Below are 115,343 nucleotides of genomic sequence, written 5' to 3'. Positions count from 1 at the left end.
ATCCTGATCAAAGGTACCCAGATTGGATCGGTCACCGATCAGAAAGGCAATTACTCCATCTCCGTAAACAACAGCAATGCGGTCCTGGTATTCTCCTTCATCGGGCACAAAACCCAGGAAGTTACGGTCGGGAATCAGTCCGTTATCAATGTCGAGTTAGTCGAAAACAACGAGGTGCTGGGCGAAGTGGTTGTTACGGCCCTGGGTATCAAGCGGGAAGCGCGTTCGCTGGGCTATTCAGTGGGCGAAGTGCAGGGAAAAGACCTGAGCCGGGTGGCGCAGGAGAACGTACTGAACTCACTGGCAGGCCGCGTACCGGGTGTTCAGATCAGTTCGACGGGGCCATCGGGTTCGTCGGTTAGTATGATCATTCGGGGAGCAAAATCACTCAATACCGATAATCAGCCCTTATTCGTCGTCGATGGCGTTCCCATAGCTAATACGCTGAATAACGTCAGTCAGATAGGTAGCGATAACCGCGTCGATTACGGCAACGCCATTTCCGACATCAACCCCGAAGATGTCGAGAACATATCCATTCTAAAAGGACCAAGCGCAGCTGCTCTATACGGGTCACGGGCGGGGAATGGCGTCGTGCTGATTACCACAAAAAGCGGTTCGAAGTCACAGAAAATGACGGTTTCGGTAACGTCGAACACAGTGTTTGATCAGCCCTATAAATATTTAAAAATGTCGACCGGATTTGCCACGGGAATTCTTCCGTTCACGCCCACAGCAAACCCCTATCCGGGTGGGATTCTGCAAATTGACGAAAGTTCGGCGGGAGGTGTGGGGCCGGAATTAGACAAAGGATACAACGCGATTCAGTGGAATAGCCCCGTTGGTGCCGATGGGAAGCAGATTCCAACCCCGCTCGTTTCGCACCCCAACAACATTAAGGACTTTGTCAGAACAGGGATTACCAGCACCAACGGCGTATCGATCTCAAACAATTCGGACAAAATAACGTATCGGCTTTCGTACTCCAATATGAGCAGCCGGGGTATTGTTCCCAATTCGGATCTGTTCAAAAACACGCTGGCCATCAGCACGAATGTGCGGGTCAATAACAAGCTGACGTTGAGTACGAATCTGGATTTCAGCCGGAATAATTCCAACAACCGACCCGCTGGCGAACGAGGCACCAACCCGCTGCAATGGGCCTATGCCGTTGGCTCGCACATCAACATCAATGACCTGCGCGATTACTGGGTGCCGGGTAAAGAAGGAATACAACAGAAATCACAAAGCATTGGTAACTACAACAACCCGTACTTTCTGGCCTACGAGGTGAACAACAGCTTTGTGCGGGATCGACTGTTCGGCAACATGAGAGCCGAATGGCAGATTACGCCCGACATTAAACTGATGGGTCGCTACGCCCTGGATACGTATACGGAGCAGCGGGAGACAAAAATTGCCAAGAGTTACACCGGCGAGCCGAACGGTGCTTACGGGCTGATCAACCTGAAACGCTACGAACGTAACGCCGATTTCCTCGCTACGTATACCAAGCGGTTCAACGCCTTGAGCGTGGTGGTTTCGGCCGGAGGAAATAACCGGTATTCTCAATCAACAGATATTAATACCAGTAGCAAAGACAAGGCGGGCCTGATTATTCCTGGACTGTTTACCATTCAAAATATTGCGACTACAAACATTAATTACAGCAATTATCTGTACAAGAAGGCCATATACAGCGCGTATGCCACCGCCAATTTTGGCTTCAAAGACATGATTTACCTGGACCTGACGGCTCGAAACGACTGGTCGAGTACGTTACCGGCCAACAATCGGTCTTACTTCTATCCATCGGCGTCGTTGAGTGTGCTGCTCAACGAAATCATGCACATGCCTGGCAGCGTCGATCTGTTTAAAGTGCGGGCCGGGGCTGCGCAGGTGGGTAACGATGCCAGTCCGTATAGCCTGTTTCCTACCCTGGCCGATGCCGGTGCCTGGAATGGCGTGACGCGCCTGAGCAAATCGGGAAGCATTTTGTTGCCTGATCTGAAACCCGAAATTGCTACGTCCTACGAAGTGGGTATCGACTACAACATGTTCCGGAATCGACTCCGGTTTTCGGGAACGTACTACATGTCAGACAACCGAAACCAGATTCTGCCTTCACAGATTGCCCCGTCGTCTGGCTTTACCACCAAAAATATCAACGCGGGTCTGCTCGAAAGTCGCGGGGTTGAACTCTCGCTTGGGGGTACAATTATTGACAAAGGCGGTCTGCGCTGGGATTTGACCACGAATTTCACCAAGAATACGACCCGGATTAAGGAACTGGCCGAAGGGATACCGTTTTACACTCTATGGACGGATGCGAAAGGGGGGGCCTGGACCTATGTAGGCGATAAAGTGGGCGACATTTACGATTCAGAGATTATCACCGTAACCGACCAGAAATCACCTTACTACGGGTACCCAATTCTGGACAATGATGGTTCGTGGCAGAGTAAGAGTGCTACGACGAGTAAGAATAAAATCGGGAATTTCAACCCGAACTTTATCCTGGGTGCCCAAAGCTCGCTTTCGTATAAAGGTTTCACCCTTAACTTCTCCCTCGACTGGCGGTCGGGTGGTGATTTCGTCTCACAGACGTACCGCTACATGGAGTCGGATCTACGTTCGCAGCGGTTTCTGGACAACCTGATCAATCCGGATGGCCGAACAGGCGATGCACTACGTAACTGGCTGGTCGAGAATCAGGATCAGTACATCAAAATTCACGGCAACTTCTTTCCGATTGTGGGTGGTCCAACGGCCGCTTATGGTGGGTATCCGTTTGAATTTGGGGGAAAGACTTATCCATATGGCGTATTCAACCCAGGCGTTATCGGCCAATATGACGCACAGGGCAACCTGACCGGGTATACCGAAAATCTGGGTGGAACAGGCACCAAAATCATTCCCTACGGCGACAATTACCCCTGGGACTTCACGCGAGCCGCTACGTTTGATGCCTCGTTCGTTAAACTCCGGGAGATTTCGCTGGGCTATGACATACCCGCCAAATTCGTGAAGTCCATTGGCTTGCAGAACGCTACGTTCTCGGTCTACAGTCGCAACATCATTCTGTGGACGGCGGCCAAAATCAACGTCGATCCTGAAATGGCTTTCCAGCCGCAGGCAGGTGCGCAGGCGGGTACGCAGTTCAAACAGGGAATCGAGCGCTATAACGTAACACCCTGGACTATCCCGGTTGGTTTCAGACTTGGCCTTACGTTTTAAGAAAAAAAATTTGAAAACCGACCCGTCGGACCGCCCCCTAAATCTCCTGAAGGGGACTTGGTGTGTGAGTGAATTAAGTCCGGCAGCGGCCGACCGTCCTTCAGGGGATCTAGGGGCGGTCCGACGGGTCGGTTTTCAAATTTGTAAAAATATAATTTTCAGATAGTCTCTAAAAACTTCGAAAATTTTTCAGTCATGAACATGTTATCTCTTCGAAATACGGCCTTACTCGTTCTGTTTCTGGCTTTCTGTTTTTCCTGTAAAGACCTGAGTCAGTTAAACATAAACCCCAACGGCGTTCAGCCCGAGACGGTAAATCCGAATCTGGTCATGCCAACTGTACTGTCGGAAACAGCCAAGCTCTACACAAACCTCGGCTTTCAGGATATTGCCGGTGTGGTACAGCACACCCAGAAAGACGCCTGGTTTAGTGGGCACAACGACTACGACTGGGGTGGCGACCAAAGCTGGACCGACTATTATAACCAGTTGCGAAACAACGATCTGGTCTATCAGCGGGCGGTAGCGCTGAACATGGAATTTCAACAGGGCGTGGCGCTGGTCATGAAATCCATGCTGTTTGGCCTGATTACCGATTTATGGGGGGATGCCCCGTATACCAACGCGCTGAAGGGCGAACAGGGAGGAACGGACTTTATCTCACCGAAATATGACAGTCAGGAAACTATTTATGCGGGCATTCTGGCCGATCTGGAGAAAGCCAATACGTTGCTATCGAAGCCCAAAACGTCCTACTCAAGTATTCTGGAAAGCGCCGACCTATACTACGCCGGCGACCCGACGAAATGGCAAAAACTCGCGAACTCGTTGAAGCTGCGGTATCTGATGCGGATCTCGGCCAAACAGCCCGACGTAGCCAAAGCGGGGATCGAGAAAATTGTGGCCACCCCTGCTCAATACCCCATTATCGACGATGCGTCTGTCGATGCGACGATGGCCTATGTGGGTAATAATACCAACGACGCCTGGCCGTCTAACACCGTGTTTGATGTGAGTGGCAGCAATTATCGGCGGGTAAAAATGTGTAGCACGCTGCTCAAGCCCATGCAAGCAACGAGCGATCCACGGCTGGCCATTTGGGCCAAGAAGGTAGAGATTCCCTTGAAAGTTGACGCTACCTTACCCGCTGGCACGGATAAAATCACCAACGGCGTCCGGTACCTCTCCCCCGACAAAGTAGGAACGACACCTATCGACACCGACCCGAATTACGTGGGGTTGCCCCCGAGTGGGTCGCAGTTACCGTCGGGCTATAATTTCAATCCAACGCCGGGCCAAACGTCTTATAATCCGCACGTTTCGTATCTGAATGAAATGTATATGCAGGCCAAAGGACCGCTGTTAAAAGCCCGGCTGATGTCGGCGGCCGAAGTTCAGTTTATTCTGGCCGAAGCAGCACAGAAAGGATGGGTGGCCGGTGATGCAAAAACGCGCTATGAAGCAGGGGTTAAGGCCTCCCTCACTGCCTGGGGCCTGGCCAGCAGTTATGCTACGTTCATTGCCCAGAAAGGGGTTGCTTATGACGGAACGCTGGCGCAACTTATCGGGCAAAAATGGATTGCCAGCTGGACCAGCGCCACCGAAGCCTGGTTCGATTATCGCCGGACGGGTTTGCCTGCGCTAACGGCGGGTCCGGTGGCCAAGCGAAAAGCGCTACCGCTTCGATTTTATTACATGCGGGATGAGTTAAACCTGAACAAAACTAATGCCGGAGTAGCTATTGAAAAACTCGAAACGACCGCCAACTCACAGTCCGACGGCAAAAACAGCGCCTGGTCAAAACAGTGGCTGGTTCAGGGAACAGGCAAGCCCTGGTGATAGGTATTCGGTTTAGGGTATTGAGTTTACGGAGGCTGACGCTAGAGTTGCTTTCGCGCCAGCCTCCGTAAACTCAATACCCTAAACCAGACAATCATACATATGAAAACCCTCCTTTCTCTATTCGCCTTCTTGTGGTTATTCGTCCCGGCAAATGCGCAGGATTTTAAAGCGGGAGCCGCCGTCCGGCTTATCACGCCGAATCCGTTGTTGCCTGTTTCGGGAGGAATTGGGACACCTAAAAAAGCGGTCGAGAAAAAAGGAGATCTGTTTGTCAGAGCCTGTGTGTTCGAAAAAGGAGGCACTCGTGTGGCCATCGTCAGCGTCGATAATCTGGGCTGGCCATCGGTGCTGGGCAATAAATCGAGAGCACTTATCAAGGGAATTCCGCCCCAGAATATCCTGATTGGCTGCACACATACGCACAGCGGCCCCGATGCGTACGGGTTCCCGAATGAGAAAGGCGAATCCTTTGCGGACCTCTCCTACCTGGACAAATGTGTGCAGGCCATCGCCGATGCGGTTAATGAAGCGGTGTCAAAATTAAGTCCGGCTTCGCTGAAAATTGCGGTTGGTGAGGCAAAAGGCCAGATTGCCTACAATTACTACGCGCCTGACTTATACGACCCGCGCTGCGGGGTCATTCAGGCTATCGCCACAACCGGGACGAATGCCGGAAAACCCATTGCTACGTTAGTTAACTACGCAATTCATCCAGAGGTAATTGGCTCGGGCCGAGGCATCCTTAGCCCCGATTTATGCGGTCCACTCTATGACCGAATCGAGTCGAAAGTGGGGGGTGTGGCCATGTTCGTCAACGGTGCGCAGGGCGGTATGGTAACAGCCGACAACCGGCGGGAGAACGCGAAGGAAGTCAATACGTGGGACGAATGCATCCGAATCGGGGAGTTACTGGCCGATGAAGCACTCCGTATTGTGAGCCCGGCCGAAGCGCAATCCAGTCCGACGCTTTTCTGCACGGCCCGAACCGTTACGTTCCCGATTGAATCGGAGGTGATGAAGTACATCGTCAAGAACTCACCGCTCAAATATGACGTAGCGCCCGGCGACAAGGTGGTGGCCCAGGTCAATCTGCTCAACGTGGGCACCGCGCAGCTACTGACCATTCCGGGCGAAGCGTTACCGAATATTGGCTTCTACCTCAAGCGACACATGCACGCCAGCGTCCCCTTGTTATTCGGTCTGACCAACGACGCGTTTGGCTACATGCTAACCAAAGAAGACTTCAACAGTTTCAAGCGCTATGACTATGTCAGCCGGACCAGCCTGGGCGAAAACACCGCCGAAATTTACATGAACGAAGCCCTGAAATTAATTAACGAATCACCCAAAGCGGATGGCTATAAAAAGCCTTAACGTAACATGGACCAAACCTCCAACAATCAATGAAAAAGTACCTACTGAAAACCCTTGCCCTTGTTGCGCTTATCAGTGTCAGTGCGCTATTCTCGTTCGATGTACCCAAACCCGTCGATGGAATCACACCGTCGACGGCGCTGGACAGCTACCTTCACAACGGCGATCAGACCTTCAAATGGGAAGTGAAAGACACGTATAGCTACGGAGACATCACGGCCTACGAAGTCTTGCTGACCTCCCAGAAATGGCGGGAATATACCTGGAAGCACCAACTGACGGTGCTGGTTCCGAAAGACGTGAAATACGAGGGTGCCCTGCTGTTCATTACCGGCGGGTCAGTTAAAGATGGCGAACCAAACTGGAACAAACGGGAAGATGGATTCAACCGGGCGATCAGCACCGTAGCCACAAAAAACAATGCCATCGTGGCTGTTCTCCGTCAGACGCCCAATCAACCTTTATACGATAATCTGACCGAAGATGCGCTGATTTCCTATACGCTGCATCAGTTCAAAAAAGATGGCGATTATTCATGGCCGCTGCTTTTCCCGATGGTAAAAAGTGCCGTTCGGGCAATGGACGCGGTGCAGGCACTAGCCAAAGAGAAACTCAATAAAGAAGTTAAAAACTTTGTGGTTTCGGGTGCTTCCAAGCGCGGCTGGACCACCTGGCTGACGGGCGCCAGCGACAAACGGGCCGTGGCCATTGCTCCGATGGTTATTGACATTCTGAACATGCCGGTCAACCTGGATTATCAGATGAAGATCTGGCATAAATACAGCGAACAGATTGACGACTACGTAAAGCTGGGCATCCCCCAGACCGCCCATACGAAGGAAGGCACGGCCATCAATGAAATGATCGATCCGTATTCGTACCGAAAAAAGTTAACTATGCCGAAAATGCTGTTCATGGGCACCAACGATGAATACTGGACAGTCGATGCCGTGAAGCATTACATTGGCCAGATTCCGGGCGAAAACTTCATTCACTACGTGCCTAATGTGGGACATGACCTGGGCGACAAACGGCAGGCGCTGGAGGCTCTGAGCGCTTTTTTTGGAAACACGTTAACCAAGCAGCCCTATCCAGCCTGTCAATGGAGCGTATCGACCACGAAGAAAGGCGTTGACATTACCATAAAAACGACTTCCGATAAGCTGGAGGACGTAACGGTCTGGTCGGCCAATTCGACAGACATGATTTTTCAGGACGAAAAGTGGGAAGCTAAACCCCTGGGTATAAAGAACAAAGCCACCATTTCGGTCAGTGAAGCCTACCCCGCATCGGGCTTCCGGGCGTTTTATGTCGACCTGAAATATAAGGTGCCAACCGGTGGTACGTATACTGAAAGCACCCGGATGTTTTTAACCGATAACGACGAGGTTTTCCTGAAGTAAGGCGAGTTTTCCTGCCTGCTTAATTAGGTTTAACTGCCCTGCCCTTAGCGGCCCAATTGATGATTCGATTGGGCCGCTAAGAGCAGGGCAGTTTTAGGTACGTAAGGGCATAGCCAACGTCAGCCTAAACTATAGAATTAGTATGATCTGACTAACTTTAGCTTTTAAATGTATCTTTGATTGTTATACTGCCCGATCAAATGGATTATTCTGACGCTAGCTTATCCAAGGATATTGAGCGCATCAAGCAGATACCAATCGTACCCACCATACTAGACGTAGTGTGCCAGACGACCGGAATGGGTTTTGCCGCTATTGCCCGTGTGACTCAGGACAGATGGATTGCCTGTAGTGTTCGCGATGATATTCGATTCGGGCTGGTCTCTGGTGGCGAATTAAAACTGGAAACAACTATTTGTCATGAGATTCGGGGCTCTCACCAACCCGTCATCATTGATCACGTAGCGGAAAGCGAAGCCTATTGCAACCACCATACACCTAACCTATACGGCTTTCAAAGTTATATTTCCTTTCCCATTTTCCTGAAAAACGGTGATTTTTTTGGTACCCTTTGTGCCATCGACCCCCAACCCGCCCAGCTGAACAATTCCAGGACTATTGGTATGTTCAATGCCTTCACGGATCTAATTGCCTTTCATTACCAGCAGATAGAATTAATTGAGCGGAGCCAGGCGGCCGTACAAACGTTGAATCAGCAGCTAACAGATTCGATGGACGAAACTCGACAGTATCGCCACATTTCCAATCATAATCTCCAGGAACCGCTCCGGAAGATCAGGCTCTTCAGTGGCCTGCTGATTGAGGCTACGGAAGTGAATGATGTTGATAAAGCGAAGACGATTGCCGCAAAAATCAATTCCAGTGCGCAGCGACTGTCCATGATGGTCAAAGATTTATCCGGCTTTTCGGAGCTGGAAAATGAGGAGGCTGATTTTGAACGGGTTGATTTGACGAAAGTAATAACGGACGTAGTGACCCAGTTAAGCCCGAAATTAAGAGCCAGGAAAGGAACAGTCAAAGCAGGAAAATTGCCGTCGATCCAGGGAATACCGCTGCAATTGGAACAGCTTTTTTATCATCTCATCAGCAACGCGATCAAGTTCTCTAAAAAAGGTGTACCACCCGTCATATCTATCTCAGCCAACGAGTTGAGTCAACCGCCGGCAGATCATCCATTCCAGGCCGAAAACAACGCTGGCTTTGTTGAAATTCAACTGGAAGACAATGGCATTGGTATTGAGAAGTCTCAACTTGAAAAAATCTTCGATATTTTTTCTCAGGTACCGCACACAAAAGAGAATTCTCTTCTGGCAGGCGAGGGCATTGGTCTGGCCTACTGCCGCAGAATTATTCGCAATCACTCCGGGAGCATAAAGGCGCAGTCTGAATTCGGGAAGGGAACAACCTTTTCCATTCTTTTACCTGTGTCAAGAACCACAAGCGAAGCCGTTGTCGACAATCATTCCAGCGTATAGGCACCTGTATCACCACTGAATCAGACCCCGGCTTTACACTCACTCGGGCAGATACACGCAGAAAGTGGCTCCCTGGCCTGGTCGGCCAATGGCGGTAATAGCTCCTCCATGATTGGTGACCACTTTCTGGCAGATGGCCAGGCCTACCCCCGTTCCGGCAAACTCATTTCTACCATGCAGGCGTTGAAACACCTGAAAAATGCGATCTGTGTACTTTTCTTCAAATCCGATTCCATTATCAGTCACCTTGATCAGGTAATACGCGTCAGCCTGACGAACTGGTTTTACCGACGCAGGCAAATCAGTAGCCACGACCTCATGGGCACTAATCTGTATCTGCGGACTTATCCAGGCACCCGACGGCTCGATTCGGCGAAACTTAATCGCATTGGAAAGCAGGTTCTGAAACAGTTGGCTCAACTGCGACGCATCGCCGGGTACAGTGGGCAACGTAGTAACCTGAATATGAGCGTTCGTCTCGTCGATCGCTACCGATAAATTTTCCTGGGCTACCTGAATAACGTCGGCAAGCGATACGGGCGCCTGCGCAACCTGACCGGTCGAAATGCGTGAAAAAGCCAGCAGGTCTTTAATCAGCAGAGACATTCGGCTGGCGGCCACCTGCATCCGTTCCAGATAAACCAGTTCGTCACCCTCGGACGTAGCATAGCGCGTCTTTAACAGATCGCTGAACTGCTGGATTTTCCGCAGGGGTTCCTGTAAATCATGACTGGCAATATAGGCGAACTGTTCCAGGTTCTGGTTGGAACGGCTAAGGTGCAGATTCGTTTCCTGGAGTCCCCGATTCACGTTGGCGATTTTCTCATTCGCTACGGTAAGCTCTTCATTAATTGTAGCCAGTTCTTCATTGATAGATTCCAGTTCTTCCGTACGTTTCTGCACTTGCTGTTCCAGTGCCAGTTGAATCTGTCTTTGTGCTGTAACATCCTGCACGGTACCCCCAATTTTATAGGCCTGTCCCAGTTCATTGAAATAGGCTTTACCCTGGGCATGTAATATTCGTTCCTGACCGGCCGGACTGGACACCACGGTATATTCGATGTCGTAAAGCCCGGTAGAACCCGGCGTACCAGCTTGGGCAAGCGCTCCTCTTACCCGTGGCCAGTCAGTTTTGTTAACTAGCCGGTAGGCTCGTTCGGGAGTAATAACTTCCTCAGGTTCTAAACCGTGCCACTCCCTTAAGCGCGGTGAATACTCAATCAGGCCAGTGGTATAATCAAACTGCCAGGTACCCAATTCGGCCAGTTCGATGGCACTCCGCAGGGTTGCTTCGGCGTCTTCGATCTTCTGGCGGGCTATCACCTGCTGCGTTACCTCCGTAACGACCACAAGTACGCCCGAAATGCTTGTATCGGCCTCGCGTTGCGGCTGGTAAGTAAAATCAACGTAGATGGTGTTTAATTCATGATTACGTACCAGATTTACCGCTACTTCTTTAGCAACGTAGGGTTCACCCGTGTCAATAACACTTCTCAGCAACTGATCAAATCCCTGCCCGTTCAGTTCAGGCAGGGCTTTCAATAGGGGTTTATCAACCAGTTGATCCGGCCTGCGGCCTACTAACTCGCCATAGAAGGGATTCACCATGCGGAAAGTCAAATCAGAACCGCTAAGGATGGCAATGCCCACCGGCGACTGTTCGAAATAGGTCAGCACTTGCCGTTGACCTTCTTCCAGCCGTTGCCGGGTCAACACTTGCTGCGTGGTTTCCTGGCAAGTCACAAATACACCCGCAATTCGGCCCGATTCGTCAGTAACCGGACTATAGCTAAAGGTCCAGTAAACATCTTCCAACCGACCGTTCCGGTAAATAGGCAGCAACTGGTCTTCGTTCCAGGTTGCGCCACGGCCCAACAACACCTGATCAATGAGCGGCTTGATGAAGTCCCATGTCTCCGGCCAAACGTCGGCACCGGGCTTACCGAGTGCATAGGGATGTTTACCTTCGTTGCCCAGACTCGGGCGATAGGCATCGTTATAGAAACAAAGGTGCTGCTCACCCCAAAACAAAAACATGGGAAACTTTGAATTCAGAACAATACTGAGCGTAGTACGAAGGCTTTGCGGCCAGCTGGCAGGCTCGCCAAGCGTAGTGCCCGACCAATCGAAGGCCCGCATCAAAGCCCCCATTTCACCTCCATTGGTCAGAAAAGGATAAATAGTAACAGGGCTTTGGGGAGTATTCTGGTCGCCTGACGTATACTTACCAGTCATAAAATAGGGTTACTTGATCGTAAAGAGTAAAGGAGTGCAACAAATTAAAAACAACTCAGCAGGTCAGCTAAGATACACTAGATTATTTTTTATCCAGTTGACGCAACCGACCGATGCTAAACAAAAAGGGGTTTCAACATAGTTTAGGCTATGTATACTTAAAGTGAATCCGGGCTTGCTTTCTAGTCCTTACAGGGCTCAACAGCGTAACGTCGGCAGGCCCGCCGAAGGGGTACTAAATGGAGATATACCATCCGCCATGAACATGTATCTGTTACTTACCTAACGGCACGTTGAGGACAACTATCCTGTTTTTTCGACGGTCTACCGACGTTACGCTGTTAAGGCCCTGACGGGCCGTTTCTGAGACCGAATTCGCGGTATACGTAAGTATTTACAGGCTAATCGATTAAGGCAAAAAAGACCTTATTGAAAAAGGGTTAATCAGTCTGAGTGTATAAACTCGTTCTGATTAACCCTTTTTTATCGTTTCTACGAACTGCTTTGTTGCGTCAGTACTTAATATCGCTCGTTGCCTTCGTCTTCTTCCTCGGCCAGTTCAGTGATCTCTTCGTCTATATCATCGTCCGACAGGTCAGTATCGGCTAACTCATCAGCCGTAAATTCATCGAACTCTTCGTCGTTCGAGAGTTCATCTGTAGCATGGCGGGCGGTTGCCGTATCGGTATACAGCAACGTATCAGAGGCTTCGTCATCACCGGGATTCATAATGTCGGGCTGGTTATTGACACCTAATCCTGCATAAACGACCGAATCCTCCTCATTATCATTCAAAGGCATATTCGTGTTCTGGGGCGACATCCCTTCCAGTGGTCCACCCGAATTCTGATCTACGCGTTGTTGATCGGAGTTGTTGGTATTTTCCATAATGGTTTAGTGCTGATGGTGACTGGCGGGCGAATCTGCATACCCGTTTTCAATCACCGGTTGTTAGTTACTAACCACTAATGTCGTAAAGAGTTTGCGACTATTTCGCGACAATAATTTTCTGAACCCGCGCCGGTCGATTGTCGGCGGACAGCCGTAGCAGATACGTTCCTTTAGGCAAATCCCCCAAATCGACCACCGTTTCAATCGATGCCCGAACTGGCTGGGCGGGCAGCATAATCTGCCCCGACAGTGACACCAGGTCAACGCGCCCTTCGTAGGGCGATTTCAGGGTAACGTAGCGTTCGGTGGGGTTGGGGAAAGCCCACGGACTCATTGGCTCTTCGTCAATGCCCGTGACAACTATTTTTTCAGACGTATTTTTCAGATACCGTAAACCACCGGCCAAACTTCCCAGCATTAAGTCAGGCAGTTGGTCGCCGTCGAGATCGGCAACGGCGGCCAGCAACCCCCTTCCAGGCATGCCTATCGACGACAATGAATCGATGAGTACCATCGATTGATCGAGCGGGTCCGGAAACTGATACACCTTAACCGTACCATTATCGGCAGCGGCAATGAGCTCTCTCTTTTGATCCCCGTTTAAATCAGCAACGACCAGCGAACGAGCCCGCGCGTATACGTAGTCGTCAGTTTTGATGCCTCCAAAGAATTGATTTTGCAATTGAAAGACCGGCGCAGTTGCCGTGCCCGCATTGCGGTAATATAGAATCGTGCCGGAATATCGGCCGACTAACAAATCCGGTTTACCATCCCGATCGACATCGGTTACTGTCAGAATATCAAGCGGATATATCAGATCGGGCGTTGGCCAGCGTGTCGCACCGGCCAGATCATACCGGACGGCAGCGCCTTTGGCAGCGGCATTTATCAACACCCGAATGTCGACTGTGCTCGTGCCCGTTCCCGTCAGCACGAGGTCCATACTACCATTCGCGTCGACGTCCGCAAAAGCAGGTACTACGTCGGTCAGTGCCAGCGATTTAGAAAGGCCAAGGTAATCGGTGGTGACGAGCGAAAAGGTGGGTTTCTGTGTCGTGCCTGTGTTTTCAAACTGCCATAGCCCGGCGCGGGAGCTTGTGCCTATGCCCAGGCCGCGATACCCAACCAGCATATCCATGTCGCCATCACCATCCAGATCGGCCAGCGCCGGAGCCGCCCGCTCGCCCAGATCGAGCATGTCGCTCTGCAAGAAATCTTTCTGAACCAGCGTAAAATCCGGCTGCTGATTGGTGCCGGTATTTTTATAAAACCAGCCCGATGCCCGAAAGTCAAACGCCTGATTATCATTCGCACTTACGCTGGGGGAGGCCAGTAAATCTTTCACGCCATCCCCGTCTACATCTTCCCAGAAGGTAGCGGGAAAAGACGGAAATAAAATGGGCGCTTTGGCTGGAAACAAACTGTCGTAGCTCGTAAAATTCGCACTGACATCATTGGTACCCGTGTTTCGCAGGCGGGAAATGTTTTCGCAGGTTACAAAACCAAACAGCATGTCTTTCTTGCCATCCCCATCCGTATCGATCATCGTTATGGTATTCCCCGCGTGTAAGGGTCTGGCTCCACTTGGTTTGTCGACGCCTACCCGACCCGACCCATCACCGCACTGAATGCCAAACACAAAATCATTGCAGTATTCTTTCTGGAAATGGCCCCAGCACAGATTCTGGTAGCGTTTAAAGTCCAGCCCTGTTTTCAGACCAGTACGTTCAACGCTCATATTTTGCTGGTAGGAAATTAAATTACCCCCCGAATCGAAGGTGATAATATCAATATCGCCGTCATCGTCATAATCCAGAATCGCGGGCATATCCACACTGGCCACAAAGAGCGGAAGGCGGCTGGTAAAACCTTCGCTCATGAGCGGATCGGCCGCTACGGTGAAGACCGTCTGTCCATTTTTCAATTCGTTGTGAAATACCCGAACACTGCCCGATCCGGCCGTAAAGAGATCTTTTCGACCATCCGCATCATAATCGACCAGCAGCATCCAGCCCCCTAAATTGGCAGGAAAAGCGATTTCATATTCGGGGGCGTATTGCCACGTAACACCCGTGCCGCTGGCATTAGCAACGGCTACAAACGTACTGACTTTGCTGGTCGTCCGGTCGAACACAGCCAGGTCATCGCGGGCGTCGTCGTTCAGGCGGATGGTGGAATACTGCGTGGCATTCAACCCGCCCGCCCAGGGATTGGGTATGGCGCGTCCATTTGCCATAACTGTTGGCGTCTGATCGTATCGAAACGATATTTTCCCACCAGACTGCGCCTGGGTGAGCAGCGGAATTACCAAAAAACAAAGTACGAATAGCTTTTTCATTCTAATTTTGGGGCCTCCTTAAAAGCAGAAAACGGAGCAAGCGCGGAGCATACAAAAAATTCTTCGCGGTGGCGCTCGCGGTTACCTCTGTGTTTCAATAGCAACGATAGAACTGTCCTGAATGTGATGCTTACTACCGATCAACTCTATCATAAATTTCAGGAATGCAGCGGTGTGTCAACCGACACCCGCCGAATTACGCCCGACTGCCTGTTTGTGGCGCTCAAAGGCGATACGTTCGATGGGAATCAGTTTGCCGAACAGGCCCTTGCATCAGGTGCCCGCTACGTATTGGTAGATGACGCTGCGGTGGCGGCCAACGACCCGTCCCGCTACCTGCTCGTAGCCGATACGTTGCTGGCTCTTCAGGATCTGGCGCGTCATCATCGGCAAACGTTTACCTTCCCGGTGATTGGCCTGACGGGCTCCAACGGCAAAACCACGACCAAAGAATTGATTGCGGCTGTGCTGTCCAAAAACTACCGGACCTACGCTACCGTCGGCAACCTCAACAACCACATTGGCGTACCGATGACATTATTGGCCATCACGGAACAATACGAAATGGCCGTGGTGGAAATGGGCGCCAATCATCAGCACGAAATCGAACTTCTCTGCTCCATCGCCCAACCGACCCACGGGCTGATTACGAATGTGGGCAAAGCGCATCTTGAAGGCTTCGGCGGGATCGAAGGCGTCCGGAAAGGCAAGGGCGAACTGTATGATTATCTGGCGAAAAACGGCCTGACGGTTTTCATCAACTCCCGTGATAAAACCCTGATGGCCATGTATCGGGAACGACTGAAAACACTACGTTCCGAAACCACTTTTGCCGAAGTGGTCTTCTATCCCGCCGTCGACTCGGCCAGCGCACCGATTGAGCTGCTTCAGGAATCGCCGGTGGTTGTTTACCGGGATACAACCGGCCAGGAAATAACGACGCACCTGCCGGGTCGGTACAATTTCGAGAACATGACGGCGGCTCTCGCCATTGGCGATTATTTCGGTGTTTCGCCCGAAGAAGCCAACCGTGCCGTGGCCGATTATAACCCCACCAATAACCGCTCTCAGGTTATTGTTAAAGGAACGAACACCGTCTTGCTGGACGCCTATAACGCTAACCCCAGTTCGATGGCGGCCGCCATTCGGCAGTTTGCCACGACACCGGCGAAGCGAAAAGCCGTTATTCTGGGCGATATGTATGAACTGGGTGCCGAGAGCGAAGCCGAACATGCGGCCCTGGGTAAGTTGATTGCCGACAGTAAATTCGATCTGGTTATTCTGGCGGGTAAAGACATGCGATTTGCACTGGGCTATTTACCCAAAGCGTATTATTTCCCAGATAAATTTTCGCTGCATAACTGGGTGATGGACAACCCCATGACTGACACCCATATACTCATCAAAGGATCGCGGGGCATGAGTTTAGAGACGGTCGTGCCTTTTATCTAAAATTCGTTGCCTGATGGCTTCTTTTTTATGATGTATCGCCTGAAATTCCGTGGATGTATTGGTTTATTACTCGTTAGCTTGTGTGCGGTTGGGCTAATTCAGCCAGAACCTCACCCGTTCGAGAACGAAATCCGCGCCTTCGAAAAAATGGACAGTGCGTCGCCCCCGTCCAAAAACGCAATCGTGTTTACGGGGAGTTCGTCCATCCGGTTGTGGGAAAATGTAACCGATTATTTTCCTGGCAAACCAGTGCTTCCACGGGGTTTTGGCGGCTCTCAGCTTAGCGACGTCCTCTACTATGCCGACCGGGCGATTGTGGCCTATCATCCCAAACAGGTTGTGCTCTACGCGGGCGAAAACGACGTAGCGGCTGGCAAAACCGGCCAGGAAACGTATGAGCGTTTTGTAGCTTTGTTCGAGCATGTTCGGCAAAAATTGCCTACGGTTTCCTTTGCCTTTATTTCGCTGAAACCTAGTCCCTCGCGTCGGAAATTCTTCCCCGAAATGGACGTAGCGAATCGCCTGATCAAAGACTATCTGGCCAAACAGAAAAATACTGACTTCATCGATATTCGCCCGGTGATGCTTGGCAAAAATGGGCAACCCGTTGGTATCCTGTTTAAGTCCGACAGTTTGCATATGCTTCCCGAAGGCTACAAACGCTGGGCGAGCGTGGTACGTCCCTATTTGAAATAAATTCGCAGAATCTCCTTTTACCCCACTATCATGAAAAAGCTGATTCTGCTCTTTTCCCTAGTCTGTCTGCTTAGTTCTTATAAGCCCAAAGAGCTTAGCTGGGTCGCTATTGGCGATTCGATCACGTACTTAAACGAGCACCTGGACGAAACGGGAAATCGAATCACCAAAGGGTACATGACCCGGGTTGTCGAGAAACTTCCCAATATCCACTACACGAATCAGGGTCACAACGGATGGACGTCCGGCGGCATCGCTCAAAAGATCGAGACATTAGGGTTGGTCAAAGCTGATATTTACTCGGTCTTTCTGGGAACCAATGACTGGTGGCAGGGCCGACCCTTAGGCCGTCTTACTGATTATCAAAACAATACGGGCAACAACACCGTGTATGGTTCATTCCGGATTATTATCAATAAGCTCCGTAGCCTCAATCCCGAAGCTCATATTCTGTTGATCACGCCCATGCAGCGGGTGGACTTTGTGTATCTGGCGAACTTCAAAAACAATGCTTATGGCTCGTATAAACCAAAAAACGGCCAGTCACTCGAATCATTTGCCATGGCGATTGATTCCATTGGTCGCCTTGAACAATTTCCGGTCGTTGATCTTTACCACACGAGTGGTTTAGGGCTGAAAAAGCTGGTGAAATACAAACGCCTGAAAAATCCGCAAACGGGTGTCTATACCAACTACAAATATCCGGCTTTTATAGACATCCCGTTCAACCCCGAAACCGATGAGTACCCCTACCCGCTTGAGGCTGTCGACAGGACTTATGACGGTTTGCATCCATCGGATAAAGGCTACGAACGTATTACGCGTGGGTTGGTAAAAGTCATGAAAAAGTATTGATAGCGCTTACAAGGGGTAGTATCTTAACCAAACTTCGACATAGTATGAACCGATTATTCATCGCCTTCGCCCTGCTGATCAGTCCACTTTCACTGACGTTCGCGCAGCAGCCAGCCCCGGCAACAACGCCAACCGCACCGCCCATGCGGTTAACCAGCTCAGCCTTCCCGGATGGTGGGATGATTCCCATAAAGTTTACTCAGGCGGCACCCGGAGCGGCACCGGGCGGAGGTACGTCGCCGGAGTTAAGCTGGACGAACGTACCGCCGGGCACCCAGAGCTTTGTCCTGCATATGCATGACGTCGATGTGTCGCGCAACAACAGCACGGATGATCAGCTCCACTGGCTGGTCTGGAATATACCTCCTACCCTCAAGGGTTTGCCCGAAGGTGTTCCGGGCGGGGCGCAATTGGCCGATGGCAGCTACCAGATGAATGTTTTCACACCCTCCTACCGTGGTCCGGGTGCTGCGGCCTCAGGCCCTCTGCATCACTACGTCTTTGAAATTTACGCGCTGGACACCAAACTTGATGTGAAGCCCGGCGCGGAAGGATCGGAAACACGGAAGACCGTATTAAAAGCCGTAGACGGCCATGTATTGGGAAAGGCCGGATATGTAGGCTTATTTAAACGTCCGCAGTAAGTTATTTACGTTTACAACTTCATTTCCATTCGAATATTGGCCCGGCTGTAGGGCGTTGGTACGCTGGGGACTTCGCGAAAACCTACGCTGGCATACATCGTTAGGGCGGGTGTCAGGATACGGTTTGATTCCAGCCAGACGGTTTTGACACCCAACTGGCGGGCATAGTCAATGGCAGCCAGACACAATAGTTTGCCTATGCCTTTTCCCTGGGCCGCGGGAGAAACAGCCATTTTAGCTAGCTCAAAGCTGGTTTCTCCCCGGTCTGGCGTCCCGGTGTTAATCATCGCCACACAGCCTACTACGTCGTTGTCAATTTTTGCAAAGAAGATCTGGCCATCATTGGGCAGGACATATACTTCGGGCTGATCTAACTGCTCAAGGTCATGTTGTTCAACGGTGAAATAGTGGGAAATCCATTCAATGTTCAGCCGCTTGAAATCGGGCTGATAGTTGGGCGAATACGGAATAATAGAAGTAGCAGAGGTAGACGTCATGGTTTCCATTATTGTGAATTGGTACGGTTTAATTGTTCCTGAATACGGTCGAAGAACGCCTTTTCGGCTAGTTGTGCTTCCATCTCCTGAAGCGAGGTTAGTAGATTATGTCGCTGCCTGGCCAGCATATCCTGGTTAACGGCGATGAATGCATCCCAGAGCGGCTGAAGTTGCGGCAACATAGCCTGCCCGGTTTCACTGAGCGTCAATAAGCGCTTCCGGCCATCCTGCTCTGATTTAGCTGACACCACAAGGCCGTGTTTTTCCAGCTCATTGATCACCTGAATTACCGCTGGATGTGTAATGCCCAGTCGTTCAGCGATTTCCATAACGGCAACGGGTCCCTGCCGGGCAATCAGCACAAAGATGGTGGCCCAGCGAACGTCAAAATCCAGTCCCGATTGCCGGTAGATTGCCGTTACCCCCTGCCAATACGTATCACTTAAGCGCCGAAGTCGACTCGCCAGAGCCAACTCAGCCATATCAGCCATAAAATCCATACTAGGTAAGTGGTTACGTAAGTAGTTACATAGATAGGCGAAATTTCAATAACTGTCAAGCCAAGCCGACAGTTTTTTATCTATTTACCCTTGGCTAAGGAATTTGTATAGGTCTAGGGATTCTGAGGAATGATCCTTAGTTTTGCACTTTCCTAAGAAATACGCCAAAAACACCTCCTCTTAGTTGATTTATAAAAGGTATTCAAATTTTACAAAACAAGATGCAAACATCAACCTACGTCCCCTACAAAGTTAAGGACATCGCGCTGGCCGAATGGGGCCGCAAGGAAATCAAACTAGCTGAAGCTGAAATGCCGGGTCTAATGGCCCTCCGTGCTGAATATGGCCCTTCGCAGCCGCTTAAAGGTGCCCGCGTTGCCGGATGCCTGCACATGACCATTCAAACGGCCGTGCTGATCGAGACGCTGGTTGAACTGGGCGCTCAGGTAACCTGGTCGTCGTGCAACATATTTTCGACACAGGACCATGCCGCTGCTGCCATTGCGGCTGCCGGAATTCCGGTGTATGCCTGGAAAGGCATGAACGAAGAAGAATTCAACTGGTGCATCGAGCAAACGTTGTTCTTCGGCGAAGATCGTCAGCCCCTCAACATGATTCTCGACGATGGTGGCGACCTGACCAACATGGTTTTCGATGTATATCCTGAGTTGATTCAGGGCATCAAAGGGCTTTCGGAAGAAACAACAACAGGGGTTCACCGCCTGTATGAGCGTATGAAAAACGGTACGTTGCACCTGCCTGCCATCAACGTAAATGACTCAGTAACGAAGTCGAAGTTTGACAATAAATACGGCTGCCGCGAGTCGCTGGTCGACGCTATCCGTCGTGCCACCGACCTGATGCTGGCTGGTAAAGTAGCCGTTGTTGCGGGTTATGGCGACGTAGGTAAAGGCTCGGCCGAATCGCTTCGGGGTGCTGGTTGCCGCGTATTGGTAACCGAAATCGACCCGATTTGTGCGCTGCAGGCTGCTATGGATGGGTATGAAGTTATTCCAATGGACGAAGCAGTTCCCCGCGCTCAGATTTTTGTAACCGCAACGGGTAATGTAGGGATTATCAAAGGTCGTCATTTCGAAGCCATGCGCGACAAAGCCGTTGTCTGCAACATTGGTCACTTCGATAACGAAATTGACATGGCCTGGTTGAACGAAAACTATGGTCATAGCAAGAGCCAGATCAAACCGCAGGTTGACATGTATGAAATAAAAGGCAAGGAAATCATCGTACTGGCCGAAGGCCGTCTGGTGAATCTTGGCTGCGCTATGGGTCACCCATCGTTTGTAATGTCCTGCTCGTTTGCGAACCAGACACTGGCGCAACTCGAATTATGGGCTAACTCAGACAAATACGAGAATAAAGTATACGTACTGCCTAAGATTCTTGATGAGAAAGTAGCCGCTATGCACCTTGCGCACGTTGGGGCTAAACTCGAACCACTGGAACAGGAACAGGCAGATTATATTGGTGTTCCCGTTGCAGGTCCATTCAAATCGGAAATGTATCGGTACTAAAAGATATAGGATGTATGATGTAGGACGTATCAAAACTATACATCCTGTATGACTAAGCGCGGTTTCGGCAACGGGACCGCGCTTTTTTGCGTAAAAATTGTTAGTATTGACACAAGGAAACGACGCTCAACTATGATGTTCCCGCTAAACCCCACTACGCGCCGGGATGACCGCTTGACTGACGATGAGTTTTACGCATTCTGTCAGGCAAATCCCTCGCTTCGTATTGAACGCGAAGCAGATGGCCAGATTATTTTTGAGATGCCCACCAATACAAAAACTGGATTAAGGAATGCTGATCTCATCACCGAGGTTGTCCTATGGAATCGTAAAACTAAATTGGGTTTAGTAGCGGATTCCAGTGCGGGTTTCACGCTCCCCGATACGTCGGTTCGTGCACCGGACGTATCCTGGATTAGTCATGACCGCTGGGATGCTCTTTCTGAAAAGGATCAGGATAAGTTTGCGAAGATTTGTCCTGATTTCGTGATCGAATTGATGAGCGACTCGGACGAGAAATACACGTTGCCTACCAAAATGGAGAAGTATCTCCAGAATGGCGTCCGACTGGGCTGGGTGATTGATCCCTTCACCCAACAAACGACGATTTATCGGCCGGATCAGGAACCAGAAACAAAGGCGTTTGCTGATGAATTAAGTGGGGATGACGTACTTTCGGGTTTCATAGTTCGATTAAGCGACTTATTGTAAACCATTTGCTCGCCTGTTTATGCTCTATTTGTACGCTCAATGAACCGTATACTCCTTTTGCTGCTGCTGTCTCCCCTGCTCTGCCCGGCGCAGACACAAATTGACACGCTGCACTGGAGCGCTACCCGACGGCTTAAACTTTCCGATTTTCATGCACCCACACAACCCGGTTTAGGGGGATCTGAGTTTTATTATCAGATTGGTTACGATGTCCGTCCGGCAATTTTTAGTAGCAAACCCGCCATCGACGCCTTCTGTCTGATGTTTCGGAATTCATCCTGGGTTTCGGAAACCGCCGGGAATGAGCGCACGCTGGCGTATAACCAGGTCCTGTTCGATTTGGTGGAGATACATACGCGGCAGATGAAAGCCAAACTGATTGACCTCGGTGTTAATCGGCGATTTAAACAAGAGGCCAAGCAAATTGAATACCTTACCAATGCCGAATTAAGCGCCGAAGTAAACCGATTCCGGTCTGAAACGGGCGGAGGAGATGACATTGATGCGCTACAAAAATGGCAACAACAGGTTGCAAAGCGGCTTTATGATACACCTGAGTTAGTAACGACCTATCATTCGTCGAAGATTGGGTTCGGCCTATTTCTGGGCGGGGGCGTTGCTGTGCCAACAGGCCCACTTACACAGGTACTTAATCCACCGGTAGGTTTTTCAATCGGGGTCGATCTTGCCTATCAGAAAACCTTGTTGTTGATTAATTCAACCCTATTCGGTGGTCGAATCCGGTCGCAATTTTCGCATCAGAATCAGATGTGGGAAACCGGAATGCCCATCATGCCCGCCATGGGCGAAGTAGCCCTGGGCCATATTGTTCGCAACGCTCCCGGCAGCCGGTTGATTCCCTACGTCGGATACCGCATGTTTACACTGACGCCCCGCGACCCGGCTGACGAACGTTACAAAGGCTTTTCCCTTACCAGCAATGCCCCCATGCTCGGCGTAATTTATGATCTTAAGTTTAGCGACAATGTCCATAAGCCCGACCGCGCCGAAGACAATTCCTGGTTCGTTCGAACAAAAGTGTCGTACAGCCCCGTGATGGCTACTGACCTTTTTAAAGGCGGACTGATTAGTTTACACATTGGTATCTATGGATTCGGTCGAATCCGCAAGGTGAGTTACCAGCCCCGTCGAACCGTAATTACCCTTCCCGGCAAGAGTCTATAAGCGATCCGCCAGGCTTCAGGCATACCCTCTTTTGTCAGTCTACTTCACCTAACAGGCATATTTAATTTCACTCAAAACCGCTTACTTAATAAGCCGTTTACAATATAATATTGTACATATTTTACATTTATAGATATTATATATCTCATTAAAGGAATATTAAAAAATATATCAGAAATTGCGCAGACATACGTTTTGGCTACTTTAAACGAGGCAGAATACATTTCTGCTGTCCTCAACTCATTGCAGGATGGCCTGTAGCCAAATCTAATTCTTGAATCTATACACTGTCAACTTCGCGATCAACCCTACCGTTGGTGCGCTGGCCCGGCTATGTCCAATTCATTTCCAAAATTCTTTTTTCTGCTCTCCCTCAACGTGTCTCTTAACCATACGTCACCAAATTGTTCAAATTAACCGTCCAGATTATGGTACACATTGTACAAGTATGCCGGCCATTCCGTACACTTGCCAGACGTTTCAGCGTTCAATTGCTGTTGATCATCCTCTGTCTTCCGGCTCTGTCAGTCCAGGCCCGAAGCCGCCCAGACAAGATCACTCATCCGATTGTATTATTAACCGACGACGGTCCTTCTGCTGATATTACTGTTACGGGTACGGTTAACGATGTCAAAACCAATACACCCATTCCAGGCGTAAACGTCACGATTAAAGGAACAACTCGTGGCGCTACCACCGATGCGCTGGGTAAGTACCGAATCGTGGTGGCCAACTCAACGGACGTCCTTGTCTTTTCATTTATTGGCTACGTTACCAAGGAAGAGCCCGTTGGCAATCGAACCGAAATTAACGTAGTCATTGCCGATGATCAGAAGCAACTGGACGAAGTGGTTGTAACGGCACTGGGCGTAAAGCGCGAAGAACGTTCCCTGGGGTATGCCGTTCAGAAAGTATCGGGCAATACGTTACAAACCGTAAAAGGCCTCAATGCCGCTACGTCGCTGACAGGTCGGGTGGCTGGTCTCTGGATCAAGAATAGCACGGAATTTAACGAGGCACCTATCCTATCACTACGTGGCGAAACGCCTTTATTGGTCATTGATGGGGTGCCCTATGGCAACATGAACATCGGTAACATTCCGCAGGATGATATTGAGAGTATCGATGTATTGAAAGGGCCAACGGCGGCCGCTCTTTACGGGTCGCGCGGGGGAAGTGGTGCCGTTATCGTAACCACGAAACGGGGTGCCGGTTCCAAAGGGCTGACCGTAACGGTGAATTCCAACAACATGGTGAATGCGGGTTTTCTGATGCTGCCCGAAGCGCAACATTCCTACAGCGCGGGCCTGGGTGGCGTCTATGATCCTACCGACTACGTATGGGGCCAAAAACTCGATATTGGGAAGCGGGCGATGCAGTGGAATCCAATCTCCAAGCAAATGGAGGATCAGGAGCTAACCTCACGCGGGCGAAACAATTTCAATGATTTCCTCGTGCCAGGCGTGGTTTCCAACAACAACGTCAGCATTTCGCAAAGTGGAGAGAACGGTAGCTTTCGGGTTTCGCTGACGCACATTTATAACAAAGGGCAATTCCCTAATCTGAAGTCCAACGCCATGAATTTCTCCGTATCGGGCGAAATGAAAATCGGCAACAAATTTACCCTGCAAAGTCAGGCGGGCTATAACCGCAAAACGGCACCCCAGATTTCGGGAGCGGGTTATAGCGCCCAAGGCTATATCTACAACATTCTGGTCTGGATGGGTTCAGAATATGACCTGAGCCAGTACAAGGATAACTATTGGCTGGTACCGAATGAGCAGCAAAACTGGCACTACAAAGCGTGGTATGACAACCCATATTTGATGGCCTACGAAAAACTGAACGGTATCGAGCAAAATAAGGTAAACACGAACCTGACCGCTACGTATGAAGTATTTCCTGGCGCTAAAATCATTGTTCGGCCCGGTTTTGATGCGTTCTTCAATAATGAAACCCGGCGCAATCCACCCAATATTCTGTCGACCCGGGGCTGGACAGCCAATGGGTTGTACTCGATCAATCAGCGGAATGGCTACAGTTTCAATGGCGACGCTTTGCTGACCTATAACAAAGCCATTGGTAAACTCGATATTGATGCGCTGGCCGGAGGAACCATCTACACCTACGGCAACAAAGAGCTGTATAGCTCCACGCGTGGCGGCATTGTCGTGCCGGGCTATTATTCACTGAATAATTCCATTGAACGGCCCGACGTGATTGTGAATCCCGTTTACAACGATGACCCGCTGACTCCCTATGGCAAAAAGCAGGTCAACAGTTTATATGGTAAGGTGACGCTTTCATACATGAATAGCCTCTTTCTGGACGTAACAGGACGTAATGACTGGAGTTCAACGATGCCGCAGAACTCACGGTCGTATTTCTATCCGTCGGTGGCGGGAAGTGTTGTATTGAGCGAATTGGTGAAAATGCCGACGGGGCTGGACTTCCTGAAACTACGGGGTTCCTGGACGCTTTCCAAAACGGATTTACGGGTCTTTGCCAACAACCAGACGTATTCGACAACCACCGCCGACTGGGACAACCTGAACTCGGCGGCTTACCCACTAGCCATACGGAATAGCGTCGTGAATCCCGAAACCAACCGTACCTGGGAAATCGGTACGTCGGCTTATTTTCTGGGCAAGCGGTTCAAGTTGGATGTCGCCTACTTCAACAAATACAACTACAACATCCAGCGCTTTGCCTCCATTTCACCCGGCTCCGGCTTCACATCGACGCTGATCAACACGGGCGAAACGTACGTGCGTCGCGGGGTGGAAGTGACGGTGGACGCTACGCTTATCAAAAAAAGTCGTTTCCAGTGGGATGCAACGGCCAACTACTCCTATAACCACCGGTATTTCAAAAACCTAGATCCGGTTTACTCAGCGAACAATTTATGGACAAAAGTTGGCGGACGGACAGATACCTATACAGGAAGAACCTGGATTACCGACCCCGCTGGCAATGTGGTTCACCAGGCCAGTGGATTGCCGCTGGCCAGTAACTACAATTATTTATACGGCTATACGGACCCGGTCGCCCTCGTGGGTTTCGCGAACAGCATCCGTTGGAAAAACGTCCAGATTGGCCTGCGATTTGATGGCCGGATTGGTGGTTTCCTGAATAACTACAGCTCCTACAAAATGTGGGATACGGGTTCGCACCCGGATAGCGACAACCAGTATCGATACGATGAGGTCGTCAATGGCAACAAATCTTACGTGGGACAAGGCGTGAAAGTGATCGGCGGTACCATTACTTACGACAACATGGGGCAGATTACCAGCGACACCCGTGAGTTTGCGCCAAACGATACCAAAGTGTCCTACCAAAGTTACGCCCGTAGCTACGGCGATGGCACCCGCGGTGTAACCAACGCTACGTTCATAAAACTGCGGGAAGTATCCATCGGCTATACCCTGCCCAGCGCCTTTGCCAGCCGCATTGGCGCGCGTTCGGCCAGCATATCGCTGACGGGCCAGAACGTTTGGATGTGGACCAAAGCTTTCCGTTTTGCCGATCCGGATAAAGCAAGCGATACCGAACTGACATCGCCGTCTGTTCGCTACGTAGGCGCCAATATTCAACTAACGTTTTAAGCCCCATCAACGTCTTTCCGATGAAAACGACCTACAAACACTTTTTACTGGCCGGTCTGGTGGTGATGACCTCAGCGGGTTGCTCCCATTTTGAGCAGATGAATGCCAACCCCGATGCGGCTGTCAATGCGACCGCGCCCATGCTGGCGACCAACCTGATTCTGGACATCACCGACGTGACCATCAGCTCCCAGAAGACATTTATGCAGCCCTTCATGCTGGGCAAGACGATCATTTACACGGAATTTGCTGAACCACAGCAGTATAACGATCTTGGACGTACCACTTTCGCAGGGCTTCCAGTGCTGGCTAACGTCGATAAAATGCTGGCATATGCCGCCACGAGTTCGGCCAAGAATTCATATACCGCACTCGGGAAATTCGTTCGCGCCTGGAAATTCTTTCAACTGACCATGCGGGTAGGCGATATCCCCTACAGCAACGCCCTGAAAGGCGAAACGGGCGGAATCGCTCCAACCTATGATTCACAAAAACAGGTATTTGCGGGCATTTTGACTGAACTCGACGAAGCCGACAAACTTTTCGCCCAGGGCACCAAATTCGATGGCGATCCCATTTACGGGGGCGACGTAACCAAGTGGCGCAAACTGGTCAATACGTTTGAGTTACAGGTACTGCTTAACCTGTACAAAAAAACGGGCGATGCCGATCTGAAAGTGACGGATCGCTTTAAAGAGATCGTTGCCAGCCGGCCAATCTTCCTGAGCAATGCCGATAATTTTCAACTGGTCTATTCCGATAAAGCCGGACAGCGGTATCCGTTCTACAAACTAGGCAACCCGTCGATTATCTACACCATGGTATCCAGCCTGTTGACGGATAAGCTCAAAGCCCTGGACGACCGCCGGTTGTTTTACTACGCCAACCCGTCACCAGTGCAGATCACCAAAGGCAAAGCGGTGAACGATCCAACGGCGTACATCGGTACCGATCCGGCCATGGTTTACTCGGACATCAGCAAGATTTATGCGGGTAAAGATTACTCGAACGTAAACAGTCGCTACATGGAATTACCCGCTGGTGAGCCCGTTTATTTGCTGAGCTATTCACAACTGAAATTCATGCTGGCCGAAGCAACCGTTCGGGGCTGGATAACGGGCACAACGGCGGCTACCTACTATTCGGATGGCATTACGGCCGCCATGAAATTTACGGCCGATAATACGCCGAATGATGTAGCTTATCACCACAACATGCCCATGACCGCTGATTATATTGCCAGCTACGTTGCGTCGGATAAAGTAAAATTGACGGGCACGTCGGAAAAGCAGATCGAGCAGATTCTGACGCAGAAATTTATCAGTACGTTCCTACAGGCCCCCTACGATGCCTTTTTCGAAAATAGGCGAACCGGCTATCCGGCGTTTCCCGTCAACCCGGCCTCAAACGTGAACGTACCGGGCGACAAACTGCCCGTCCGCTGGTTGTATCCGCAAAGTGAGCTGGATTACAATGGCGCCAACGTGAAGCAGGCGCTGAGTACGCAGTACAACGGGAACGACAACACCAACGAACTGATGTGGTTGTTGAAATAACAGTCATTTAACGTAGTGAAAGCGGCTAGGCTCTGCCGCTTTCACTATTTTTGGCTATATTCCAAACGCTATGGATTCCAGAAGAGAGTTTCTCAAAAAAGCGGCTTTGCTGTCAACAGGTTTGTCGGGTATGTTGCCCGACTCGATTCAGAAAGCATTTGCCATTGATCCGCAACCCGGCACTACGTATCTGGACGCCGAGCATGTTGTGATCCTGATGCAGGAAAACCGCTCGTTCGATCATACCTTCGGAAGTCTTCAGGGCGTTCGGGGGTTCAACGACCCCAGAGCCATTGACCTGCCAAACAAAAACAAGGTTTGGTTACAGACGAACGCGGCCAGGGAAACGTATGCTCCGTTTCGGCTGAACATCCGGGATACGAAAGCAACCTGGATGAGTTCGTTGCCGCACTCCTGGGAGAATCAGGTGGATGCGCTCAACGGCGGTAAAAACGATAAATGGCTGGATGCCAAGCGATCAGGCAACAAAGACTACGCGAATATGCCCCTGACGATGGGCTACTACAACCGCGAAGACATCCCGTTCTATTATGCGCTGGCCGACGCCTTCACGGTCTGCGATCAGAATTTCTGTTCGTCGCTGACGGGAACGACCCCCAATCGGTTGTATTTCTGGACGGGTGCTCTACGCGATACGCGCGACCCAAAAGCGATGGCCAATGTTCGCAATGAAAATGTAGATTACGGGGTAGAAGCGAGCTGGACTACGTTCCCCGAGCGGCTGGAAGAACATGGTATTTCCTGGAAAATTTATCAGAACGAAATTAGTTTACCTACGGGTTTGGAAGGTGAAGCCGATGGCTGGCTTGGCAACTTTACCGACAACCCCATTGAGTGGTTCGAGCAGTACCGGGTGCGTTTCCATCCAGCCTATTATCCCTATATTCAGAAACAGGTCAACTTGCTTCCAGACAGCATACTGGCGCTGGAAACCAAGTTAAAAACCCTGTCCGAGAGTGATAAGGATTACGCCAAAACCAAACGGGACTTAGCCCGGCAGCAGCAGTGGCTGGAAATAATCAAGAAAGATCTGGTTACGTACACGCCCGAAGCGTATGCAAAACTGTCTCAACAGGAAAAAAATCTTCATAAAAAAGCCTTTACCACGAACGTTAACGACCCGAATTATCGAACGCTGTCTACCCTAACGTATCAGGATGGCGATACCAAACGGCAGGTTGAGGTGCCCAAAGGTGACGTACTGCATCAGTTCCGAACGGATGTAAAAACCAAGCAGTTGCCCACGGTTTCCTGGCTGATTGCACCCGAAAACTTCTCTGACCATCCGGGCGCGCCCTGGTATGGGGCCTGGTATATTTCGGAGGTTATGGATATTCTGACGCAGAATCCCGACGTTTGGAAAAAGACAATTTTCATTCTGGCCTACGATGAAAACGACGGCTATTTCGATCACGTACCACCGTTCGTGCCCGCCCACCCCGATCAGCCTGAAACGGGTTTGACGAGCAAAGGCATTGATACCCGGCTGGAATTCGTCACGAAAGAGCAGGAAGAGAAACGCAAAAATGGCGGACGTACCGGCCCGATTGGTTTGGGCTTCCGCGTACCGCTGGTAATTGCATCGCCCTGGAGCCGGGGTGGTTTCGTTTGCTCGGAAGTGTTCGATCATACCTCGACGCTTCAGTTTCTGGAAAATTTCCTGAGTCATAAAAAAGGTCAGAAACTGACGGAGTCAAACATCAGCCCGTGGCGACGTACCGTGTGTGGCGATCTGTCGTCTGCCTTCCGGCCGTACCAGGGTGAGAAAATCAAACTACCCGAATTTGTCGCAAAGAACGCTTTCTTCGAGAGCATTCACAAAGCGAAGTTCAAACCCGTACCAAGTGGCTATAAAGCGCTGGGCCCTGATGAAATTCGGCAGATTAACCAGGACCCGCTGGGGTCGTCCCATATTCCGGATCAGGAAAAAGGCATTCGTCCCGCCAATGCTCTCCCCTACGAGTTGTATGTGGATGGACGTAATGACAACCAGCACTTTACGATAACGCTGGCCGCTAAAACCGACGCTTTCGGTAAGCAGGCGGCTGGGGCTCCTTTTCAGGTTCACCAGATTCTGCCCGATGATATAAAAATCCGCTCGTACACCGTGGCCGCTGGTGATCAACTCAGCGACTCCTGGCCCTTGAATGCCCCCTGCCACCTGCGGGTTTATGGACCAAATGGGTTTCTGCGCGAATTCAGACGGGAATCTGGCAATCCACCCATCGAAATTTCCTGCGAGTATGAACGCGATACTAGAAAGAAATTTACCGGTAACGTAGTGGTGAAGCTAAAAAATATGGACCCACAACGCGCCTATTCCGTTCAGCTTACCGACAATGCCTATGGCACAAAAGGCGAGCAGAAATCACTCGACAAAGCGGGGATGAAAGGTGCCCAGCAGGCCATCGTCATGAACCTTACAACTAGTCACAACTGGTACGACTTCAGCGTAAAAATTGCCGGCGTTGACAGTTTCGAACATCGATATGCCGGTCGGGTGGAAACGGGCAAAGCCGGGTACAGCGACCCGCTGATGGGGAAAGTGATCAGTTAAAAAAATAAACGCAACGGCTATACTATCAACAATGGCAGAACAGCCCCAAGCATTAAAAAAAGCGTTAAAACCCATTCACTTGTGGGCGATTGGTGTAGGGCTAGTCATATCCGGTGAATATTTCGGCTGGAATTACGGCTGGGGCGTAGCGGGAACGGTGGGCCTGCTGATTGCGACACTCATCATTACGTTACTCTATTTCACGTTCATTTTTAGCTTTACTGAGCTGACCACCGCCATACCGAATGCGGGCGGCCCCTTCGCCTATGCCCTGCAGGCCTTTGGTCCGTTGGGGGCGCTGGTAGCGGGTTACGCCACCCTGATTGAATTCCTGTTTGCGACACCCGCTATTGGTCTGGCGCTGGGCAGCTACGTCCATTTTTTGTATCCTGGCGTTCCGGTTGTCTGGTGTTCAGTTGGCTCGTTCGTTGTCTTTACGATAATTAACCTGCTGGGTATCAAGGAAGCGGCCTGGTTTTCGCTGATCATGACCATCATTGCCATAGGTGAGCTATTGCTCTTCATTGGCGTCGTGTATCCATATACCAGATTTGATACGTTCATGCACAACCCCATGCCGTTTGGCTGGCCGGGTGTCTTTGCCGCATTACCCTTTGCCATCTGGCTTTTCGTCTGTCTGGAAGGCATTGCGATGGTCGCCGAAGAAGTGAAAGAAGGAAAAAATTCCATCGCCAAGGGGTACATCTCAGCGGTGTTGACGCTGGCTTTTCTGGCGTTGACCGTGATGATCAGCGTGGGCGGCATTACAGAATGGGAAAAGCTGGATCATCTCGACTATCCGATGCCCGAAGCGATTGCTATCGTGCTGGGTCGGCAAAATCCGCTCACCAAATTCTTCGCCAGCGTCGGCCTGTTTGGCTTGATTGCGTCCTTCCACGGCATCATCATCAGTTATTCCCGGCAGATTTTCGCGCTGGCCCGTAGTGGCTACCTACCTCATGGCCTTTCGCAGGTCAGCAAAACCCGCCAGGTACCGTACTGGGCTTTAGTAGTCGGATCTATGTTTGGTATTCTGGCCTTAACTTTACTGGATACGAGCAAGTTAGTCGTTCTGTCAACCATTGGCGCGGTGGTTGTTTATATCGTAAGTATGCTCTCTTTATTCCAGCTTCGGCAAACTCAGCCTGCGTTGCCACGCCCATTTAAAGCGCCTTTTTATCCCATCGTTCCGGCCATTGCGCTTGCATTGGCCCTGGTAGCCTTAGGCGCAATGCTTTATTTTTATAGCTGGCTGAGTTTGCTATTTTTCGGCGGTTTGATCATAATCATAATCGCCTTTTACGTATCAGGCCGGTATCGAAAAATCCAGCAGGAGTGGAAAACTGAAATGAAAATACCCCACCCCCGGCCCCTCCCCTGAAAACCAGGGGAGGGGTGCATCCTAGCCTTTCTTTAGCCCCTCCCCTAGTTTTTAGGGGAGGGGGTTTGGGGTGGGGTAAATCTAACATATACCAATCATGGCGTATCAATGTACCATCGGCAGCTTTACGTATCGCTTCGAGGACTTGAAGGAACTCTTGGCGAAAGCGAGTCCGTTACGTTCCGGCGATGGGCTGGCGGGACTGGCGGCCGAGAGCTACGAGGAGCGCGTAGCAGCTCAGATCGCCCTGGCGGATGTGCCGCTGGCTACGTTCCTCAATGAGGCCGTTATTCCCTATGAACTCGATGATGTTACCCGCTTAATAATTGATACTCACCACAAAGCGGCTTTTGCTCCTATCAGTCATTTTACGGTTGGTGAATTGCGGGACTGGTTGCTCGGAGACGAAGCCACTACCTTTACGTTACAACAACTAGCCCCCGGACTTACGCCCGAAATGGTGGCCGCCGTATCAAAATTGATGCGGAATCAGGACTTGATTCTGGTAGCCAAAAAATGCGAAGTAGTCACCCAATTCCGGAACACAATGGGCCTGCGGGGGCATCTTTCCGTTCGGCTTCAGCCCAATCATCCCACCGACGATGCCAAGGGCATAGCAGCCAGCATCATCGATGGTTTGCTCTACGGCAGCGGAGACGCGATGATCGGAATTAATCCGGCCACGGATAGCCCGGCGGCTACGTCCCGGCTGCTGTACATGCTGGATGGATTGCGCGAGCGGTTTGCCATGCCGATCCAGAGTTGTGTGCTGAGCCACATCACCACTACGTTGCAATTGGTTGAGCAACGCGTGCCAGTTGACCTTATTTTTCAGTCCATTGCCGGAACACAACAGGCGAACGCCAGTTTTGGGGTAAATCTGGCACTTTTGCAGGAAGCCTACGAGGCAGGTCTATCCCTGAAGCGGGGGACAATTGGCAATAACGTAATGTATTTCGAGACGGGTCAGGGCAGTGCTCTGTCGTCGGGCGCGCATCACCATGTCGATCAGCAAACCTGCGAAGCACGGGCCTATGCCGTTGCCCGTCAATACAAGCCTTTTCTGGTCAATTCAGTTGTCGGCTTCATTGGGCCGGAGTATTTATTCGACGGAAAACAGATCATTCGGGCCGGGCTCGAAGATCACTTTTGCGGTAAACTACTGGGCTTGCCCATGGGTATGGACATTTGCTACACGAACCACGCGCAGGCCGATCAGGACGATATGGATACCTTGCTGACCCTGCTGGGCGTATCAGGCATTAACTTTATCATGGGCGTTCCCGGTGCCGATGACATCATGCTGAACTACCAGTCGACCTCCTTCCACGATGCGTTATACCTGCGTCGGGTTCTTGGCCTGCGACCCGCGCCTGAGTTTGAAGAATGGCTGCTTCGTCAGGGCATCATGGATGCTCAAGGGAATCGACTATCTGATGGAGCCTGGAGCCGGGGACTGGGGGCATGGGGCCTTGAGCAAGGGGCTTTGGGCGGAGTCAAACACATAACAACAAATCCTATACCTACAGCGCTACTTCCGACGCCCTATGCTCCAAGCCCCCTGCCCCAGGCGTCATACCCCCTACGTCCCTCACCCGATGAATGGGAACCACTAAAAGCGTTTACAAACGCCCGGATCGCGCTCGGGCGAACCGGCGTTTCTGTGCCGCTGAAAGAGTCGCTTCAGTTTAAGCTGGCGCACGCCCATGCCAAAGATGCCGTTTATTCACACTTGGAGGTTAACGAGTTACTGGCTTCTTTATCAAGTACGGGCTTGCCGGTTCACTACGCTAAAAGTCAGGCAAATAACCGGGACGTATACTTGCAGCGCCCTGATTTAGGCCGTTTACTGGATGAATCATCAATCAATAAAATTCAACAACTCAAAAGCCCACCCGCTGATATCAGTATCATCGTTGCGGATGGACTTTCGGCCACAGCCATTAACAAAAATGCGGCAGAGGTGGTCGATTTGCTGGTTAAAAAAGCGCAACAGGCAGGTTACTCACTATCGCCAATCATGCTGGTGGAACAGGGGCGGGTCGCGATGACCGATGCCATTGGCGGACTGCTACGTCCTAGATTGGCCGTCATGCTGATTGGCGAGCGGCCCGGCCTCAGCTCCTTTGACAGCATTGGCGCGTATATCACCTATGCACCCGAGCCTGGCTTAACGGACGAACGACGAAACTGCATCTCGAACATTCGGGAGCAGGGACTGCCGCCGGCGCTGGCTGTAGACAAACTCATGTACCTGATTAATTCGGCGTTTCAGTTGCAGTTAACCGGTGTAGCGTTGAAGGATAATGATAGCAGTGGCGATAGCCGTATAAACACTAATTCAGGCGCCGACAAAATAGACTATTTCAAAAAGTAGTCTTAAATACTCGCGGGTTGTTCCTGTCCACGCAGGAAGCCGGTTGGGTCGTGCCCGAAATGGCAAAGTTTGGCGATGTCATTCTGTAGCCATTGCAGTAAGGGAGAGGCAAATAATAGTAGTGCCGCAACGGTGCCCGTTATAGGTGCCAGCCAGTAGAGCCAGTGGTCGGTCCAGATGCCGGTTAATAACGCGGGGCCAAAACTACGCGCCGGGTTAGCACTACACCCCGACAGCGGTGCTTCCAAACCTACCAATATGGCAAACAGGGGCGGTATCATATAAGGCGTATAAGCTTTTAGCCGATCGTGGCCCGTGAACAGCAAAATCAAACTGATCAGGCAAAAGGTGCAGACCGTTTCCCCGGCAAAGGCAATACCCATACTACGTCCTGGTACCGTTATGCCTTCGTGCAGGCTCTCACCCATTGGCCCCCATATGTACAGGGCACCTGCACCAAGGGAAGCACCAATTAACTGAGCCGTAATATAGCCCAGCAAACCGCGCCAGGGCATCAGGCCGCGTCCGAAGAAGGCGAGGGTGACGGCCGGATTCAGATGCGCGCCACTCAATCGTCCCAGGGGCGACAAGGTGACCAGACAACCTACGGTGCCAAATAAAAAGCCGGTAAGTATCCGGCGCACCAGTGCATCGGGAAGCCAGTCGGCGACTCGGCTCCCCGCGCCGAAGTTAAAAATCACCGCTGAAATCCCGCCAAAAATCAGTAAGGCTGTCCCCACGCACTCAGCCGCCAGTGCCTTCCATTGTTGCTGCTTCATCCGTGGTTAATTTAGGCAAAATACCCGCGTAACCCACTGATATAAGTCACAATAGCCGTTTTGTGAAAGACAACCCTCAAATTCTACCATATTCAAAGCCTGCTTGCGGGATGAAGGCGACAATCATACGTTAGCAGGCAGGCAACCGGGGGTTTCTAATGATTTGTTAACACATGATTGCCCAGAGTTTCCGAACTTGCAGCTACTTATGAAAAGATACCTACTGCTCCTGATGCTTGCCGGATTTGCGGCCTGTCATCCGGGTGGCTATCACCTTACGAACCGAACGGCCAACCGCATCGGTGTGGATTCTCTGACCGCGTCAGCCGACAGCAGCGTGGCGAATTTTCTGCAACCCTATCGGCAGGGCCTCAACAAAGCGATGAACGAGGTACTTGCCCGAGCAAGCGCCCCTATCAATAAAGGTCAGCCGGAAGGACCGCTCAACGACCTGCTTACCGACGCACTCCTGCAACAGGCCACCCAGCGCTACGGAAAACCCATCGACTGTTCGCACCTGAACTACGGAGGCATTCGAAATAACCTGCCGGAAGGCAACATCACGACCGGTTCCATTTTTGAGGTTATGCCTTTCGATAATCAGTTGATTGTGCTGACGGTTACCGGCGATATGCTCCAGCAATTGTTCAATCACTTTGCCAAAGGCGACAAACTGGTGGTGGGCGGATTACGCGCCAAGATCCATAACGAACAGGTGACATCCGTTACATTCACCAATGGCCGGACGCTCCAACCCAACGAAACCTACACCGTTGTGATGAGCGACTACGTTGCCGACGGTGGCGACAACGCCAATTTTCTTAAAAATGCCATCAAGCGCGAAAACATCAACTACCTCATGCGGGATGCCCTGATCGATTACTTCCGAAATCAGGGTAAAACCGGTCAACCCATTAACCCTGTTTCCGATGGACGCATCAGCATCGAATAGACGTCAGTTCTTAAAATTACTGGGTACGGCTGCTGTCGTTGGCGCCGTCGCCCCCGACGTATTGGCTAGTGCCGGGCGACGTGGTTCGTCATCGCTAACCATTTTGCATACCAACGACGTACATAGCCGACTGGATCCATTCCCGATGGACGGGAGCCGCAATGCGGGTAAGGGTGGGGTTACCCGCCGGGCCACACTCATCCAGAAAATTCGGCAGGAGCAAAAGAACGTACTGGTGTTCGACGCAGGTGATATTTTCCAGGGAACGCCCTATTTCAACCTCTACAAGGGCGAGCCCGAAATCCTGGCGATGGACCGGCTTGGTTACGATGCCGGTACCATCGGCAATCACGATTTCGATGGTGGCATCGAGAATATGGTAACCCAATTCGGCAAGGCAACGTTTCCGCTGCTGATCGCTAATTACGATTTCAAAAACACGGTGATGGATGGTAAGACGATGCCGTACAAAGTGTTTGAAAAAGACGGTATTCGCGTAGGTGTTTTCGGTTTGGGCATTCAGCCAGCCGGTTTGATTCCGCAAAACGCCTACAAGGAGACCAAATACCTCGATCCAATCGACATCGGTAACGACACTGCAGCCACGCTACGAAACGACAAGAAATGTGATTACGTCATTTGCCTGTCGCACCTTGGTTTCAAGTATAATGAGCCAACCGTTTCGGACAACGTACTGGCCGCGAAAACCCGGAATATTGACCTGATTATTGGTGGCCATACGCACACCTTTTTGGACGCCCCCGTAGCGGTCAACAATCCCGACGGCCAGCCGGTTTGGATTAATCAGGTTGGGTTTGCCGGTATCAATTTAGGCCGTATTGACCTGACGTTCGAGCAAGGCAAAGCGGTGAGCAGTACCGGCAAATCGGTCGAAGTAAAGTAATTTTTTTGCAGGAAGTCACCAGCAGCTTTTCAGAGAAGCTACCTGGTTTACTACGTATACTCATCACCAAAGCCCGTTGCGAAATCATCTGATTTCGCAACGGGCTTTTTCATGCGGTCAGGGGCGGCCCTTCGCCGGTCAATACGTAGCGCATGTTCATGCTCGGATACAGCCGGGCAATGGCCGCCAGGGACTCGCTGCTCAGGTAAGTTTTATTGCCAATATGCCGATAAAATTTCTCGCGGCTAATCCCCAATTCTTTCGCTAATCGGTAGACCGAAACGCCCTGTTTGGCCAGCGCTTCCTTGAGCCATTTCCCCTGAATATCGTTCTTTTTCTCGCGTCGTCCAGCCATTTTCAAAGCTATAAAAAAGGCTTAAAAACGCGAAAAAATATAGGTATTATTTGTTGGATATAAGTATTGTTTGTATTATATTTAATACATGAAAGAGACGCAAAAAACCACCAAAAAACACCTTGATTTGGGTCAGATTCTCGATAGCGCAACGCTATTTCAGCCCCAGCCATGCATTTATTATTTGATCAATGCCAACGATGAAGTGGTGTACGTTGGTCAGACGATGAGTCTGTATCCCCGGCTTTTAAATCACAAATTTTCAGGTAAGGAATTCGTCCGATTTAGCTTCATCCCCTGCGACGAAAATGACCTGGATCGACTGGAGCAGGAAGCCATTGCCAGGTTCCAGCCTGAACTCAACAAGGCCCCCGCAACGACCCCAACATCAAGCCATTTGAGCAAGCAATTAATCTGCCTGAAGCACAACATAACGCCCATTGCCTTCGAGCGGCTGAGAGAAGCCTTTGGCCTTCAGCCGGTCAGTTCATTCGGCAATGTGAAGTATTACAAACCCGAAGATGTTGATGCCTGGCTAAAGCGATTTAAGGGATTGGTCATGACAGGCGGCCGACACGTATTGCAAGCACGGCCTCAATACCTGGCAGTGGGTATAAGTTCCAGGACCAAACAAATACAGTTATATACGAAACGGTAATAGGTTCCAACTGACAAGTACTATTCCTGAGAGGTGGGAGAACAGATGAATTTGATAGAAAGAAACTTTGACACGCCGTTAGGATTAGTTAGCTGCGGTTTCAAATGTATTAAGGTTCAACTCTTCGAGACAAAAAAGTATATAAATGGTGAATCTGAAATTTTCAGTTCGTTAGCCCATAGAGTTGAGGTAGTCACTTTCAAAATTCGGCAGCCACTCTACAATGGTGAAACTGTCGCTGGCAGTAACGGTTGGCTAATACGTATTGAAAGAATAGCGGATGTGGATGAGGAAATAGAATCATTTTGTGTACTCAAAGCAAAAAATAGTGATGTGAATTTTGACGTTGCTACGGGTGAATCCTTAGATGCAATCGAAGCCTTCAATAATGACTGGACGCTGCATATAGGAACAGAAGATGGTGAAATGCTGCGCTCAAGAGCCGAACTTGATGACTGGTTTCCGCCACGATTAAAGGACCGAGTGGATTTCTCTATATCGATAACTCAAATGAGAAAGAACGGCTTCACAACACACTTACCCCATCTGAAAGTGGGCGAAAAAATCAGTGTTCACTATTTAACCGCTTATGATACAAGAAGCGAACGTAAAGTAAGTACTTGGCTTGCCGTAGAAGAATCTAAACGAGCGTTAGAAAACTGGATTGGGCTGTGGTAAATTGTTGCCCACAGCAGGGCAGCTTTGACAGGAAGCGCGTTCCGTCCGAGGGTTTTCAGCCCAACCAAACGGGTGTGTAAGGGTGCAGGTACGTGTATTCAGTGGAGCTATGCGCCCACCATAAGCCCTCATGGTCGTTTGGTGAACACAACAAGCTGAAAAACAGCGTAGTGGTCGGCTTCGGTTGACAGACAGCACGGCTCAATAATTAACTTAAAAAGCCAATTTGGAAAAACGTATCAATTCTCGTGAGATTCTTTTTGTAGAGTACAATACCGCTCAAAATTGGTACGCTCAAATCCCGAATCAGAATTGGTTATGCGTCCTAATCAGTGATGACCGAGATAGAAGGTACCTCAACGAGGTTATCACTAAAATTATCGCCAAAGATGTTTGCTGGATTTGCACCCTTGGAAAGCAATGCGAACTAGTACATGATTTGATAGATGAAGAAATTGTATTTAGAGAAGTTGACATAGAGGATTTATATCTTCCGAAGCATGAGATTATGACGACATGGCATCATGATTTTGAAGAAGGAATCTGGTTTTCAATAATTGCGGCTAACCACGACGAAATTGCCATTGAGAAAGTCATATTACTCGACATGACCAATGGGCAAAGGATAAACGACATCCAAATGGGTCTGGATAAAGCGGAACACTTTGGTTAAAAAGAAGGGTAGCTTCCCGTCGACAGGAAGCACGTCTTGGAGGAACGTTTGCAGCCCAACTAAACAGGGGTGTAAAGGTACAAGTACGTATATTCAGTTAAGTTATGCCATCACCATCAACACCCACAGGTGTTGGGTGGCGGGTCCATGCAGTGAGTTAAAGGCAAGTTACCTGCGACAGTGGAGCAACGAGTTAGTTAAGCTAATGCTCATTGGCGAAATACGTGTGACACCAGAATCGCCCCTGAAAAGAAATCATTAAAGGAAAGTTGCGGCCGACAAATCAAATGCTTCATAACGGAACTTCTATTACAACTATTCATGACTGAACGAGCCTTTAAGACCCTTATCGAGTACCTTGGAAAAGTACCAGCAATTCAAAAACCAATCGGTTTTGGCGCTGACGAAAGTGGATTATGGTGGGTTAAGTTCAAGATTGATATAACGAACCCTTTGGCTTGGCACGTCGTGCAAGAAGTAGGACATGTCTGTAATTATTTGTCTGCCGGTGAGCGCCTGCCGACCCTGTTTTACCCTGTTTCGCCACCCGCCTACCTACCTGAAGATTTTCTTTCTTGGGTGATTGAAACTAAAGACCGTAACTTTAAGCCGGGCACGTTATTACATTGGTTGGAAGGACGATTACCCAGGCCAGTTGAGGATTTGAGCCAGTGGCAATTTGACGAAGACGAAGAATGGTTTAAGTATTCCGCTTTGCGTGGGGTAGCTTCCCGGCGACAGGGTTCCCGTCCCGGTGGAGGCTTGGCAGCCCAACCAAACAGGGGTGTAAAGGTCAGAAGTAAGTATATTGAGTCAAGTTATGCCTGCCCCATCAGCCCCCTGAGTCGTTGGGTGAACACGACAAGCTGATAACGTAATAGTGGAGTCTCGCGTGACAGGGGGCACGTCCCGTGACAAGACTCTTTCGGCTCCTTAATCAACTTCGGTTGACACGAGAACCGCCCCGGTTAGGTAGGTCTTAGGTTTCCATTTCCAGCTCTCGGCTGACAAAACAAACTTTTGAGTACTTGTAAACTCTAATCCGTAATGTCCACATCTATCATTTTTAGTCTACTAGGGTGGGTAGTTTTAGCCCTCAACTTGTATGCGATCTATAAAGTCTGGAAAGCCAATGTCTTCTCCAAATGGTGGAAGATATTGCTTCCTATTCTCGTTAATTTACCTACGCTTACTTATTCGGCGGCCCAAGGCGTAGGTTTTCAGTTATTGAACTTCTTGCTATTCGGCAAAGGCGTTGCTCAAAATTACCAGTCCAACCCTTTTGAACCGGTTATAGCAGGTGAAACTATCTCGTTTGCTCTGCCGTTGGGGGCGCTTTATGTGTTCTACAAGCTGGATAACTGGGTTCGGACGAAAGAATATGCCGAGGAAGGTGTTTAATGGCTGGGCATGGGCAGCCTTCCGGTGACAGGAAGCACGTCCCGAAGGCGGCTTTGCAGCCCAACTAAACAGGGGGTGTAAAGGTACAAGTACGTATATTCAGTTAAGTTTTGCCTTCACCATCAACACCCTCATGGTCGTTGGGTGGACAACAGGTTGCCTGCCGCAGAGGTCAAGCTTTTTGCTCGTTTGGCGGGTTCCGGTTGACACAGGAAGCGCCTGAGTTAGCCAGCTAAAAAGTATGTATGCTACGTTCTGTGCGACAGGCTAACCGTTTCTACTTCGGTAAAGTATGTTAGTGTAAATGGATAAAAAACGGATTTTACAGACGCTATTTATTGGTTTTATTTGCCTCTTCATTGTGACGAAGGTTGTCAGATTAGTAATTGATTATTATATTCCTTCTTTTCTCTTTGAGTTGATTGACCAAGCAAAAGCTGATAAAGCCTTGATGGAACGTATAGGAGGTTACGAAGAGTATAGGTTTTCGTATTCATCGCCAGACCGAGCCAAATTACATTTTGAACTGTCAATTATTGGCGACGACAGCACAATCACTTATGAAGGTCAGGCCACTAAACTTTCGGAAAGGCAGTGGAGGATTGAACAAGTTAAATCAACTGTTTGGACACCTTAATCTCTGACTTGAAAGGGTAGCTTTCCTATGACAGGATGCTCGCCCCTGAAGGAGAGTTTGCAGCCCAACAAGCAGGGGGTGTAAAGGCTTGGCTACTGTTGTTCAGCAAGTTAAGCTCCTCATCCATCAGCCCTCTAGGGCGTTGGGCGCATAGCAAAAAATGGGTGTACTAGGCGGGTTATCTGCGACAAGCTGCACGCCCCGGTTTGGCAAGTTGGGCTCCCATTTCCAAGTTCCGGTTGACAAGAGGAACGCCCCAATAGGACAGGTTATGGTATACGCCCGTAATGACAATACACAATAACTTAAATACGATGCAAAATTGGATCAAAAAATTACTGGGTTGGGGGTTAGTCATTTTGGGTGCGTTTATTCTAATCATACAATTAGGGCGTTTCCCCCTTCTACTAAACATACTGGTGGCAGTTGTGTCGGAAGGCCCGAGCACTTTTAGCATGGGTAGAGTTTTGGGGGAGTTCACAGCTTTCATCTTGTTTTTGGCGCTTGCTTCCTTTCTTATCAAAAAGGGTATGGCAATCTCCAGTAACGCAAAAACTGTCTCCGGTAATTGAATAGTAGTAAATGTGGCGAGATTGAAGCTTTGTTTCGCTCCGCGTGGGCAGGCTACCGCTGACAAGACGCTCGTCCCGTCGGACGCTTTCCAGCCCAACCAAATGAGGGTGAAAAGGTTGGTAGTTGTTCGAGTTCAGTAACGTAGCGTCATCATCCATTAGCCCTTGGGGACGTTGGGTAGACGAAACACTTGTTTTGTAATGATACTACAAGAATAGCTGTCCTCCGATTGAACAACAGATCACTTTGCTGTCACCTGCACAACGTAGGTACATACAACTTCGCCGTTGCCGGTTCCATCTATTGGCTTCCTCGTGAAAACAACATTTGCCGTGCCGGACGTAACACCTTTTATCTGAAAAATCATGGGTCCGGTAGTATCACGTTTTAACGTATCGACGGCCGGAGTCAGATTACGCCTGGATACTTCAACAACCTCCTGATTGTCGGACGCGCCAATTAATTCCCACGAGCCGTTCCCCCCTTTGGACAACGTAATATCTTTGATTTCTCCGACAGAGACACGTAGCGTTTTCTGGGAACCGGTGCTGGGTTGGCTAGTCTGGGCACAGGCCATCAAGCCAATCATAAGCGCAACAGGCCAAGTCCGTTTAGCCATTGGCCAGATCTTATTGCCCGATACAGATCGGTTAGAAAAAGTAGTTTTAGTAGTCATAGGGTTGTAACTATCCGGTTGCCCTAACGGTTTGAAATCACCGCAATTACAATAGCTTATCGGGCGTAATGGGTAATTCCCGAATGCGTTTGCCAGTGGCATGATATACCGCATTGGCCAGAGCAGCCGCAAAGCCAATCAACCCAATTTCACCCATGCCTTTGGCGCCAATGGGATCGAGAAAAGCGTCGGGCTGATTAATAAGAATGACATCAATGACTGGAACATCGGCGCAAACGGGTACGTGATAGTCAGCCAGATCTTTGGTGACGTACCGACCGTAACGGTGATCAATGACGCCATCTTCCATCAGCGCCATACCAATTCCCCAAACCACCGATCCCAGCACCTGACTGCGGGCGGTGTGTTGATTGATCACCTTCCCTACATCCAGCGCCGACACCACCCGACTTACCCGAACTTCGCCCGTTGCCGCATGCACGCGCACTTCAACGAAATTGGCACAGAAGGATTGTCCCGACCGTTTCTCTTTACCCGGCTCCTCCTTCGACTCTTTCGTTACGTCCACTTGGGTTAGATTGTGCTGCTTCAGCAGATCGGCGTAAGCTTGTCCATCACGGCTTTTCTGGTCGGCTGCCAGCGTCTGCAATTTCTCTTTCAACGCGACACAAACGTCATGAACCGCCGAGCCAACCGACGCTGTCGTATGCGAACCAAACTGCCCCGGTGCCGGGGGTAACGACGAATCGCCCAGTTCAAAACGAATCCTGGCGGGGGCCATACCCATCACGTCGGCGGCAATCTGCGTCATGATCGTGTACGTGCCGGGACCAACATCGGCGGTGGCACTTTGCACGATCAACGTACCATCCGCCTGCAACACAGCTCGCGCCGTTGCGGGCGATCGGTTGGCGTGGTAGATGCCTGCTGCCATCCCCGTTCCAATCAGCCAGGATCCATCGCGTGTTGAGCGGGGCGTGGGATTTCGCTTCGACCAGCCGAAGCGTTGAGCACCCTGTTCATAGCACATTTTGAGGTAATTACTCGACCAGGGCGCCCCGTTTTCCGGATCAACTTCAGCATAATTAGCCAGCCGCAAAGCCAACGGGTCCATCTTTAACGCATATGCTAACTCGTCCATCGCCGATTCAAGCGCAAACGAGCCGCTGGTTTCGCCGGGGCCACGTGTCCAGCAGGGTGTACTGAGATCAAGTGGAATGAGTCGATACGTAGCGTTGAGATTCGGGCAGTTATAAAGCGACTTTGTCGGGTGAATGGTCCGTTCCGTAAACTGCTCATAGGCCGACGTGGAGCCATAAGCCTCATGAGTGATGCCCACTAATTTACCGTCAGCCGTAGCGCCCAGGCCCACTTTCTGAACGGATCGAGGCCGATAACCAACCATGTTAAACACCTGATCACGTCGCAGGGCCACTTTCACGGGCCGCCCTACTTTCTTAGCTCCCAGAATCGCAGCCATTTCCTGTGGCCAGACCCGCGACGAACTACCAAAAGCCCCGCCCACAAACGGCGAATGCACATGAACGTTTGCTTCGGGCAAGTCAAATGCCTTCATAATATCGCTCTGAGCCAGTTTGGACGCCTGCGTCTTGTTGTAAACCGTTACCTTGTCACCCTCCCACACGGCCGTCGTCGCGTGTGGCTCCATGGGATTATGCACATGAATCGGCGTTTGGTATTCCTGCTCGATGTGGATGGGCGCGCTTTTATAGGCATCCGCGATACCACGGGCCGAGTCATCCGGGCGTTTTGGTTTATAAGCTTTGGAAAGCCCCTTACGAATGTTGGTCTGGTGCGGCTCCTGAACGTATTCAACTTTAACCAGGGAGGCCGCATGCGTCGCCCGTTCGAACGTATCGGCTACCGCCAGCGCAACCGGCTGATTGTTATATAGAATTTTGTCATCGTAGAAAAGGCGAAATTCCTGGCCCACCACCCGTGTCTTTTCGGGATCGGGCTTTAGGTCATAACCCGGCACCCTGGGTGAATTTATATGCGTAATAATTGCCAGTACTCCGGGGGCTTCTTCGGCAGCAGTTGTTTCGAGGGTTTTAATACGTCCTTTAGCAATTGTGCTGGTCACCAGTACTCCATAAGCCATGTCGGGCAACTCGTATTCGACGGCGTATTTTGCGCCCCCGGTCACTTTCAGATGACCATCCACACGGGTCAGTGGATCGCCAATACGAATCTGATTCAACGATGTTCCTTCCATACTCTCTTTCGGGGTAAGCAGTCAAGTTTTCACTCTACTACTTTTTCTTTGCCAAAAGGTTCTGGATAGTGATCTTACCGATGTTTTTCTGACAGGGAAGCTATTTGAACTTTTTATTATGACCGGCAAATCGCGTACTTTTTGTCCTGCTGACGCAGCCGGGCCAACGGTTGGATTTGCAGAATTTCTTTTTGCTTTTAATCCTGCCTGAAAACCTATCTGGCTAATCGCTTATAAAACACAAACCCATTTTCGGCACCTGTTTTCCGAACGTCGGGCAGGGAATCGAGGAGAGTAGGTTGCTCACTGGCTTTGCGAATGAACCAAACGTCTTTGTCGATCCGCCCCCGTAGCAGCCATTCGTCATTGTAATAATTAAGATTCGTTGGGGGTTGTTTTAGCGTGTAAAAATAGGGGCCGTAACTGTGGTAACCGTAAGCTTTCACGTAGACATTCTGTCCCTGCGCCTTCTCAAAGAAACGCATAGCGGCATCCTGCGAAATGCCTTCGATCCGGCCAATAAAAAACCAGAGCGTCAACGTAATGAATACCGCCATACCACCAAAGAGGGCAACAATGGCCTTATCTGGCTCGCGCTGACTAAACCAGACAAGCGTTAGAATCAGAATAATAAGCAACCATACGCCTGGCAACACTTCCCAACCCGTCCAATTGATTTTCGCATCCAGATTTCCCTGCGTGAATGGGTCCTGATCGGCAACGGATTTCACTAGATCCATGCGGTGCGCCAGAATGGGCAAACCGATAATGGCCGCTACGTAGATGCCGCCAACAAGCAGTAAACCCGCTCGCATCCAATTGTTGAACTGAATTTTCCGCTCTTCCAATTGCATGAGCGTCAGCGCTGCCAGGTAGGTTAGCGGGAAGTAACAGAGCGACGAGTAATGTACAATTTTAGACTGCACAATGCTGAACAGCACCAGCACAACCCAGAATAAAATTAGCATCCACCGCCGAAATTCGCGCTGGTAGTTTCGCTCGATGAACAGCGTTCCCAGCGCACGAATACCAAAAATAGACGCCGGAAAACAGCCAACCAGCAGAATGATAATATGATAGCCCGGAAAGCCGGCGTGACCGGCATCGGGCGTACTGAACAGGCGAATGTTATAAGCCAGAAATTCACGCATCAGGGCCGGGCCGTGGAGAAAAATATCGAGGCCATACCAGGCAAGGGAAACAACTGAAGCGGCAATGGAAAACGCAATGAATTGCAGGGGCGTAATGAACCACCGAAAGCGACTAAGCAATCCATAGACACCCAGCACCAGGCATATAATCAGGTAAGCGACAGGGCCTTTTGTCATAATGGCCAGTCCAAGCACAAAGCCGCCTGTTACTACGTATGTCCATTCGCTTTTTGGTACGGTCAGCGCTCCCCCCAGGCGTTCCCGTTTCCAGGACGCAAAAATGAGGTTAACTAAACCAATGAATATAAACAGGTTGAAAAATGGGTCAATAATGCCGGATCGAAAATATAGGTGAGGTGTTACCGATCCCAGATACGCCAGCGACCAGAGCAGCCCGAACCGATGACCGTGCAGTTTCTGGCCCAGATTATAGAGGTAAACCAACGTTATGATGCCGCAGATAGCATTAGGCAGCCGGGCCGAAAACTCGTTGATGCCAAAGAGGTGCATCATCATTGACTGAAACCAGAAAAATAGCGGTGGTTTTTCGTAAAACGGCTTAAAATCAATGTGAACGTGCAGATAATCACCCAGCACCACCATCTCACGGGCGCATTCAGCGAAGTTAATCTCGTCCCAGTCGAACAGACGAACGCCCCCCAGAAACGGGATAAAAAACAGGATTCCTAAACCAGCAAGTACTAACGAATAAAAAAGTTTTTGATTCATTAATCAACGTATTAATGACAAAATAACCCTGCTTCCAGATGGAAAGGGCGCGTAAAAATAGAGGAAAAAAGATTGCCGGGATTGACGATATTCGCGCCGACATGTCCGTTTACGGTTTTCGGTTCATTGTTTCAGACGCGTCAGCCAACCGAAATCGATAACCGAAAACGGTAAACTCAACAACTGCAAACCAGAAATCACTTATGCTTGCTAATCATCGTTTCACGGACCTCCCCGCTTACAGCCAGCTACAAGCTCACTATAATAGCCTGAAAGACCGGCACCTCCGCGATCTGTTCGTCGAAGATCCAGCCCGGTTTACTACGTTTACGCGCCAGTTTGAGGATATTCTGCTCGACTTCTCAAAAAACCGAATTACCGCCGAAACGGTCAGTTTACTCGCACAACTGGCCACGCAGGCCGGGCTGACGGATGCCATCGGTAAGATGTTCTCCGGCGATAAAATAAACCGGACAGAAGATCGGGCCGTCCTGCACGTGGCGCTCCGTAATCGCGCCAACAGCCCGATTCTGGTGGACGGCAAAGACGTAATGCCTGATGTGAATGAAGTGCTGGCGCACATGAAGTCCTTCTCGGAGCGCATTCGGTCGGGGGAATGGAAAGGCTACACCGGCGAAGCCATTACCGACGTAGTAAATATCGGCATTGGTGGTTCGGACCTTGGCCCGGTTATGGTAACGGAAGCGCTGAAACCTTATGCCGATGACAAAAAGTTGCGCGTGCATTTTGTCTCGAACGTAGACGGTGTTCATATCTACGAAACTCTGCAGACTGTTCGGCCGGAAACGACGTTGTTCCTGATTGCGTCGAAGACCTTCACCACGCAGGAAACCATGACCAATGCCCAGACGGCCCGGCAATGGTTTCTGGATGTGGCTAAAGATGAAGCCGCTATTGCCAAGCACTTTGCTGCGCTGTCGACCAACCAGAAGGACGTCGAGAAATTCGGCATCGACCCCGACAATATGTTTGGGTTCTGGGATTGGGTTGGCGGTCGGTACTCGCTCTGGTCGGCAATTGGGCTGTCGATTGCCCTATACATTGGCTTCGATAAGTTTGAAGAGCTGCTGGACGGAGCCCATGCGATGGATAACCACTTTCGCGATACACCAATCGAGCAAAATCTGCCGGTAATTCTGGGGCTGGTAGGCATCTGGTACAATAACTTTTTCGGGGCGCAAACCGAGGCTATCCTTCCTTATGATCAGTATATGCACCGGTTTGCGGCTTATTTTCAGCAAGGCGACATGGAAAGCAACGGTAAATCGGTGGATCGGGACGGCAAGCCCGTCGATTACCAGACGGGCCCGATCATCTGGGGTGAACCGGGCACCAACGGCCAGCACGCGTTTTACCAGCTTATTCACCAGGGCACGAAACTTATTCCCTGCGATTTCCTGGCTCCGGCTGTCAGCCAGCGGCCCATTGGTGAGCATCATAAAATTTTAATGGCAAATTATTTTGCTCAAACGGAAGCCCTGATGAACGGCAAAACCGAGGAAGAAGCCGCCGAAGAATTACGCAAATCGGGCAAAACCGAAGAGGAAGTAAAAGCACTGGCTCCTTTCAAAATGTTCTCGGGAAATCGGCCAACCAATTCGATCCTTTTCCGGAAGTTGACCCCCCGAACTCTCGGTAGCCTCATTGCCCTCTATGAGCATAAAATCTTCACTCAGGGCGTTATCTGGGACATTTTCAGCTTCGATCAGTGGGGCGTAGAACTCGGCAAACAACTGGCCAGCCGAATCCTGCCCGAGCTGCAGGACGACTCACCCGTGACCACGCACGACAGCTCAACAAACGGCTTGATGAACGCTTTCAAAGCGATGCGTAACGAATAGCGCGGGTTAGAGTCAAGCTTTTTTTCTACTCTATGCAATGAATTAAATTTGACCTAAAATTGAAATAGTTCAAAACATTGCTACAGATAGACCTGTTAATGGGGTGTAATTTCGGTTACACCTTTTTTTATTTTTATACAACTCAACGATCATCCAACAAGGATATGAAACGTCAATTCTCACTTTTGGCACTATGCCTGTGTAGCATCGGCATCGCAAATGCCCAGACTACTACTACTTATTCGTCCCCAACTACTACTTCATACAGTACGTCGGTAACAACGGATAGTACAAATTCAGCTAATGGCACGACTCCGTCGAATACTATGTCTACCAACAGCCCGACAAACTCGGACGGGACGACGAACACAACGAATTCAGTAACGCCAACTACTACGTACTCAACGAACAGCATGCCTGCGTCGACCGATGGCACAACGGCTTCGACAACAACTGATACGTATAACACGACGCGCGTTAAAGGGGCAAAAGCGAACGACTACAAGAATTTTGTATTCGGTATTTATGCGGGCCTGAACACGACCAAGTTCAAAGGCGAAGTAACTAATCCTAATGGAGGCAGCGATAAGCTGACGGGACGTCTGGGCTACCAGGCTGGTTTCTTCGTACGGGGTGGTGGTCGCCTTTTCGGTCAGATTGGTGCTGAGTATTTTGCTTCGAGTTCAAACTACTTTGTACAAGGCTCTGGCCAGTCGGCTTCAAGTATTAAGGATCAAATTGACATCAAATACATTCAGGTTCCGGTTTACATCGGTTACAAGCTTGTTGAATCGGATCGGGGAATCTCGGCCGTACGGGTGCAGTTAGGTCTGGAGTATGCCAATCAGATCGGTTCAAGCAGCAACTCGTTTGGCAATCTGAATAATCTGGAATTCAAAAAGGGTACGTTTAACGGCTTAGGTCAGTTAGGCTTCGATGCGGGTCCGTTCTTCCTGGACCTAACGTACCATTATGGTTTCAGCGATGTTATCGCTAAGAACACTGGCTTTGCCACTTCGCAGCGCCGGATATTGAGCGCCAGTGTAGGCTTCAAGTTCTAGTCGCAGAAAAATACAAAAGCCGCTTTCCAACGAAGGCGGCTTTTTTTTGCGAATTACTCTTAAAAAAACGATTAACCAGCGTCTACCCAAACATTCCTAATTGATGCACGGTTTTAGGAATAAATGATGGTATTGGTTTACTCAACGCAAGAATTATGAAAACTTTCACTAAAACAGCCCTGCTTCTGGCAGGTGTTTGCAGTACAGGAATCGTGCTTGGTCAGCAGAATTCCTACAATGACCGATATGACGACCGTTATAACGATAACCGGTCATCGCGCCGTGACGAACGTCGTTACGAACGTCAATTTGATGATCGGCTGGATGAGCGACGACAATTTAATGAGCGACGGCAGGAAGAGCCTCGGTACAATAATCGGTACGAGGAACGAATGGGTGACGGCCGTCGGTCGGAACGCATGTATGATGAAAGCGATCTGAGCAGAGCCTATGACCAGGGTTTTGAGGATGGTCAGCAAAACGTAGAAGCGACCGAACGTCGGGAGCATCGCCAGAATTACAAGCACTTCACGTTTGGCGTGTATGCGGGGGCTAACTCAACCAGTTTTGAGGGCGAAACAATCGACAGCAAAAATTTAACCGGTCGTTTAGGCTATCAATTGGGCTTCTTTGTTCGAGGTGGTGGCCGGATTTATGGTCAGATTGGTGCCGAATACCTAACCTCCAGTTCGCAGTTCTATAAGGCTGGTGATGGCGGTAACGTCAGCGACATTATTGGCAATATCGATCAGCGGTATCTGCATATTCCTGCCATGATTGGCTTCAAAGTAGCTCAGTCAGACCGGGGTGTATCGGGCATTCGGCTACAGGTGGGTGCTGAATATGCAACGCCCCTCAGCACGGACAAAAACGATTTTAATCTAGGAAACGCTGATTTCCAGGCCGCTACGATCAACGGACTAGCTGGCCTTGGTTTCGATGCGGGCCCAATTATGCTGGATTTCGTTTACCATTATGGATTTGCCGATGTACTGAGCAGTGGCAATAGCAAACGCCGGATTCTGGGTGTGAACCTTGGGTTTAAATTTTAAAAAGAGTCGTAAGTCATCAGTCGATAGTCGTAAGTTTGTCACTGGGAGTAAGCTGGTTTTTAATCACTTACTACTGCTGACTTACGACTATCGACTTTTTTTATGAATACCCTCTTCCCCATTTTCGTTAAGGCCGAGAATCTGCACACGCTTATTGTGGGCGGAGGTTACGTTGGCCTTGAAAAACTTACGGCCCTGCTTGGCAATTCGCCGGAGGCACGTATCACACTCGTGGCGCCTGAAATTCGGGACGAGATTCGGGAGTTAGCCCAGCAACATCCCAAACTGCAACTGATTCAGGAGCCGTATCATCCAATTTACCTGTCCGACAAAGACCTGGTGATCGTTGGAACGAATAACCGGACGGTTAATCACCAGATTCAGGCTGACTGCAAAAGCCAGCGCCTACTGGTTAACGTAGCGGATACCCCCGATCTGTGCGATTTCTACCTGAGTTCGGTGGTGAAAAAAGGCGACCTGAAAATTGCCATCTCTACCAATGGTAAATCGCCGACCTTCGCGAAACGATTTCGGGAGGTACTTGAAGAAATCCTGCCCGACAGTTTGCAGGAAACGCTCGACAACCTGACGGCTATCCGTACCAAACTCAAAGGCGATTTTGTGCAAAAAATGGAGAAACTAAACGAGATTACGAAAGTGTTGCGGTAAAAGAACAACTCAACATCTCATGCATATCGTTGCCATATCGGGTAGCCTGCGGGCCGCTTCCACCAATACGTCCCTGCTGCGGGCGGCCGCAGAATTAGCACCCGACAACGTGACCGTTACACTCTACGACGGCCTGGACGATCTACCCCACTTCAGTCCCGAGCGTGACAAGGAAAACACATCCGAACCTGTCAATAGGCTACGTACCCTGCTCCGGGAAGCCGACGCTATTCTGTTTTGCACGCCAGAATATATTCATGGAATGCCGGGTGTCCTGAAAAATATGCTTGACTGGATAGCGTCATCGGGCGAGTTTGTGGACAAACCCGTCGGCGTTATCAGCGCCAGTCCTTCCGACATGGGCGGTTCGCGCGCTCATGCAGCGCTGGTCTACACGCTGGGTGTTTTAACGGCGAAGTTACCCGAAGACGCATTATTGATTATTCCCTTTGTTCGCCAAAGAGTGGATGCTGAGGGGCGGATAACAGACCCAATTCTGATTCAGGAAGTACGGGGAGTACTGACATCGTTAGTTAAAGCCGTTGCCAGTCAGCAGCCAGTCAACTAAATCGGTACAGCTATTCGAACTGAAAGGCAAAGTAGGTACAGCTTTTTTGGGTGGTGTTTTGAATGGCGTGCGGTACGTTGGATTCCAGAAAAATCACATCGCCAACGCCCGCTGGCTGCAATACTCCGTCGATACTTTCCTGAGCTGTGCCATCGATCAGAAGCAGTATTTCGGCAGCCCGGTGCGTGTGGGGTGGATGGCTCCATAAACCGGCATTGAGCGTTGTGACGTGCATCTCAAATCGCTTGGTCATCACCGTTCCGCAGTCGAACATCCGCCGGATGCCTCCTTTCTCGTGTGCTTTATAAGGAACCTCTTTCCAGTCGACCCAGAAGGAGCCACCTGCCAGCCGGGTTAAATCTATGTCAGGCATCTCGTTCGAGGTGTATTGCATAACAAAATAAGTGAGCGGTACGTCGGTTTTATTTTCAAACCGGTGTACATCGCCCGGCATGATCAGCGCAACGCTACCTGGCCCCAGCGTTTTCTTCTTTTCATTTAGTGTCAGGGTTAATTCGCCCTTTTTTACAATAATCAGTTGCTCCTCATCCAGCGTTTGACTATGCTGCGAGGGCCGATTGGCAAAAAGCGTTACTGCACGAATAGTTAAGTCACTAAAGTCCCGCGTAGGCCCTCTCATGATTGTTCGGCTCTCATAACCAGTATGTTTGACAACCGGTGCCTGATCCCACGAATAGACTTTTGAGGGAATGGATTGTGAAAAAGCCGGATGAATCGCTAAAGCAGTCAACAATAGAAGCAGGAAAGATTGCATAGAAAAGGAATCGATAAGCGATTGAGCCGACAATTTTGGGTAGTTCAAAACTAGTCAAAAATCTGAACCTCAGGTTCCATCTCTTTCAGGAAAATAGCCTCAATCTGATTAATCTCTTTGGAATAGATGGTTCGATTGCAGGTGCCGGAATACAGGGTATTTTCAATCGGGGCAAAGCCTTCCCAAACCAGTTTAATAGGACCCGCATCCAGTTCTTTTGTTGATAGGAAATCGGGGACTACCCTATGGCACGGGTGGCACGTTGCCTCGTTCGGCTTCCACCGTATGAATACTTCTACGGGTATGCAGCCACCGGAAAGCATCCACTTTCATTATGCAGAGAAAAATGCGAATGTCGTTGGTGATATAGCAACGTATCAAGCTCATCTGACAAAGCTGTTCATTGACTGACGAAAGCATTGAACAAGAGCAACTTGGCCGCGTCAATTAATTAACAACGTAGTGATCGGTCGCAGCCTGGGGAAAAAATACCATGTTCCATCCAGGCTACGACCGATCACTACGTTCTACATTGCCAACTCAACTGACGGATCCCAGAGTAGCGTTTTGAAGTCAACGACCCGGTCATTGTCAACCCGAACGCCTTCGTCTTCGAGCAATCGTTGCATCGCATTTGGCTCACCGAAAAAATGCTTGCCCGTTAACAGACCAACGCTGTTAACAACCCGATGGGCAGGTATATCGGGGCGATTGTGGCAACCGTTCATGGCCCACCCCACCATTCGGGCACCCGCCCGCAGACTCAGGTAGCGGGCAATGGCGCCATAATTCGTAACACGCCCTTTTGGAATCAGGCGTACAACTTCGTAAACCTCCTCAAAATAATCGCGTTGTTCGGGCATTAGTCAGCACTGGCAGGGTTTTCAATCGCCGTTGTCAGTCGGCCATACCACTCTTCGCCGTAGGCACGGATGAGGGCTTCGCGGACAAACTTATAGATGGGCACGTTCAACTGTTCGCCGAAGCTACAGGCGGGGCTGCAAATAGGCCACCGATCGTAGTTCAGCGCATGAAACGATTCGTATTTGGTTACCCGAATGGGATAGAGGTGGCAGGAAATGGGTTTTTTCCAGCCAACTTTACCATCGTTGTAAGCTTCCTCAATACCACACTTCAAAATACCCCGATCGTCCCAGGTAGCGTAAACACACTCTCGTCCGGCGACGGTATTGGTCACGAAGCCTCCCTCACCATCCGATTCGTAGCCGCCTTTCTTTTCGATTACCCGAATGCCTTCGGGCGAGAGGTAGGGTTTTACATCTTCATAAATCCGGTCGAGAATGGCTGGTTCATCCCCTTCCAGAGGGGCGCCCATATCGCCTTCCACACAACAGGCTCCTTTGCATTTATCTAAGTTGCAGACGAAGAATTTCTCGGCGACATCGTCGCTGATACAGGTATTATCAAGCAGAATCATAGTTGTAACACAGCAGTAAATCCGTAATGGATTACTCAGTAAAGATACAACTTACGGAATAAAGCATTACCATGATTGAAGAATAGTAAACTCGGATACGTTTACCAGAACGACGTATAGAGGAAAAATACGACCTCTGTTACGTCCATCTTATAGCGTGGCAAACAAAAAAAGCTCTGCACTGGCAGAGCTTTTTTTTACCTTATACACAGCATAAAAGTCTAGGCTTACGGCTCTACAACCCGTATCTTCTGACCTTCCCGTACATAGGCGGTACCTAATTTATTCCACTCCTGAAGTTGCTCGACGCTTACGCCATACATTTTGGAAATACGAAACAGGTTTTCACCTTTAGCAACGGTATGAGACGTAACGCCCGATTGCCCCGTTGGAGTCGATGCTGTTTTTGCGGGAGTTGGCTCCTCCGTTTTAGACGATACTTTTTCCGTCTTCGTTGCGGTTTGTTCCGTTTTAGCAGCACTGCTACCACCAGCTTTAACCTTCAGCTTCTGACCAGCTTCGAGTTTATTATCTAACGTGCGATTGTTCATTTCCAGCAATTCGCTAAGCGTCAGTTCATACTGCCGGGCAATGCCATAATACGTTTCGCCTTTCCCAACTACGTGAGTCGTTACTGAGCGCTCAGCCGTGGTGGTTGTCGGAGATGCTACAGGAACGTCGACCTTCTTTTCTGGCTTCTTCTCTACCATTGGCGTAACTGTTGCCACGTATTTCTTTTCGGGAACCGTTACTTCGGGGGTTTTTGTATGCGTCTCAGCCTTAACAACATCGGCTTTAGGCACAGCGGGTGCCGCCGGCCGAACGATTGCCTTCGTATCCACGGCCGTTAGTGAACCATCGGCCTGTTGCTCAAGTGGGCCCGTGTAATTACCCGTTTGAGCGGTTGATGGTTTTTTGGCTGTCGGAGTCCGGTTGTACGCGTTGATTTCCTCCCTCGTTGCCGAAGAACCCGCAGGCCGCCATCCATCTTCAGAAGTGGTAGCTGGCGCAGCGGCTTTGTTGCGTTCGGGAGTTGTTGCCACAGGAACCGTTTTCGTTGTTCCGTCGGCATCGGCAGACCGCACAATCACAACTCGCTGAGAACCTTCACTATTCCCCGGCGTACTCGGCGTGGCTGGAGCCGGACGGCTGGTGGATACGGAGGTCGGCTGTGGTACGGACGGTTGCGCAGGCGCGGGTGCCGATGTACCATCATTGGTTGCAATGCCACCATCCACCAGTTTAGGCTGATAGCGTTTCCGCTCCGACGCATTACGTGGAATGGCATCACTGCCGCTTACAGGCTTGGGAGTATTCCCGACAGTACGTTCTGTGGGTGTATTTGCCGCCACTTCCGCCCGGGTTGGTGGCAGTGGCGTTTGATCATACACGGGTGGCGTTGGCGAGTTAATAATCTCAACGGGCTTATCGCTTGGCCGACGCTCGCGGAGCCACATCACGCGACCCGTTTCCAGTTGCTGGCCCCGTTCTATGCGGTTATAACGTAGCAATTTCTTGAGCCGCAGGGCGTAGCGTTGCGAAATACTCCGGGACGTTTCCGATTCGCGAACGGTGTGAAATGGAACAAGTGCCTTTTTCCGTTTCTTGGACAGGTAATAAATATCATTAACAATGATCGGATCGGATTCGTCCAGGTCGTTATACCGTAAAAAGCTCGACAAACTGATTTTTGCTTTGCGGGCCAGGGTGCCCGCATTGTCGCCAATCTGCGCCTGAATGCCGGGCAACCCATTTATTTCATACAGAATCGGCTCATTCTTACTTCCCGAACCTGTTGTTACCCGACGTAACACCGGAAAACCTACATCGCTCTGGGCTACATCAGCCGCGCTTTTGCCAGTGGTTTCGCCTATTTTCTGCCGAACATCATTGATCTGATTGCTCACGACTGGCACAGCCATTACGTAGGTCTTATCGGTCGGAACGGCATCTCCCAGTACCCATCGATTGTATTTACGGAGTTCAAATTCATCGACGCCTAACTCGTCAGCAATGGTCCGCATGCTTTTGCCACTTCCTTTCTGGTATTCGATCAGCGCAAACCGGTTGCTCGTCTGGTGAAATTTCAGCGCATTCTCAATGGCAATTTTATGCGCAAAAAAGCGCAGAATATACCGGTCAGTACGTCCATCAAGAGCAATCTCACGAGCATACGACCAATCGGGCGGAATTAATTTAGAAATGCCTCCCGCTCCGAGGTAATACGAATACAGCGACGCCACCCAGTTATTGAACTGAACATTATTCTTTTTCAGGTACTTAGCTGCACCGTGCGTCGACGCGGTGATGCTTTTTCGCTCATCAATTTCGTCATCCACACGCAAGCCATAATCAGTAGCGGTCTCCCGTTTAAACTGCCAGTAACCCACTGCCGTAGAGGTCGATACCGCATCGGGCGTCAATGAGCTTTCCTGAACGGCGAGGTATTTGAAATCCGTTGGTACGTTTTCGCTGATCAGAATCGACTCAATCATCGGGAAATACAGCACCACCCGATCGAGTTTAGCCATCCAATACTGCTTATTAGAAAACAGAGCGTTTACATCCTGCTGCACCAGACGTCGGGCATCGGGGTCTAGCTGTACCGAAATGTCGGCAAAGGTCACTCGCTCCGGCACAACTGGCGTATTTTGCGCCGAGGCTACGAACCCCGCGAGAAGAAATAGGAGAAAGAATGAATAGGTTTGTTTTTTCATAGATTAGCCCGCTCAGGCGGCTGATTTCATCACTCGTACTTATAATTTCCGTATCACCATTATCCCGTCACGCACGGGCAGCAGCACATTTTCCACACGCACATCATCCTGAATTTTCTGGTTAAACGCCAGCACAGCCGCCGTATCCTGATCGGATGGATTCAGCGGTTCAACAACTTTTCCACTCCATAAAACATTATCGGCCAGGATGAAACCACCTGGCCGCAACTTGTCAAAAGTCAGATCAAAATACAGGGAATTATTGCGTTTATCGGCGTCGATAAACACCAGATCAAACGTTTCATCCAGGGTAGGCAGTATATCGGCAGCTAAGCCGATCTGAAAATTAATCTTGTTTTCAAAGGGGGATTGCCGCCAGTAAGATCGGGCAAAATCTTCGAGTTCTTCATTGTGGTCGATGGTAATAAGCTGGCCATCGTCCGTCAACCCTTCTGCCAGGCATAGGGCTGAATAGCCCGTATAAGTGCCAATTTCTAAAATTCGCCGGGGCCGGATCATACAGGAGATCATCGACAGCAATCGGCCCTGTATATGCCCTGACAGCATCCGGGGTGCCATGATCCTGGCACGGGTATTTCGGTTGAGCTGATGCAACAGCGTACTCTCGGGCGAGGTATAGGCTTCAGCGTAAGCGGTTATGTTTTGGGGCAGAAAATCCATTCGGCTAGTAACCTGTGCGCTATTCTATTACTGCTGATTTCAGTAAAAGTAACGGATAGCAACAATAAATCAGTAATCTATTGTACTAAATCCGGTTTTTTGAGTCAATTAATATGGTTACCGGGCCGTCATTCAGTAACATAACCTTCATATCGGCCCCAAATTCTCCGGTCTGAATGGGTTTTCCCAACTCCGTTGCTAGTTGGGCAATCATGGCTTCGTAAAGTGGAATTGCTACGTCGGGCCGGGCGGCTTCGATAAAACTGGGCCGGTTCCCTTTTTTGGTATTGGCGTGCAGTGTGAACTGGCTAATGAGCAGGATGCTGCCACCAACGGCCGCTAAATCGAGGTTCATTTTCCCATCGGCATCACTGAAAATCCGCATGCCGACAATTTTCTTGCTGAGCCAGTCAACATCCTCCTGGGTGTCGGTGTGTGTAATACCAAGCAGAATCAAAAAACCCGTGTCAATCTGACCCTTCACCTGATTATCAATGGTAACGGAAGCGTGGGAAACGCGCTGAATAACGGCAATCATACTCGAAATAAAATAGCCCTGCGCCGAAAGCGGCAGCAAGGTCGGCAAGATAACAAAAACCCAAGTATCCGTTCCTATTTTTTGGTAACAACCTTCCCCGTGGCTGGACGCAAATAAAGCAGTGCTATATCCTGAGCGATTGTTGCTGGTTGTGCACTTTCTGCGTTTGTCAGGACAATGACGGAAAGACCCGATTCAGAAAAACGGGCATATTCGGAGCGGAAGCCGGGCAGTGAGCCCCCGTGATGTACTCGTCGATAACTCTGTAACGTATCAACCGTCCAGCCTAAGCCATAGGGATACTTCGTGCCGTCCTTCAGGTCAATGGGCGTCCACATCTCGGTGCGACTTGCCTGCGTAAGAATTTTATCGGTGTATAAAGAAGCGTCCCATTTCGCTAAATCCAGCACGGTTGACAGAAAAGCACCACTTGGACGTAGTGCCAGGTACCCCTGCGCCCGATGGTAGTGGGTTTCTTCCCATTCGTACCCATCCACCCGATTCGGGATAACTTCAGTCAGCGTGGTGGTTCGGGTAGTGGTCATATTCAGCGGAGTAAAAACCCGTTGTTTCAGAAAAGCAGACCAGGGCTGACCCGACACTTTGCGGATAATGTCGGCCAGCGCAAAATACCCGACGTTGCAATATTGCCACTTGGTACCAATCGGAAATTGCAAGGGTAAAGGAAACGCCGATTGAACGACGATCGAGTCTGGCTGAATTTTGGCAGGGTCAAACGCGGGTGCTTCCCGAATAATGCCGGACGTATGCGATAATAAATGCCGTAACGTAATCCCCTGCCAGGTTTGGGGAGCCTGCGGATAATAGACATGTATATCATCACTGAGTTTCAGTTTTCCCTCCTGCGCCAGTATCAGAATACCCGTCGCAATAAGTTGCTTGCTTACGGATCCAATTGCATAAACGCTCTTGTCGGTAGCGGGGGCACTCACTTCTAAATTTGCCATTCCGTAGCCTTTGGCCAACAAGACTTTCCCTTGATGCATCACCGCAACGGAGGCCCCAGGAATATGCTTGCCGCTCATGTGCCTACCGAGAATGGCATCAATACTGTCGACAGAAACCTGATTGATGGATTGCGCCCATGCCCCGCTAGAAAGAAATAAAAAGCCAATGAGCAGCAAAGAAATGGCCCGGACGTAGCGTTTTTGCAGAAAGGAGACAGTCATATAGTTCGAAGAGGAAGTAGTTGATTCAGAAGATGGTAAGCTTACATAAGTCGAGTTATTGGAATGGGCTTGGCTGGATTCGACTCGTGAGGTTGCAGGGCTAGCTGAAACCACTCAACACTGTGCCACGCCCCCATTTTGTAGCCAACGTTGGTATAAAAACCGATGGATTCAAAGCCCATTGACCGATGGAAAGCCTCACTTTGGGGATTCGGTTTCGTAATACCCGCACAAGCCGTATAGTAGCCCTGCCGACGTAGCAGCTCAAATAATTTTGTATAAAGCGCTCTACCCAGGCCTTTTCGTTGCCCATCTGGATGAATATACACCGACGTTTCAACAGCCCACTGATAGGCAATGCGGTCCCGGTGTCGCGACGCGTAAGCGTAACCTAGTAGCTGCCCATCTTCCTCAGCGACCAAAAAAGGAAACTGCTGCTGAATAATCTGGATACGTTCCGAAAATTCACTTACTGTCGGCACGGTATACTCGAACGTAATGGATGAGTTCGTGACGTAGGGAGCATAAATAGCCAGGATGGCCCGGGCGTCGGCGAGTTTAGCGAAGCGAATGGTCATGAAGGCAAGATAATCAAACCTCTGCCAATAACCACTGAGCGATTAGGAAATAGACACCAATACCAATCAGGTCGTTGGCTGTTGTGATAAACGGCCCCGAAGCCACAGCCGGGTTGATGCCAATTCGATTCAGAAGCAAGGGGGTTACGGTACCCATAAACGACGCCAGCAACACCACTGCCAGCAAGGATGTGGCTACAACGAAAAACAGCCTTGGTTCGCCAATCAGGAACGTGTATGTTCCGGCAATTAAACCTACCACCAATCCATTTAAGAGAGCGACCATCAACGTACGGACCAGCCGTCGGCCCAACGTAGTACTCAGGCCCGACGTATCGGCCAGACTTTGCAGAATCAGTGATGACGTTTGGATACCGACGTTGCCGCCTGTTGACCCAATAATGGGGATGAAAGCGGCCAGTGCAGCAATTTTGCCCAGCTCACTCTGAAATCCGTTGATGACCGTGGCCGCCAGTAAACTCCCAACCGCTCCGGCTACCAGCCAGGGCAATTGCACTTTCGAGCGTTGCCAGACGCTATCATCTTCTTCTACCTCGCCCGATAAACCCGAAATAACCTGAATGTCTTCTTCGGCCTGTTCGGTAATCACGTCCACTACGTCATCAATTGTGATTCGCCCCAGTAATCGCTGTTGAACGTTCACGACCGGAATAGCATCCAGGTCATATTTCTGCATTACCTCGGCCACCTCGGCCACAGGCCGATACGTTTCCACAAACACTACGTCATCATCGTAGATATCAGCGATCTTGGCATTCTTGCGGGCCAGCACAATTTTCTTCAGAGATACCAGCCCAAGCAATTTGCCCAGATCGTCTACAACGTAAACGGCATATACATTTTCGACATCTTCGGCTTGCTGACGGATTTCTTCAATGCAGGCATTGACGGTCAGATTGACGTTGATCCGAATCAACTCTTTCTGCATCAGACTACCCGCCACGCCGTCCTCGTAATGTAGTAAATCCAGAATGAAGCGAGCCTGTTCGCGATCTTCGAGCAGCCCAATCACTTCTTCGCGCACCTGAATGGGTTGCTGATTCAGTACGTCCACCGCGTCATCAGAATCCATCTGGTTGATGAACGGAGCAATCTCGGCCGACGAAAACAGCTTCAATAGATTCGTTCGTTCAACTGGGTCGAGGTTCGCCAGGATTTCGGCACCCACCGATTTGTCCAGCAAACTCAGCAGGTAATGTGCTGCTTCTGGCTCCAGCTCATCCAGAATCCCGGAAATATCAGCCGGAAATAACTCATCCATCTCAGCACGTAGCAACGTATCGTCACCCGCGTCGATGGTCGCCTGAATATGGTCAAGATAGTCTTTAGTGAGTTCGAACGTCATAAGGTAAGTGAAGAGTGAAGAATGAAAAGTGAAGAGTAATGTCTATTCTTCACTTTTCATTCTTCACTCTTCATTAATATCGTTAGCGCAACGAACTCTGCCACACTTAACTGCTCGGCACGTTTATCCATGAAGGGACTAGCGAGCGCTTCGTCGGATGGATTGAGTGGCTTAAGCGCATTACGTAGGGTTTTTCGGCGTTGGCTGAAACCATGTTTAACCACTTGTGTAAATTTTCTAAAATCGCAACCGAGGTCGGTTACGTTGTTGCGTCGAAGGGAAATCACGCCCGAAAAAACCTTTGGTGGGGGGTTAAAAACCTCAGGATCAACGGTGAACTCATATTTTATATCGTACCAGGCCTGCAACAGCACACTCAGAATACCATAGTCTTTATTTCCCGGTCCAGAGGCTACCCGCTGGGCCACTTCGCGCTGAAACATCCCCACAATTTCGGGTACCCGGTCGCGCATGTCCAGTACCTTGAAGAGTATCTGAGTCGAAATGTTGTAGGGAAAATTACCGATCACGGCAAATGGCTCGGTGCTGTCAGCTTTTTTGGTTGGCAAATAATCCGGGCGGATATTCAGAAAATCGGCGGAGAGAATACGTCCCTCCAGCGCCGGAAAATGCTGCTTCAGATACTCCACCGACTCGCGGTCAATCTCAATCACATACGTATCGAACCGGCTATCCTGAAGTAAGTATTGAGTCAGAACACCCGTTCCTGGCCCGATTTCGAGTACTTCTTTATACGATCCATGTCCGGTCAGGAGTTCGGCAATTCGTTGAGCAATACTAAGGTCTTTCAGAAAATGTTGACCGAGTTCTTTTTTAGGCTTTACGTACATGATACCGGTGGTTTTGGTCGCTTCGGCGATCCGCCACAAAGGTACGGGCATTGGGCAAATTATCAGTGACAATCCACCGCTCTGGTTGGCTACTGTTTAGATTGGAGAAAATAATCGGTTGGTTTCGCACTACGTATTGCCGGGATCAAATCAATATTAGTAGCAGCGGGATACGTTTCCAGGTAGCTAATCACGTTATGAATTAGCTGGCTCAACCTCATATTTTCAATCAGCTATTAAATCATTCTTTAAAAAAGAACAAGCTAAAAATACCAATCCCTTAATAGTCAGGCAGTTATTTGTTGATAGCTGACTATTTTGTAAATAAGCCCTAGTAAACTATACATTTGCTTCGTGTGATACGTTGCGTCGACGATCCAAATTGATAGGAAAACCTAAGCCCAACCAGATTTCCTATCGACTGAAGTAACGTCCCAAGCGTCATCCATGACCGAAATAATATAGATAGAGATATGAAAATTTGTGTTTACTGCGCATCGAGCGCCAAGGTGGATAAAACCTATTTTGATGCGACAGAAAGATTAGCTGTTGAGTTTGTAAAGGCTGGCATTGAAGTAGTTTATGGAGGTGGAGCCATTGGCCTGATGGGCAAACTTGCAGACACGATCATTGAAAAAGGCGGGAAGATAAAAGGGATCATGCCCAAGTTTATGAATGAAGTGGAATGGGCGCACAAAAAAGTCATAGACTTCGAGTTTACCGATACAATGCACGAAAGAAAAGCAAAATTTTTAGAGGATATTGACGGGCTGGTGACGTTGCCAGGAGGAAGCGGGACACTTGAGGAGCTATTGGAAGCCATAACTCTCAAACGGCTCGGTCAATTCACAAAACCAATTGTCATTTTAAATACCAACGGATTTTATGACCCACTGCGGGCTATGCTTGAAAAGTGCGTCAGTGAAAATTTCATGCATGAGAATCATTTAGCGATGTGGTCGTTTGTCAACCATCCTGAAGACGTTATCGAAAGCCTTGCCAACGCAGCCGTTTGGGACAAAAGTGCGATAAATTTTGCCACGAATAAGTAGTCATTCCATACGCCCACATAAGCTTCAACGTCCAGGTTGTGACCGGTATAGAATATTCCTTAACAGATAATTTTTTACTTGGTAGTGACGCACAGGCAATAGCATCGACGCTACGGTAGTGAGGCAACGCAGATGCGCTGCCCGTATCAGAAATCAATATCGGTCAGCTCAAAATTCTGCTTCACCCGAATAATACCGCCCTCCTCCATGCCGGGGCTATAAATCATCCGTTCGGGCTGGATGCCTTTCTGCACGTTGCCAATGTCGCGCTTTCGGTTGGCGTTGGCGTCAATAATGAGTCGGACGCGGTACTGCCCCGGCTTGAGTCGCCCGAAGCTGTAGTTTAACGTACCATACGACGATCGAATAACTTTATATTTTTCATCCAGCAGTTCTACGATAAAGTTTTTCCCCGCCGAGCCAACGGTGGTCGGATTGATATGGCCCGCAATCAGGCCGTAACTATCTTCTTCGGCAATGAGGTATCGGGTAGAATAGCGCGCCACCGTATCGCCCTGAACACTGATGAAAGCTCCCTTTTGCAGCCGAAAGAGCAGCGTATCCTTCAGATTTGTTTTCTGCTTTATCACCAGACGGCTAAAATTATTACTCCAAATCAGGCTCTCCGGCGTGAGCTTGAACGGCTTCGTGCTGTCGGGTCCAATAACGATGAGGTCTGTGCTCCACTGGAAGACAGGCTTATTGAAGACCAGCGTAAATTCAAGGTTATTATCAATCGGTTCGTTTGATGGGGGGGTGAGTTGAAACGTTAGCGATGTGCGGTTTTTAGCTCTCGTTTTCAGGGGCGAAAAATAAATACGCTCCCTCAGTTCCGTACTATTACCCACCGAATCGATGGCCGTTATGACCGTATAAAGTGTATCGCCCGCAGCCCGGTTGGCCGGTCGGTACAGCCGTATCATTTTGGGATTTTCCAGAAAAGAAATCAACGTATCATTCGCGGAGGCAGACGACGTGGCCGATGTGGTAGGCGTTGTAGCTGGTGCCGTTGTTGTGGAGACGGCCGACGTGGATGCGGCTGTTGTAGACACAGCCGACGTAGATGCAGTTGACGTAGACGTTGCTATCGTGGAGGTGGCTGTGGTGGAGGCCGTTGCTGTATACGCAGCTTTACCATACTTAACCGTGTAGCTGGCGATGCCGCTGCTGAGTTCCAGCCCAAGTGTTTCGTCGGTACGTTCGCGTCGGCTGATCCGTGGTTTTCCATATCCCCGAAAAGCGACCAGATTTACGTCCGTATAATTGCGGTTCAGGTTGAGTACGCTGTCCCGAAAGGCCACTCGTTCGCCGGGGGTGTTGTTCACCAGGTTCAAATCTTTATCATCGAAGCCATAAACTTTATACGGCCCAGCCTTCACGTTTTCGATACGAAAATTGCCGCTGCTATCCGTGCGGGCGAAATACTGAGGGCGTTTTCGATTGATCGGCAACGTATCGGTCGAGGCAAACAGGCCAACCACAAACCCTAAAATCGGCAGTCGACTTTCATCATCAACTATGTTTCCCGTCAGATAAAGCGAGTCAATAGTTGGCCCGGTACTAAAAACAACTTTGGTATTTTTGGCAATATTTCGTTCGGTGATGTCTTTGATTCCATCGGCAAAATCAATGGTATAGGTTGTGTTTGGCTGGAACGGTTTGTTGAAATTCAGCCGGACGCCCAACGGCAGCGATTTCACTACGTAGGTGTTACTGTCCTGGGGCGTAATGGTTATTTTCTGCTGGAGGTTTTCGCTGTTGACATATTCATCAAATTCCAGTTCAACCGACTTGCCAGTATAATTTCGCTCACGGGCGGCAGGCATACTGCTTACCAATTTCGGAGCCAGTGTATCTTTTTTACCACCCGGTGGTTGAGCCACCTGAGCGCAGTTCTGAAGAAGAATGGGAAGAACCAGTAAGAAGCCTACTACGAGGTGGCGAAGCGTCATGTTTGAAGTAATCACACTACAAAGGTAAACGTCCGTTCATCGTTAAACCGTACCGATTGACATAAAATGGCTGGCTGCTTCGTTACGTTCTATAGTAATTTAAGAAATTTTAAAGGTTTAGCAATTTGGCCACCCTCCTGTTGCTCCCAAAATCGCCAAAAACACATTCATGATCCACCCCCGTTTTTGTTCGTTGTTGCTCCTTGCTGCGTTGGCTGGCTGCTCTAGCTCAGTCGATAAACTAGACGATCAAATCAGCGACGCGTTAAGCAACGATAATGCTATTGATGTCACGGAAGCCGATGCTCTTCGGGTATTTGTTGGTCAGGACAGCAAAGAACTCGGTAAGGACAAAAAAACAGCCGCCATTTTAACGCCCGATGGCAAAATTGATGAGTCAGCCCTGCTTGCCTACATTAAGCGCAACCGAACGTATCGAAAACTGGCGAAGGAAGGCAAAACGCCCACGGTTTCTTTATCGGGCACGGTGGCTTCGGCGAAACCCTTGCGGCTGAAACTTTACCTGGAAGCCAGTGCCAGTATGTTTCCTTACGACGCGCCCAGCGGCAACGGCGCCTTCAAACGGACGCTCAACGACGTACTGACGGAATTCGACGGCATCAATCCCGGTCAGGGTAAATTATTTGTGGTGAATACCGAAGTCAACGATCTGGGTCTGTCGCTCTCACAATTTTTTAAGGAGAAAGACATTTTCACCGTCGCCAAAACCAAAGGAAAGACGACCAGTACCAACTTCGAAGGAATTTTCAGCGAGATACTACGTAACACATCCGGTGACGACATCAGTGTGCTGGTATCCGATCTGATCTACTCCGACCCCAGCCTGGCTGGCATGAGTGCCCAGAAAACGCTCGACGCGGCCAGTTCGCTGCTCACGACGGTTTTTAACCCCTATGCCAGTACACACTCGATGCTGGTTATAAAGCTAAAATCTGACTTCGACGGCACGTATTACAGTTGGAACAACGCCAAGAGAAAATACGCGGGCGAGCGTCCGTATTATCTCTGCCTGATCGGACGGAACGAAACGATGCAAAAACTCTATCAGGATCAAACCTACCAGACAATTCGTCGTTTTGATCAATTGCCGGGCTATGCTGATTCGTGGTTCTTTGGTCGCGACGCCAAAACGACAACGCCTTTTTATTCGATCCTGGTGAATGACCCGGCTAAAAAAGGGCGTTTCAAACGCTCCGACGAAGAAGTGCGCAGTCATGCCAAGGCTATTCACACGCTCGATAACGTAGAAGCCGATGTTACGGACAAAACCCTAACCATTCCCGTGGCGGTCGATTTGTCGGCCCTTCGGTTGCCAGCAAGTTTGCTAACCGATGCGAGTCAATACGTAGTGGAAGGGAAAGATAATTTTAAGGTTTCGTCGGTACAAACCTATTCCGGAGCAAACGGCACCACGCACAAACTCCTGCTGAGTACGTCCAAGCCAGCCCGTGGCGAACGGACGGCCACCATTCGGTTGCGTCGGCAATTTCCGCCCCGCTGGATTGCCAACACCAACACGACCAACGATGCCTCGCCCGACGCCAATTCGACGTTTGGGTTACAAAATCTATTGCAGGGCGTCGAACGAGCGTACAATCCCAATAACCAAACCGAGTATTTCACGTTGACTATTACATTGAACTAATGGTTTAATGTATTCGGTTTACGGCGTTCCTTCACAAGGAAGCTTGCGTACCAGGCAACCGTAAACCAGAAACCGTAAACTATAAACCACCAAAACTCCAAACATGGAAGAGTCACTTTATAATTTTTACAACCTGTTTGTCAACGGCAGCCTGCTCGAAGATTTGTATCAGGAAGAACTGCTGTCACCCATGACCTGGACGGCCATCGGCATTGCCTTCGTGGTAGCCATTGCTTTCTACATCTGGCCGTTTAACAAAGTAAGTTTCAGCGGTATGAGTCATTGGCTCCTGATGACGGCCGTCAGTTCGCTACTATTATTCATCATTACGTTGGTAACCTGCTACCAGAAAGCTAATCAGGATATTCCCCGCGACGAAGCAGATACCAACCAGGGTACCCTCTTCGATCAGGGTATCAGCGTATTTTTAAGTTACGCGTTCGAGATGGCACTGCTAACAGCCCTCATTTTCTTTATCATCTCGATGATTATGAAGAATTTCAGTAAAAACGCAAAACACCGGCCTATGCTCTGGCCATCAAAGTAGTCTACGGTTTTCAGTTGCGGTTCCCCGCCGGGACTGGCGCAACACCTATTTATGCGCCAGTCCCGGCGGGGAACCGCAACTGAAAACCGTAAACAGCAAACTATATATTTATGGCTAAATTATTTGTCTTCGCCATTGGCGGAACCGGCTCACGGGTGCTGAAAGCCCTGACTTTTTTGCTGGCGTCGGGCGTTAAAATGAACAATACGGATGAGGTGATTCCCATTATCCTGGACCCTCACGCTACCAACGACGACCTCCTCCGAACCAAAGATCTGCTACGTGAGTATGGCAACATCCGGGCGGGGCTGCAAACCAAACCAACATCGGGTTTTTTCGGAACTGAGATCAAAACCCTTAACCGGTCCATTGGTGGCAATGCTACTATCGCCGATACGTATGTTTTTGAGCTACAGGGCGTTCAACAGGAAAAATTTCGGGATTACATTAATTATGAAGGGCTGGATGGCCCCAGCAAAGCCTTTGCCAGTCTGCTGTTTTCGGAAGAAAATCTGGAGACCAAAATGGACATTGGCTTTGTCGGGAATCCGAACATTGGCAGTACGGTGCTCAACCAGTTTCGCTATTCGGATGTGTTCCAGGCCTTTGCCGAAAACTTCGGAGCTAACGACCGGATTTTTATCGTCAGTTCTATTTTTGGCGGCACAGGTGCGGCTGGTTTTCCCATTCTGCTTAAGAACATCCGGGGAGCGCAGGCCATCGGTCAGATTCCAAATCCGGCGTTTCTGACCAACGCCAAAATCGGCGCGGTTACAGTTATGCCCTATTTCAGCCTGACCACCAGCGATAACAAACTGATTGACCCGGCCTCGTTTATCGCCAAAACGAAAGCCGCCCTCAACTATTACCAGAAAGGGGTTAATCCAGCAGTCAACGCGCTCTATTACATCGGTGACGACCAGACGAAAGCCTATACCTACGACCCCGGCGCGGGTGGTCAGAAAAACGAAGCGCACTTTGTTGAGATGGCTTCGGCTTTAGCCATCGTGGATTTCATGAACACGGATGACGCCAGTCTGGCCGTTGCCAATGGCCGACCCACGAACCCGGTTTATAAGGAATTTGGTATTGAGCAGGATGGCATCAGCATTCAGTTGGGCAATCTGGCCGGTGCAACTAAGCAGATCATTAGTCTGCCCCTGTCCAAAATGGCGCTGTTCAGTACGTACCTCAGCCAGCGGATTCGTCAGGCGGCAGGCACGGTGCAATGGTCTAAAGCCAATCCTCAAATTTCGACCTCCTTCCTGAATTCGGGTTTCTTTAACAGCGTCAAAAATTTTGATGCGGGGTTCCGGCAGTGGCTTTCCGAGATGCGCGGCAACAAACGTTCCTTCGAGCCTTTCCTGCTCGATGCGGCTAATCTCGGCCACACGGTCCGCGGTTTCGAGCCAAAAAAGAAAGGCATCTTTGGTGGTGAGTCCGATGTAAAATTAGACATCGTCGACGACCTTGATCAAACGCTTAACAAGACTGCTGAAGGAAAAGCCTACGGCAGCGAATCAGATAAATTCATACAGCTATTTTCGGAAGGTACCGAACAGTTCGTTCGTGATCGTCTCCCAAAAGTGCTTGACTACTAAAAAAGTTTACCGTTTTCGGTTTACCGTTTTCAGTTGGCTGACGCAAGAAGTGCTTACGCGTCAGCCAACTGAAAACGGTAAACCGAAAACGGTAAACTGATAAAAAATATGCCAACAACATTCAGCTTACATAATCCTACGCCCGGTCTACACTGGTACGTTAGTAAACCACTTGGTACTGACCAGATTGCAGCCATCCGTGACCCACAGGGTGGCCAGACCGTTAAGCAGGCAACTTCTATTCCAAGCCCTTTCGCGCGGATGGATCTGGTACGTTCCGCTTTCCTGAATCTGGCGCTCAAACCCGACCTCAGCGGTACTATGAACGACCAACGCGTAGTTTCAGACGCGCTCGATGTGGGCGAACTTTTTTTTAACTACGACAAGCTCAAGACCTACGTTACCATTACTCCATTCGACATTCGCACGGATCTCGAACGGCTACGGCAGTCGAGCAGTCAGGGGCACAAACGGCTTGGCGATGCGTTGAAACTGTTTCTGGATCAGGATGCCGCTGAATATAATTTCAACGCCATAAATCGTTTGTTTGTCCTCAGCTATCGGGGCCGGGTTGTGGGGGGTACGTCGCCCAAGACCTTGTTTTTCAGTTCAGGCAATGACCTGAGTTGGGTCGATGTGTCGATGGGAAACGACCGTTTATTCGATCATTCGGTATGTCCACTGCACCAGCGCGATATTGAATACCAGAAATTCTGGTACGCCATCAAGCTATTTATGCCCAACTTCCGCGACCGATTCCGGGAGGTGGATGATTACCTGAACCGCAGTCGTGCGTTGCTGCAACAGCAAAATCCTACCCTGTTCTATGAACATATCGAGTCGCCCAACGGCCAGCCGTTGCTGACGCGCGAAAAATTCGACCAGGATTTTGATGAATTGACAACCGGACCAGGCGATATCGTTGAAGTGCTGGGCTTCCCCCTCCGCAAGAAAAAATCGGATGTGCGGGCTATTGATCAGGTCAGCGATTTCATCATTAAATCCGACAAATATGCCCGGCTGAATCCTGGCCAGCCGCGCCCGATGGCGTTACAAAATCGCTTTTTCCGGCAGTTTACCTACGTACCACAGGCGCAGTGGAATTCCAATACGCCTATTCCCTATTTTGCCCGTGAGTCATGGCGGGAGAATCAGCGCCCGTTGCCGGGCCAGCCGGGAAATTACCCCTGGTTAACGGTCAGCGATTTACTGGAACCCTATCTGATCCGGCTGCCGTTCCCAACCGATCGGGGCCGGTTCTTCGACGGAAACCTGCAAACGTCGGCCACCGACAAAGGATTTCTATTACCGCTGAAAAAGGATTTCTTCGACTTTTTCGATGTAGAGGATTTACTGAATGGGCGCGTTCGGCTAAAAATGACACCGCAAGGTGGCGGTATCAACGTATCGCTCGACATTCCGGTTACGGCGCCTAATCAACCCGGCAACCAGTTCGTGACCTTCGAGCGGCTTTATAGCCCGAGCGTTGGCACATCTACAGCCCCTAATGAGCTGACCAACGAAGGAATCATCATTGAAAATTCCTTCACGGTCAACATCTATCCGTTTGTCCGGTCGGGAGCCGTTACGGTGCCTGCCGACTACCGGGTTCAACTGATCGAGTCGGGTTTCGATAGTCAGAACCAATACGAACTCTCGTATTACGGGCAGTTGAATAACACCGAACTGAAGCCCGAGTCGAAACATCAACGTACTGTTCGTCAGCAGAATACTGATGGATCGAGTGTTTACTACGTATTGCGGCAGGAATTCGATTACCTGCAAACCCACATCCGCGCCGATGGTCGCGACATGAATGGACTGTTGATTCCACGCTGGCAGTTATACAACGGCGGCAGTAAGCAATTTTCGTTTTCGGTGGATTTTGGCACGACAAATACTCACATCGAATACAGCGTTGATGGCCAGACACCCCGGCCATTCGACGTAGCTGAACTCACACCCCAAGTCGCTACGTTGGTGGCTCCGGCTCAATACAATCCGGCGCTGTTCGAGTTGTTTTTGCTGTATGATCTGGAGTTTGTACCGCCTACAATTGGTCCCGGTCGGCCAGATAACTTCCCGACGCGCACGGCGATTGCAGAGCCCATGAACCTGAGTTTCAATCAGCAAACGCAGGCGCTGGCCGACTTTAATATTCCGTTTTACGTGGAGCGGCAACCGGCGGGTTCCAACCGCATTACAACCAACCTGAAATGGGCCAAAACCAGCGATCAGACCGAACGGCGCGTAGAGGCTTTTCTGGAAGAGTTGCTGATGCTGATTAAAAATAAAGTGCTCACCGAAGGCGGTAACCTGACCCAAACAACGGTGTACTGGTTCTTCCCGGCCAGCATGACGCCCGGTCGCGTGAGCCAGCTACGTGCCGATTGGCAGGAGCTTTATGACCGATACATTGGCGGGGCGCCAGGCCGACTGCGCGAGGTATCGGAGTCGGTAGCCCCATTCTATTATTATAAGCAAAATCCCACTCTGAGCGCATCAGCGCGGCCGGTTATCAACGTCGATATTGGCGGGGGTACGTCCGATGTAGTCGTGTATGAACGGAACGAACCCAAGCTCCTGACTTCATTCCGGTTTGCGGGAAACGCCATTTACGGCGATGCGTTCAGCGAGTATGGTGCAGCCAGTCATAACGGCTTTGTCAGAAAATACGCTGATAAAATTCAAACCCTGCTGGCAAGCCAGAGCCTCGGTAATTTAAGCGATAACAACCGGCGTATTCTGGAAACCAATCGTTCGGAAGACATCATGGCCTTCTGGTTTTCGATCGAGAAAAGTAACGACGTGAAGGCTAAGAGCATGCTCTCGTTCAACGGGATGCTGGCCAAAGACGAAGATCTGAAAGTGGTATTTGTGCTGTTCTACACGGCCCTGATCTACCACATCGCGCGGCTGATGAAGCACAAAGGCATTAGCCTGCCGGGGGCCATTACGTTCAGCGGTACGGGCTCCAAGCTCCTGACAATCATCAGCTCCGATGATCAGATGCTGGGTAAACTGGCGCGGGCGATTTTCGAAAAAGTATATGAGCCTGCTACCTATGATACGAGTGGTCTGACACTTTTCTACGAACGCAAAGGACCGAAAGAGGTAACCTGCAAAGGCGCGTTGATGCAGCCTGCCAACAGCCGCCCCGTTGATACCGAAGCGATTAGCTACATTTATCCGGCTACCTTCAACGACGAATTCCCGAAACTCACTTACGCCGACCTACGGAAGCCGGAAGTCATTGACTCGCTCTTGAAAGAAACCAACGCGTTCATTGATTTCTTCTTTGCACTCAATCAGCAGTTTAGTTTTGTCAGGAACCTGAACGTATCGGCGCGGTCGCTGGCCATAGCGCAGCAGGAATTACGGACACATCTGGATACCTCACTTATGGATGGCATTCAGCGGAAAGAAGGCGACGTAGCAGCCGAGTACAGCGGTATGACCGATGCTCTCGGCGCTCCCATTGAGGAAACGCTGTTCTTCTATCCGCTCATTGGCGCCATAAATAAGTTAGCAAACGCATTGGCATAAACGTAAGGCTTGATCAAGTCGGACTATATCTGGCAACACGTGATCAAGCCTTAAACTACTTAACCTATAGCTGACAATTTTATGCTAAAACTATCGTGTATAAGCTTCGTCGGACTACTCGCGTCGGCTTCGTTGGCGTACGCGCAAAACGCGAATCAGGCTGCGGTTGATACGTTGACGAAAGGCGTAGCAAAAGCCGTATTTGCGGAAATCAAGCAGCCCAAAGCCCAGGAAATCTATGCACAATTGCTGGCCTGTGGGGATGGCTGCGACCCGCAACAGGTGATCCGGGGCGTTGGAAGCTGGGATCAGGTGGGGGCCAAAATGCAGGAGCTGAGTGAATTGAAAAATACGGCCCGCTTCATAGCCATGTCGCCCGCCGACGCGAACGTAACGATTCGGAAACAGTTCACTCAGTTCTATACGAAGTACAAAAATGACAAAAACTACGGCAAGCCGCTTAGTCCGCCTGTCCAGGCTATTTTGCTGGCCAAAATTGACGCCCTGCTGCCACCCAATGCTACGTCGGCACCAGCACCAGCGGCCGCTGCTGACCAACCCGCTTCGGCTTCGGCAGCACCTGAGCAATCGAGTGTGACGCCGGTGGCCCTTCAGATCAGCCAGTTAGAACGGAAGGTAAGAGACGAACAGGATAAACAATTTTGGATGATACTTGTAAGCGCATTTGTGGGATTGCTGGCGGGTGCCGCAGCCGTTTATTTCCTGGTGTATCGGGCAGCACGGACCGAAATACAGGAATTGCTGTCTGAAAATAAACGGTTAAGTCATTCGCTGGACGTAGCACAACGACCTAAACCAACCAACGAGTCCCGGCAACCACAGAATGATTACCGGCAAAAAGCCAATGCCTATGACGCCATTCGGGCGGAATTGGGTACGAATATTGATCCGTTAGTGGCGATTCGGCAATTAAGACAGCAGGCAATCAGCTCAACGCCAGTCCTTACACCTTCTGTACCTGTAGCGGCTCCTGAACGTACCGAACCGGTTATAGACACGCCAGCAGTGCCGGTATCCGCTCCTGTTCAGTCCCAGTCAACGCCTGTTCAGCCCGCTAATACGCCCCGCTCGGAGGTGTTTTATTTCCCGCCACCCGATCCGAGTGGCCAGTTCGATAACGAGCAGAAATCCAGCACATTATCACCTGAATCAGCTTACCGCTTCAGCGTCGATGCTGCCCGTAAAGAGCAGGGCAGCGACCAACCAATCGTAGCTTCCTTTCGGTTTGAGGCCGAACCCGGACGGGTGGCTCGTTTTCTGACGTACCGCAATTACATGATTGAACCCGCCTGCGAAAGTGAGAACAGTTATTTTGCCACGCACACACGTATTATCATGCGCCGGGACGGTGAGGCTGTGCTCGAGAATGGCGTGTGGCGTGTGAAGAAAAAAGCCCTGATTCGCTACGAATAATGACAAGACTATTCATCGCATGCCTTCTTTTAGGTGGTTCTGTCTACCTCTCCGGTTGTTCTGGCTGCTCGCGTTCGGGTAGCCATCAAACGCACCGGACTCGACGTAGCACCACCGACTCCACAAAGAATGGAGGCAGTCAGCCCCCAGCTACAGTACCAAAACCAACGTTGACACAAATTGGCAGTGGCCCCACGGAAGTAGCGATGGAAAAGGAAAACGGCGTCTATAAAGTGCCGGTTATTGTTAATGGCGTGTCGATGAAATTCATCCTGGACACGGGTGCCAGTTTGATTTCCATATCGGCCACCGAAGCTGAATTCATGGTCAAACAGGGTGCCCTGACCGACAATGACATTATTGGACAATCGAAGTTTCAGGATGCGAAGGGTGATATTTCGCCTGGATCGGTTATTCGGCTCAAATCGGTACAAATCGGTGACCGGGTTCTCGAAAACGTGACGGCAAATGTTGTCAGTAATGCAAAGGCGCCTTTGCTGCTGGGTCAGTCGGCTCTGTCGCAGTTTGGTAAAATTTCAGTGGATTATCGACGAAATATGGTGACGTTCGACTGATTTTCTGTGTTTGCGTAAATGATGTGTGTTATTTTGTTGTCGTAACGGTAAAACGTCCCGATACACATTATTCGTAAACAAGCTCACCCGCTCACATTCTCAATGACAGAAACCGAACTGACTGACCGCCTTCGCGAAGCTATTGTTCTCGACGGCCCCGACGTTTGGCGGAGCAATGGCTATCTTCAGGATGCCCAGCAGGCGGGGCTCCCGCTGGCCGATGCGCTGAAACGAGCGAACGAAATCAGCCAGGAAGTAGCGAATAATAATCTGCTGTTTCAGAACATCCAGGCACGTATTGCCCGACTGGCCCAGCCCTCACGCAGTCAGTTTATCGAACAGGATCTGAATCAGATTGTCAATGCCGCTACGTCGCTGAAACTCTCGCCCGACTTTGTCAGAAACAAGTGGGTGCCCACCGTTTTGCAGCGATTAGCCGCGGCTTCGAAACCAGAACCGGCCGAACCCGTTAGTACACCTGCTCCTTCAATCGTATCTGAACCTGTGGATCAGGTTGATACGTATGAGCAATTAATTGAGCGTGAACCCGAACCTCCCAAGCCAGCTGTTAGTACGCCGGAGCCAGCCAAACCCGTTGAACCCGTTATTGAGCGAGCAGTTCCTGTTTCGTCACCTACGCCCGTGTCACCCGTGATCGACCGGCCGGTAGTTCCACCAAGTCCGCCCGAGCCTCCGCCCATTGTTCGGTCGTTTACGGCGACACCCGCCCGCATAAAAAAAGGCCAGGCAGTAACACTCGCCTGGGAAGTAGAGAATCTGCTGGCCGTCACCATCGACGATCTTGGCGAAGGCTTATCACCGAGCAATCGGGGCTGGGTAAAGCCGCTCAAAACAACGGATTACACACTTTTCGACGCGAATGACAATCCCCTCAGTACGGTTCGTGTGGAGGTGATCAAGCCCGACCGAAGTGGCGTGTATGGCGTCCTGTTTGCCCTGGCGTTGCTGGCCGCCATCTACTGGTTCATCAAAAGCAACAACACGCCCGAACCGGAACGGGAGCCCAAAAGCAAAACCGAACAACCGACCAAATCGTCGAAGAAGAAACGGGGTATGAAAACGACGAGCGTGCGTCGGCAGGACCCCGAACCAACACCAGACGTAGCAACAACTTCAGAAGCAACGGCTACACCGACAGAAGCCGCCAGCGAACCAATCGCTACGTTGCCCGATGTTAAAAAAAAAGAGTTGACGACCAGCAAGCCTGCTGAAGAACCCCTCGGACCTGAAGAACCCGTAACGAAACCCGCGAATCCAACCGATGCTCGTCAGGGTAAATACGTAGAAGCCTTCGGAAACAAACCCTACGACAAGGTAGAAGTAGGCCCCGACGAACAGGGATGGCGACGCGCCCGAAGCCACGGTCGCTGGGGGTACGTCAATGAATTTGATGAATGGGTTATTCGACCCGAATTTGAAGCTGTAACCCCGTTCCGCGGCAACACTGCAGCCGTTTTTATCAACGGACAGCTAATCACCATCAACCGGTTGGGGGAACAAGTAAGAAATTAAAAATAGTCGTAACGGGGTCGCCCGTGCGGCCGTAAATCAGTAGTTGCCAGTAACTGACGTTGGCGGCTACTGACTTATGACCCATGACCCATGACCCATGACCCATGACCCATGACCCATGACCCATGCCCTAAAGCCCAATCGTTACACTGAGTTTCTGAAACGACGTCCAGTAGCCTGAACTTGTCAGGCCGATACCATTGCCTGAAAGAAATCGAAAGGGATAAGGGCTGCTACGTATTTCCCGATCATTTATAAAAAAATGCAGGTAATCGCCCCGACGTCGGATCATGAGTCGGTTACGATTTTTTTCAACGGGCACACCGGGAGAAAAAAACTCGCCCGGCATATAGTCACTAAATGTTTGCCCATTGGCCTCTCGTTTTATCGACACTTCGCCCCTGGCATTCAGCGTGAACGAGCAGAAATTAAGGGAGTCTTTTACGCCAAACAACAGGCCGCCGGTAGGCACCTGCCCTGAATCGGCCAACACATCGGCCCTAATCGTAAAAACGTCCGCATTATTCAGGTTAATCGTTGGGGGCAAGGGCACGGAGCTAAACGCTACACGTCGGGTATTCACATTCCGTTTCCGGATGCTATACGAACCCAGGCCGATCTGGTAATGATAATCACCTAAATAACCCGCTTTCCAACGATTGCGATTGGTAACAAAATCACCTGTAAAAGCCGGGCGAAAACCAGGCACGGATACCGTCGATGAAGCAACAGGCGTTGTAGCAGTCTCAGGCAATACGGGTTCCGCTGACTCTGCTGAAGGACGGGGGGGAGCCTGCGAAATGCCAACGGGCCGATTATTTCCCAGGCGGGTTGTTTGCTTAAATACCACCTTTTGCCAACCGCTGGAAGCCGAATAAATAACTGATTTGGGACGTTGTCCCACTGACTGGGTAAGACTACCGAGCCATAGCAACGTAACAAAACCAGTTGTAAGAAATAAGCGCATGGCGAAATTGGTAGTTGAATTCATATTAAAACGAATACCGGGCAACAGCCGTTAGTTGGCCGGCCTGGAGTCCCGGCCATACCGTAATGGATGACGCTTTCTGCAACTTCGTGTTACGAATGCCCCTGATAAAAGTGAATATAACATCGGCCGCAGCCAGCACCATAGCACCCCGCGTAGCCAGGAAATAGCGCTGATGATGCGTATTAGCCGTTTGGTAGTACGGTTCGCCAGCCGTCATGTTTTTCTGTACCGAATAGACAGCATACTCATCCTGCGACTTTTGCCGCTCCATTAACCCATACACGACTAAACCGTAACAACCCACCGTCAACAACGGCCGTATACCTACTTTAGGTCTGGGTGTCTGTACAAAAATATTGCCGATACCAGGCGCTATGGCCGATAGCAATGCCCAGGCTGGCCCTACATAGCGCGTTTTTTGCTGACGTTCTTCGCGGGCGGGTAATGGTTTGGTTTGAACAGGTTGCGGGGCCGGTTCGTTCGTTTGTTCTGTCACCGAAACAACAGGCTTTTCGGGCGTTACAGGCTTCGGCTCATTCACAGATTCCATCACGGTGGATGGTGTTGTGGGGGCCGTTTCTACTTTTGGTGCGGTTACAGGAGGTTGCGAAGCCGCAATGGGTACTGGTGGCGTAGGTTGATTAGCCGTTATGGGCGAACCGGTTTTGACAAGCACCGTAGCCCGGATTTCTTCATTCAAGGCATAACCATTCGCCAGCGCGTCCCACACGATACGTCGTTCGGTGCCGCTGGTAATTTGCTTACCTACATCCCCCCGAACAAACTCAGGTGCAATCTGCAGGTTTCCCCGCAACCGGCTCTGTACATTAAAATAGATTGAGTCGCCCGGTCGAATCGTTAGCAGGTCGTAGCGAATCTCGAGTTGCGATGAGTCAATTACCCATATCTGAACATGACTAACGCGTTCCTGAGCCCATCCCGGCAAGACTAAAAATAAACCCAGAACAATAACTAAAAATAGGCGCATAACAGGTTAATTATGGACGGTAATCTGCTTGGTGATTGTAAATTTATCGTCGCACGAATTGGCGATTGTTAGCGTAACTGTATACGTGCCCGCTTTGTCGTATGTATAGGTCACGCGCGTGCCAACACGGCCAATTCCTTTACCATCGCCAGGATCCCAACCAACCGCGCCAATATCCCCCTGTGGACCGTCGAGAAAGAAGGTAACGTCCAGCAAACCAGCTGTATAACCAATATTTGCCGCTGGTTTTGCGCATACCGGGAAGTTTTTTCTGGTCAGATCGAATGGCTCACAAGCCATCATTACGAACAGGATCAACAGACAGATAGAACTTTTTAACATGGTTTTGGGAGGATACGTAGCAAAATAAGCAATACTTGGCAATTCACGAACCATTTCACTTTAGATCCACTATTCGACTCCAGCGTTCGCTTTCAAATACTACATTATTTCGAGCTCTGCTATTTTAAGACTTTCACTCGGAGCCGTGCCACGGTTTTTCATGACGCTTAATGAACCGTGGCACGGCTCCGAGTGAAAGTCCTATATTTAAAGATCATCAATGTTTCACCTGAGTTGATGGCTATGTCCTACGATGGAAGGCCAGAACCTGACGGTTTAAAATAGCGTTTTAACCTACGTAGTAAAGGATAATTTAGTCAGTAAGCACTACTTATTTGACAGTAAATCGTCTACTTACTGAAACCCATTGTCATATAATTATCAGAGTAAACCAATATTTATTGTAAATTTAACTAGTCAGCATTCTTATTCACCGACTCATTACCCATTCCATGCGCTGGTCTGCTAAAACTAAAGATGAATTACTGGCCGAAATCCAACGGCTTCATAACGAACGCGACGGACTCGCTGTATCGGACGTATTGCCGGCATTCGACGTACGCCAGACCGTTGACCAACTTAATTTGATTGGACTCACCATCGAACGTGATGGCACACTAAGTTACGTCAATCCATATACTTACCGTGTTACGGCCTGGCAATCAGGCGATATCATCGGCAAAAACTTTTTTGATATCTTCATTCCATCGGCTGATCGACCTCGGCTCGAAGCTGAGTTTACGGAAGCATTAGCCAAAGGGGGGTTTCCCGAACAAAAGGAGATCACTTTGCTGGCTCGCAGTGGAGCACTACGGAACGTACAGGTTAATTCATTCATTATCAACGGCTCCGACGATCATGTTGCATCGTTCACAATCATTGGCGAAGATGTAACGAATAAACGACGGGTCGCTTCGGCCTTGTCGAATACCAATGCCCAATTGCAGGACCTGGTCGACAACACCTCTGACCTGATCCAGTTGCTAACGCTCGACGGCAAATTCATATTCGTGAACCGGGCCTGGCGGGACATATTGGGCTATAGCTCCGAAGAGATTTCTGCCCTGAATCTGCGGGATGTGCTCCATCCTGACTACGCCGAAAGTACGCTGGGCATGCTGAAACGCATTCAGGAAGGCGATAAACTCCCCTATGTTGAAACCGTTTTCCGGAGTAAATCTGGTAAAACCCTGTTTCTGTCGGGTAGCATCAACTGCCGGTTCGATAATGGCCGCCCAACCGCTTTTCGGTGTATTCTACACGATACCACCGGCCGGATCAGGGCCGAAAAATCGCAGAAACTCTATTATAGTATCGCCAACTGGACCATCAATGCTCCGAATTTAGCCGACCTGTATAGCAAAATTCATGAGGAATTAGGGCATATTATCGATGCCCGAAATTTCTTCATCGCCCTCTATGACACCAGCAAGACCTACTTATCGTTCCCCTACTACGTCGATGAATACTTCGGCAGCAGTATGCGGTTCACCAAACGAAAACTGGGCAACGGCATCATCGAATACACGATTCTGGCAAACAAGCCGCTGTTTCTGTACGAAAAAGATATCCGGCAATTATCCGATCAGCACCAGATTGACCTGTATGGCCTGCGCCAGCCGCAGGTGATGCTCACGGCTCCACTACGTATTGGCGATGAGATTACGGGGATTATTGGCGTGAAATCTTACGACGATGCCCAAACCTACGGCCCCCGTGATCTGGAACTGCTGGAATTTATTTCCGGACAGGTAGCCCTGGCCATTGCCCGCAAACAATCGGAGGCTCGGCTGGATAAGCAAAACGCCCGCCTGAATGCTATTTTTGACAGCAGTACCTATCTGATCTGGTCGGTAAACAAGGCCCTGCAATTGACCTCGTTTAATAAAAATTACGCCCGCCTGATTGAATACCAACTGGACGAATCACCATCCATTCAGTCGAGTGCCCCAGAGTTAGGCTGGCGCATGTTTGGAGAAGACAATCGGAAACGCCTGGAAGAAAAATACAGGCAGACGTTTAGGGGTCATCCACAGAATTTTGAGTTATATTTTGAAACGCCTAAAGGCGAAACGTACCTCGAATTTCACCTTAACCCTATTTTGTTGGCGGGTGGTGTTATCGACGAAGTATCGGGTATTGCACGCGACATTACAAACCGCCGACGTGCCGAAATTGCGACCCGCCAGAGTGAAGAAAAATTCCGGGGCATTTTCGAAAACCTACAGGATATCTATGCCCGCGTAGACCGCAAAGGACGTATCACCATGATTAGCCCGTCGATTTTCAAGCGTATGGGTTATACGCCCGATGAAGTGCTGGGCCAGGAAATAACCCAGTATTTCATTGATGAGAATGACATTCGGCACGCCATGTTCAAGCTTGGCCGTAACCGCAGCCTACGGAATTTTGAGGCCAGTATGCGCCGGAAAGATGGCAGCGAACGCCAGTTTATGTTTAACATGCTGATGTTGAACGACGGGTCGGGCGATTCCACAACGCCGGGTGGTAACTCAGTGGTAGCCGTTCTGGCCCGCGACATTACCGAGCTGAAGCGGCAATCGGCCGAATTAGTGAAAGCTAAAGAAGAGGCTGAACGGTCATTGAAGGTGAAAGAGCAGTTTCTGGCTAACATGAGTCACGAAATCCGAACGCCCATGAATGGGGTGATCGGCATGATTGACCTGCTGAACGACACGCAGTTGGATGATGAACAACGTAGCTACGTCCGGACAGTTAAACGCTCGTCAGAAACGCTGCTAAATATCCTGAACGATATTCTGGATCTGTCCAAAATTGAAGCCGGTAAAATGATGCTGCACGAAGCGCCAGTGGCGTTCAAGGAAATTTTCGAGAAGTTGATTGCCCTGTTTGGCCAACAGGCGAATTCCAAGAACAATAAACTGACGTATCACCTTGACCCTGAGTTACCCACATTCGTGATTGCCGACCAGACCCGGCTCCTGCAAGTGCTGTCGAATCTGACTTCTAATGCGATCAAATTCACCGAAAACGGGGCTATCCGTGTCGAGGCAACGCTACTGAGCAAACGGGGTAAGTTCAACCGGATTCGGGTCGTCGTGAAGGATTCTGGTATCGGCATTTCGCCCCAGAACATCGATTTGCTCTTTAATTCATTTAGCCAGGTTGATACGTCGTCGCGAAAATCCTTTGGCGGAACGGGCCTTGGGCTGGCCATTTCGAAAGAGTTGGCGCACCTGATGAAAGGTGAGATTGGTGTAGAATCGACGGTAGGTATGGGCAGTAATTTCTGGTTCACCATTGAACTGAAAGAGACCAGCATTAGCCCGACACAGCAAGCCACCGAAGTAGCCGAAATAGCGCTGGCCAACTTCTTCAGCACCTACCATCCGAACGTACTGCTGGTTGATGACAATGCGGTGAACCGTAAAGTAGCCAGTGAAATTCTGCGCAAGTCGGGTTGCATGGTGACGACTGCCGACAGCGGACCGGCTGCCATCAGCGAAGTAGAGAAGGCCGAAAAGTTGAAAAAAGAAGGCAGTTTCAGTGGGTTCGATGTCATTTTCATGGACATCCAAATGCCGGATATGGATGGCGTTGAAACCACACGAAATCTGCGCAAACAATTTGGCAAAACCCTCCCGACGATCGTTGCTATGACGGCCTATTCGATGCGCGAAGACCGTGAACGCTTCCTGAGCCAGGGGCTCGACGATTACATTGCCAAACCCATTCGTGCCCAAAGTCTGGTGGCAAAAGTAAAGGAACTAACGGATGCGAACCGGGCCAAACAGCATGATGCCCCAATGCTATTGCCCAAGAACGTAGCAGTGCCCGCTGAACCTGCGCTGCCCATTATTGACGAAGAAATTGTTGGGCAGTTGCGCGACATTGGCGGTCAGGATTTGGTCGATAGTATTATGGAGGAGTTTGTGAATGAAGCGGATGAGCTAGTCAAGGGTGCGCTATCGGCGTATGATCTTGGCGACATTCCAACCGTAAAAAGCCACTTGCATACCCTCAAAGGAAGCGCGGGAACCATCGGCGTTTCGCGTGTGGCCGACATTGCCCGAACGGCCGAGGGGAAATTAAAAGTGAATGATACCAGTGGCTTATCGGATGCCCTGAAAGCATTGGAACAAGCTTTTAACGAGTTCCTGACCGAATGGAAAAAGTAGTCAGGCAGCGCGGCTGGAAAGCCGCGTTACGTTGTACCACAAAAAAAACGGACCATGCATGGTCCGTTTTTTTTGTGGTATCCTATTAAAGTTTACTACAAATTCGCATCCTCGTTACTATTGAACGTATCCCCCTGTTTAATGTCGCCGGTTTTAAGTCCTTTTTTGAACCAATATACGCGTTGGGCAGAGGTGCCATGCGTAAAAGCATCGGGCACCACGCGGCCCTGTGTTTGCTCCTGAATCTTGTCGTCGCCAATGGCATTAGCCGCTGTGAGGGCTGCCTCCACGTCGTTTGCATCGAGCGCAATACTCTGTCCCTGTGCCCGATTTGCCCAAACGCCAGCAAAGAAGTCAGCCTGTAATTCCAGACGCACCGATACGCGGTTGTATTCACGTTCGCTTAAGCGCTGACGTAGTTCATCCGTTTTGTCCATAATTCCTAGCTGCTTTTGCACATGGTGTCCTATCTCATGCGCCACTACGTAGGCCATCGCAAAGTCGCCGGGCGCCTGAAACCGTTTCGCAAGTTCGTCGTAAAAGGATAAATCAATGTATACCTTCTGGTCTTCAGGACAGTAAAAAGGACCCATCGCTTCCTGTGCTGTGCCGCAGCCCGACTGCGTTACGTTGCGAAACATCACTAAGGTTGGTTTTCTGTATTGATTTCCCTGTTCCGCGAATACTTTTGTCCAGACATCTTCAGTACTGGCCAGCACCTTACGGGTAAATGAAGCCGCAGCATCGTCGGGCTGTGGACCCGCTGGCGCCTGACTGGTGGCCTCTTCGGGTTCGCTTTGGTTCAGAATTTGCGACGGATCGCCACCCAGTAACATAACGATAACCGCAATGACGACGGTGCCAATACCACCACCGACCAGCAAGCCACCACCACCGCTTCCCCGACGGTCTTCAACATTATCACTTTCACGTCCTCCTAACCAACGCATGATTTCTTTTTGTTTAATTAAGGTGATTGTACAACTAACGCTTACCCTTCGCTGGCAAGATTACTAGCAAACGGGCTAAAATGTTTACTCTCAGCCTAATTAATCAACGTGGCTTTGCCCGGTCATACTGCTCTGGCCAAGTTATATCATCTCCTAGCGCGTGAGCGGCATGCAATGGAAAATAAGGATCGCGCAAAAATTCACGCGCTAGCAATACCAAATCAGCCTGACCAGTTTTCAGAATTTCCTCCGCCTGCTCGGCCGATGTAATGAGTCCAACGGCGGCCGTCATTATTCCGGTTTCCTGTTTGATACGTTCGGCAAACGTCACCTGATAGCCGGGACCTACCGGAATTTTTACCTTTGCTACGTTCCCGCCGGATGAGCAGTCGATTACATCCACGCCCTTATCTTTAAGAACAGCCGCTAACGCAATGGCCTCTTCGGCAGTCCAGCCACCTTCGGTCCAATCGGTAGCTGATATTCGGACGAACAACGGCAGACTTGACGGCCATACGAGTTTAACGCGTTCGACGACTTCGAGTAACAGGCGAATGCGGTTTTCAAACGATCCACCGTAGGAATCACTACGTTGATTACTCAACGGGGACAGAAATTGATGCAACAAATACCCATGGGCCGCGTGGATTTCAATGACTTGAAAACCAGCTTCCAGCGCACGGGTAGCCGCAGCCTCAAAGTCAGCTCGTACTTTTTCAAGGCCCTCATCAGTTAATGCTACCGGCTCGGGACCACCCTCGTGAAACGGAACAGCACTAGGCGCTACGGTTTGCCAGCCACCTTCCTCCGTCGGAGAAATTGGATTGCCTCCTTTCCACGGACTTTGTGTACTGGCCTTTCGACCCGCATGGGCCAACTGAATACCCGCTATAGACCCGTTATGCCTGATGAATTGCGTGATTCGTTTCAACGTCGGGATATGGTCATCCAGCCAGATACCCAGGTCATCCGGTGAGATTCTTCCTTCCGGCGAAATGGCCGTTGCTTCGCTGATAATCAGGCCCGCTCCGCCCACGGCGCGACTACCCAAATGCACCAGATGCCAGTCTGTGGCAAAGCCATCTTCACTGGAATACTGGCACATAGGCGACACAACAATACGGTTTTTGAACTGAACACTTTGAATGGAAAGTGGAGAAAATAGCATCGACATGGTATATCCTAAAGCTTAATTTTAACAAACATTTGACCCACAGGTCTCGTTGAATCAATTCACTTAATTACTCAGCAATCATGGCTAAAGATCCAAAAATTGACCAGCGCGACGACGTCAAACCAACCGAAGGCGAGCACAAATACGGAGACGTTGAGTTCGCCGATCGTACCAACAAAAAGTACCCGATCGACACGCCTGAGCATGTAAGAGCCGCCTGGAGCTACATCAATCACAAAGACAACGCAGCTAAATATGACCCCGACGAAGTGAACATCATTAAAGAACGAATTCGAAAGGCCGCAAAAAAACATGATGTTACAATTCAGGAAGATTAATTACTCGTTTCAATCTTACAATTATCAATCCCTGAACGTCTTATATAAGCAACGCCCGATTTTAGCTAAAATCGGGCGTTGCTTATATAAAAGGAAATACAACTAAAATTTTTCCTTTACTACTTTGACATCTTTCTTTGCCTGGTCTTTAACTAGCTCGCCTTCTTTCTTCATTCTATCTTTACGAGCCGCTTTCAGCGCTTCTTTATCACCGCTTGCTTTTGCCGCTTTGCGCTCTGCTTTATTCTCTTTCAGCGCAGCTTTGTCAGCCGCTACTTCAGCCTTGGCTTCTACAGTTTCAGCTTTTTTCTTGATTTTACTATCCTGAGCCTGAGCAATGCCCATTGTTAAAGCAAGTGCAGTGACTATTACAGCTATTTTTTTCATGCCGTTTTGGGTTTCCCCTTTAGTGAATGTTTTATAAAATGAATACCATCACGACCACTGTCGTATTATATTCACTTTCTTTTAACAAAGCATCGGCGCATGTTGTTTACGCTTTTCCTTTCCAATATTTCCTTTTTAGCAAATACTCAGGAAAGATCTATTATAACTATCTCGCTACCTGACAATTATATTAATTAAAATGTAGTAAGCTGTAGTAAATTTAACTAAGTATTAATTTACTGAAGCGCTTATGACCGTGACGGTTGCAGATGTTACGCCCGGCTTTGACAGGTCAGCCTTGATGTCATTAATTTGTGTGGCAGCCCGTGGTTCAACCGACTGGTCGACAATACGTTTGGCAGTATCAATTTTACGATGACTGCTATCGTAATAATCAAATCGAACTTCTATATTTCTATATGTATACTTATGCGATGTATTAGTAATCGTAAAGCGATGCATATTAATGCGGTTACCACCCGTCGTCGATAAAGCATTTGACTTCCAGAAGGATCGATCAATCAGCAGGTCACGCACCGCATCCGGGCTATCCGCCATTTTCTGCTTACTCTCCTGACAAGAAAAAGCCAGTATTACTAAAAACCAGCAGAAGATCCTCATGTGCCCTTATTTTACGTATAGAGACGTAGGAGTACTGCGTATAGCAGCAATTGCCCTATCGAAACAAACGCAAATTTCGATTGAAAAACCGAATACCCAAGTAGGTGTAGATCAAAATAGCCCCTGTTTCGAGCATCAACCCGGCATAATTGCGGTCATATAGCCCGGTTGAATAATCCTCAATCCAGTTGATAAGGGCAGCGCAGTATAGCGCGAAGGCGACCAATGCGCCTACACAAATTAGCAGTAAGAGACGTGTTCTAGACATGTATATGTATGAGTTGGTATGGCAGCTTATAAATTCACTCACTATATATGACAGTTATTGCTGAACCAGGTAACAGCTGGGTTTACAATGAGAAACAAAAAACATGGACTTTGACCGGTCCTCTTAGTTATCGAAAGGATTTGGTCACGATTGTATTAAAGCTTAAAGTGCTAAGAGGGAAACCATAAATCTTTTCAAAATAGCCTATACGAATGTGGACACATTTACAGCAAAAGGCAATCTTTACTGACCGTATGCCGTCCGCATTTAGGCAACGGTAGGGATAAATGTCTCTTAAGTATGAGCCATCATTACGATTTAGAGTTGTATACGTTGCCATTAAATTCAGTCCATAATGATCCAGATTCACCATCTTACTGCTTATCTCGAAGCACTTGCCCCCCTCGCCTATCAGGAATCGTATGATAATGCTGGCCTGATCGTGGGTGACCCTACGACCGAGATCACAAGCGTTTTGGTAACCCTTGATGCTACGGAAGCCGTTGTTGATGAGGCTATTGCCAAAGGTTGTAATGTTATAGTGGCTCACCACCCTATTGTATTTAAGGGGCTGAAAAAATTAAATGGCAAAACCTATGTTGAGCGAACCGTTATTAAAGCCATAAAAAACGACATAGCCCTTTATGCCGCCCATACGAATCTGGACAACGTAGCAGGGGGCGTCAATTTCAAGATTGCGGAGAAACTAAACTTGCATAACGTCCGAATATTAGCGCCTAAAACGCATGTGCTTAGCAAGCTCGTAACGTTCGTGCCTGTTGCAGATACCCAACGCGTGCTGGATGCCCTGTACACAGCCGGAGCTGGTCAGATTGGTGAGTATAAAAACTGTAGTTTTCGTGTTGAAGGCACTGGTACGTATCAACCCGGTGAGAGCAGCCAGCCAGCTATTGGTCAAATAGGCGAGTATCATGAAGAACTCGAAACTAGAGTGGAAGTCATTATCCCAACCCATCAGCAGGGACAATTGATAGCGGCCCTGAAACAGGCGCATCCGTATGAAGAAGTCGCTTATTACCTCACACTACTAGATAATCACCATCAGGAAGTTGGATCAGGGGCCGTTGGCGAGTTAGAAGAGCCGTTGGACAGCAACTCATGGCTTTCGTATCTGAAAGAACACATGCAACTGAACCTGATCCGGTACACGCCCCTCCCCGACCGGCCCATAAAACGTGTGGCGGTGTGTGGGGGCGTAGGCAGTTTTTTGTTACCGGACGCCCTGCGGGCTGGAGCCGATATATTTGTAACGGCCGACTATAAATACCACGAGTTTTTCGACGCTGACGGACGCATAGGCATCTGCGACATAGGGCATTATGAAAGTGAAGTCTTCACCAAAGAGTTAATTTACGGGCATTTGCTAAAAAAATTCACTACTTTTGCGGTAATTTTATCGGAAACCGATACGAATCCGGTCAAATATTTCTAATGAATAGTGTATACAGAATAAGTTGGTTATAAAACTGATTATTTTTCAGCGCTTTATCAAAAACTTATGTTAAACATTATTCATTATACAATATACATTATAACACAACACTCCGAATGGAACTGACGATTGCGCAAAAATTAGACGCTCTTCTGAAACTGCAATCCCTTGACTCTCAATTAGACGAACTTATTAAAATTCGCGGTGGTCTACCCGAAGAAGTCCGTGATCTGGAGGACGACATCGCTGGCTTTGAAACACGGATTGGCAAGTTCCAGAGCGAAATCAAGACGCTGGAAGAAGAAATTGAACGCAATCGCGTAGCAAAGAAAGACGCTGAAAAGTTGATCACTAAATATAAAGATCAGCAGATGAACGTCCGTAATAACCGGGAATTTGACGCTATTTCAAAAGAAATCGAACTTCAGTCACTTGAAATCGAACTGGTAGAAAAACGCGCGAACGAAGCACAGTTCCGCGTTCGAGGTAAAGAGGAAGAAATCAAAACGACACAGGCGGCCCTGAACGAACGGAAAGAGGATCTGAAAGCTAAAAGGCAGGAACTTGACCAGATTACGTCGGAAAGCCAGGAAGAAGAAAAGGAAATTATCAGACAGCGCGATCTGCAGGCAACCACCATTGAGCCACGTTTGTTAAATTCCTACAACAAAATCCGCGGGAATGCGCTCAACGGCCTGGCAGTTGTCGTCGTTAAGCGGGGTGCTTGTGGGGGTTGTTTCAACGTAGTACCACCCCAGCGACAGGCTGACATTAAAGACAAAAAGAAAATCATCGTTTGTGAACACTGCGGACGAGTTTTTGCCGATGTTGAAGGCATGCCCGAACCAGCCGTCGTTGGTCGCGGTCGGTAATCAGCAAGAATTATTTATCAAAAAGGTCGTCGGGTTGACGACCTTTTTTGGTTTAGAACTGTCCTTTTGCCATTATTTCCTGTTGAAACAACCATGCTGACCTTCATTCGTCGCGTTGCGGTTGCAACAACCCTGCTCGTTCTTCTGCCGTTTGTTGTATCAGCTCAGGACTTCGTCTGGACACCCGGTTTGCAACGCGCTTTTTCTGATCTGCAGAAACTGAAAGTTGCTCCTGCCCAGCAACAGTTGACTCATGAATCTACAGAGAATGGTATTCAGATCTTTCTGGACGATTACGCTGACATGCTTATACTCGCCACCTCCGACGATGAGCAGGCCTTTGATCGCCTGAGCGACCGCGAAAGTGATCGGCTTGATATTCTGAAAAAGTTAGATGATACGTCTCCGTGGCAACGCGTTATGTTAGCTGAAGTACGTATACATTGGGCCTTTGTAAAACTAAAATTCGGCAAAGAAGTAAGCGCTAGCTGGGATGTCATCCGCGCGTATAAACTGCTGGCGGAAAACCAAAAACGATTCCCCAATTTCCTGCCCACTTATAAGTCACTGGGTACGTTGCACGTAATGATTGGCTCCGTACCAGAGAATTACGTCTGGGTAGCCAATCTATTAGGATTACATGGCAACATTAAGCAGGGCCAGGATGAGTTGAAAGGCGCCCAGCAAGATCCCGTTTTTGGCCGCGAAGCTCGTTTGATCGACTTCATGGTACGCGCCTATGTACTCAAGTTTACTGACGCTGATGAGAAACTGCTACAACGGTTCATCAGTGAGAATCCCGATAATCTGTTGCTCTGTTTCTTTGGGGCAACAATTGAACAGAAAAATGGGCACAGCGAACAGGCGCTCGCTTATCTGGCGAATCGACCTACGGGAAAAGACTACCTTGCCTTACCAATAATTGAAAATATTCTGGGTGACATTTCTCTACAAAAAGGTGAATATGTGGCATCCATAACTCATTTTCAACAGTTTCTGACAACGTACAAAGGCCAGAATTTCCTGAAGGATACGTACTATAAGTTATTTCTCTGCCACTGGTTAGGCGATGAACGCAGCGCTGGCGATAGGGTATCCCGTGCCTATTTGCAAAAAGTTATATCTGTCGGTCATACAACGGTTGAGTCGGATAAGGCGGCACAGAAGTTCGCTGAGACGTATTTAAAACGAGGTGTCTCTCCCAATCAGAAGGTATTAATGCGCGCTCGATTAGCATCCGACGGCGGTTTCACTGATAGCGCGTTGACGTATCTTCGTCCGTACAATGAGGCTAAATTTTCGCTGACGCCAGAGAAAGCTGAATATAATTACCGCATGGGGCGCATCTTTCAACGCCGAAATGAACCCGATGCTGCCATTCCCTATCTTAACCGGGCTCTTACGCTTAGCGAACCGGATCAGCTGTCCTTTGGGGCAACAGTTGCCCTGCAGCTAGGTTACATCTACAGGCAAAAAAACGATCGTACCCATGCTCGATCCTTTTTTCAGAAGGCGCTCAGTTTCAAACGGCACGAGTATAAAAACAGCGTAGATAATAAAGCCCGGGCAGCGTTGAATGAATAACGTAGCAATTGAGACTTATCTTTACCGACTCGTAGTCAACCCGATCTGTATGCCATGAAAGTAGCCGGATTCAGTTTTATCCGTAATGCCGTTCAATTCGATTATCCTATAGTGGAAGCCATTACGTCTGTACTACCCTTGTGTGATGAGTTTGTGATCGCCGTAGGTGCTTCAGACGACGATACGCTGGACTTGATCAAGTCAATCCCTTCGGATAAAATTCGAATCGTTCATACAACCTGGGATCAGAGCGCTCTTGCGGGAGGGCGGGTGTTAGCCCAGGAAACTGATAAAGCTCTTGCTGCCATTTCACCAGATGCCGACTGGGCCTTTTATATCCAGGGCGATGAAGTGTTGCATGAGCGATCTATTCCGGTAGTGCGGGAGGCTATGCAAACGTATTTAAGAGACGAGAATGTTGATGGGCTGCTTTTCAAATACCTGCATTTTTACGGCTCCTACAGCTACATAGGCGACTCCCGTCAGTGGTATCGTCGCGAAATACGAGTAATTCGAAACACGGGCAATGTAGTCTCTTACAAGGACGCACAGGGTTTTCGGACACGCGACAAGCGCAAGTTAAAGGTCAAATTGATTGATGCTTATATTTATCACTATGGCTGGGTAAAACCGCCTGAAACGCAACGAAAACGGCTTGAATACGCCAATCGCTTTTGGCATACCAGCCATGAGAACATCGCCGACGCAGATGCCCGGGCTAAAGTATTTGACTACGGCGAGATTGATTCATTAGCCCACTTTACGGGAACACACCCTGCCGTCATGCAGCCTCGCGTCGACCGCCTGAACTGGACTTTCGATTTTGATATCACCCAAAAAAAATACACCCCCCGGGTGCGCTTTCTAACTTTCATAGAAAAGCTGACCGGGTGGCGTATTGGCGAATATAAGAATTACAAACTGTAGAGACGCAAGGGGTTGCGTCACTACGAATTATACATCACATATTAATACTGCTTCTTTCAGGCTGGTCAATGGGTCACGTTTAGGGATGAACTCCTGGGCAACAAAGCCTTTATAGCCCGTTTCGAGGATGGCCTTCATGATAGCCGGATAATAAAGCTCCTGCGTTTCATCAATTTCGTTACGTCCGGGATTTCCTCCCGTGTGATAGTGCCCGATGTATTTGCTGTGCTCACGAATCGTCCGAATGATATCACCCTCCATAATTTGCATATGGTAAATATCGTACAGGAGCTTGATGTTATCCGAGCCAACACGCTTGCACATTTCTGCGCCCCAGGCCGTGTGATCGCACATGTAATCGGCGTGGTTCACTTTGCTGTTGAGCAGTTCCATAATCATCGTGATACCATACTTTTCGGCACTTGGCATCAGGCGCTTCAGCCCGACAACACAGTTGTCCATTCCCTCTTCGTTGCTCATGCCTTTCCGGTTACCGGAAAAGCAGATCACAGTGGTCAGCCCTGCTTCTTTTAACTTTGGGAAAATGCCTTCGTAACTGGCCACAAGCTCGTCATGAAGTTTTGGATTATTAAATCCATCGGTAATGCCTTTCCCGGCCCCCTGTGGCAAAGAGCAGGTAAGACCATACTTTTTCAGGACAGGCCATTCAGCGGGACCAGCCAAATCAATCCCCTTGATACCCATGTCCTTTGCGGCTTTGCAAAGATCGTCGAGGGGTATTTTGCTGTAACACCACCGGCATACAGCGTGGTTGATATTTCCTTTCAGAGCGAGGGGAGCTTGTGCAGGTTGATCCATAGAACTAGCAAAAGAATTCGTCAGAACAGGCAACGTCAGGGCGGTACCAGTTAGCGTTTTAAGGGCCGTACGGCGGGAGAAGGTCATAAGAATTTTGGGCTATAATTCGCGAATCCGAATATTGCGAAACCAGACTTTATTACCGTGGTCCTGCAGGGCAATATGACCGCTCGCATATTTACCAAAGCCTTCCCACCCTTTAAATTTACTCTCCGACACCATTTTATCCCATTCGGGACCGCTGGTTGGGTACTCTGCCGTTTTCTTGCCATTTAGATACTGTTCCGCTTTTCCTTTACTGACAATCAGTTTGGCTTTGTTCCATTGACCAGCCGGATTAGCGGCTCCAAGCGTGACGGGCTTTTGTAAATCATAAAGTGCACCCGCGGTGCGGTTGTTGTCGCGCCCCTGTTTAGCATCGGGATGGCGCTCATTGTCAAGCACCTGCATTTCAGGACCCGTATTGTAGGTAGCCTTGTATTTAGGGTCTTCATGAACATGGTAAATAATACCACTGTTGCCACCTTCCGCAATTTTCCACTCTATTTCCAGTTCAAAATCACCGTATTCCTTGTCGGTTACCAGGTCACCAGCGCCACCCGCCGTTAAATGAATGGCGCCATCATCAACCGTCCATTTGTCAGAGACGGGTTGACCTGCTTTCAGGTACGTGTGCCAGCCCGTTAAGGTTTTACCATCGAACAAGCTTTCCCACTTACCTTTGGTAGGCTCATTAACACCGATAGTAGGCTTTACTGGATTAGCAGAAGCATTGACTGAATTTGCCGTGAAGGTTAGAGAAAGGGCCAGCAGACCAACTGTCAATTGTGACCGAAATTGTAGTAAATGAGCGTGAGCAGCCAGATCGATTGCCGGAAAAAGCGTATGGTTCATAGTTAGGAAACGTTTGGATTTTGACGGGGCAATAGTACTAAAAAAAACTACATCCATCACGTTTACTAAATATTTACACACGGACTAAAAACGGCGCAATTTTAGACAGGATAAATCTGTTGGATAAATGCAGCATGTTTTAGCTTGCTCAACGAACACCAAATATGGAAGCCACAACCCTAGTACCTGCCGAAAAACAACGCTATCAGAAGCACCTTAATCTGCCTGAAATTGGTACAAAAGGTCAGTTACAACTCAAAAATGCCCGAGTGCTGGTCGTTGGAGCCGGTGGTCTTGGTTGTCCTGTGTTGCTCTATCTGACAGCAGCGGGCGTGGGTACGATCGGTGTTATTGATCCGGACGTAGTGGATTTAAGCAATCTTCAACGGCAAGTTCTGTACACGACGGACGAGGTTGGCAAACCCAAAGCCAAAGTGGCCGTTAGTCACCTGAACCGATTGAATCCGGATATCAGTTTCGATACGTATACGATGGCGCTGGACATCAGCAACGCGCGCAGTATCATCGGAGAATATGATATCGTTGTTGACTGTACCGACAATTTCAAGGTTCGCTATTTAGTCAATGATATGTGCGTTACGCTCGGCAAGCCTTTTGTCTATGGCGCCATTCATCGGTTTGAGGGCCAGGTAGCCGTGCTGAATGCCGACCTCGGCGACGGTCTTCGTGGACCAACGTATCGGTGCCTGTTTCCGGAGTATCCAAACGAGATTGAAATCCCGAATTGTAACGACACGGGTGTTCTGGGCGTGTTGCCTGGTGTCATTGGCACGTATCAGGCCAATGAAGCCATCAAACTTATTACCGGTATCGGCCAGTCCCTAAGCGAACACCTGCTGATGATCGATCTACTGTCGATGGGTCAGCAGAAAATCAAAACCAGGCGCCGGGCCGACGCCGAAGAATTGGCAAAACAAGGCTTAATATCGATGGGGTTGCCCCCGGCTCCGGGTACGTTAGGACCACAAAAAATGTCCGTTAAGGAACTAGCCGACCGCCTGTCACTAGGTGAATCCATCTTTCTGCTGGATGTGCGCGAACGTCCTGAATACGATTTATGCCATCTGGATAATGCCGTGCTTATTCCGGTTAGCATGATTCCTAACAATCGGAAACGTATTCCGACCGATCGGCCCGTTGTTGTCTACTGTCACCACGGCATTCGTTCGGCGAATGTTGTTCAGTACTTATATGCGCAGGAAGGTCTGACAAATCTGTATAATCTTGATGGCGGCATCAATGCCTGGGCGCGAGACGTTGAGCCAGCGATGGCGGTGTATTGACCCGAAGTCACTGGTGCGTAATGAGTTAACATTCGGCCTGTTTGTGGTGGCGAAACTGCCCGGAACCAAGCCCTATTCATGACTGTTTTCGGTACGATGTAATGGAAGTGAGCAAGTGCTATACTGCCGTTCCATTCGATTCGTACCTAACAATCATGTTCCTTACAGTTTTAAAGTCCAAACTCCATCGCGTCAAAGTCACGCAGGCAGAACTCAACTACGTCGGAAGCATTACCATTGATGAAGATCTGATGGAGGCAGCCGGTCTACTCGAAAATGAGCAGGTTCATATCGTTAACAATAATAACGGCGAGCGGCTTGTCACCTACGTTATCAAAGGCGAGCGCGGTTCGGGCATCATTTGCCTCAATGGAGCGGCTGCCCGCAAGGCACAGGTTGGCGATATTATCATTATTATTGCCTACGCCATGATGACCGCCGAAGAAGCTAAAGCCTATAAACCGACCGTAGTTTTCCCGGATAATAACAATCGGTTGGTGAAAGGTTGAGCCTTTTATTTACCGTTAACACCCATTTGGGCGAAACTCCGTTACTTTGTAACGGAGTTTTTTGTAACGCGGCTGCAAAGCCGCACTAATGTCCATCTCAGCGCAGCTTTCCAGCCGCGTTACACGCTTTATGAATCTAACGAATATTCTTAAGTATGTCATTTCACTGGCCATTGCTGGTGGGTTACTTTGGTTTACATTCCAGCAAAGTCATCTTGACGCAGCCGATCTGTGGCGAAAAATCAGTGCCGCCGATTATCGGTGGATAGTGGCATCTGCCTTCTTTACGATTATTGCGCACTGGAGCCGGGCCGAACGATGGCGTATTTTGCTGGAGCCTGTCGTTTCGCAACGTCCAAGTTCGATTGATGCCACAGCAAGTGTCCTGACGGGTTATCTGGCCAATTTAGCGTTGCCACGGGCTGGCGAAGTAGCCCGTTGCGGCACACTGTATAGGTTGTCAGGGGTGCCGGTCAATGTCAGCTTTGGTACGGTTGTTGCCGAGCGGTTGTTCGACGTATTGATGTTGCTGCTATTGCTGGCCGCTACGTTCATCCTGGAATTTGATCGCCTGAGCCAGTTTTTCATGGAGTTTCTGGGCGGTAAATTACCTAAAGGATCCAGTGGGTCGAGCGTACTATTTCTGGTTGGCGCGGTCTTGTTAGGACTCGCTTTGCTGGGTTGGTTTTTGTTCAGCCGGTATCGCGAAGCACTAGGTCGGCACCCACTCTATCAAAAGGTTAGTGGCTTCGTGACAGGGTTGATGTCGGGACTTCTGAGCGTCCGTAAGTTACGTCGGCCGGGTGCTTTTATAGTTCATACGCTCCTGATCTGGACTATGTATTACCTGATGTCATACACGTTGTTTTTTGCGATGCCTGCCACGGCCAATCTTGGTCCTTTGGCTGGATTGACTATTCTGGTGGTTGGTTCACTGGGTATGGCCGCTCCAACGCCGGGCGGCATCGGTTCGTTTCACTTATTGGTTGGTCAGGTGGCGCTGCTCTATGGCCTGACGGGGCAGGATGGGCAAGTCCTCGCTACGTTCATTCACGGCGTTTCAACAATTATGATCATCATTCTGGGTGTTCTGGCTCTGTTAGTTGTCCTGCTCCGGCGCAACAAAGTAACCGACGCAGCCGACGTACTGGACGATCCAAAAGCCATAAAACTAGAACGATAAGGTGTTTTCTTTTATGACCGAATCCAAAATTCTTACCCGCGAACAAGCCATTCAACAGGCTGACCAGTGGAGAGCCGAAGGCCAGCAAATCGTTTTTACGAACGGATGTTTTGACATAGTTCACCTTGGTCATATTGATTATCTCGAAAAAGCGCGTCATCTTGGCGATCGCCTGATTTTAGGCCTCAACACCGATGCGTCGGTCAGTTGCGTTAAAGGCCCATTACGCCCTGTAGTAGACGAATATGCCCGCGCCCGACTCATGGCTGCCTTCGAATTTGTCGATGCAGTTGTCCTCTTCGGCGAACCCACGCCTATCGAATTAATTGAAGTTATTCAGCCTGATGTTCTGGTTAAGGGGAATGATTATACAGTAGCAACTATTGTTGGCGCTGATTTTGTGTTAGGACGAGGTGGGCGGGTAGAAACGGTTGCGTTGGTACCGGGCTACTCCACTACCAAACTTATTGACCGGATTAAACAGAGCTATTAAACCTGTGTATCAACGCTTATGGCTCCGTTCTACCGGTTAATTAATTTTAATCTATCATTCTTATGGATTCAGGAATAAAGACGCTATTTTTAAGTCCCGTTACGTAGTGTGGCAGCGTCCGTAGGCGGGTTTCCTGATAATTTCCGTTTCAGTAATTACCTCGTAAACCGACAACGCACGAATGAGTCCGATTTCACTACGTAACAAACGCCGTTTCTGGGTTTGGGCCCTGATTTTACTATTACCCATAACCGGCAAATCGTCTGTTGATCATACCGCCGATCAGATTCTGGGTATCTGGGAATTTCCGGGCAGAGGCTCAACGGTTGAGTTGTATCGTACGGGCGATCGCTACTTCGGACGCATTGCCGATGTGAGTCCAACAGGACAGGAAAAATTTGGTCTGACCAAAAATCAACTCCTCATCAGCAATCTGGGGTTCGATGGCAATGGCTGGTCGGGCGGTGAGCTGATTCACCCTAAAACGGGCATGCATTTTAGCCTTGAGGTAAAAATGATTGATTCTAAAACCCTGAATGCCCGGATTTTCAAAGGCTTCCGTTGGTTGAATAAAGAATTTGTATTGACGAGGGAGAAAACGCCCTAGACGGCTTCATTTCGATATAAAATACGGCTTCACTTACGCAAATAGGTGGAGCCGTATTTGCGTATTGGCTTGTTAAATGGAGTATTAGCTTGATAAATGGTCACCCTGATGGGATACTTTTTCGGGTAAACTGTTGTTTTATTATCAACAGGTACTAAGTTTCCTGTTTAGAACGAACCAAAAACCTGACTAATTAACAATGGCATTTTCCTGGATATTGATGATTGTTATCTTCGGCCTCAGCGCGTTTGTGAGCTGGCGGTTACGAAGCAAGTTTAACGAATACTCCCAAATTGGCCTTAGCAACGGTATGAGTGGTGCTGAAGTAGCCCAAAAAATGCTGAATGATAATGGCATATACGACGTCCGGGTTGTTTCAGTTGAAGGCATGCTTACCGACCATTATAATCCGGAGGAAAAAACCGTTAACCTCAGCGCTGATGTTTACTATGGCCGAAGTGTAGCAGCTGCGGCTGTAGCTTCGCACGAATGTGGGCACGCGGTGCAGCATAAACTAGCTTATGGGCCACTGAAACTCCGTTCAGCCATGGTACCCGTACTGACGGTGTCATCGCGTTATTTGCAGTGGGTGTTATTGGCGGGTATTTTGTTATTGAATACAACGCCCCTTCCACTGGCTATTGGCGTTGCGCTGTTTGCTTTAACGACCCTGTTTAGTTTCGTTACATTACCCGTTGAATTTGACGCCAGCCGCCGGGCACTCGCCTGGGTACAAACGACCGGCGTTGTAAATCAGCGTGAGTATGGTTTTGCCAAAGACGCACTGTGGTGGGCAGCTATGACGTACGTAGTGGCAGCGCTGGGTTCATTAGCCACGCTACTTTACTACGCCAGCCTTCTGATGGGTGGCCGTCGAAGCGACTAATTCCAAACAGATAACTATATTTCTAATGCAAAAGGCCGTGTTGTCATCGACACGGCCTTTTATTTTGTAGTGCTTAACGGCCGTAAATGGCTGCGTAACGAGTTCTTTGTTAAGCCAGTCGTAGATGTGCTAATACTGTTACTACGTAGCCCGAATCAACCATTTCCGGCGTAGGCGCCGAGCGGTCAATAAGTGTTCCGGCTACCGCTACGGCCAGGGCAATGACTAGTGCCGGCCAGAAGCCAACGATGGTAAAACTGTCCATCACTTTGTCAATCAGCTTCAGGAGAATTGCTGTCACAACAATTCTGACAATACCCGTCAGCAGAAAAAATGTAACTAGATTGAGTGGGAAGCGAATAAGCCAGCCCACAAAGAAATTCAGTAAGCCAAGTAGTAGCGCAATCAATACGGCTGTCCCAAAATTTTTGACATCAACCTGGGGCATAAGGTAAGCCAAACCAAAAATTACGGCGGCATCGAGCAGTAAATGTAGGATGAGATTCATCTAATCAGGTGTATTTGGTTTCTTGAACAACTGTTTTGTATTCTGATGGTTTAGAAATTATAGCAAACCTTGAACCATGCAACGTCTCTGGATATTACTCTTCGTTTTTATAACAGCCTGTGGCCAAGGCTCATCTCAACAACAGTCAGCTACGACAGTCTCAACAGATTCTACCAAGGTTTACCGCTTTGGCGAGGCCAGCCGCGATGGCATTGGCAAAATCTATCAGAATCGCGAGATTGCTCAGGTTATGGGTCACTTGGGTGCATCCTGGCTTGAACGCCCTGAACGCGAACGGGAAGAACGCACTGATCTATTGCTGAAAGCCCTCAACTTGAAGCCGACCGACGTAGTAGCTGATATAGGCGCCGGAACAGGATTTTTCACATTCCTGATGGCCCCCAAATTACCTCAGGGGAAAGTGCTGGCGGTAGACATCCAACCCGAAATGATTACGTATCTGAACGAAGGAAAAGCAAAACGAAACATCACGAACGTACAGCCCGTGCTCGGCACAGAGTCAGACCCCAAATTGCCTGCCAGCAGCACTGATCTAGCCATTTTGATTGATGCCTACCACGAATTTTCATATCCCCGTGAAATGATGAATCATATTGTGTCAGCCCTGAAACCGGGCGGACGGGTAGTGTTAGTTGAATACCGTTCCGAAGACCCGAACGTACCGATCAAAGAGCTTCATAAATTAAGCGTGGCTCAGGCAACGAAAGAGATGAAAGCGGCCGGGTTGAAGTTGATCAAAAACGATGACCGACTACCCCAGCAACACATTATGTTTTTCGGAAAATGATGTATCCAGTCTCGAATAGCGTTGGGTTCAGATTTCTTCCTCAGTAGATTACAACCGTTCGGCCCGTTTTAGAATCTCCTGGAAAATTACTATCCATATGCAGATTTCCTATTTTCTCATCGGGCTGGCATTTCTTCTGGCAGGTTGCAAAGATGATAATGGTGTTCAGGTTCAATCGTTCGATGCACCTGTGCAGTCGCTCGCTGACTTACCTACCGATTATCAGCCGATTCTGCAGGGTAGCTCGGTGGCTGGCCGCTTAAAAAGCGAGACATACGCTGGGCAGCTAACCAGCGAATGGCGCTACAATCAACAAGGTAAAGTAGTGGAATGGCGTAATTATAAAGCGGGACAAGTAACAACAGCCGATCAATACCGCTATGATGCGACTGGGCGGCTTCGCTACGTACAGCATTTTGATAATGAGTGTGGCTACTCAAGCCTATCCAGCTGTAGTGGTCCTGTAAAATGGACAAGTTATAATGAATTTGATACGGACGAAGCTGGACGTATTCAGGAAAGTCGAACGTTCTTAAAACAGTCGGAGCAGTGGGAACTACGCAGTGTAGCCGTGTATGAATATAATAGTCAGCAACAGCCCGTGAAGGTTCTGATGTATGACAGTACCCGTAAATTAGGCAAAACTCAGGAGTTCACCTACGACGGTAAAGGTAACATCATTTCGTTACGAGAAATCAGCACAAACACTACGCCTGAATACGCGGATCGCACCTTTCGTTATGAATACGATCAGGGGCTCAACCCGTACGCTGGTACAGTGCATTACATTTCCGCTTTTTTTTCAAGCCGACATGTTCAGCTTACGCCAGGCACAAACTATGAGTACGCGGCAAATGGGTATCCACTACGTATCCATCAAAACAATCTGGTGAGCGAGCTAGTGTATTATTGATTCGCCAGCTTACTCTTCCGGAAACCATAGGAAAAATAAATTATCAGACCGAAAATAAGCCAGATGCCGAAAATCCGCCAGTTGCTGGCGCCAAGCTCAGTCATCAAATAAAGATTCGTTAGAATGCCGATTACAGGAAGCAAGGAAAAATTATACCGGAATCCCTGTACAGCCAAAACAATCCATACGGCCCAAAACACAAACAACAACGGTTTACTTTCCATCGTTTGTAGCAGATCGGCACCCGTGAGTGCATAGGCCACTACAGCTAGCAACACCAGCCCAATAATGTATTTGCCATTTACGTAAGGCACTTTAAATTTAGACTGTGCCGTCAGTCCTTTGGCATCCAGAAACAAGATGCCCGCGCAGACCAGAATGAACGCGAAGAACGTACCAACGCTGGTCAAATCGACGAAGAATTTAAGATCCATAAACATGGATGGCACAGCCACAATGATACCCGTAATGATGGTTGCAAACGAAGGTGTTTTGTATTTAGGATGAATCGTCGCAAACCGTTTCCAGAGCAAGCCATCCCGGCTCATGGTCATCCAGATGCGCGGCTGACCGAGTTGATACACCAGCAAAGCACTGGTAATGGCGACTACGGCGCTCACCGAAATCACACCCGCCACAAAGTCAAGATTCACTTTCTGGAACACATAGGCCAGCGGATCGCTCACACCCAACTCTTTATAATTGACCATTCCGGTTAGTACCAGCGTAATCAATACGTAGAGAACCGTGCAAATCGCCAGACAGTAGAGCATGGCGCGGGGCAGATCACGTTGCGGATTTTTACACTCCTCAGCCGTAGTAGAAATTGAATCGAATCCGATAAACGCAAAAAACACGGACGCTACGCCACTTAGCACACCCGACATCCCATTGGGCGCAAAAGGGGACCAGTTCGCGGGTTTAACATAAAAAGCGCCTACGCCAATAACTAGCGCGATTACGGCTAATTTGAGCAAAACAAGAATATTACTGGCCGCACGAGATTCCTTGATACCGATGTAAACCAGAGCTGTAATCAGAACCGTAATAGCACCAGCCGGTAGATTAGCAATCAATTTCAGGCCACCCAATTCTGGCGCGTTGGCATACGCATTGGCTAACGTACGTACATTGTCAGGTAAGGTACTGAGAGCCGTCCCCGCCTGTTTCGTTTGTTGCACTAACTCAAAGGCCTTAGCAGCCGAGCCATAATCCGTAGCAAAGTATTTAGGGAACGTAATACCGAAGCCGCTTAACATCGACGTAAAATACTCCGACCAGGAAATAGCCACGACCATGTTGCTGACCGCATATTCGAGAATCAGCGCCCAGCCGATAACCCAGGCAAAGATCTCACCAAAAGCTACGTAAGCGTAGGTGTAAGCGCTGCCACTAACGGGGACCGTACTGGCAAACTGTGCGTAGCTGAGAGCGGTGAATACGCAGGCAATCGCCGTGAACACAAATAACAGCGATACTGCCGGTCCACCGTTGTAACTTGCCAGACCAATGGTGCTGAAAATACCGGCTCCAATGATCGCTGCAATGCCAAACGAGGTCAGGTCACGTACGCCCAGCGTTTTCACTAACTTGCTCGACTCGCTGCCAGCTGCATCGCTGAGAATTTGTGCAACAGTTTTTTTACGTAAAATGGACATGAATAGGTGGAGAAAACGGTGTCTATTGCGGTTAAACCGCTAAAAATAGAAATTCTTTCCGGTTTTTTGGCTGTTATCCACACATTCCTGGTATGTCAATTCGGTATACTACGTCGTTCATTGTTCAGCATTAGCCGTAAATTATGTCTATCCAGATTAAGAGCCTTACCAAAGAATACAATCAACAACGGGCGGTCGATCAGATTTCGCTAACGGTGAAACCAGGGGAGATAGTTGGTTTTCTGGGGCCAAACGGTGCAGGGAAATCGACAACCATGAAAGTGGCTACGGGCTACCTCCCCCCTACTGAAGGGACCGTGGAAGTCAACGGATTCGACGTGCTGGCCCAGCCAATGGATGTCCGACGTAGTGTTGGTTACCTACCCGAGCATAACCCGCTTTATCTGGATCTATACGTGAAGGAATACCTTCGCTTTGCCGGCGCCTTGCATGGCCTGAGCGGGTCGAATCTGAGCCGGCGTATTCTCGATATGATTGACCTGGTTGGGTTAGGACGTGAGCAGCACAAACGTATTGGCCAACTCTCGAAGGGGTATCGGCAACGCGTTGGTCTGGCGCAGGCTTTGCTTCACAATCCCCCCGTATTGATTCTGGATGAACCCACAACCGGCCTCGACCCAAACCAGCTAGCTGAAATTAGGCAGGTTATTCGCGATGCGGGCCGCGACAAAACGGTCCTGTTTTCCACCCATATCATGCAGGAAGTTGAAGCCGTCTGCGATCGGGTCGTCATTATCAACAGAGGTAAAATTGTAGCGGATGGCTCTCTGAGTCAACTACGCAGTACATCTTCTGGAGATGGGGTTGTTGTGGTAGCTGAGTTTGAAGGAGACTTAACCAATCCAGACGTATTGAAAACAGTGCCTGGCGTTACAAATGTTGAACCATTGGCTCAGGGTCAGTATCGAATCACTGCCGGACCAGCTACTGACTTGCGAGCCGCCATTTTCCGCCTTGCCGCCGACCAGCACCTAACGCTTGTAGGGCTACGTCAGCAGGAAAACTCGCTGGAAGGGATTTTTAAGGAACTGACGAAGTAACACGGACATGTTTGTCCGCAGGCAAATAAGGTACGCCTGATACGTTCATAAACTAATGAAGGCGAGACATGTGTCTCGCCTTCAGATAAGGTCAGTCTGTGAGCAACAGGTTCACGTTACCTACCGCGCAGTTGCCATCAGCGGATACTGATCGAATATGGATCGGACTATGCCCTTGAAATAGTTATTCTTGAAGTTCTGGTTGCGCATCATTTTGGAGGCATAGCCTTTCCAGATTACCTGATAGGATTCGGCGTCAATGAGCGAGATCATCAGCGTGCCTTCATCGAGATTATAGTCAATGCGCTTATACGTAGCATCATCATCTTCGCGCACCACCCAATCCTTCATAACTGGTTGCTGATAGCCCCGGAAACGCAGATCGGAACGGAAGATATTATACGATATTAGTAAGTTAGGATTTCGATTGCTGACCCGATAGCCCCGAGCTTCCATCTGGTGCCGAATGGCATCCTGAATGTCGGAACAGAGGAGTGTGGAATCGACAAATTCACACTCTAAAAAATTAAACGATTCGTAGTTCTTAAAATGGCCCTCGTAGCTATAATCATTCTCCACAAACAACCTACTTGGCGAACAGCCCGCCATAGCGACAACAGCCAGTGTAAACAGAATTCCGATGCACTTTTTCATACTCGCCTTTGTAAAAGTTTTCAACAAATAGATTATAATAAATAGTTATGGTAATTAACAAGGTATCTTTTACGGTCAAACCCAAATATAACCGTAATTGTTTGGCAAACAATAGGCTATGGCCAAATTTTATTACTTATTTAAACCTCGGTAAAACTCCAGTCCCCGTCGCATTTCAGATGCAGTGACCGGAATATCGAATGCACAACTGCCCGGCCCGTCAAGCAACGCCATTCTGACCTGATGTCCCCGGTTTTTCTTGTCCTGTAAGGTCAATGCTAAAATCGGTTCGATGTCGCCATCCAGAAGACGTACATTTCCATATACGGCAAAAATGTATTCTTCGATTTGCGTCAACACGATTTCGTCGATCATCTTTTTGTGTACCGCAATATAAGCCTCAGCAATCATCCCTACCGCAATCGCTTCGCCGTGGAGAAGACGCTTGCGGGGTTGCGTCAGGAAGTACGTTTCAACCGCATGGCCCAGTGTATGACCGAAATTTAGAATCTTACGTAATCCCTTCTCCGTTGGGTCCTGTTCAACGATGCGCTGCTTAACGGCTACGGAATGCGCAACCAGGGTTGTCCAGTCCTGCTCCTCAAGGTCACGTCGACGAATTTCATCCCACATCGCGGCATCGGCAATCAGACAGTGTTTAATAACCTCGGCAAAACCCGACCGCAGTTCCCGCTCCGGCAACGTCGCCAGGAACGTAGTGTCAATCAGAACAGCATCTGGCTGCTTAAACACACCAATATGATTTTTGAAACCCCGGAAATCAATACCGAGTTTACCGCCCACGCTGGCGTCTACCTGCGACAGCAACGTAGTGGGTAACTGAGCGAAAGCAATGCCTCGCTTGTAGGTAGCTGCACAAAAGCCCCCCATATCCCCAATAACTCCACCACCCAGATTCAGGACCAGCGCATGACGGTCAAAATTGGCCCGTGTCAGAGCATCCCAGATCAACTCGCAGGTAGCAATGTGTTTCTGCTCCTCTCCCGACTTCAGCCGGATCAGCGTATGCTTCGGCAGAAAGGATTTAAGTTCGGGATAGCAAAAACGGGACGTATGATTATCGGCAATGACAGCAATGTCCGAAAAGTCATTAGAATCAAGGAAAGCAGGCAAGCTTTCGGTGAGCGGAGCAATTGTTACGGTAGACATGCGGTAAAATTACGTCAGGCGCCGGTGGGTATAAAGGTAAGACCGTAAGTATTTTTAGCTTTACCAACAAATCCTCTCTCCCTGTCTGTATGAAGGCTCGCTACGGCGTTCTGGCCGGTTTATTTCTGCTCTCAACCATTACCTACCTCGACCGCGTTTGCATGAACGTAGTGAGCAAATATGTGAAAGCCGATTTGCATCTCGACAATGAACAATTTGGCTGGATACTGGGGGCCTTCTCACTATCGTATGCCTTGTTCGAGATTCCAACCGGTTCCCTTGGCGACAAGATTGGTCCCCGGCGCGTACTGACGCGTGTCGTTCTCTGGTGGTCAGCTTTCACGGCCCTTACGGGTACGGCCTTCAATTTTTTGTACCTGCTCATTGTCCGGTTTTTGTTTGGCATTGGCGAAGCGGGGGCTTACCCAAATGCATCGATCGTTATTGCCCGCTGGTTTCCCGCCGTTGAGGTTGGCCGGGCGCAGTCGGTCATCTGGGCAGCCGGACGGCTGGGTGGCGCGCTGACACCCCTGCTCGTGATTCCGCTGGTCCACTGGACTGGCTGGCGGTGGGCTTTCGCGCTGCTGGGCTTAACAGGCGTCTTATGGGCTATCTGCTGGTACGTATGGTTTCGGGATGAACCGTCTGAACAACCCGGCATCCGTGCCGAAGAAGTTCGTGAAATTGAAACCGGACGCAACCTCAAGCAAAGTGACCACCGAATTCCGTGGACAACCATTATCCGCAACCCCGATTTGTGGGCACTGATGCTGATGTGCCATCTGTTCTTTTACGGCTCGTATTTCTTCACGAACTGGTCGTCGGTCTATTTTCAGGAAGGGCGTGGCATGAGCGAAGATCAAACCAAGAATTTCATCTCCCTCTCCTACTTCCTGGGCGCGATTGGCTGTCTGGTGGGCGGTACGTTAAGTGATGTCTTAACAAAACGTTACGGCTTAAAAATAGGGCGCCGGACGGTGGGCGTAGGTGGCCTGGGACTATCGAGCTTATTCTTTCTGCTGGCCGGACTCACTACAGACAACCAGATGGCGGGCTACTATCTGGCAATCTGCGTGTTGATGAAAGATCTGGCCTTGCCTGTGGCCTTTGCCGTATGCGTGGATATCGGGCAACGTAACGCGGGTACCGTAACTGGCTCGATGAATTTTGCCGGTCAGCTAGGTGGCTTCTTTATCACCATTCTGTTTGGCACCATTGTCCAGCATACCAATAACTTCAACTACCCTTTATTCATGATTGCGGGTTGTCTGCTGGTAAGTGCCCTGTTATGGCTACGTATTGACCCAACTAAAACTGTAGCGATAAAGTAGAAGTAACTTGGACGGTTCGCCGTTGCGATGGAAAACCGTAATATTATGTGTTCATAGAGAAGTTGATAAACGACTAATGTGGCTGTTGCACAAGTCAATTGAGTTTAGTTATTACTATTTTCACATAATAAGATGTAAAAACAGTTAATCGTAATGGAAGAGGTAGTATTTCCTGTAATTAGCTTCTATGAAGGAAGAAGTATGATTTATTACTTCGATTCTAAGAAGGAATTTCACTATACCTCAGAAGAAATATTAAAAAAAGGTCTCTTCAAAAATGTACAACTAATTGATTCAAATGGGCAAGGGCATAAAATTCAAGCTGTAGAGAAAACAGGCTACAGGGGTCTATGGGGCTTTCATCCTTTGTTAAAAGGTACTTCTATCAAGGTTAAATATACTCTGGAGAAGACTAAGCAGTATGCTTTTGAAGAGATTAAGCAGTTTATATTTGAAAAGCTAAACGTGCGTGGCTCCCGGATTTTATGGGGCAGAACAAGGAAAGTGCTCTTAGACAGATTGGAAGCTGCTAGCACAATTAAGGAACTACTAGCAGTAGTTGAATAATCATTTTAATTGCATCGTGGCAATAAAACACGAGAGAAAAGATTTGCAATAGCCACTAATGCTATACTCCATAAGTAGAAAAGATCGTCAAATGAATTACGCATCCGATCAAGCAAAAAAAGTGGTGACATAGTATGTCACCACTTTTTTTGCTTGATCGCGCGGGTTTCCATCGCAACGGCTAACCGTCCGCACTACGTCTCTTTACGAAATAACTTTCAAGCCTTCCGCAAAAGCCTGCATTTGTGGCATTGTACCTAAAGACACGCGGCACCAGTACTGCCCGTCGAATTTCCACTGACGGATGCTCACCCCTTTTTCCATCATCCGGGCAACGAAATCTTCACCCTTCATCCGGATGGGGAACATCACGAAGTTGGCACCCGATGGCAGCGGTTCGTAGTTCGTTTGCTTCAACACGCCGTACAGATAATCTTTTGACTCTTGGGTTTTGCCCAGCGAGAATTTGATAAAATCCTTGTCCTGCAAGCTTACCATAGCCGCCCGTAACGTCGTCATACTCATGGAGCTACCACCCGTTGCGAACTTGGCAATCTGTTCCAGTAATTCAGGTTTGGCGATCATATAACCCGCCCGAAGGCCGGCGAAACCGTGTACTTTCGAGAAGGTCTTCGTAATGATTACGTTGCTTCCTTTCTTCACCATATCCACCATCGTGTAGGCTTTTGGATCTGGCGTATAGTCGATATAGGCTTCATCAACCAGAATGGGGGTCTTAGCTCCTACGGCATCACAGAAGGCCCGCAGTTTGGCTGGGTCAACGGTGATGGCTGTTGGGTTATTGGGGTTGCAGAGGTAGACCATACCCGTCTGGCTCCCAATACGCTCGTTAAGTTTATTCAGGTTGATGTCATATCCATCGGCCGCTACGAGCGGTACCTTGTCCATCGTAATACCATGCTTAATGGAGGTACGTGGAAGCGCATCAAACGTTGGATCTGGCGCCACAATCGTGCGACCTGCGTTTGCCCGGTAAGCCGCCCAGAGTGAAGCCGCTGTGAGCAACTCACCCGAACCAGCTCCCAGCAGTACGTAATCTTCGGGAACGCCTTCGGTTTCAGCAATCAGTTTACGGAATTGCTTAGCGTATTCCATCGCATAGAGGTAGCCATCGGGGGCTGCTTCCGTAATGGTTTTCAGCGCTTTCGGCGATGGTCCATAAGGATTTTCGTTAGCTGACAGACGGGCTTTGAGCGCAACCTTAGGCACGTCATAGCCCATTGGCATCTCTGGCTCTGGTTCACAAAAAGCCGCAGGAGCCGTCATTAAACCCAGACCAGATAACATACTGGCCCGGAGCCAGTCACGACGATTGATAGACATACGAGTATGTTTGTATAACGTACTACTAGATAGGTGAAGAATATCTTTGTTTATGGAGTTAACGGCTCACAAATCAGGGAAGTAGGTGAGACGCAACCGCTTATTTTGTTGTACTATCGCTAATAGACCAAATATAGGGCCTAATGAAGCCCTTTCAAATAAATAGTTCGCCTTATTACTAAAGTATTTTATAAAATTTCAATAAATGCAATAATTACGAAATAAAACACAAACTTATATGGTAATCAATGTTAATAAGTTGAAGTATACATAGCTCTATATTCCACTGCTTCCCCTATTCCGGAAGGGTTAAATCGTCAACTCGAATCGTCCATGCACACCTAAAATGCCCTAGTGGACAAACCTTTCGCCCGTGCAGATTACAGGGCTTGCAATCAAGTAGCTCGGGCGTTTGAACAACACGTGATACGTCAGCCAGCGGACCAAAGCCAAATTCGGGAACGGTCGAGCAAAAAATAGCCGTCGTTGGCGCATTCATCGCCGAACATAGGTGGAGTGGAGCCGAATCATTGACGTAGTTCATCAGGGCATCCTGCTGTAAGGCAGCCGATTGCAGTAGTGTTAATTTCCCGGCCAGATTCACCACGTGCGTTTTCCGTCCGGTTAACTCCCGAATGGCCTCACAAGCGGCTGTATCAGTTGGTGCTCCCAGTAAATACACCATCAGATTTTCGGGTAAAGCCTGAATTAGTTCGACCCAGCGTTCCGTTGGGTATTGCTTTGTAAACCAAACCGACATGGGCGCCATGCACACATAAGGCTGGCTTTTATACGTACTGACCGCTTCATAATCAGTCGAGGACGGGTAGATTTTAGGTCGTACAACCGATCTGAAAGCGGGTAGACTGACAGGCTTTCCATCCAGTTCCAGCGCCTTTAACAAACTAGTGTTCCGATCAACTTCATGCATACCCGGCTCAAACCGGTGCTCGACCTGCCGGGTGAAAAATCGGGAAAACGGATTTTTGTTAAAACCAACCGTACATCTTGCGCCCGACAAAGCCGTTAGTAGCCCCATCGTTCCGTAGCGTTGTAAATTAAGGACGACATCATAGTTACGGGCGCGGATTGTACGTAATAACCGCCATAAATCCCGATATTTGATGCCCTTTTTGTGCCAGATCAATACGTCGTTCAGAAAGGGGTTATTTGCCAGCAGGCTCTCGTTACCTTTGCGCACCAGCACATCCAACACCGCGTTAGGCCAGGCTTCGTGTACTTGTTCGAGTAAGGCGGTAGCCAGAATTACATCGCCAATGAAAGCGGTTTGAATAATCAGGAACCGGGGCGGATTGGTTGCGGTTATCATTAGTACGCTCAACACGTCGTTACGACTGCGTAAATTGTTAAGAATGGAAGATTACGAAGTTTATACCCTGCCCAACGGAATTCGAATAGCGCATAAACAAATTCCGCATACGCAGATTTCTCATTGCGGCATCATGCTCGACATCGGTAGCCGCGACGAACAACCTCACCAGCAGGGATTGGCCCATTTCTGGGAACATATGGCCTTCAAAGGTACGGAGAAACGAAAATCCTACCATATTATCACCCGTTTAGAAACGGTTGGTGGTGAATTAAACGCCTATACTACAAAGGAAAAAGTATGTTTTCACGCATCTGTACTGGATGTACATTTTGAGAAAGCAACGGAACTGCTTTCCGACATTACGTTCCATTCGATATTTCCCGAAAAACAGATTGAGCGTGAACGGAGTGTGATTCTGGAAGAGATGGCGATGTACTATGACTCGCCTGAAGATGCCATTCAGGATGATTTTGATGAGTTAGTATTCCCAAATCACGCGCTGGGTGGCAATATTCTTGGCACGACCGAGACGGTTGGATCTTTCCGACGCGAAGATCTTCAGCGATTTATTGCGGAAAACTACGACACGAGCCGAATCGTATTTGCCTCTGTTGGCAGGCTTCCCTTCAAACAGGTCGTAAAAGTTGCCGAAAAATACTTCCGTGATGTACCGGCCCAGCACTCGGCTCGCCAGCGCCAAACGCCGACTACCTATGTGCCGCGCCAAACCCAGGTAGAACGGCCTATTACGCAGGCTCAATGCGCGCTCGGTCGACCGGCCTACGGCTTGACCGATCCGCGACGACTCCCGTTTTTTATGCTTGTTAACCTGCTGGGCGGACCCGGTATGAACTCGCGATTGAATATGAATCTGCGCGAGAAATACGGCTTGGTCTATTCAATTGATGCCAGTTACACACCCTATTTAGACACGGGTTTTCTGGGAATCTATTTCGGCACCGACCCTAAAAAAGTGGACAAAGCGCATTCGCTGATCATGAAGGAGTTGAAGCGCCTACGGGAACAGCCGCTTACTACGTTACAGCTTCACCAGACGAAAGAGCAGTTGATCGGCCAATTGGCCATGTCGGAAGAAAGCAACAACAGTTTTATGCTGATGATGGCCAAAAGTCTGCTGGACATTAACCGCGTTGAAGCCCTGAATGATATTTTTAACGACATCAAATCCGTTACGTCAGAGCAACTACAAGGTCTCGCTCAGGAAGTTTTCGACGAAAATCAATTCAGTTCACTGACGTTTGTACCGGAAAAATAAGTCGATAGGTAGTAGCCGTCAGTCAATACTATTTTGCGAATGACTGACGGCTACTACCTATCGACTACTGACTATTATGACTATCAAAGACGCCCAAGCCACCGTTGACGAGTGGATCAAGACCGTTGGTGTTCGTTATTTTAACGAGCTAACCAACATGGCGATGCTCACCGAGGAAGTTGGCGAGGTAGCGCGTATTATTGCCCGCCGGTATGGTGAACAGTCGGAAAAAGAGTCGGATAAGAACAAAGATCTGGGCGATGAAATGGCCGACGTACTATGGGTACTCATCTGCCTCGCCAATCAAACGGGCGTTGATCTGACAGAAGCTTTTCAGAAGAATATGGACAAGAAAAATATTCGGGATGCAACGCGGCATCTGAATAATGAGAAACTAAAGTAATACGTAGCGCGTACGGTTTGCCGTTGTGATGGAAACCCGCGTTACGTAAAAAATCCCCGCTGACATCAGATGTCAGCGGGGATTTTTGCTGTGTGTAAAATTCAGGTCGTTTACTTTTGAAAAGACCCGAAAATATAATCCCAGAATGGAGACGATACGCCGTAATTGCTTTCTGGATTTTTGTAGTGATGTACGCTATGATTCACCCAAAGCTGTTTGAAGAAATTTTTAGGTGGCGCATAGGCATGAACGATAAAATGCACGGCCAGATAACCCGAATACCCAACCAGAAAACCAGGAAAGAAAGCATAAGCCGCTTCGCCCATCATCAGGAAAAATAAGCAAAAAAAGGCACCTGCCACAAAAATCGCCAGGGCGGGAGGCATTGCCAGACGGGTTTTATCCTTCGGATACTCATGGTGAATGCCATGAAACGTATACTGAATTTTAGCCCGTTTAGGCGTCGTTGGCGCCAGGTGATACAGGTATCGGTGGAGCACATACTCAAATATCGAAAATACGAACAGACCTGTAAAAAAAAGCCCCGCAATAATCGACGTGCCCATGTCTGTATACGTGAAGGCGTACCAGCCCAGGAACGCAGACAATACCAGCCACATCGTAATGGGCACCATGATGTGCGTACGCGAAAGAGCCTCTAGTATAGGATTATCGAACAGTTTTTTGGTGCCACTGTTTTTAGGACGGGTTTTTCCGTGCCCGGCCATAGTGTGTAGCTTCTCAGTAGTTGATTCCATAGATTCAGATACGTTGGCAAAAAATAATTGTACAAAAGTACGACGAAAACGGGTTTTTAATACGATTCAGGATAGTAAATTAAGTTTACTATCTTGGTTATGTCTTACTAACCTCCAGTTGATCGGAGAGCTTCTCCTGCATAGCTACTAGATCGCCTTTAGGTAGTTTTGGTTTAATAATCAACCGCAGTGAGTTACTGTAAGTCAAGTAGTTAGCTAGCCAGTTTAGAAAAATAGTCAGCCTGTTTTTCACCCCGACAATTGACATCAGATGGACAAATAACCAAGTTAGCCACGCAAAAAATCCCTGAAATTTTAAAAAAGGCAAATCAACAACGGCTAACCCTTTTCCAATAGTCGCCATAGTGCCCAGGTCACGATACGTAAATTCTTTAGGCTGTTCATTATGAACCCAGTGCAATAGGTTCTTGGCCAAATGCCCTCCCTGCTGGATGGCCCCCTGCGCAATTTGAGGATGACCATTCGGCCATTTCTCTTCCGTCATCAACGCTACGTCACCAATGGCAAATATATCCGTAAAACCCTGTACCTGATTATATCGGTTGACCAGCACACGCCCACCCCGCCCGATCACCTCTGGTGGCAATCCTGCCAACGGATTGGCCTTGACGCCAGCCGCCCAAATGAGGTTATTGGTACGTAATGTTGATCCATCGTTCATGGTCACGATACGTCCGTCGAAATCCTTTACCCGCGTATTCAGGCGAACGTTCACTCCTAGCTTTTGTAGATAAGCCAGCGAATGCTCCTGCGATTGTACCGACATGGGTCCCAGGAGTTCTCCACCCGATTCGATGAGGTAGATATCCATCATCTTGAAATCCAGTTCAGGATAATCTTTAGGAAGCACCGTTTTGCGCATTTCGGCTAGGGTTCCGCAGAGTTCAACGCCCGTTGGCCCCCCGCCTACTACCACAACGTCCATCAGGCCTTCCTTTTCATCCAGCGTTTCGACACTCAGGGCATCTTCAAAATTTTGTAACATTCGGTTACGCAACGAAATAGCTTCTGCCACTGATTTCATCGGAAGGGCTTTCTCGATGATATTCTGCTGATTGAAGAAGTTTGTGTCGGCGCCAGTGGCTATCACCAGATAATCATAGGTCACAGGCCCTAATTCGGTGTCAACGGTCTTCTCGGCGGGCCGCACGCCCGTTACGTTCGTAACGCGTATGTGCACATTTTTACAATTGCCAAATACCGACCGCAGTGGAAACAAGATTGAATTAGCCTCCAGACCAGCCGTAGCAACCTGATAATAAAGCGGTTGAAACTCGTGGTAATTCTGACGATTCAATAACACGACCTGAAACTCCTTTCGGCTCGATAGCTTGCGCGCCAGCTTCAGTCCACCAAAACCTGCGCCAACAATAACGACGCGCTTGCGGTCGGTCTGTGGTATGTTTGGATTCATTATTTTCGATTTATAGTAGTCGGTTTCAGTTTATACCGGACTGACGATCAGGCTACTTATATGCCAAATAGCCAATACGTTCATTTCATGAACCGAATACATCAGCGTTTAACTTACTAAAGGGAGCGATGCCTGCAATACGCGCTCATAATGAGCTTCGTAAAGCGGCAAGATACGCGATATCTCGAATTCTTTGGCCCTGGCGAGGGCGTTTTCTTTGAACGTCGGCAGGTGGTCGTCCTCTAAAATATAGAGGGCATTTTTGACCATATCAGCCACATCGCCAACGGGGCTCAAAAAACCCGTTACCCCCTGGATATTCAGTTCAGGTAAGCCCCCGGCATTCGACGTAATAAGCGGTACCTCGCAGGCCAGCGCTTCGAGGGCTGCCAGACCGAAACTCTCATTCTCGGACGGCATCACGAACAGGTCAGCGACAGAAAGTACCTCCTCAACGGCATCTAATTTTCCCAGAAACCGCACCTGCTCATAAATGCCCAGGTCACGTACCAATCGCTCGATACGCGCCCGTTCGGGACCGTCGCCCACGAGCAGGAGTTTGGCGGGCGTTTGCTGCTGAATATGATAAAACATCATAACGGCATCGTCGATGCGCTTCACCCGCCGGAAATTCGATGTGTGCACGATTAGCTTTTCGCCGTTCGGACAAATGGCTTTCTTGAAGTGTTCCTTCTGCTGGCGTTTAAAACGACTCAGATCAATGAAGTTAGGAATCACTTCAATTTCGCGATGGACATTAAAGTGAGCGTAGGTGTCCTGCCGTAAATTCTCCGACACAGACGTTACCCCATCCGACTCGTTAATACTGAATGTTACGACGGGCTCATAGGATGCATCTTTACCCACGAGCGTGATGTCAGTACCGTGAAGGGTCGTTACAACCGGCACATTCCGTCCCTGCGAACGAAGTATCATTTTGGCCATGTAAGCTGCCGACGCATGCGGAATAGCGTAGTGAACGTGCAGTAAATCAACGTTTTCGTTCAGCACGACATTGACCATTTCGCTGGCCAGCGCCGACTCATAGGGAGCGTACTGAAAGAGCGGATAGGACGGTATATTTACTTCGTGGTAAAAGACGTTTTCGTTAAAAAAATCGAGTCGGGGTGGTTGCTGATACGTAATGAAGTGAATCTGGTGACCATTTTTGGCCAGCCCCTTACCAAGTTCGGTGGCAACAACACCACTTCCCCCAAAGGTCGGGTAACACACAATACCAATTTTCATGCGTGAGAGAACGATTTTGTCTTTCAACAACAAACGGGAACAAAAAGAATCCCTGAAATAATAAGAAATGGGAAGAGGTAGGAAAGGAACAAGGGAAAAGGGTACAGCGTAGGCGTAAATCTTTCCCGCTTTTCACCTTGTACCTTTCCTACCTTTTGTCCCTTTTTCCCCTTTCCTTCCGACTATAAAATCCTTATTTTTGACAAAAAAACGGTCATGGTTGCGCGTCAGTCAGTTCCTTTCTCGGCCTTCACATTCGGTTTTCTGCGGCTCATCCGGGTGCAGAATCTACTGATTGTGGTGCTGACGCAGTTCATGGCCCGCGTGTTTTTAGTCGGCCCCAGTGCAGGGGGCGGTCGCGCGCAGCTTATTACCGACCCTACCATCTGGCTTCTTTCGATATCAACGGCTTGCATTGCCGCGGCAGGCTATATTATTAATGACTACTTCGATGTCAAGATCGACCTGGTCAATAAGCCGAAGCGAGTCGTTATTGGTCGTTATCTCAAGCGACGGGTGGCTATGGGCGTGCACCAGATACTAAACATAATAGGCTGCCTGATTGGACTTTACCTAAGTAAATGGATTTTTCTGGTTGATGTTATTTCGGTGTCGCTGTTGTGGTTTTACTCGGCGCAGTTTAAGCGACAACCCCTGATCGGCAATCTCATCGTTTCGTTACTGACCGCCTTTTCGCTGATTACCCTGGCTATTTATTACCGCCATAACGTCGGCATGTTGCTCATTTATGCCCTGTTTTCGTTTGGCATTACACTCATTCGCGAGATCATTAAAGACATGCAGGATATCCGGGGCGATGCCCGATTTGGCTGCCGAACACTGCCCATTGTGTGGGGCCTGCGCCGAACAAAATACCTGCTCTACGTATTGATTGGCGCGTTTCTCATCAGCATATTCCTCATTGCCAGCGCCCTTCATAACGTCCGGCTTAACTTCATTTTCCTGCTTTTACTTCTCCCCCTCGCGTGGCTTACCTATCAACTTGTACTGGCCGATACCCGACGGGATTTTGGGTACCTCAGTAGCCTTTGCAAGCTTATCATGCTCCTCGGCGTCGTTAGTATGATATGGGCGTAGAGAGATGTAAGATATAAGATGTATG

Annotated in this window: 99 protein-coding genes and 1 pseudogene (1 of these 100 only partly in view); 60 read left to right on the top strand and 40 right to left on the bottom strand. The window is 49.3% G+C overall.

Features of this window, described 5'->3' with window-relative positions; all coding sequences use genetic code 11:
* The 5 genes from ACYVEA_RS11510 to ACYVEA_RS11490 all read left to right on the top strand — a co-directional run.
* On the top strand, nucleotides 1-3,237 hold the 3' portion of the coding sequence (locus tag ACYVEA_RS11510) for a SusC/RagA family TonB-linked outer membrane protein (protein ID WP_461113568.1). 165 nt of this gene lie to the left of the window's left edge; only the last 3,237 of its 3,402 coding nucleotides appear in the window; the start codon falls outside the window, past its left edge; the stop codon is at nucleotides 3,235-3,237.
* Between the two features lie 195 nt (nucleotides 3,238-3,432).
* Nucleotides 3,433-5,076, top strand: a complete 1,644-nt coding sequence (locus ACYVEA_RS11505; RefSeq protein ID WP_461113567.1) for a SusD/RagB family nutrient-binding outer membrane lipoprotein — start codon at nucleotides 3,433-3,435, stop codon at nucleotides 5,074-5,076.
* Nucleotides 5,077-5,178: 102 nt separating this feature from the next.
* Entirely contained in the window at nucleotides 5,179-6,453 is a 1,275-nt protein-coding gene (locus tag ACYVEA_RS11500; RefSeq protein WP_461113566.1) for a hypothetical protein, read from the top strand.
* Between the two features lie 29 nt (nucleotides 6,454-6,482).
* On the top strand, nucleotides 6,483-7,856 hold the full coding sequence (locus ACYVEA_RS11495; protein WP_461113565.1) for a PhoPQ-activated pathogenicity-related family protein: 1,374 nt from the start codon (nucleotides 6,483-6,485) through the stop codon (nucleotides 7,854-7,856).
* A gap of 200 nt (nucleotides 7,857-8,056) precedes the next feature.
* Complete coding sequence (locus ACYVEA_RS11490) at nucleotides 8,057-9,352, top strand: GAF domain-containing sensor histidine kinase (RefSeq protein ID WP_461113564.1); 1,296 nt, start codon at nucleotides 8,057-8,059, stop codon at nucleotides 9,350-9,352.
* Nucleotides 9,353-9,391: 39 nt separating this feature from the next.
* Here ACYVEA_RS11490 and ACYVEA_RS11485 read toward each other — a convergent pair whose 3' ends face one another.
* The 3 genes from ACYVEA_RS11485 to ACYVEA_RS11475 all read right to left on the bottom strand — a co-directional run bounded on the left by ACYVEA_RS11485 (nucleotide 9,392) and on the right by ACYVEA_RS11475 (nucleotide 14,816).
* Nucleotides 9,392-11,587 (bottom strand): PAS domain-containing sensor histidine kinase, encoded by a 2,196-nt coding sequence (locus ACYVEA_RS11485; protein ID WP_461113563.1) that lies wholly within the window; start codon nucleotides 11,585-11,587, stop codon nucleotides 9,392-9,394.
* A 519-nt stretch (nucleotides 11,588-12,106) separates the two neighbouring features.
* Nucleotides 12,107-12,475 carry a hypothetical protein gene (locus tag ACYVEA_RS11480; RefSeq protein WP_461113562.1) on the bottom strand — a complete coding sequence of 123 codons (369 nt, stop codon included), beginning with the start codon at nucleotides 12,473-12,475 and terminating at the stop codon, nucleotides 12,107-12,109.
* 100 nt (nucleotides 12,476-12,575) lie between these two features.
* Nucleotides 12,576-14,816 (bottom strand): T9SS type A sorting domain-containing protein, encoded by a 2,241-nt coding sequence (locus ACYVEA_RS11475; RefSeq protein ID WP_461113561.1) that lies wholly within the window; start codon nucleotides 14,814-14,816, stop codon nucleotides 12,576-12,578.
* Between the two features lie 126 nt (nucleotides 14,817-14,942).
* Here ACYVEA_RS11475 and ACYVEA_RS11470 point away from each other — a divergent pair, with 126 nt between their 5' ends.
* From ACYVEA_RS11470 to ACYVEA_RS11455, 4 genes are read left to right on the top strand one after another with little or no spacing between them, the layout of a single operon-like run.
* Nucleotides 14,943-16,268 carry a UDP-N-acetylmuramoyl-tripeptide--D-alanyl-D-alanine ligase gene (locus ACYVEA_RS11470; RefSeq protein ID WP_461113560.1) on the top strand — a complete coding sequence of 442 codons (1,326 nt, stop codon included), beginning with the start codon at nucleotides 14,943-14,945 and terminating at the stop codon, nucleotides 16,266-16,268.
* A gap of 27 nt (nucleotides 16,269-16,295) precedes the next feature.
* Complete coding sequence (locus ACYVEA_RS11465) at nucleotides 16,296-16,964, top strand: GDSL-type esterase/lipase family protein (protein WP_461113559.1); 669 nt, start codon at nucleotides 16,296-16,298, stop codon at nucleotides 16,962-16,964.
* Between the two features lie 30 nt (nucleotides 16,965-16,994).
* Nucleotides 16,995-17,819 carry an SGNH/GDSL hydrolase family protein gene (locus tag ACYVEA_RS11460; protein ID WP_461113558.1) on the top strand — a complete coding sequence of 275 codons (825 nt, stop codon included), beginning with the start codon at nucleotides 16,995-16,997 and terminating at the stop codon, nucleotides 17,817-17,819.
* A gap of 44 nt (nucleotides 17,820-17,863) precedes the next feature.
* Nucleotides 17,864-18,463, top strand: a complete 600-nt coding sequence (locus ACYVEA_RS11455; protein WP_461113557.1) for a YbhB/YbcL family Raf kinase inhibitor-like protein — start codon at nucleotides 17,864-17,866, stop codon at nucleotides 18,461-18,463.
* 11 nt (nucleotides 18,464-18,474) lie between these two features.
* Here ACYVEA_RS11455 and ACYVEA_RS11450 read toward each other — a convergent pair whose 3' ends face one another.
* Both ACYVEA_RS11450 and ACYVEA_RS11445 read right to left on the bottom strand, forming a co-directional pair.
* Complete coding sequence (locus tag ACYVEA_RS11450) at nucleotides 18,475-18,969, bottom strand: GNAT family N-acetyltransferase (protein WP_461113556.1); 495 nt, start codon at nucleotides 18,967-18,969, stop codon at nucleotides 18,475-18,477.
* On the bottom strand, nucleotides 18,969-19,460 hold the full coding sequence (locus tag ACYVEA_RS11445; protein ID WP_461113555.1) for a MarR family winged helix-turn-helix transcriptional regulator: 492 nt from the start codon (nucleotides 19,458-19,460) through the stop codon (nucleotides 18,969-18,971). Before ACYVEA_RS11445 ends, ACYVEA_RS11450 begins: the two co-directional genes overlap by 1 nt.
* A 221-nt stretch (nucleotides 19,461-19,681) precedes the next feature.
* Here ACYVEA_RS11445 and ahcY point away from each other — a divergent pair, with 221 nt between their 5' ends.
* From ahcY to eutC, 9 genes and pseudogenes are all read left to right on the top strand, one after another.
* Nucleotides 19,682-20,992, top strand: coding sequence for an adenosylhomocysteinase (gene ahcY / locus ACYVEA_RS11440; RefSeq protein ID WP_461113554.1), 1,311 nt, complete (start codon nucleotides 19,682-19,684; stop codon nucleotides 20,990-20,992).
* Between the two features lie 132 nt (nucleotides 20,993-21,124).
* Complete coding sequence (locus tag ACYVEA_RS11435; RefSeq protein WP_461113553.1) at nucleotides 21,125-21,703, top strand: Uma2 family endonuclease; 579 nt, start codon at nucleotides 21,125-21,127, stop codon at nucleotides 21,701-21,703.
* 39 nt (nucleotides 21,704-21,742) lie between these two features.
* Nucleotides 21,743-22,888: a hypothetical protein gene (locus ACYVEA_RS11430; protein WP_461113552.1), complete on the top strand. Its 1,146-nt coding sequence runs from the start codon at nucleotides 21,743-21,745 to the stop codon at nucleotides 22,886-22,888.
* Nucleotides 22,889-23,385: 497 nt separating this feature from the next.
* Nucleotides 23,386-26,496 carry a SusC/RagA family TonB-linked outer membrane protein gene (locus ACYVEA_RS11425; RefSeq protein WP_461113551.1) on the top strand — a complete coding sequence of 1,037 codons (3,111 nt, stop codon included), beginning with the start codon at nucleotides 23,386-23,388 and terminating at the stop codon, nucleotides 26,494-26,496.
* 20 nt (nucleotides 26,497-26,516) lie between these two features.
* On the top strand, nucleotides 26,517-28,052 hold the full coding sequence (locus ACYVEA_RS11420; protein WP_461113550.1) for a SusD/RagB family nutrient-binding outer membrane lipoprotein: 1,536 nt from the start codon (nucleotides 26,517-26,519) through the stop codon (nucleotides 28,050-28,052).
* A gap of 70 nt (nucleotides 28,053-28,122) precedes the next feature.
* Entirely contained in the window at nucleotides 28,123-30,630 is a 2,508-nt protein-coding gene (locus ACYVEA_RS11415; RefSeq protein ID WP_461113549.1) for a phosphocholine-specific phospholipase C, read from the top strand.
* Nucleotides 30,631-30,661: 31 nt separating this feature from the next.
* Nucleotides 30,662-32,011, top strand: a complete 1,350-nt coding sequence (gene eat, locus ACYVEA_RS11410; protein WP_461113548.1) for an ethanolamine permease — start codon at nucleotides 30,662-30,664, stop codon at nucleotides 32,009-32,011.
* Nucleotides 32,012-32,108: 97 nt separating this feature from the next.
* A pseudogene (locus ACYVEA_RS11405) lies at nucleotides 32,109-33,452 on the top strand (ethanolamine ammonia-lyase subunit EutB); the annotation flags it as partial.
* Nucleotides 33,453-33,497: 45 nt separating this feature from the next.
* Nucleotides 33,498-34,388, top strand: a complete 891-nt coding sequence (gene eutC / locus ACYVEA_RS11400) for an ethanolamine ammonia-lyase subunit EutC (protein ID WP_461114074.1) — start codon at nucleotides 33,498-33,500, stop codon at nucleotides 34,386-34,388.
* 2 nt (nucleotides 34,389-34,390) lie between these two features.
* On the opposite strand, the gene ACYVEA_RS11395 is transcribed toward eutC, so the two are convergent.
* Nucleotides 34,391-35,167 carry an MIP/aquaporin family protein gene (locus tag ACYVEA_RS11395; protein WP_461113547.1) on the bottom strand — a complete coding sequence of 259 codons (777 nt, stop codon included), beginning with the start codon at nucleotides 35,165-35,167 and terminating at the stop codon, nucleotides 34,391-34,393.
* A gap of 208 nt (nucleotides 35,168-35,375) precedes the next feature.
* Here ACYVEA_RS11395 and ACYVEA_RS11390 point away from each other — a divergent pair, with 208 nt between their 5' ends.
* Both ACYVEA_RS11390 and ACYVEA_RS11385 read left to right on the top strand, forming a co-directional pair.
* Nucleotides 35,376-36,119 carry a 5'-nucleotidase C-terminal domain-containing protein gene (locus ACYVEA_RS11390; RefSeq protein ID WP_461113546.1) on the top strand — a complete coding sequence of 248 codons (744 nt, stop codon included), beginning with the start codon at nucleotides 35,376-35,378 and terminating at the stop codon, nucleotides 36,117-36,119.
* Nucleotides 36,097-37,023: a metallophosphatase gene (locus ACYVEA_RS11385; protein ID WP_461113545.1), complete on the top strand. Its 927-nt coding sequence runs from the start codon at nucleotides 36,097-36,099 to the stop codon at nucleotides 37,021-37,023. Before ACYVEA_RS11390 ends, ACYVEA_RS11385 begins: the two co-directional genes overlap by 23 nt.
* Nucleotides 37,024-37,132: 109 nt before the next feature.
* On the opposite strand, the gene ACYVEA_RS11380 is transcribed toward ACYVEA_RS11385, so the two are convergent.
* Complete coding sequence (locus ACYVEA_RS11380; protein ID WP_461113544.1) at nucleotides 37,133-37,378, bottom strand: helix-turn-helix domain-containing protein; 246 nt, start codon at nucleotides 37,376-37,378, stop codon at nucleotides 37,133-37,135.
* An 88-nt stretch (nucleotides 37,379-37,466) separates the two neighbouring features.
* Here ACYVEA_RS11380 and ACYVEA_RS11375 point away from each other — a divergent pair, with 88 nt between their 5' ends.
* From ACYVEA_RS11375 to ACYVEA_RS11350, 6 genes are all read left to right on the top strand, one after another.
* Entirely contained in the window at nucleotides 37,467-38,036 is a 570-nt protein-coding gene (locus ACYVEA_RS11375; RefSeq protein ID WP_461113543.1) for a GIY-YIG nuclease family protein, read from the top strand.
* Nucleotides 38,037-38,081: 45 nt separating this feature from the next.
* On the top strand, nucleotides 38,082-38,714 hold the full coding sequence (locus ACYVEA_RS11370) for a hypothetical protein (RefSeq protein ID WP_461113542.1): 633 nt from the start codon (nucleotides 38,082-38,084) through the stop codon (nucleotides 38,712-38,714).
* Nucleotides 38,715-38,940: 226 nt separating this feature from the next.
* A complete protein-coding gene (locus tag ACYVEA_RS11365) occupies nucleotides 38,941-39,387 on the top strand; it encodes a DUF7684 family protein (RefSeq protein ID WP_461113541.1) in 447 nt (148 codons plus the stop codon).
* 321 nt (nucleotides 39,388-39,708) lie between these two features.
* A complete protein-coding gene (locus ACYVEA_RS11360; protein WP_461113540.1) occupies nucleotides 39,709-40,257 on the top strand; it encodes a hypothetical protein in 549 nt (182 codons plus the stop codon).
* 177 nt (nucleotides 40,258-40,434) lie between these two features.
* Nucleotides 40,435-40,788 carry a hypothetical protein gene (locus ACYVEA_RS11355; protein ID WP_461113539.1) on the top strand — a complete coding sequence of 118 codons (354 nt, stop codon included), beginning with the start codon at nucleotides 40,435-40,437 and terminating at the stop codon, nucleotides 40,786-40,788.
* Between the two features lie 304 nt (nucleotides 40,789-41,092).
* A complete protein-coding gene (locus tag ACYVEA_RS11350) occupies nucleotides 41,093-41,425 on the top strand; it encodes a hypothetical protein (protein WP_461113538.1) in 333 nt (110 codons plus the stop codon).
* A gap of 814 nt (nucleotides 41,426-42,239) precedes the next feature.
* Here the strand turns inward: ACYVEA_RS11350 and ACYVEA_RS11345 are convergent.
* The 3 genes from ACYVEA_RS11345 to ACYVEA_RS11335 form a co-directional block, all read right to left on the bottom strand.
* Nucleotides 42,240-42,674: a hypothetical protein gene (locus ACYVEA_RS11345; protein ID WP_461113537.1), complete on the bottom strand. Its 435-nt coding sequence runs from the start codon at nucleotides 42,672-42,674 to the stop codon at nucleotides 42,240-42,242.
* 46 nt (nucleotides 42,675-42,720) lie between these two features.
* The gene (locus ACYVEA_RS11340; RefSeq protein ID WP_461113536.1) at nucleotides 42,721-44,871 is read right to left on the bottom strand and encodes a xanthine dehydrogenase family protein molybdopterin-binding subunit; all 2,151 of its coding nucleotides are present in this window, start codon (nucleotides 44,869-44,871) and stop codon (nucleotides 42,721-42,723) included.
* A gap of 215 nt (nucleotides 44,872-45,086) precedes the next feature.
* Nucleotides 45,087-46,751: an ArnT family glycosyltransferase gene (locus ACYVEA_RS11335; protein WP_461113535.1), complete on the bottom strand. Its 1,665-nt coding sequence runs from the start codon at nucleotides 46,749-46,751 to the stop codon at nucleotides 45,087-45,089.
* 203 nt (nucleotides 46,752-46,954) lie between these two features.
* Here ACYVEA_RS11335 and pgi point away from each other — a divergent pair, with 203 nt between their 5' ends.
* The 5 genes from pgi (at nucleotide 46,955) to ACYVEA_RS11310 (ending at nucleotide 51,963) form a co-directional block, all read left to right on the top strand.
* Nucleotides 46,955-48,613 (top strand): glucose-6-phosphate isomerase, encoded by a 1,659-nt coding sequence (pgi, locus tag ACYVEA_RS11330; protein WP_461113534.1) that lies wholly within the window; start codon nucleotides 46,955-46,957, stop codon nucleotides 48,611-48,613.
* Between the two features lie 164 nt (nucleotides 48,614-48,777).
* Nucleotides 48,778-49,674, top strand: a complete 897-nt coding sequence (locus ACYVEA_RS11325; RefSeq protein WP_461113533.1) for a porin family protein — start codon at nucleotides 48,778-48,780, stop codon at nucleotides 49,672-49,674.
* A 155-nt stretch (nucleotides 49,675-49,829) separates the two neighbouring features.
* Nucleotides 49,830-50,726: a hypothetical protein gene (locus tag ACYVEA_RS11320; RefSeq protein ID WP_461113532.1), complete on the top strand. Its 897-nt coding sequence runs from the start codon at nucleotides 49,830-49,832 to the stop codon at nucleotides 50,724-50,726.
* 102 nt (nucleotides 50,727-50,828) lie between these two features.
* On the top strand, nucleotides 50,829-51,395 hold the full coding sequence (locus ACYVEA_RS11315) for a precorrin-2 dehydrogenase/sirohydrochlorin ferrochelatase family protein (protein ID WP_461113531.1): 567 nt from the start codon (nucleotides 50,829-50,831) through the stop codon (nucleotides 51,393-51,395).
* 19 nt (nucleotides 51,396-51,414) lie between these two features.
* Nucleotides 51,415-51,963: an NADPH-dependent FMN reductase gene (locus ACYVEA_RS11310; protein ID WP_461113530.1), complete on the top strand. Its 549-nt coding sequence runs from the start codon at nucleotides 51,415-51,417 to the stop codon at nucleotides 51,961-51,963.
* Nucleotides 51,964-51,973: 10 nt separating this feature from the next.
* Here ACYVEA_RS11310 and ACYVEA_RS11305 read toward each other — a convergent pair whose 3' ends face one another.
* Nucleotides 51,974-52,738 carry a cupin domain-containing protein gene (locus ACYVEA_RS11305; protein ID WP_461113529.1) on the bottom strand — a complete coding sequence of 255 codons (765 nt, stop codon included), beginning with the start codon at nucleotides 52,736-52,738 and terminating at the stop codon, nucleotides 51,974-51,976.
* 285 nt (nucleotides 52,739-53,023) lie between these two features.
* On the opposite strand from ACYVEA_RS11305, the gene ACYVEA_RS11300 reads away from it, so the two are divergent.
* Nucleotides 53,024-53,149: a hypothetical protein gene (locus ACYVEA_RS11300; protein WP_461113528.1), complete on the top strand. Its 126-nt coding sequence runs from the start codon at nucleotides 53,024-53,026 to the stop codon at nucleotides 53,147-53,149.
* Nucleotides 53,150-53,265: 116 nt separating this feature from the next.
* On the opposite strand, the gene ACYVEA_RS11295 is transcribed toward ACYVEA_RS11300, so the two are convergent.
* The 9 genes from ACYVEA_RS11295 to rsmA all read right to left on the bottom strand — a co-directional run bounded on the left by ACYVEA_RS11295 (nucleotide 53,266) and on the right by rsmA (nucleotide 62,097).
* Complete coding sequence (locus ACYVEA_RS11295; RefSeq protein WP_461113527.1) at nucleotides 53,266-53,601, bottom strand: MGMT family protein; 336 nt, start codon at nucleotides 53,599-53,601, stop codon at nucleotides 53,266-53,268.
* Complete coding sequence (locus tag ACYVEA_RS11290) at nucleotides 53,601-54,176, bottom strand: DUF3109 family protein (RefSeq protein WP_461113526.1); 576 nt, start codon at nucleotides 54,174-54,176, stop codon at nucleotides 53,601-53,603. The genes ACYVEA_RS11295 and ACYVEA_RS11290 overlap by 1 nt, the downstream gene beginning before the upstream one ends.
* A gap of 227 nt (nucleotides 54,177-54,403) precedes the next feature.
* Nucleotides 54,404-56,893: a LysM peptidoglycan-binding domain-containing protein gene (locus ACYVEA_RS11285; protein WP_461113525.1), complete on the bottom strand. Its 2,490-nt coding sequence runs from the start codon at nucleotides 56,891-56,893 to the stop codon at nucleotides 54,404-54,406.
* Nucleotides 56,894-56,932: 39 nt separating this feature from the next.
* Nucleotides 56,933-57,574: an O-methyltransferase gene (locus tag ACYVEA_RS11280; protein WP_461113524.1), complete on the bottom strand. Its 642-nt coding sequence runs from the start codon at nucleotides 57,572-57,574 to the stop codon at nucleotides 56,933-56,935.
* Nucleotides 57,575-57,659: 85 nt separating this feature from the next.
* The gene (dtd, locus tag ACYVEA_RS11275; protein ID WP_461114073.1) at nucleotides 57,660-58,112 is read right to left on the bottom strand and encodes a D-aminoacyl-tRNA deacylase; all 453 of its coding nucleotides are present in this window, start codon (nucleotides 58,110-58,112) and stop codon (nucleotides 57,660-57,662) included.
* 74 nt (nucleotides 58,113-58,186) lie between these two features.
* Entirely contained in the window at nucleotides 58,187-59,302 is a 1,116-nt protein-coding gene (locus ACYVEA_RS11270; protein WP_461113523.1) for a serine hydrolase domain-containing protein, read from the bottom strand.
* Between the two features lie 41 nt (nucleotides 59,303-59,343).
* The gene (locus ACYVEA_RS11265) at nucleotides 59,344-59,880 is read right to left on the bottom strand and encodes a GNAT family N-acetyltransferase (protein ID WP_461113522.1); all 537 of its coding nucleotides are present in this window, start codon (nucleotides 59,878-59,880) and stop codon (nucleotides 59,344-59,346) included.
* Between the two features lie 13 nt (nucleotides 59,881-59,893).
* Complete coding sequence (gene mgtE / locus ACYVEA_RS11260) at nucleotides 59,894-61,246, bottom strand: magnesium transporter (protein WP_461113521.1); 1,353 nt, start codon at nucleotides 61,244-61,246, stop codon at nucleotides 59,894-59,896.
* Nucleotides 61,247-61,302: 56 nt separating this feature from the next.
* The gene (gene rsmA, locus ACYVEA_RS11255; protein ID WP_461114072.1) at nucleotides 61,303-62,097 is read right to left on the bottom strand and encodes a 16S rRNA (adenine(1518)-N(6)/adenine(1519)-N(6))-dimethyltransferase RsmA; all 795 of its coding nucleotides are present in this window, start codon (nucleotides 62,095-62,097) and stop codon (nucleotides 61,303-61,305) included.
* A 473-nt stretch (nucleotides 62,098-62,570) separates the two neighbouring features.
* Between rsmA and ACYVEA_RS11250 the strand changes: the two genes are divergently transcribed.
* The gene (locus tag ACYVEA_RS11250) at nucleotides 62,571-63,149 is read left to right on the top strand and encodes an LOG family protein (RefSeq protein ID WP_461113520.1); all 579 of its coding nucleotides are present in this window, start codon (nucleotides 62,571-62,573) and stop codon (nucleotides 63,147-63,149) included.
* A 146-nt stretch (nucleotides 63,150-63,295) separates the two neighbouring features.
* Here ACYVEA_RS11250 and ACYVEA_RS11245 read toward each other — a convergent pair whose 3' ends face one another.
* On the bottom strand, nucleotides 63,296-65,101 hold the full coding sequence (locus ACYVEA_RS11245; RefSeq protein ID WP_461113519.1) for an Ig-like domain-containing domain: 1,806 nt from the start codon (nucleotides 65,099-65,101) through the stop codon (nucleotides 63,296-63,298).
* A 169-nt stretch (nucleotides 65,102-65,270) separates the two neighbouring features.
* Here ACYVEA_RS11245 and ACYVEA_RS11240 point away from each other — a divergent pair, with 169 nt between their 5' ends.
* The 7 genes from ACYVEA_RS11240 (at nucleotide 65,271) to ACYVEA_RS11210 (ending at nucleotide 76,003) form a co-directional block, all read left to right on the top strand.
* Nucleotides 65,271-66,767, top strand: coding sequence for a hypothetical protein (locus tag ACYVEA_RS11240; RefSeq protein ID WP_461113518.1), 1,497 nt, complete (start codon nucleotides 65,271-65,273; stop codon nucleotides 66,765-66,767).
* A gap of 103 nt (nucleotides 66,768-66,870) precedes the next feature.
* Complete coding sequence (locus tag ACYVEA_RS11235) at nucleotides 66,871-67,314, top strand: hypothetical protein (protein WP_461113517.1); 444 nt, start codon at nucleotides 66,871-66,873, stop codon at nucleotides 67,312-67,314.
* Nucleotides 67,315-67,424: 110 nt separating this feature from the next.
* Complete coding sequence (locus tag ACYVEA_RS11230) at nucleotides 67,425-68,915, top strand: hypothetical protein (RefSeq protein WP_461113516.1); 1,491 nt, start codon at nucleotides 67,425-67,427, stop codon at nucleotides 68,913-68,915.
* 108 nt (nucleotides 68,916-69,023) lie between these two features.
* Nucleotides 69,024-72,461: a hypothetical protein gene (locus ACYVEA_RS11225; RefSeq protein ID WP_461113515.1), complete on the top strand. Its 3,438-nt coding sequence runs from the start codon at nucleotides 69,024-69,026 to the stop codon at nucleotides 72,459-72,461.
* 81 nt (nucleotides 72,462-72,542) lie between these two features.
* The gene (locus ACYVEA_RS11220; protein ID WP_461113514.1) at nucleotides 72,543-73,895 is read left to right on the top strand and encodes a hypothetical protein; all 1,353 of its coding nucleotides are present in this window, start codon (nucleotides 72,543-72,545) and stop codon (nucleotides 73,893-73,895) included.
* Nucleotides 73,895-74,470 (top strand): retropepsin-like aspartic protease family protein, encoded by a 576-nt coding sequence (locus tag ACYVEA_RS11215; RefSeq protein ID WP_461113513.1) that lies wholly within the window; start codon nucleotides 73,895-73,897, stop codon nucleotides 74,468-74,470. The genes ACYVEA_RS11220 and ACYVEA_RS11215 overlap by 1 nt, the downstream gene beginning before the upstream one ends.
* Nucleotides 74,471-74,572: 102 nt before the next feature.
* Nucleotides 74,573-76,003, top strand: coding sequence for a WG repeat-containing protein (locus ACYVEA_RS11210; RefSeq protein WP_461113512.1), 1,431 nt, complete (start codon nucleotides 74,573-74,575; stop codon nucleotides 76,001-76,003).
* 130 nt (nucleotides 76,004-76,133) lie between these two features.
* On the opposite strand, the gene ACYVEA_RS11205 is transcribed toward ACYVEA_RS11210, so the two are convergent.
* From ACYVEA_RS11205 to ACYVEA_RS11195, 3 genes are read right to left on the bottom strand one after another with little or no spacing between them, the layout of a single operon-like run.
* Nucleotides 76,134-76,970, bottom strand: coding sequence for a hypothetical protein (locus tag ACYVEA_RS11205; protein WP_461113511.1), 837 nt, complete (start codon nucleotides 76,968-76,970; stop codon nucleotides 76,134-76,136).
* 25 nt (nucleotides 76,971-76,995) lie between these two features.
* Entirely contained in the window at nucleotides 76,996-77,982 is a 987-nt protein-coding gene (locus ACYVEA_RS11200; RefSeq protein ID WP_461113510.1) for a hypothetical protein, read from the bottom strand.
* 6 nt (nucleotides 77,983-77,988) lie between these two features.
* Nucleotides 77,989-78,324, bottom strand: a complete 336-nt coding sequence (locus tag ACYVEA_RS11195; RefSeq protein ID WP_461113509.1) for a PKD domain-containing protein — start codon at nucleotides 78,322-78,324, stop codon at nucleotides 77,989-77,991.
* Nucleotides 78,325-78,776: 452 nt separating this feature from the next.
* On the opposite strand from ACYVEA_RS11195, the gene ACYVEA_RS11190 reads away from it, so the two are divergent.
* Nucleotides 78,777-82,484 (top strand): PAS domain S-box protein, encoded by a 3,708-nt coding sequence (locus ACYVEA_RS11190; protein ID WP_461113508.1) that lies wholly within the window; start codon nucleotides 78,777-78,779, stop codon nucleotides 82,482-82,484.
* Nucleotides 82,485-82,579: 95 nt separating this feature from the next.
* Here ACYVEA_RS11190 and ypfJ read toward each other — a convergent pair whose 3' ends face one another.
* Both ypfJ and namA read right to left on the bottom strand, forming a co-directional pair.
* A complete protein-coding gene (gene ypfJ, locus ACYVEA_RS11185) occupies nucleotides 82,580-83,434 on the bottom strand; it encodes a KPN_02809 family neutral zinc metallopeptidase (RefSeq protein ID WP_461113507.1) in 855 nt (284 codons plus the stop codon).
* A 103-nt stretch (nucleotides 83,435-83,537) separates the two neighbouring features.
* Complete coding sequence (gene namA / locus ACYVEA_RS11180) at nucleotides 83,538-84,608, bottom strand: NADPH dehydrogenase NamA (protein WP_461113506.1); 1,071 nt, start codon at nucleotides 84,606-84,608, stop codon at nucleotides 83,538-83,540.
* 80 nt (nucleotides 84,609-84,688) lie between these two features.
* On the opposite strand from namA, the gene ACYVEA_RS11175 reads away from it, so the two are divergent.
* Entirely contained in the window at nucleotides 84,689-84,946 is a 258-nt protein-coding gene (locus tag ACYVEA_RS11175; RefSeq protein ID WP_461113505.1) for a DUF6582 domain-containing protein, read from the top strand.
* A gap of 102 nt (nucleotides 84,947-85,048) precedes the next feature.
* Here ACYVEA_RS11175 and ACYVEA_RS11170 read toward each other — a convergent pair whose 3' ends face one another.
* From ACYVEA_RS11170 to ACYVEA_RS11160, 3 genes are all read right to left on the bottom strand, one after another.
* Nucleotides 85,049-85,333, bottom strand: a complete 285-nt coding sequence (locus ACYVEA_RS11170; RefSeq protein ID WP_461113504.1) for a hypothetical protein — start codon at nucleotides 85,331-85,333, stop codon at nucleotides 85,049-85,051.
* 231 nt (nucleotides 85,334-85,564) lie between these two features.
* Entirely contained in the window at nucleotides 85,565-85,954 is a 390-nt protein-coding gene (locus tag ACYVEA_RS11165) for a hypothetical protein (RefSeq protein ID WP_461113503.1), read from the bottom strand.
* A gap of 55 nt (nucleotides 85,955-86,009) precedes the next feature.
* Entirely contained in the window at nucleotides 86,010-86,222 is a 213-nt protein-coding gene (locus ACYVEA_RS11160; protein WP_461113502.1) for a hypothetical protein, read from the bottom strand.
* A 355-nt stretch (nucleotides 86,223-86,577) separates the two neighbouring features.
* On the opposite strand from ACYVEA_RS11160, the gene ACYVEA_RS11155 reads away from it, so the two are divergent.
* The 4 genes from ACYVEA_RS11155 to ACYVEA_RS11140 all read left to right on the top strand — a co-directional run bounded on the left by ACYVEA_RS11155 (nucleotide 86,578) and on the right by ACYVEA_RS11140 (nucleotide 91,058).
* Nucleotides 86,578-87,675, top strand: coding sequence for a Nif3-like dinuclear metal center hexameric protein (locus ACYVEA_RS11155; RefSeq protein WP_461113501.1), 1,098 nt, complete (start codon nucleotides 86,578-86,580; stop codon nucleotides 87,673-87,675).
* A gap of 116 nt (nucleotides 87,676-87,791) precedes the next feature.
* A complete protein-coding gene (locus ACYVEA_RS11150; RefSeq protein ID WP_461113500.1) occupies nucleotides 87,792-88,547 on the top strand; it encodes a zinc ribbon domain-containing protein in 756 nt (251 codons plus the stop codon).
* A 93-nt stretch (nucleotides 88,548-88,640) separates the two neighbouring features.
* The gene (locus tag ACYVEA_RS11145; RefSeq protein ID WP_461113499.1) at nucleotides 88,641-90,131 is read left to right on the top strand and encodes a tetratricopeptide repeat protein; all 1,491 of its coding nucleotides are present in this window, start codon (nucleotides 88,641-88,643) and stop codon (nucleotides 90,129-90,131) included.
* A gap of 54 nt (nucleotides 90,132-90,185) precedes the next feature.
* A complete protein-coding gene (locus ACYVEA_RS11140; RefSeq protein ID WP_461113498.1) occupies nucleotides 90,186-91,058 on the top strand; it encodes a glycosyltransferase family protein in 873 nt (290 codons plus the stop codon).
* A gap of 27 nt (nucleotides 91,059-91,085) precedes the next feature.
* Here ACYVEA_RS11140 and ACYVEA_RS11135 read toward each other — a convergent pair whose 3' ends face one another.
* Both ACYVEA_RS11135 and ACYVEA_RS11130 read right to left on the bottom strand, forming a co-directional pair.
* On the bottom strand, nucleotides 91,086-91,964 hold the full coding sequence (locus tag ACYVEA_RS11135; protein WP_461113497.1) for a hydroxypyruvate isomerase family protein: 879 nt from the start codon (nucleotides 91,962-91,964) through the stop codon (nucleotides 91,086-91,088).
* 12 nt (nucleotides 91,965-91,976) lie between these two features.
* Nucleotides 91,977-92,771: a 3-keto-disaccharide hydrolase gene (locus ACYVEA_RS11130; protein WP_461113496.1), complete on the bottom strand. Its 795-nt coding sequence runs from the start codon at nucleotides 92,769-92,771 to the stop codon at nucleotides 91,977-91,979.
* Between the two features lie 164 nt (nucleotides 92,772-92,935).
* On the opposite strand from ACYVEA_RS11130, the gene moeB reads away from it, so the two are divergent.
* The 6 genes from moeB (at nucleotide 92,936) to ACYVEA_RS11100 (ending at nucleotide 97,753) form a co-directional block, all read left to right on the top strand.
* Nucleotides 92,936-94,075, top strand: coding sequence for a molybdopterin-synthase adenylyltransferase MoeB (gene moeB, locus ACYVEA_RS11125; RefSeq protein WP_461113495.1), 1,140 nt, complete (start codon nucleotides 92,936-92,938; stop codon nucleotides 94,073-94,075).
* 155 nt (nucleotides 94,076-94,230) lie between these two features.
* Nucleotides 94,231-94,584: an aspartate 1-decarboxylase gene (panD, locus tag ACYVEA_RS11120; protein ID WP_461113494.1), complete on the top strand. Its 354-nt coding sequence runs from the start codon at nucleotides 94,231-94,233 to the stop codon at nucleotides 94,582-94,584.
* Nucleotides 94,585-94,714: 130 nt separating this feature from the next.
* A complete protein-coding gene (locus ACYVEA_RS11115) occupies nucleotides 94,715-95,767 on the top strand; it encodes a lysylphosphatidylglycerol synthase transmembrane domain-containing protein (RefSeq protein ID WP_461114071.1) in 1,053 nt (350 codons plus the stop codon).
* A 13-nt stretch (nucleotides 95,768-95,780) separates the two neighbouring features.
* Nucleotides 95,781-96,260 (top strand): D-glycero-beta-D-manno-heptose 1-phosphate adenylyltransferase, encoded by a 480-nt coding sequence (gene rfaE2, locus ACYVEA_RS11110; RefSeq protein ID WP_461113493.1) that lies wholly within the window; start codon nucleotides 95,781-95,783, stop codon nucleotides 96,258-96,260.
* Between the two features lie 181 nt (nucleotides 96,261-96,441).
* Complete coding sequence (locus ACYVEA_RS11105; RefSeq protein ID WP_461113492.1) at nucleotides 96,442-96,867, top strand: DUF2147 domain-containing protein; 426 nt, start codon at nucleotides 96,442-96,444, stop codon at nucleotides 96,865-96,867.
* Between the two features lie 220 nt (nucleotides 96,868-97,087).
* Nucleotides 97,088-97,753, top strand: a complete 666-nt coding sequence (locus ACYVEA_RS11100; RefSeq protein WP_093823662.1) for a zinc metallopeptidase — start codon at nucleotides 97,088-97,090, stop codon at nucleotides 97,751-97,753.
* 109 nt (nucleotides 97,754-97,862) lie between these two features.
* Here the strand turns inward: ACYVEA_RS11100 and ACYVEA_RS11095 are convergent, their stop codons facing one another.
* The gene (locus tag ACYVEA_RS11095; RefSeq protein ID WP_461113491.1) at nucleotides 97,863-98,261 is read right to left on the bottom strand and encodes a phage holin family protein; all 399 of its coding nucleotides are present in this window, start codon (nucleotides 98,259-98,261) and stop codon (nucleotides 97,863-97,865) included.
* Nucleotides 98,262-98,337: 76 nt separating this feature from the next.
* Between ACYVEA_RS11095 and ACYVEA_RS11090 the strand changes: the two genes are divergently transcribed.
* Entirely contained in the window at nucleotides 98,338-99,069 is a 732-nt protein-coding gene (locus tag ACYVEA_RS11090) for a class I SAM-dependent methyltransferase (RefSeq protein WP_461113490.1), read from the top strand.
* A gap of 97 nt (nucleotides 99,070-99,166) precedes the next feature.
* Nucleotides 99,167-99,982 (top strand): hypothetical protein, encoded by an 816-nt coding sequence (locus ACYVEA_RS11085; RefSeq protein WP_461113489.1) that lies wholly within the window; start codon nucleotides 99,167-99,169, stop codon nucleotides 99,980-99,982.
* Here the strand turns inward: ACYVEA_RS11085 and ACYVEA_RS11080 are convergent.
* On the bottom strand, nucleotides 99,976-101,640 hold the full coding sequence (locus tag ACYVEA_RS11080) for an amino acid permease (RefSeq protein ID WP_461113488.1): 1,665 nt from the start codon (nucleotides 101,638-101,640) through the stop codon (nucleotides 99,976-99,978). The two genes, ACYVEA_RS11085 and ACYVEA_RS11080, sit on opposite strands and share 7 nt — an antisense overlap.
* A 143-nt stretch (nucleotides 101,641-101,783) precedes the next feature.
* Here ACYVEA_RS11080 and gldA point away from each other — a divergent pair, with 143 nt between their 5' ends.
* On the top strand, nucleotides 101,784-102,701 hold the full coding sequence (gene gldA / locus ACYVEA_RS11075) for a gliding motility-associated ABC transporter ATP-binding subunit GldA (protein WP_461113487.1): 918 nt from the start codon (nucleotides 101,784-101,786) through the stop codon (nucleotides 102,699-102,701).
* 120 nt (nucleotides 102,702-102,821) lie between these two features.
* On the opposite strand, the gene ACYVEA_RS11070 is transcribed toward gldA, so the two are convergent.
* Together ACYVEA_RS11070 and aroB are read right to left on the bottom strand one after the other, a co-directional pair.
* Nucleotides 102,822-103,355 (bottom strand): DUF4136 domain-containing protein, encoded by a 534-nt coding sequence (locus ACYVEA_RS11070; RefSeq protein ID WP_093823234.1) that lies wholly within the window; start codon nucleotides 103,353-103,355, stop codon nucleotides 102,822-102,824.
* Nucleotides 103,356-103,487: 132 nt separating this feature from the next.
* The gene (gene aroB, locus ACYVEA_RS11065; protein WP_461113486.1) at nucleotides 103,488-104,525 is read right to left on the bottom strand and encodes a 3-dehydroquinate synthase; all 1,038 of its coding nucleotides are present in this window, start codon (nucleotides 104,523-104,525) and stop codon (nucleotides 103,488-103,490) included.
* A gap of 89 nt (nucleotides 104,526-104,614) precedes the next feature.
* Here aroB and ACYVEA_RS11060 point away from each other — a divergent pair, with 89 nt between their 5' ends.
* Together ACYVEA_RS11060 and ACYVEA_RS11055 are read left to right on the top strand one after the other, a co-directional pair.
* Nucleotides 104,615-105,856 (top strand): MFS transporter, encoded by a 1,242-nt coding sequence (locus ACYVEA_RS11060; RefSeq protein WP_461113485.1) that lies wholly within the window; start codon nucleotides 104,615-104,617, stop codon nucleotides 105,854-105,856.
* 153 nt (nucleotides 105,857-106,009) lie between these two features.
* Nucleotides 106,010-106,423, top strand: coding sequence for a hypothetical protein (locus tag ACYVEA_RS11055; protein ID WP_461113484.1), 414 nt, complete (start codon nucleotides 106,010-106,012; stop codon nucleotides 106,421-106,423).
* A gap of 204 nt (nucleotides 106,424-106,627) precedes the next feature.
* Here the strand turns inward: ACYVEA_RS11055 and ACYVEA_RS11050 are convergent, their stop codons facing one another.
* Nucleotides 106,628-107,767: a pyridoxal phosphate-dependent aminotransferase gene (locus tag ACYVEA_RS11050; protein ID WP_461113483.1), complete on the bottom strand. Its 1,140-nt coding sequence runs from the start codon at nucleotides 107,765-107,767 to the stop codon at nucleotides 106,628-106,630.
* Nucleotides 107,768-108,062: 295 nt separating this feature from the next.
* Nucleotides 108,063-109,097, bottom strand: coding sequence for a glycosyltransferase family 9 protein (locus ACYVEA_RS11045; protein WP_461113482.1), 1,035 nt, complete (start codon nucleotides 109,095-109,097; stop codon nucleotides 108,063-108,065).
* 43 nt (nucleotides 109,098-109,140) lie between these two features.
* Between ACYVEA_RS11045 and ACYVEA_RS11040 the strand changes: the two genes are divergently transcribed.
* Entirely contained in the window at nucleotides 109,141-110,376 is a 1,236-nt protein-coding gene (locus tag ACYVEA_RS11040; protein ID WP_461113481.1) for a M16 family metallopeptidase, read from the top strand.
* A 76-nt stretch (nucleotides 110,377-110,452) separates the two neighbouring features.
* Entirely contained in the window at nucleotides 110,453-110,779 is a 327-nt protein-coding gene (locus ACYVEA_RS11035) for a nucleotide pyrophosphohydrolase (protein WP_461113480.1), read from the top strand.
* Nucleotides 110,780-110,889: 110 nt separating this feature from the next.
* Here the strand turns inward: ACYVEA_RS11035 and ACYVEA_RS11030 are convergent, their stop codons facing one another.
* The 3 genes from ACYVEA_RS11030 to bshA form a co-directional block, all read right to left on the bottom strand.
* The gene (locus ACYVEA_RS11030) at nucleotides 110,890-111,537 is read right to left on the bottom strand and encodes a sterol desaturase family protein (RefSeq protein ID WP_461113479.1); all 648 of its coding nucleotides are present in this window, start codon (nucleotides 111,535-111,537) and stop codon (nucleotides 110,890-110,892) included.
* Nucleotides 111,538-111,634: 97 nt separating this feature from the next.
* Nucleotides 111,635-112,972, bottom strand: coding sequence for an NAD(P)/FAD-dependent oxidoreductase (locus ACYVEA_RS11025; protein ID WP_461113478.1), 1,338 nt, complete (start codon nucleotides 112,970-112,972; stop codon nucleotides 111,635-111,637).
* Nucleotides 112,973-113,080: 108 nt separating this feature from the next.
* On the bottom strand, nucleotides 113,081-114,220 hold the full coding sequence (gene bshA, locus ACYVEA_RS11020; protein ID WP_461113477.1) for an N-acetyl-alpha-D-glucosaminyl L-malate synthase BshA: 1,140 nt from the start codon (nucleotides 114,218-114,220) through the stop codon (nucleotides 113,081-113,083).
* A gap of 216 nt (nucleotides 114,221-114,436) precedes the next feature.
* On the opposite strand from bshA, the gene ACYVEA_RS11015 reads away from it, so the two are divergent.
* Entirely contained in the window at nucleotides 114,437-115,318 is an 882-nt protein-coding gene (locus ACYVEA_RS11015; protein WP_461113476.1) for a geranylgeranylglycerol-phosphate geranylgeranyltransferase, read from the top strand.
* Nucleotides 115,319-115,343 lie beyond the last annotated feature (25 nt).

Source organism: Spirosoma jeollabukense (genome assembly GCF_054777855.1).
Note: the sequence above shows the minus strand (reverse complement) of the source record. Positions and strands in the feature narration are given on the sequence as shown.

Excerpts from the sequence above, each read along its gene's own strand:
- ACYVEA_RS11500 (WP_461113566.1), top strand. The coding sequence starts at position 5,179 with ATGAAAACCCTCCTTTCTCTATTCGCCTTCTTGTGGTTATTCGTCCCG.
- ACYVEA_RS11350 (WP_461113538.1), top strand. The coding sequence starts at position 41,093 with ATGGATAAAAAACGGATTTTACAGACGCTATTTATTGGTTTTATTTGC.
- ACYVEA_RS11355 (WP_461113539.1), top strand. The coding sequence starts at position 40,435 with ATGTCCACATCTATCATTTTTAGTCTACTAGGGTGGGTAGTTTTAGCC.
- ACYVEA_RS11475 (WP_461113561.1), bottom strand. The coding sequence starts at position 14,816 with ATGAAAAAGCTATTCGTACTTTGTTTTTTGGTAATTCCGCTGCTCACC.
- ACYVEA_RS11160 (WP_461113502.1), bottom strand. The coding sequence starts at position 86,222 with ATGTCTAGAACACGTCTCTTACTGCTAATTTGTGTAGGCGCATTGGTC.
- aroB (WP_461113486.1), bottom strand. The coding sequence starts at position 104,525 with ATGTCTACCGTAACAATTGCTCCGCTCACCGAAAGCTTGCCTGCTTTC.
- ahcY (WP_461113554.1), top strand. The coding sequence starts at position 19,682 with ATGCAAACATCAACCTACGTCCCCTACAAAGTTAAGGACATCGCGCTG.
- ACYVEA_RS11045 (WP_461113482.1), bottom strand. The coding sequence starts at position 109,097 with ATGATAACCGCAACCAATCCGCCCCGGTTCCTGATTATTCAAACCGCT.
- ACYVEA_RS11495 (WP_461113565.1), top strand. The coding sequence starts at position 6,483 with ATGAAAAAGTACCTACTGAAAACCCTTGCCCTTGTTGCGCTTATCAGT.
- ACYVEA_RS11505 (WP_461113567.1), top strand. The coding sequence starts at position 3,433 with ATGAACATGTTATCTCTTCGAAATACGGCCTTACTCGTTCTGTTTCTG.
- ACYVEA_RS11130 (WP_461113496.1), bottom strand. The coding sequence starts at position 92,771 with ATGAACCATACGCTTTTTCCGGCAATCGATCTGGCTGCTCACGCTCAT.
- moeB (WP_461113495.1), top strand. The coding sequence starts at position 92,936 with ATGGAAGCCACAACCCTAGTACCTGCCGAAAAACAACGCTATCAGAAG.
- ACYVEA_RS11205 (WP_461113511.1), bottom strand. The coding sequence starts at position 76,970 with ATGCGCTTATTTCTTACAACTGGTTTTGTTACGTTGCTATGGCTCGGT.
- ACYVEA_RS11385 (WP_461113545.1), top strand. The coding sequence starts at position 36,097 with ATGGACGCATCAGCATCGAATAGACGTCAGTTCTTAAAATTACTGGGT.
- ACYVEA_RS11200 (WP_461113510.1), bottom strand. The coding sequence starts at position 77,982 with ATGCGCCTATTTTTAGTTATTGTTCTGGGTTTATTTTTAGTCTTGCCG.
- ACYVEA_RS11480 (WP_461113562.1), bottom strand. The coding sequence starts at position 12,475 with ATGGAAAATACCAACAACTCCGATCAACAACGCGTAGATCAGAATTCG.
- ACYVEA_RS11450 (WP_461113556.1), bottom strand. The coding sequence starts at position 18,969 with ATGGAAACCATGACGTCTACCTCTGCTACTTCTATTATTCCGTATTCG.
- ACYVEA_RS11225 (WP_461113515.1), top strand. The coding sequence starts at position 69,024 with ATGCCAACAACATTCAGCTTACATAATCCTACGCCCGGTCTACACTGG.
- ACYVEA_RS11235 (WP_461113517.1), top strand. The coding sequence starts at position 66,871 with ATGGAAGAGTCACTTTATAATTTTTACAACCTGTTTGTCAACGGCAGC.
- ACYVEA_RS11345 (WP_461113537.1), bottom strand. The coding sequence starts at position 42,674 with ATGACTACTAAAACTACTTTTTCTAACCGATCTGTATCGGGCAATAAG.
- ACYVEA_RS11420 (WP_461113550.1), top strand. The coding sequence starts at position 26,517 with ATGAAAACGACCTACAAACACTTTTTACTGGCCGGTCTGGTGGTGATG.
- ACYVEA_RS11335 (WP_461113535.1), bottom strand. The coding sequence starts at position 46,751 with ATGAATCAAAAACTTTTTTATTCGTTAGTACTTGCTGGTTTAGGAATC.
- ACYVEA_RS11430 (WP_461113552.1), top strand. The coding sequence starts at position 21,743 with ATGAACCGTATACTCCTTTTGCTGCTGCTGTCTCCCCTGCTCTGCCCG.
- ACYVEA_RS11250 (WP_461113520.1), top strand. The coding sequence starts at position 62,571 with ATGAAAATTTGTGTTTACTGCGCATCGAGCGCCAAGGTGGATAAAACC.
- namA (WP_461113506.1), bottom strand. The coding sequence starts at position 84,608 with ATGTCGATGCTATTTTCTCCACTTTCCATTCAAAGTGTTCAGTTCAAA.
- ACYVEA_RS11015 (WP_461113476.1), top strand. The coding sequence starts at position 114,437 with ATGGTTGCGCGTCAGTCAGTTCCTTTCTCGGCCTTCACATTCGGTTTT.
- ACYVEA_RS11375 (WP_461113543.1), top strand. The coding sequence starts at position 37,467 with ATGAAAGAGACGCAAAAAACCACCAAAAAACACCTTGATTTGGGTCAG.
- ACYVEA_RS11240 (WP_461113518.1), top strand. The coding sequence starts at position 65,271 with ATGATCCACCCCCGTTTTTGTTCGTTGTTGCTCCTTGCTGCGTTGGCT.
- ACYVEA_RS11415 (WP_461113549.1), top strand. The coding sequence starts at position 28,123 with ATGGATTCCAGAAGAGAGTTTCTCAAAAAAGCGGCTTTGCTGTCAACA.
- ACYVEA_RS11030 (WP_461113479.1), bottom strand. The coding sequence starts at position 111,537 with ATGGAATCAACTACTGAGAAGCTACACACTATGGCCGGGCACGGAAAA.
- ACYVEA_RS11435 (WP_461113553.1), top strand. The coding sequence starts at position 21,125 with ATGATGTTCCCGCTAAACCCCACTACGCGCCGGGATGACCGCTTGACT.
- ACYVEA_RS11455 (WP_461113557.1), top strand. The coding sequence starts at position 17,864 with ATGAACCGATTATTCATCGCCTTCGCCCTGCTGATCAGTCCACTTTCA.
- ACYVEA_RS11040 (WP_461113481.1), top strand. The coding sequence starts at position 109,141 with ATGGAAGATTACGAAGTTTATACCCTGCCCAACGGAATTCGAATAGCG.
- ACYVEA_RS11025 (WP_461113478.1), bottom strand. The coding sequence starts at position 112,972 with ATGAATCCAAACATACCACAGACCGACCGCAAGCGCGTCGTTATTGTT.
- ACYVEA_RS11485 (WP_461113563.1), bottom strand. The coding sequence starts at position 11,587 with ATGACTGGTAAGTATACGTCAGGCGACCAGAATACTCCCCAAAGCCCT.
- ACYVEA_RS11140 (WP_461113498.1), top strand. The coding sequence starts at position 90,186 with ATGAAAGTAGCCGGATTCAGTTTTATCCGTAATGCCGTTCAATTCGAT.
- ACYVEA_RS11395 (WP_461113547.1), bottom strand. The coding sequence starts at position 35,167 with ATGAAGCAGCAACAATGGAAGGCACTGGCGGCTGAGTGCGTGGGGACA.
- ACYVEA_RS11390 (WP_461113546.1), top strand. The coding sequence starts at position 35,376 with ATGAAAAGATACCTACTGCTCCTGATGCTTGCCGGATTTGCGGCCTGT.
- ACYVEA_RS11360 (WP_461113540.1), top strand. The coding sequence starts at position 39,709 with ATGACTGAACGAGCCTTTAAGACCCTTATCGAGTACCTTGGAAAAGTA.
- ACYVEA_RS11220 (WP_461113514.1), top strand. The coding sequence starts at position 72,543 with ATGCTAAAACTATCGTGTATAAGCTTCGTCGGACTACTCGCGTCGGCT.
- ACYVEA_RS11325 (WP_461113533.1), top strand. The coding sequence starts at position 48,778 with ATGAAACGTCAATTCTCACTTTTGGCACTATGCCTGTGTAGCATCGGC.
- ACYVEA_RS11370 (WP_461113542.1), top strand. The coding sequence starts at position 38,082 with ATGAATTTGATAGAAAGAAACTTTGACACGCCGTTAGGATTAGTTAGC.
- ACYVEA_RS11085 (WP_461113489.1), top strand. The coding sequence starts at position 99,167 with ATGCAGATTTCCTATTTTCTCATCGGGCTGGCATTTCTTCTGGCAGGT.
- pgi (WP_461113534.1), top strand. The coding sequence starts at position 46,955 with ATGCTTGCTAATCATCGTTTCACGGACCTCCCCGCTTACAGCCAGCTA.
- rsmA (WP_461114072.1), bottom strand. The coding sequence starts at position 62,097 with ATGTACGTAAAGCCTAAAAAAGAACTCGGTCAACATTTTCTGAAAGAC.
- ACYVEA_RS11175 (WP_461113505.1), top strand. The coding sequence starts at position 84,689 with ATGGCTAAAGATCCAAAAATTGACCAGCGCGACGACGTCAAACCAACC.
- ACYVEA_RS11280 (WP_461113524.1), bottom strand. The coding sequence starts at position 57,574 with ATGGATTTTCTGCCCCAAAACATAACCGCTTACGCTGAAGCCTATACC.
- ACYVEA_RS11300 (WP_461113528.1), top strand. The coding sequence starts at position 53,024 with ATGAATACTTCTACGGGTATGCAGCCACCGGAAAGCATCCACTTTCAT.
- ACYVEA_RS11165 (WP_461113503.1), bottom strand. The coding sequence starts at position 85,954 with ATGAGGATCTTCTGCTGGTTTTTAGTAATACTGGCTTTTTCTTGTCAG.
- ACYVEA_RS11490 (WP_461113564.1), top strand. The coding sequence starts at position 8,057 with ATGGATTATTCTGACGCTAGCTTATCCAAGGATATTGAGCGCATCAAG.
- ACYVEA_RS11465 (WP_461113559.1), top strand. The coding sequence starts at position 16,296 with ATGATGTATCGCCTGAAATTCCGTGGATGTATTGGTTTATTACTCGTT.
- mgtE (WP_461113521.1), bottom strand. The coding sequence starts at position 61,246 with ATGACGTTCGAACTCACTAAAGACTATCTTGACCATATTCAGGCGACC.
- ACYVEA_RS11050 (WP_461113483.1), bottom strand. The coding sequence starts at position 107,767 with ATGTCTATCAATCGTCGTGACTGGCTCCGGGCCAGTATGTTATCTGGT.
- panD (WP_461113494.1), top strand. The coding sequence starts at position 94,231 with ATGTTCCTTACAGTTTTAAAGTCCAAACTCCATCGCGTCAAAGTCACG.
- ypfJ (WP_461113507.1), bottom strand. The coding sequence starts at position 83,434 with ATGCGTTGGTTAGGAGGACGTGAAAGTGATAATGTTGAAGACCGTCGG.
- ACYVEA_RS11150 (WP_461113500.1), top strand. The coding sequence starts at position 87,792 with ATGGAACTGACGATTGCGCAAAAATTAGACGCTCTTCTGAAACTGCAA.
- ACYVEA_RS11145 (WP_461113499.1), top strand. The coding sequence starts at position 88,641 with ATGCTGACCTTCATTCGTCGCGTTGCGGTTGCAACAACCCTGCTCGTT.
- ACYVEA_RS11100 (WP_093823662.1), top strand. The coding sequence starts at position 97,088 with ATGATTGTTATCTTCGGCCTCAGCGCGTTTGTGAGCTGGCGGTTACGA.
- ACYVEA_RS11135 (WP_461113497.1), bottom strand. The coding sequence starts at position 91,964 with ATGACCTTCTCCCGCCGTACGGCCCTTAAAACGCTAACTGGTACCGCC.
- ACYVEA_RS11245 (WP_461113519.1), bottom strand. The coding sequence starts at position 65,101 with ATGACGCTTCGCCACCTCGTAGTAGGCTTCTTACTGGTTCTTCCCATT.
- ACYVEA_RS11470 (WP_461113560.1), top strand. The coding sequence starts at position 14,943 with ATGCTTACTACCGATCAACTCTATCATAAATTTCAGGAATGCAGCGGT.
- ACYVEA_RS11215 (WP_461113513.1), top strand. The coding sequence starts at position 73,895 with ATGACAAGACTATTCATCGCATGCCTTCTTTTAGGTGGTTCTGTCTAC.
- ACYVEA_RS11115 (WP_461114071.1), top strand. The coding sequence starts at position 94,715 with ATGAATCTAACGAATATTCTTAAGTATGTCATTTCACTGGCCATTGCT.
- ACYVEA_RS11265 (WP_461113522.1), bottom strand. The coding sequence starts at position 59,880 with ATGACCATTCGCTTCGCTAAACTCGCCGACGCCCGGGCCATCCTGGCT.
- ACYVEA_RS11320 (WP_461113532.1), top strand. The coding sequence starts at position 49,830 with ATGAAAACTTTCACTAAAACAGCCCTGCTTCTGGCAGGTGTTTGCAGT.
- ACYVEA_RS11060 (WP_461113485.1), top strand. The coding sequence starts at position 104,615 with ATGAAGGCTCGCTACGGCGTTCTGGCCGGTTTATTTCTGCTCTCAACC.
- ACYVEA_RS11310 (WP_461113530.1), top strand. The coding sequence starts at position 51,415 with ATGCATATCGTTGCCATATCGGGTAGCCTGCGGGCCGCTTCCACCAAT.
- ACYVEA_RS11380 (WP_461113544.1), bottom strand. The coding sequence starts at position 37,378 with ATGGCTGGACGACGCGAGAAAAAGAACGATATTCAGGGGAAATGGCTC.
- rfaE2 (WP_461113493.1), top strand. The coding sequence starts at position 95,781 with ATGACCGAATCCAAAATTCTTACCCGCGAACAAGCCATTCAACAGGCT.
- ACYVEA_RS11460 (WP_461113558.1), top strand. The coding sequence starts at position 16,995 with ATGAAAAAGCTGATTCTGCTCTTTTCCCTAGTCTGTCTGCTTAGTTCT.
- ACYVEA_RS11190 (WP_461113508.1), top strand. The coding sequence starts at position 78,777 with ATGCGCTGGTCTGCTAAAACTAAAGATGAATTACTGGCCGAAATCCAA.
- ACYVEA_RS11080 (WP_461113488.1), bottom strand. The coding sequence starts at position 101,640 with ATGTCCATTTTACGTAAAAAAACTGTTGCACAAATTCTCAGCGATGCA.
- ACYVEA_RS11285 (WP_461113525.1), bottom strand. The coding sequence starts at position 56,893 with ATGAAAAAACAAACCTATTCATTCTTTCTCCTATTTCTTCTCGCGGGG.
- ACYVEA_RS11290 (WP_461113526.1), bottom strand. The coding sequence starts at position 54,176 with ATGATTCTGCTTGATAATACCTGTATCAGCGACGATGTCGCCGAGAAA.
- dtd (WP_461114073.1), bottom strand. The coding sequence starts at position 58,112 with ATGATTGCCGTTATTCAGCGCGTTTCCCACGCTTCCGTTACCATTGAT.
- ACYVEA_RS11055 (WP_461113484.1), top strand. The coding sequence starts at position 106,010 with ATGGAAGAGGTAGTATTTCCTGTAATTAGCTTCTATGAAGGAAGAAGT.
- ACYVEA_RS11315 (WP_461113531.1), top strand. The coding sequence starts at position 50,829 with ATGAATACCCTCTTCCCCATTTTCGTTAAGGCCGAGAATCTGCACACG.
- ACYVEA_RS11095 (WP_461113491.1), bottom strand. The coding sequence starts at position 98,261 with ATGAATCTCATCCTACATTTACTGCTCGATGCCGCCGTAATTTTTGGT.
- ACYVEA_RS11155 (WP_461113501.1), top strand. The coding sequence starts at position 86,578 with ATGATCCAGATTCACCATCTTACTGCTTATCTCGAAGCACTTGCCCCC.
- ACYVEA_RS11195 (WP_461113509.1), bottom strand. The coding sequence starts at position 78,324 with ATGTTAAAAAGTTCTATCTGTCTGTTGATCCTGTTCGTAATGATGGCT.
- ACYVEA_RS11105 (WP_461113492.1), top strand. The coding sequence starts at position 96,442 with ATGAGTCCGATTTCACTACGTAACAAACGCCGTTTCTGGGTTTGGGCC.
- ACYVEA_RS11305 (WP_461113529.1), bottom strand. The coding sequence starts at position 52,738 with ATGCAATCTTTCCTGCTTCTATTGTTGACTGCTTTAGCGATTCATCCG.
- ACYVEA_RS11445 (WP_461113555.1), bottom strand. The coding sequence starts at position 19,460 with ATGGATTTTATGGCTGATATGGCTGAGTTGGCTCTGGCGAGTCGACTT.
- ACYVEA_RS11210 (WP_461113512.1), top strand. The coding sequence starts at position 74,573 with ATGACAGAAACCGAACTGACTGACCGCCTTCGCGAAGCTATTGTTCTC.
- ACYVEA_RS11090 (WP_461113490.1), top strand. The coding sequence starts at position 98,338 with ATGCAACGTCTCTGGATATTACTCTTCGTTTTTATAACAGCCTGTGGC.
- gldA (WP_461113487.1), top strand. The coding sequence starts at position 101,784 with ATGTCTATCCAGATTAAGAGCCTTACCAAAGAATACAATCAACAACGG.
- ACYVEA_RS11170 (WP_461113504.1), bottom strand. The coding sequence starts at position 85,333 with ATGAAAAAAATAGCTGTAATAGTCACTGCACTTGCTTTAACAATGGGC.
- bshA (WP_461113477.1), bottom strand. The coding sequence starts at position 114,220 with ATGAAAATTGGTATTGTGTGTTACCCGACCTTTGGGGGAAGTGGTGTT.
- ACYVEA_RS11295 (WP_461113527.1), bottom strand. The coding sequence starts at position 53,601 with ATGCCCGAACAACGCGATTATTTTGAGGAGGTTTACGAAGTTGTACGC.
- eat (WP_461113548.1), top strand. The coding sequence starts at position 30,662 with ATGGCAGAACAGCCCCAAGCATTAAAAAAAGCGTTAAAACCCATTCAC.
- ACYVEA_RS11230 (WP_461113516.1), top strand. The coding sequence starts at position 67,425 with ATGGCTAAATTATTTGTCTTCGCCATTGGCGGAACCGGCTCACGGGTG.
- ACYVEA_RS11035 (WP_461113480.1), top strand. The coding sequence starts at position 110,453 with ATGACTATCAAAGACGCCCAAGCCACCGTTGACGAGTGGATCAAGACC.
- ACYVEA_RS11270 (WP_461113523.1), bottom strand. The coding sequence starts at position 59,302 with ATGACTGTCTCCTTTCTGCAAAAACGCTACGTCCGGGCCATTTCTTTG.
- ACYVEA_RS11340 (WP_461113536.1), bottom strand. The coding sequence starts at position 44,871 with ATGGAAGGAACATCGTTGAATCAGATTCGTATTGGCGATCCACTGACC.
- ACYVEA_RS11070 (WP_093823234.1), bottom strand. The coding sequence starts at position 103,355 with ATGAAAAAGTGCATCGGAATTCTGTTTACACTGGCTGTTGTCGCTATG.